Consider the following 111,454-nt stretch of genomic DNA (forward strand, 5'->3'; position numbering starts at 1 on the left):
GATTCGTGCTTGTGAGCTGATATCCTTTTTCCATCATCTGCAGGACCAGATTCTTCCCCATTTTTCCGAGGCCGATCATGGCCAGTTTTTTTGGCCCAGCTGCGACGGCCGGAACACCATCGATACCGAATTTCTCTAAAATTTTATTGTTCTTGCCGTAAAAATTGAGCGGTGTAAGTTTTTTCTGCCAAGCATTGACGATCGGGTCAATGAACTTCCAGGCGGAAAGAGCCTCGCGGCTGGAAACAAACAAAGTTTGGTCTCCCACTATCGCGTCCGAGATCAGGCGCGCATATTCCGCCAAATAGCGCTGGGACGGATCGGCTTCGTACGCAAAGTCCAAAGTTTTTTTCTCTAATTGCATGCCGGTCCCCGGTTTTTTTGACCAAAACTCGATCACGATCCCGGCGACAGGCTGGATCTTAAAACAGATCCTGTTTTTTAGACCCTGTCCTTTGAAAGTCACAATGATCTGCTTGTCATTTTCCGGAAAATTCTTGCCTGATTCAATATAGATCGGCACGCCTTTGAAACGATTCCCTTCCAATTCAGTTTTGAGCTTAAAATATGTCTCGGTGTTGGAGCTGCGTGCCACCCCCGCTTCTTTCCTGTATCCGCGGTACTGGGCGCGGAGAGTATTGGTTCTTATTTCATCCGCGCTGAGGATATGCAGATTTTCCATGACTTCCGCACGCTTCAAACGGATCCCCGAGCCTGACATCGCACCAGGATCATCCATTGTGACCAAAGCCAGCATCTGCAATAAATGATTTTGGCCCACATCCAGAAGCGCTCCGACGCCGTCGTAAAATTCGCCGCGGCCCTGCACATCGATCTGTTCAAGCAATTTGATCTCAATTTTTTCAATGAACTTATTGTTCCAGATATCCTCCAGGAGGTGGTTGGAAAACCGGAAGGCCATGACATTCTGCAAAACCTCTTTCGCCAGGTAATGATCAATGCGATAAACTTGATCTTCAGAAAAAAGCTTGGCCAGAAGTTTATCCAATTTTTGCGCATGCGTCAGGTCTTTGCCGAACGGCTTTTCCACCAAGACGCGGGTCCAGCCCAGCTTGCCTTTATCGGTCAGGCCTGACGCGGACAGCTGGTGGAACAAGTTGTCATTAAAATGCGGCGGGATAGCCAGGTAAAATAATTTATTGCTGTGGATCTTCAGTTTCCGGTCGAGTCTGCCTAAGCGCACGCTCAGCCTTTGATACGCCTCCGGATCTTCCAGCTGGCCCTGATGGTAGGTGAACAACTGCAAAAACTTATTAAGCTTTCTGTCCAAGCCGGAAGGGTAATGCTTTTTAAGCGAACTTCGCAGATGTGCCCGGAAATCCTCATCCGACCAATCGCGCCTGGAAAAACCCACCACAGAAAATCCCGGCGGCAGATTTTTTTGCTTGAACAAATAATAGATGGCGGGGGTCAGTTTTCTCTCCATCAGATCCCCGGTTGCGCCGAATACAACAAGTACTGTCGCCTGCTTATTTTTCTTTAAATTTGGCATATGAGGACATATTAGCATATTTTGGCAGGAAAAATGAAACAATTTAACGCCTGCATTCGTTATATATTTACAAACCCAGAAAGCTGCTGTATACTCAAAAAAGCATGAATATCCTAAAAGAACCAACACAAAATCCGACTGACGAACATTTGGTGGAAAATTACCTGAACGGCGACTCGCATGCCCTGGATCTCCTGATCCAGAAATATCTGAGCCAGACGTATAATTTTGTTTTCAAATATGTCCATACGACGCAGGACGCCGAAGACGTGACCCAGGAGGCCTTTGTTAAGGCCTGGAAAAAAATAGATACTTTCAAACGCCAGTATAAATTTAAAACCTGGCTGTTTACGATCGCCAAAAACACGGCGCTCGACCATCTGAAAAAACGGGGCCTTGTTCCGTTCTCCGCTCTCAATGGTGAAAATGAAGGAGAGGCTTTTGAGCAAAGTTTGGTGTCTTACGAAACACTGCCGGACGAAGCTTTGGCCAAGATCCAGGATGCGAAAATAATAGGCCACGCAGTCGATAAATTGCCGGATATTTACCGCCAGGTCATCACACTTTATTACGACGATCAGCTGAACTTTCGGGAGATCGCCGGCCTGCTGAAACAATCCATCAATACAATAAAAACCCGCCATCGCCGGGCTCTGGCCTATTTGAGGCGCGATTTGCCCAAAAATTGAACCATTTGATAGGGGTTGCTCGTAGAAATGGTACGAAACCATGCAACAGCTTACTCCTTCGCCCCAGCTTTACGGGCGCATTAAAAATCAAATCGAGCTAGAGCAAACCCTTCTGGTGCTAAAAAGAAGGCTGCTTTTATATGGCTTGGGGTTTGCAATCTCTCTGGCGATTTTTGTAATGGCCTTTAAGAATTTCTTTGTCCAGGCCGATCAGACAGGTTTTTTGCAGCTCTTAAAACTGACCTCTACAGATTTTACCCTGCTGTCTTCTCATATGTCCGACTATCTGCTTTCTTTGGCCGAAGCCTTGCCCGCGCTCAGCATGGTTTTGGTCGGAGCTGTATTTTTATTCATATTGCTGACCGGCATAAAATTGTTTACTTCGCTGTTTAAAATTAAACACTTGAACGCGAGATAAGATATGACTTTTGAAGAATTCCTGAAATCTAAAAATTTTAAAACGGGCTTTGCCGCGGTTGTTGCCCTGATCATTTTAATTATAGTTTTCGCATCCGGTATGTTTGTCGGGCTGGAGAAAGCACGCTTTTCATATAACTGGGGCACCAATTATTACCCTAATTTTGCAGGCCGGCCGGGTCCCGGCGGGCCCTTTCACTTGGACCGCGATTTCATGAATGCCCACGGTCCGGACGGCCAGATCATAAAAATTGACGGCAATACGATCACGATCAAAGGCAGGAACGGTGTTGAACAGAATATTATTGTTGACGCGCAAACCGCGATAAAGAACAATCAGGCGAATCTGAAGATCACGGATCTGAAAGTTAATGACAACATAGTCGTGATAGGCTCTCCCGATGATGAAGGCCAGGTTTTGGCCAAGCTGATCCGGGTCATGCCCCAGGCTCCTATGTAAACCAATGACATTTATTCAAAAATTCCTAACTTATATAAAAGCTCATAAAGTCATCACGGTCATTGTCCTGGTCGTGGCGGCTTTTGGCGGATACCAGTGGTATAAAAAAGCGCATGCTTCCGCAGGTTCGGTCCAGTACATTACCAAAGCCGCGGCGAAAACGACGATCTCCGTATCCGTCTCCGGCACAGGCCAGGTTTCGGCTCAAAACAGGATCGACCTTAAACCCGGCGGGTCCGGCCAGGTCGCAGCCGAGCTCGTCACGGTCAATGTCAAGCAAGGCGACCAGGTCAAGGCCGGCCAGGTTATCGCCACTGTGGATCAAAAAAATAATTCAGTCGCTCTGATCCAGGCCAAAGCATCATTGCAAAGCGCGCAGGCGAATTACGATAAATTGATATCAGGGCTGACTTCTACGGATATGCAAACTGCCCAGCTCGCGGTAACTACGGCACAGCAGGCCTTAGACAAGGCGAACAGAGATTATGCGAATACCGTCACCACCCAGCAGCAAAACGTGGATAAAGCCTATAGCGCCCTGCTGAATTCCGATCTGCAGCCGGATCCGTCTGATGCCAACACCACTGCGGCAGTGACGATCACCGGGAATTATACGGCGAAAGACCCGAGCCAAATAACCGTGAGCTTATCTGAAGTTCCCGCCGGGATGCGTTATCAAAGCACCGGACTTTCTGGCGACGGTGATCTGATAACGCGGGGCGTTGCCCAGCCGATAGGAGACGGGCTGTTCATTACGTTTGATGCAAGCGGCACCCTGAATGCTTCCACGGTTTGGACAATTGATATTCCGAACACAAAATCGTCCGGTTACCTGAACAATAATTTTGCTTATAACTCCGCGCTTCAAAATCAAACTCAAGCCCTGGCATCCGCCCAGGATACGATCAATTCGGCGCAAAATTCCCTGACCCAGGCCCAGCTGTCCCTGCAATCAAAAACAGCTCCCCCGACCTCGGCTGATGTAGCGTCGGCCAAAGCCCAGATCGCGCAAGCTCAAGCACAGCTGCAGAACGCGGATGTAAATTACAGCAACAACATCATTAAATCCCCGTTCGACGGCCAAGTCGCACAATTAAATAACCAGCCGGGCGACCAGGTCACCTCAAGTACGATCATTGCCACGGTCATCACCAACCAAAAACTGGCTGTCATGCCACTGAACGAAGTCGATGCCGCTAAAGTCTCGGTGGGACAGAAAGTTAACCTGACCTTTGACGCGCTCGACAGTCTGAATGTTGTCGGCACCGTCGCGCAGGTGGATACTCTCGGCACGGTAAGCCAGGGGGTTGTTACTTATAACGTAAAAATCGGCTTTGATTCTCAGGATGCCCGGATCAAACCCGGCATGAGCGTCACCGCCGCTATTATTACGGATGTCAAAACTGACATCGTGGCAGTGCCCAGTTCCGCCGTAAAATCAGATTCCAACGGCGATTACGTCCAAGTCCTGAACTCCAAAGGCGAACCGGAAAATAAAACCGTACAAGTCGGGATCTCCAATGATACTGACACGGAGATCACAAGCGGTTTGAACGAAGGCGACATGGTCGTCACACAAACCATCAACTCCGCGGCCAAAACCACAACCGCGACAACCAGGGCCGGCGGCGGGATCATCCCGGGTCTGGGAGGCGGGGGCGGCGCGGTCAGAGGCGCCTTTACAGGCGGGGGCGGCGGCGGAGGCGGCCGATGATCGAATGCCATCATATCAATAAATCCTATTTCAACGGCGATGTCGAGACTAAAGTTTTAAAAGACGTAACCTTCACGATCAAAGACGGCGAATTCGTGGCGATCATGGGCCCGTCGGGATCCGGCAAATCCACTCTGATGCACATCATTGGAGCGCTGGATACGCCCACGCACGGAAAATATATCCTGGACGGCAAGGACGTCTCGACTCTGTCTGACGACGAACTGGCCGCCATCCGCCGGCAAAAAATAGGTTTTGTATTCCAGTCGTTCAACCTGCTTCCCCGCGCCACCGTGCTCCGCAATGTGGCTCTGCCTTTGGTTTACGCCGAGATCGATAAAACGAACCGCGATGAACTGGCCAAAAAAGCCTCTTTACAGGCGGGTCTGGATGAATCGCGGTTTTATCATTTATCAAACCAGCTCTCCGGCGGACAGATGCAAAGGGTGGCCATTGCAAGGGCTCTTGTAAATAACCCTTCGCTTCTTCTGGCCGATGAACCGACGGGCAATTTGGATACCAAGACCGGCGACATCGTGCTTCACACATTTCAAAAGTTGAACGAGCAAGGCCATACGATCGTACTGATTACTCACGAACCTTACGTGGCCGAACACGCATCACGCATCATTCATATCCGTGACGGCGAGATTTTGAAAGACGAAACTAATCTGAACCGCAGAATAGTAGATACCAACAAGATCCATGAAGACTAGAGATCTATTTGATGAAAGCTACAGCGCCTTGACGGTCAACAAGGTCAGGTCCAGCCTGACCATGCTTGGAATTATTATCGGCATCGGCTCCGTGATAGCGTTGATCTCAATCGGCCAAGGTGCCGCGGGGTCGATCCAGGCCAACATCCAGTCCATCGGCTCAAATCTGATCATAGTCACGCCGGGCGCTCCCAGAGGAGCAGGAGCCGCCGTATCCACTGGCCGCGGCAGCGCCGAGACCCTGACCATGGATGACGAACTCTATCTGCAGAGCAACCTGACTGATGCTAAAGCCGTGGAACCGGAACTGTCGAAACGCTACCAGGTAACGGCCAAAGGCACCAATACCAATACCCAGGTCGTCGGCACCAGCAGCAATTATACTACTGTGCGAAATGTGAATATTGATGGCGGGTCATTTATTACTGACCAACAAGTTACAAATTTGGCCAAAGTCGCGGTCTTGGGTCCCACGACCCGGGACGATCTGTTCGGCGTTGGAGCTGATGCCGTGGGCCAGACCATCCGGATAAATTCCGTTGTTTTCAATGTCATCGGAGTTACCGCAAGCAAGGGCGGCAGCGGATTTTTTAACCAGGATGATATTATTTTCATTCCGATATCAGTTGCCCAGCATTACCTGGTCGGGCCCAATGCGGACGGAAAAGATTATGTCACTACCATTGGTATCTCGGCTCAGAGCCCTGACGTCATGACCACGGTACAGCAGGAAACAACTGACGATTTGCTTTCCCTCCACCAGATCGGCAATCCGGCCCAGGCTGATTTCCAGGTCCAGAACCAGGCTGACATTGTCTCGGCCGCATCCTCGGTCACCGGCACGTTTACGATCCTTTTAGCTTCCATTGCCGGCATTTCCCTGGTTGTCGGCGGCATCGGCATCATGAACATGATGCTGACGACCGTGACTGAGCGGACGCGGGAGATCGGCCTGCGCAAAGCAATCGGCGCAACCCGTCAGGATATCAATCTGCAATTCCTGATGGAAGCGATCATGCTGACTTTTTTGGGCGGTTTGATCGGCGTGGTCGCCGGCTGGCTGGCCTCGATCGCTGCGACCCACTTTGCCGGCATCCCCTCCAAGATCACCTCGTCATCGGTTCTGCTGGCTTTCGGCGTCTCGGCTGCAATTGGCGTGGTCTTCGGCTACTACCCGGCGCAAAAAGCTTCAAAGCTGAACCCAATTGAAGCTTTAAGATTTGAATAATTAACTAGTCAATAATTAAATAAATTTTATGGACAAAAAACATACTATTACTGTGGTCGCGGTCGCAATCGTGTTCGCAGCAGGAGGATTTTTTGGAGGAATGAAGTATGCTCAAGGTAAAACGGCGCAAATGCGCCAACAGCGCGTTGCCGGAGCCGGGTTTGGGGCAGGCGGTGGAGCCCGGGGTGCGCGGGGCGGAGCCGGCGGAACGGCAGGCGGAGGATTTACGGGCGGTCAGATAGTTTCCAAAGATGACAAAAGCATCACTATAAAGACCATGGACGGCGGGTCAAAGATCGTTTTCCTGGGAGCTTCAACCCAGATCGCCAAATCAGCTTCCGGCACGCCGGATGATCTGACCCAGGGCGAAAACGTGGTTGTCACAGGCACAGCCAACTCCGACGGAAGCCTCACCGCTCAGATGATCCAGATCCGGCCGGCAATGACAACTCAACCGGCACCGGCTCAGTAAATTATTATAAGAAAAAACGCCAATGAAAATTGGCGTTTTTTCAATATCTGACCAAATCCCTAAATTTATTCACCTCCTAATTTCTCAATCATCTCAAACTCTTCCTTCGTCACCGGCTGGACCGAGAGGCGCGGGATTTTCAGCAGTATCATATCCTTAAGTCTTTTATTTGCCTTGATCTGCCCCAAAGTGACCAAGCGTTTGAACTTGCCGACAAATGCAACTTTCGGCGCTATCCATGGATTTTTTTCTTTGCTTGCTTTCGGATCATAGTAATCGTCATTTTTATCCAAAGCCGTGATGTCCGGTAAATTCGGCTCTAAAATCTTGCCGGTTCCAACAACGCCTTTCTGATCGCCCGAATGATAAAACAAAAACAAATCGCCGGACTTCATCTCGTCCCGCATGATGTTCCGGGCACGGTAATTCCGAATGCTGTTCCAGGTCGTTGTTTTGTCCCGCAACAGATCCTCGATCGAATAGCTCTCAGGCTCAGATTTCATTAACCAATAGTTCATATTTAGATGATAACAGTTTTAAGCTTGCTTTTTCAAGGCAATTTGATTAAGATTTATTAGCTTATGTCCATACTCCCGAAATCAATTCAAAATCTTATCAACGAATTTTCCAAACTTCCCGGCATCGGGCCGAAGACCGCTTCGCGCCTGACTTTTTATTTGCTGAAAAATCCGAACATGGATCTGCAAAGTTTTGCCCAGGCCGTAGCCAATCTGCAAAAAGATATAATCTTCTGCTCGATATGTTTTAACATGACCGAGTCTGACCCGTGCAAGATCTGCATCGACAACAAGCGCGATCAAAACCTTATCTGCGTCGTGGAAGACGCGCTTGATGTCGTGGCCATGGATCAGATTTCCGACTTCAACGGGGTGTATCATGTGCTGGGCGGAGTTATTTCTCCGCTTGACGGAGTAGGGCCTGATGATCTTAAGATCGGGGAACTGCTCAAGCGGTTATCAGAACCCGGCGAAAAAGAAATTATCCTGGCCACCAATCCATCAATGGAAGGCGAAGCGACTGCCATGTACCTGGCCAAACAGCTGAAACAGCCCCAATTTGCGCAAATAAAAGTAACCAGACTGGCCCGGGGTCTTCCGTCCGGCGCAGACCTGGAATATGCGGACGAGTACACATTAAGCAAAGCCTTAGAAGGCAGAAGGGAGTACTAATGCCGGAAAATGAAAATCGTTTTGAAGAAGAGCCGGAAATAACCGAACTTCAAAAAATTGAATCGGAGGCTGCAAGGATAGAACAAGAGCTGAAACAGCATATATCTGCTGAGCAAGCCGCAGAAATTACACGGAAGTTCTTTGAGGCTGCCTTTGGAATCAATGAGATAAATCGCCAAATTTTGGCTGATCCGTTAGTTATTAAAAACTACATACGAGACGGGAATAAATTAAGAAAACGAAGTAATCCGGAAGCTTTCTCAACTCTGCCGGACGCAAGCTTTCTGTTGAAAGCATATGTTACCGCCGATTACCCGGACAACACGGCAGCATTCTTAAAATGGTTGGACTTTCAAAAAGAGCTGGCTGAAGATAGGCTGATAAAACTGCGATCTGAGGGAGACATCGCTATAGTCAGCAGGGACATGGTCAAAGAAACTGTAGAGTTCCGCGAAGAGCTGAAAAAAAATGAAATAGAAAAATATTTTGACCAACTCATGAAAGAGGAAAAAGACGAAAATGATGATGATAAGTCAAGATCCTAAAGGCACCTGAATTAAATTATTTTCACTCCCCGCCCAAGCTTCAGGCTGTAGCGGGGATTTTATTTAAAAGAAAAAGCTCCAAATTACAGGAGCTTTGTAAGCCAGATTTTTAGCCAGAGTGTCAGTCTGTACAAGTACGCGTACTTGAGAATATCTAACAGTAAGTACGTCAAAATGATTATTCTCAAGGTCCGCTTACTTGCAAACAGAGACAATTTGTGAGTAGTCAACCAGGTGCGGACCCCGGTTTCAAAACTAAGGAAGGAATTCCTGAACCGCAGTATCACGAATTTCCTCCTCGCAACATAGGACGAGAGTTACTTCACACCGTGGATATCACGCGCATAATGCGCCCGGCAATCGACTTCGGCGAGCCGCCCTGCCGCGTGTTTGGCCGCCTCGGTCAAAATGGCACGGGCTTCAGCGTCAGTGCGGGAGTATAGGACCTGCGGGTCGTGTCCGTGTTCGACCAGAAACGCCTCAATCAAGGAACGCTCAAGCACAGCGCTCGGGTGTTCAAGCGGCCGGACATCGGGATCAATTTTCACAAAACCTCCTTAAGAATCCTGAACAGAGAGCCTACAAACAAAAAGAAACCGCAAAAACTATTGCGCGGTTTTTTCTTGTTTCTAAGCTATAGATTCTATCTCAACCACTGTTTCCGCCTGCCGGTGTCCTTGTTTCCTGCGGTAGCGGGATTTGGCGCGGTATTTGAAAACCACTAATTTTTCGCCGCGGCCCTGTGACAAAACCTTGCCTGTGACTTTGGCGCCTGAAAGGTATGGCTTGCCCAAATTTACATTTGAATCATCCGCGACCAGCAAAACTTTATCAAAACTCACAGTGTCGCCCTGCTGAACATCGAGTTTTTCAATTGTTACGCGGTCTTTCGGCGCAACCAGGTACTGCTTGCCGCCTGTTTCTATTACTGCTTGCATAAAATTCATTAATCACTACATGTTAATTTAGCAAAAATTGTTAAATCGGTCAAGCATTCCCTTCTACGGCCCGACTTCCCTGATGATCGGGGTCTTGCCTGTGGAGGAATTGACAATGATGTTCGGGGCTGAGCCTGAGAAGCTTTTGGCTGAAGAATCAGTGTAATGGATGGTAAAGGTATTGGTCACCACTTCCTGGATATCGGCGGATGCGGTGCTGACATTGGCATCATAGGTAATGATCCAGTTATTGGTCACATCCTTGTTGCCTGAGATGTTAAACAGGTAATTACCGGAGCAGGTAGGGCTGTTGGCTGTCAGTCCCCCATTAACAGAGCCCGGGCCTGTAACCGTCAGGTTCCTAAGATTGGTCAGGTTGGAAGAGACAGTGTCGCAGATGTAGTTGACCGTGGCTGCAGAAGGGCCGGAATTGACCAGGGTGATCTGGTAGGTCAGGGTATCCCCGTTATTGACTGAAGTGCTGGGACTATAGGGGTTGCCGTTGACCTTACTGACAAACTTCGTTGTATTGGCAAAGTTGGCAGAACAGACAACGTTCATGATGCTCTTCTCGTTTGACTGGCTGTTGCCCCCGGCATTGAAGGCCTGGACCACATAGAAATAGGTCACTCCGGTGGAAGGAGGGGTATCCAGGTAAGTGCCAAAGGTGCCTGTGCCGCTCTGGGCAGGCAGGTTGCCTGAGATATTGGCATACCCTGAGCCTGATGTGGTTGATCGCAGGACTATGAAGCCGGTTTCATTGCCGGAGTTATCAGTCCAGGTTACTTTCAGCTTAGAACAGGGCACCGAAGCATCGGTATTGATATTATCCACTTTGGTCAGGGTCGGGGCTGTGGGAGCTACTACATATGCTGCCTGGGAGTAGTAGGTTGCCTGACTATAATAGGTTGCTTGAGAGTAGTATGCTGATTGGGCGTAGTAGGCTGACTGACTATAGTATGCCGATTGACTGTAGTAGGATGATTGGGAATAGTATGCTGCCTGGGAATAGCACGCAGGAAGACCGCTACAGTTCGAATTGACTGTACAGTTTGTGGTATTGCCGATGGTGCATTCGCTGCCAGCCGGAATACAACCGCATGACCCGCTCCAGCGATAGTATTGCGGTTCGGAGTATGGAGTCGCATAGTATGACGATTGGGAATAGTAGGAGGATTGGGAGTAATAAGAAGCTTGACTATAACAACTAAAAAAACAGGAACTGCTTGCGCTTATGCTCCCATTCCATTGAACTGTGTTAAGTGCGGGAGAAAAAAATTGAATCGTATCAAAATTAGCATTTCCCGGTACGCCCATGCTATTGGCATAGAATCCGCGATTATTCCACTGATCCACCTGACACCATGTTTGATAGTCCCCTGTAGTCTCACCAACGTATTCTGCCCAGGCGCAAACCGTAAAATAACCTTGACCTTGAGCCCCGCCGCTGACAGAATAACTCACTGAGCCGCTGCCCGGATTAATATGATTGGGAAAGCCCGGTTGATAGTAATCAGGGCCACACGTGACAAAACTGCTTCCGGTATTGGAACAAGAGAATGCCTGGGCTTTATGAAAGTATGCAAAACAGCTTCCTGCCAAAAGAAGCAGAAACAATAATAATATAGATTTATTGTTCGGGTAGGAATCCCGAAGGAAATTCCAAAGACGCATAGTTGATGTCCGTGGCAACTGCCTTATTTGTGTTAAACAGATCTTCTTTGGTTTGGATCTTCATTATTCTGGTTCCGGCTTTCAGGTCCGACATCGAACCTGCTACAACTTTTGTCTCAGGATAAAACCCGACACCGGATTTTACATCAGCAGGAGCGATCAGTGCGATCTTCTCAATTGTGGTCTGTGGGCTTATGGAGAATTGAATGACCCTGCTATCCGTCCGATCATCTCCGGGCTTGGTTGACCGGATCGATCCTTTAACAGTGATCAAACTGCCTTCTACTTTCTGGATATCACCTGACATCAGATAATCATCAGTTGCGGTGATTGGTGTTTGCTGAACCGCGATTTGTTTTAAACGATCCTTTAAAAATAAAACGAATAACAATAGTACGATAAGTAAAACTACTAATATTCTCAAAGCTTTTTTATTCATATTCCTTATGCTCTTGTATGGTAGACTATAACATGAAAACCTGTTTTAAGACAAAGAAAAAGGCTGGCTCAAGTTGAGTCAGCCAAAAGCGCATTACTGCGGCCTCTGCCAGCCGATCTGTTCGTCATTCACGATCGCCGGGTCCGCCGTCGGTCTCGGTGTGCCTGGACCAAGAAACGGATCGTTTCCGGGCTTGAGCCATACTGAATAGCGAAAGTACGGCAAATTCGGCGTCGCTGCATTGACCGTACCGTTTGCCCCGCCCATACCCAAGGTGTAGGCACATTGGTTCGTGCCTCCCTCTGTGCCAGTGCCTATTGCGCCGGCAATCGGGGGCGTGTCGGGACCGTTAGTGAAGGCGGTCAGAATGAGAAATCGGTAGCCGTCCGGGGCGCTGCATCGAAGCTCAATGTCATAGGGTTGGCCCATGACAAGCTGAGCGTACCTGCCCGGATTGATGGCGGAGATCCACCAGTAGAACGTCTGTGTGGTTCCCGGGATCGGAACCGAGTGAGCATCAGCAGGGGGCGGGGTTTGTGTGGACGGACTCGTCGGCGACGAGTGGTTGCAGGCGCCGGTCATCGGAAGACCAGCGCATACAAGTGCCGCTGCGAAAAGACGCAGGGTGTTGCGCATGTTGTCCTCCCCTTTTTGTTATCAATTACCGGCCTTTTAAGGGCCTATTGGTTCACGTTCCGTTACCACTATGGTAACTCAAGATTTTACTATTTAACAATGCGTTTGTCAAGAGTTTTTTTAAAAAGGGCTGATTATAACCAAATCAAATGCCTATATTTCAACTCTATCGGATGACAGTAACTTCGTCCCCGACCTTAATATTATTCTTAGCCGTCCAGCCGGCATTGACCTCGATCGTGGAATCGATCGATTCCTCCGGCGCGTAAGTCCGCAGAGATGCGTCGGGCACATTTGGTTCAGTCGGAACGTTTGGAGTAATTTCCACGATCTTGCCCTCTCTGATCCAAATGAAATCTAGAGGGATCAAAGTATCTTTCATCCAAAATCCCATGCGTCCAACCTCTGGAAAAACAAATAGCATGGCGTCATTTTCAGCCAAAGAATTTCTTCCTCCCAGCCCCTTTTCCTGAGCTTGTGGAGTCTCAGCGATCTGAACATTCAATTTGTGCCCGTTGATCGTCACAGATCCAGTTCCAAAAGAAATTTTAGTCTCAGGCGCTTTTTGAGTGCAGCCCGCCGCCAAAAATATCAGCGGGACAAAAATCAAAAAAATTTTGATCTTCATGGTTCTCGGCTCCTTTTTTGTCTGTATACATTGTATATCGAAGTGATGATCGCCAGCATTACCAGGATCAAAATGATCAAGGCGATTAGTTTGCCGCGCGATTGCAAAAACAGGGCCGATACGCCGAAAATTGCCGTCAAAGCATATAAAAGTATCACGGCCTGGGGTTCGGAAAGTCCGATCTCAGACAGTTTGAAATGCAAATGCTTGCGATCGCCGATGAACGGCGATTGTCCGGATACCAGCCGCTGCAAAATTACCCACGCCATATCCAAAAGCGGGATGCCCATGACCAGCAAAGCTGTGGCGATTTTGCCTCCGGACACGATCGCCAGCACAGCCAGCATAAAGCCTGCGAATGTGGAACCGCCCTCGCCCAGAAAGATCTTTGCCGGGTAAAAATTCAATATCAAAAATCCGAAAAGACTGCCGGCAAACGTCACGGCCAGCAGTGCGGTCTGGGGCTGCATGACCTGCGGCGTCAGCGATAACCCGAATAAGATCAGGGCGGCGATGGCGGAAATTCCCGTGACCAGGCCGTCCAGGCCGTCCAAAAGCTTGGTCGTGTACGTCATGGTCATGGTCCAAAAAAATACGACAACGCCGGACACTAAAGGCAGGCCAAACAGCTTGAGATTATCAAGCAGTATTGTGGAGCCAGTAAAGGGATTATGAACGCTGACCGCGCTGATCCCGGATAGCACGATCACCAAACTCGCCAGGATGGGAAAAACAACCGAATATTTCGCGGTCATGCGATATCTATCATCCAGATACCCGCCGATCATCAGAATAGCTCCTCCTGACCAGAGCGCGAAAATCTGCCTGATGGGAATATTGCCGTTCAACAGATGTCTGCCGAATATCCCAACTCCCAAAGTCACCAAAAAGAAACTGCCGAATACCGCAATTCCTCCCAGGGTCGGCGTAGCCTGCTTGTGGAACCGGCGCTCAGAATCAGGAATGTCCAAAATGCGTTTGCGGACAGCGATGCGCAAAATCAAAAAAGTCCCCAAAAAGGAGATAACAAAAGCCAAGGCGAATGAAGCAAAATAAAGCAGTCTCATGCAAATTAAATTTAATTCCGTATCGGGCTCGGATCGGTTAAATGCACTTCATGTTTGCGGATCTTCGGCGTGACATAAAATTCCATGTATTTGCCGAACATCATCCTGGTTTGGGCGTCAATTGCCGGCATGGACCCGAACACTGACGAGACGATCGGACTGAAGATCCATTGCCAGATCATGGAAAGCGACTTCCACCAGCTGACCCCTTTTGGCCTCGGCGGCAGCAGAACCAAGCTGACGTACATGGAAAAGATCAGGAAAAAAGTTGCAATGCTCATGATAGCGCGGGTCAGTACCGGCAGATTTAAGGCCAGTACCGTGGTCCCGAACCTGTCTCCGCCAAATACCAGGGGCAGCCATCCTAAGACCGCGATCATTATCGAAGCCGTGGCCCAAAAGTAATGGCCTTCTATCAAACGTTCGCCCCAAACCAGTTTTTTCCAAAGCGGAATTTTTTTATTTTTTATAAGTTCCGGAAAAACCATGGGGATCTCGGTGCAGCCCCAGGCCCACCGGCGCTTCTGCTTATACTGCGCGACCAATGTTCCAAGATAACTATCACTCAGCACCGCGTCCATGGAGACCACGGAAAATAGAGGCCTGCTCCTGTAATCGCCGTTAAAGTGCAGGAAGCACTGCCAGAAAATATGGGAATCGTCCGGGATGATATCCGTACGCCAAAACCCGACATCGACCAGAGTTTTAAAACTCATGGCATGCGAAGAAAAAGTGATCAGCCTGTCGGGCCGCGATGCTTCCACCAGCTGCCAGAACGAGGAAGAAGTCGCAATGACCCTGGCAATAGCGGGAGTGTCCCAGATATTGTTGTGGTACATGGGCATCGGCTGATAGCTTGACCGCAATGGCTTGGCGCAGGTCAAAAAATCATAAGTTAAATGCGCAAAATAACTCGGCGAGATGGTGGTATCCGAGTCAAAAGCGGAAATGATGACGTCTTCATACCGGACAGCAAGTTCATCGAGCATTTTTTGCGCAAGCCTGGCCGCATACGTGATATTTGCGCCTTTGACCTTCGCCTCACCTTCAATGCCGTCCGGATGTTTGGAGATCAGGAACTTAAAAAAACTTTGATGGTATTTTTCGTAAAGTTTTTGGGCTTTGAGTTCCGCTTCGGCTCCGGCCCGCTCTTCGGTGGCCAGAACAAAAATAATCTTGGAATGATCATAATCAGCCTTTGCATAAGAAGAGATCGAACTGTCGAGAACTTCAAAACTCTCGTTATAAGTTGCCAAAATCACCAAATGAATGATCCTTGTCCAGTCCAAATTGCGGCTTTGCGGAAGGGTTTCCAGACAATCGATCTGCTGACGGTATAGGTTGCGCAAACGGCGTTTCGGCTCATTGTCCGCCAATCGGGCCAGATAGGATCGGAAAGTTGCCGTTTCTTTCAAGCGTTTGATCCAGTCAAACCAATCGATCTGTTTGTGTATTTTTAGTTCATAATACGAATGCATCAGATGCAAAGCCACATTTGCGCCTTTGAGGAACCAGTAAAGATCGAACAGAATGATATAGACCGAGATCCAGACCGGATGGTAGAAAGCCAGGATGGGCGCGCCCAACAAAGTTGCCCAGGTCAGAACCCCGGGGAAAATTTCCAGAAAACGGTTTAAAGCGGTTTTTCGGGTCATTATTTACTGGGCATTTGCGATGATCAAGACAGCGCTGGCGACCAAAAAGATCAATTGGACGGCAATGGAAGAAATGTTCAAAAAATAAGCGGCTAATTTTTCCTTTTTATAAAAAATGCTGGCCACTGAAGCGTTGATCAAAAGTAAAATTAAAGCCAGCAACGGGATCCAATAGATGTATTGGCTTTTGGAAATCAGATCCGGTCCTAAAACTACATTGTAATGAAGCAATATCTGAGTTTTTGAAGGCTTAATCTTGCTGAACAATATCAGCCAATGTATAATATTTAAAAGGCCGGCAATCCCCAAACTGACGTAATTCAGAGGGTCGGCTAAAAAAGACTTTTTTGAGGATAAAACCTCATTTAACTTTGCAACAAACATCCTTTAGATTATAATGAAAAACTTCATAAAAAACAACTGGATTTTGCTGTGCATTTTAGCTCTGGCATTGTTCTTCCGTTTTTGGCAGATCAACCATCTTCCCGGAGGCTTATTCCCTGACGAAGCGGCGAACGGCCTGGACATCAATTCTATGTTCCATGGGCATATTCAGCCTTTTTACGAACGGGGCAACGGCCGTGAAGCGCTGTTTTTTTATTTTGAGGCATTGTCAGTTCTGCTGTTCGGCCGCGGCGTCTGGCAGTTCCACATCGTCTCAGCCGCATTCGGATTTGCGGCGGTCATCGCCTGCTATCTTTTGGCAAAAAGGCTGTTCGGAAAGCGCGTAGCGCTGCTTTCCGCTTTTTTTATGGCAGTCTCAAGTTATGCGGTTACAGTCACGCGCACGGCGTTTCGGGCAACCACGGTGCCGCTGTTGGCCACACTAACACTGCTGTTTCTGGTTAGATTCTTTCAGGCAAAAGACAGCAAAACGAAATACTGGTCAGCTGCGTGGGCGGGTATTTTTTTTGGCTTGGGATTTTACACTTACACTTCATTCCGCATGATGCTGCCTCTGGTCGTAGGATTCCTGTTTTTGCTGTTTTTGGGATACCGCAGCCGGTGGCGCGAGATCTATAAGAACTATAAAAAATACAAACTGACGTTTGGCGCGGCCTTCCTCATCACCATCTCCTGGATCGCGGTTTATTTTATCCAGCACCCAAAAAGTTTTGTAGGCCGCGCCGGCGAAGTTTCGGTTTTTAACAAAACTTTGAATCAGGGCGACCTGATCGGGACTGTGATCGACGTTTTCAAAAAAACCATCCTCAGCTTTTTTACTAACGGAGATCTGAACTGGCGGCAAAATGTCTCGGGTTTTCCTTTCTTAACGCCTCTGATCAGCCCGTTCTTTGCCCTGGCGGTGATTATTTTCACTATCGCGATCTTCCGCCTCCTGTGGCAGGCTTGGCGCCAAAAGATCGAGGTCAACACCGCTTACCAGGCTCTGCTGGCATTTTGGTTCTGGTTCATGCTCGTGCCTGAGATCACCACGGCTGAAGGGATCCCCCATGGCCTGAGGCTGACCGGCGTGATGCCTGTGATCTTCATACTTTCCGCCTGGGGCGTCAACTGGTTGTGGGAAAAAATGCCCAGCGGACCGGATGGAAAATACCTTGAAGCCGAAAAATTTCTGGTTGCAGGAATTTTTATCTTTACGATACTTATTTATAATTTTGCTTTGTATTTCGGCGTTGCCGCCACCTCCCCGGATTATTATTATGCCTTCCGCTCGGACCTGACCGTGGTCAGCAATTACCTCAACCACCGAAACCTCAAGGATCAGACTTATCTTTCTTTGGATCCTTATTCAGTGCAGACCACGGACTACCTGACGACCGACCAAAACCAGCCTTACATTCTGGTTGACCCGGCCAGTACTTATAAAGTCAGCCTGAAACGGGGTGACCAGGTCGTGTTTACCCAAAGCACTCTGCCTGACGCCACCAAATTCGTTCAGTTCCATCCTAACGCCAGGTTGGCCAGGATAGACAGCAACCAATTCGGACAAACCATCATGCTGGTCTATCAACAGCCATGAAAAAACCCCTCGTCAACAATATCAAATATTCCAATCCTACGGTTTGGCTGACCCCGATCCTGATCCTCGGTGCCTTGTTGCGTTTCTATAACAATACGGCGGTGGCTCTCTGGCATGACGAAGCTTTTTCCGCGCTGTATATCCGTTATCCGTTCAAGGAAATGATGTACCGCATCACGCTGGATGTTCATCCGCCTCTGTATTATTGGGTCTTAAGACTATGGGGCTATATTTTCGGCTCAGGGCTACTGTCCTTGCGCTCGCTGTCAATTTTATTCGGTGTTCTGACTGTCTACGCCGGATATCTGTTTGTAAAAGAAGCGTTCAAGAACGAAAAACTAGCAATTCTCGCGGCCTTGTTCCTGGCCATCAATCCTTTTCAGATCCAGTACTCGCTGGAAGCGCGCATGTACACCCTGGGAACGTTTTTGATACTCCTGTCGTCCTATCTTTTGGTCCGAGCGCTTAATTCCAATAAAACTTCGGTTTGGATCGCGTATGCAGTATGCGTTTCGGCTTGTTTTTATACCCACTATTATTTATTCTTCTCAGTTGCCGCCCAGGGATTATATTTCCTCTATTATCTGTGGCAGCAAAAAAGATTTACATTCAATTTTAACCGAGACAGCCTGACCGCCAAAGGCTTGGGCAGTTATTTATTAAGTCTTCTGATCTTTGCTCCCTGGATACCCACTTTGCTGGTGCAGATCAAAAGAGTGGAAAAAGCTTTCTGGATCCCGGCCCCGGACCGCTGGAGCATCCCCGGTACGATCTGGAAAATGGCTTTTGGCGGGCAAGGCAATGACCATATCACTTTGATAATTACGACCCTGGTTGCTGTGGCGGTTATTATCTATTTCTTCCGCGAAACCAAGCCGCCGGTCAGATGGCTGATCGTGCTTTCGGTTGCCGTACCGTTTATTGCGTCTCTTTTGCTGTCATTCAAGCAGGCTATCTATCAGGACCGCTACTTTGTATTCGCTTCACTGTTTTTTACGATCCTGATCGCTGCGACCCTGTTTTTGGTTCCCAAATATACCACGAGGCGGACATTGACTCTGTTGTTTGCCGTATTCAGCCTGATAATTTTCTTTAAAAACTGGCGCGATTTAGGGCCGATCAAGGACAAGCCGGGCATGGCTGCAGCCTCAGCCGTGGTCAATGAGAACGCAAAACCTACGGATAAAATCTATGTCGGCTCCAGCTTTATTTATTTTACATTCAAATATTATAATCATACCCCTATCCATCCTCTGCTTTACTCCACACTGCACCTCAAGGATCTGCCGCATTTTTCCGGCACTGCCCTGCTCAATGAAGATGATCTGATTCTGGACTTTGGCCAAGCCAAAAAAGGCGATTTGGTATGGCTTTTATGGACTACCGGCTTTGGCGGGTCCAAACCCAATGTTCCGGGAACCTGGCAGAAAATTGACGAAAAGATCTTCGGCGACACCCCGGGCTTCAAAGGCGATATCTATGTCACCGAGTATACGGTGAATTAAACTAATACCATAATAAGACTTTATAAAACAAATTCTGCAGTTATCTTACTAATTCATCAAATGTGGCCTTAACTTATCTGCATAAGGCTTCTTTTCTCCCATAGTTGGCCAATAGGTCTCTTTGTGGTTGAGATATAGATTATCCCCGGTATATCTCGGAAAAATGTGCAAATGATAATGCCATACGTCTTGATTGCCGGCCGGCTCATTGTGTTGTCTTGTCGAAACTCCGTCACAATCATATTCTTTCTTGAGAGCCATTGCGACTTTTTTTGAAAAGTCAAAAATATAATGCCCGGTTTCTTCCGGCATATCAAAAATATTCTCTATATGCCGATTAGGAATGATTATTACATGACCGGGGTTTGATCGCCACCATTTACCTGCAATAAAAACTGTGATGCGATCATCTCTAAAAATCACGCTTTCTTCCTGATTACCATGTTCCGTATTCGTGCCGGTTGCAATTTGGCAGAGGGGGCAAATATAATTTTCAGGTTCGTGATTATACATATTTAACCGATCACCGTCCCTTTAAATTGTTTTGCAGCCAAAAAGTTTCTCAAATTATCAAGTTTTTTGCCGTTCATGACGATCACTTTCAGTTTCAGTTTTTCCGCCAGCTTGGATGCGACCGGATCAAACGGCAAATTTAATCCCGGGTCCCACTTGCTGCCGACAATTTTGCGAAAATCTTTCCAGGAAATATTCTTTATCGGTTTGGCATTTTTGTGCGTTTTGGGATTTTTATCATACACATAATCAATACTGCTTAAATTCAAAACTGTATCCGCTTTATATACGCGCGCCAAAAGCACAGCTACATAATCCGTTGACCAGCCCGGCCTGTAACCTGCTGCAATGATCATAGGCTCAGAAGCGGCCTCCGGCTTGTTTGGATTCGTAATGATCCTCCGGTGCGCATATTTGCGGAAGATCGTGCGCAGCAAATGGGCATTCAGACGCGTGGAATGGATTCCAAGCCAATCCAGATCATCGGGATTTAATTCTCCTAAATTCTTTGCCGCCTCAATATACCGGCGGGCGATTCTGCCGCCCCCCGTGATCACCAGAAACTTATTGCCTTTTTTTATAAACGCCTCAATAACCGCTTTAAACCCCCTCAAAAACCCGACATCTACCTCGTCAGGCACGATCAAGGAGCCGCCCAGGGAAATGATATATCTTTTGCTATTGGCTGGCATTGGTTGTCGCGGTTCCTGCCGCGTCCGGCTGCTCCTGCTGGCTGCAGGGAGTGGCTTGAAAGCAATAATACGCCCATTTGGCCAGCCTTAGGTCGATATAGGCCAGGCGCGGGCGGTCTTTTGCCGCAATTTGTTTATTTAATAATATCGACAATGCATCCAATTGAGTAACCACAGAACGAGTGGTATCAAACATCACCGACCATCCTTCCGAGGAAACAAACTGCACATCAGTGCTTTGCTTGCCGGTGAACTTAACCTGGGCAATTCCCGTCGCTATCTTGCCGTTCCACTGGCGGCTCATAGACAGTACAAATGCCGCGAGTTTTGAATTTGGCAGGACTTCGCCTGAGGCAAAATCCTCGGTCAACTGGTCAACCACGACCAGCATGTTTTTCGGGTCATCGATCTGCGAAACCACGGTGCCCTCATCATCCACCAAAAAATATTTACCGTTTGACTGGATGACGAACCCGGGCACTCGTTCCGTGATCTCAATATTAAGCCGGTTGGGCCAAATTCTCTGGCTCGTGGCTTGTTTAATGGTCGGGATCGCAGTGGTCAGCAGCTGATCGATCCGTCCCGGCGTCATCAGAAAAAAACTATTTTTTTTAATCAAGAATAACCGGGACTGTCCGGCCTGTGCTATCACATCCTGGATCAACTGAGCCGAAACCTGCACGTTCCCCGAAACTGAGACGTTGGCCACGACAAACTTGGAAGAGATAAAAAGATAATAAACAATAACAATTAAAATAATTACGGCGATACCGCGCCAAAATTTGGAACCTAAACCGACTTTGGATAAAATTTTATTCAGCCAAGTCCGGGGATTGGGATCAAAAGTCCTCTTGAAATTGGCAGCCGACTTGATCTTATCGCGAAAATCCCTGCCGCCGAAGCGTCGTTTGGGTTCTAATTTTCGTCTGTGAGTGGAAAAAATCTGCATAGAAGTTATTCTTTGTCTAAAGCCAGATAGATCAGCTTGTCCAAAAGCTGGGCATAGGACATGCCTGCGGCCCGGGCCGATTTAGGAGTCAGAGAGTTAGCTGTGAGCCCGGGAATAGTGTTGATCTCCAGGAAATAAATCTGTTCTTTACCGGTAACAATAAGATCAGTGCGGGTGATTCCTTTGCAACCCAGCAGTTTATGCGCTTCCAATGCGATCGCCTGCAGTCGATTCGCCAGATTCTTGGGAATTGGGGCCGGCACGATCTCGTCCGAACCGCCTGTTTCATACTTTGCCCGGTAATCAAAAAATTCTGAAACCTTCGGGACTATTTCAATCACAGGCAGTGCCATAACCTTTCTGTTGCCCAAAACCGGCACGGTAAATTCGCGGCCTTGCAGGAAAGGCTCGATCAGCACTTCCTGATCATGTTTGAAGGCCTGTTCTATTCCTTTTTTGATCTCCAGTTTATCGGAACTTATCGTCACACCGATCGAGGAGCCGATGCGATTGGGCTTGATCACGATTTTGCCTTTCAGTCTGCTTAAATATTTTTTCGGATCTTTCAGATACGCATTTTTCTCCAAAATTATATGCGGCGCCACGAGTATGCCCTCTGATGCCACCAAGCGCTTGGTTTTCGCCTTATCCATAGCCAAAGCTGAGGCTAAAACCCCGGATCCGGTATATTTTATGCCCAATGATTCCAAAACTCCCTGGATGGTGCCGTCCTCTCCGCCCGGTCCGTGAAGGGCCAGGAAAGCCACGTCGATCTTGCTCTGCGAATTTTTATCGATCGGAACGATCTGCCGATTAGACGAAATTTTCTTTGTATGCACTGAAGCCTCAATTTGTTTGATCACGGGACTGCTGATCAGCCACTGGCCGCGCTCGGATATTTCCACGGGTATAATATCGTATTTCTTTAAGTTAAGGTTTTGTGCGACATTTTTTCCGGACCGCAAAGACACTTCCCGCTCCTGGGAAGTCCCGCCGAAGATCAGAGCAATTCGCAGTTTCTTTTTCTTTTGCGTCATTTTAAAATCCTCGGGATCAAGGGATTGATTCTGGCCACAACTTCATAATCGTTCGTGCCGATCTTTTTGGCCAGTTCATCGACCGGAATTTCATCGCAAACAAGCATGACCTTATCGCCCGCTTTCACATTTTTTACATCCGTGGCATCTGCCATGAGCAAATTCATGCACACTCGGCCTAAAACTTTGCACTTTTTGCCGTTGATCAAGACTTCTCCCGTGTTCGAAAGCTTGCGGTCGTAACCGTCGTAATATCCGACAGGAAGTACTGCAAGTTTGGTTGCACGCTTGGTTTGGTAAGTCAGGTCATAGCCTATAAAAGTTCCTTTAGAAAGCTGTTTAACTTGAATAATATGTGTCTGCCAGGAAAGCACCGGCTTTAATTCAAATTTCGCTTTTTTTTGAGCCAAAGGGGATGGCCACAGACCATATAACCCGATGCCCAGACGAACCATATCATGATGACTGGTAGGGCTGACAATTCCGGCTGCAGTGCAGGCAATATGCTTGATGGGGTTCAGGCCCCGCCATTCCAGCTCCTCAATAACTGCATTAAACAAATGATTTTGCTTTTCGGTAAACTCCATATTCTCTTCAGACGCCGCGAAGTGGCTGAACGCTCCTTCGATCTTAATGTTCGGCCAGCGCAAAAGCTTATCTGCGAACCCGGCTACTTCATTTGGAAATATCCCCAATCTTGAGGTGCCTGTATCAGCCTTCAAATGGACATTGGCGATCTTTTTCAATTTTTTGGCAGCTGCGGAGATCAGTTTGGCCTGTTTCAGATCGTAGACTGCCAAAGAAACTTTTGTTTTTATGAGTTCAGATATCTCATCTTCCGAATAAAAGCTTAAAACCAAGATCGGTTTTTTTATTCCGGCTTTTCTCAATTCCAAAGCCTCGTTTCCTGACGCCACGCCAAACCAGTCGGTTTCTTTTTCGATCACGGATGCAACCTGTGCTATTCCGTGGCCGTAAGCATTGCTTTTCACGATTGACATGACTTTTGTATCACCAATAGCGCGCCGGTAGGCGCGCAGGTTGTGAAGCAAAGCTGATCTACTGATCAGGACTTGTGAGGACATTATTTCTTGATCTCAGAAAACCCCGTATATTTTTGCAAAACTTTCGGCACTTTTATCGATCCGTCCGCTTCCTGATTGTTTTCCAGGATTGCGATCAATGTTCTGGGCATAGCCACAGCAGTGGCATCATTCGTGTGCACCAGCTCATTGTCTTTGCCGGTTTTGACCTTTATGTTCAATCTTCTTGCCTGGAAATCGGTCATCAGATCCGCAGTATGGGTCTCGCGGTAGGTTTTCTGGCTCGGGACCCAGACTTCCAGATCGACTCCGCGGGCATTCGGCATGCCGATATCAGCCGTGCACTTCAAAAGTTTTCTGTAAGGCAGTTCCAAAGCCTGCAGGATATATTCTTCGATCGCGATCAAAAACAGATGCTCTTTAAACGAATTTTCGGCCGATGTGAACGATTCCATTTCCAGCTTATCGAATTGATGCACGCGCAAGATCCCTTTCACGTCCTTGCCGTAAGAGCCTGATTCCCGCCTGAATGACGTGGAATAGCCGATATACCGCAAAGGCAATTGCTCTTCTTTCAAAACTTCATCCATGTGTTTGGACACCAGGCTGTGCTCGGCACTGCCGATCAGATACAGATCATCCTGCTGCAGATAATAGCGCTCTTCTTTATCTTCTTCGCTGAGCCTGGAAGTTTTTACGTAGACGTCGGGTTTGATCATCACCGGCGGCACTATCGGAATGAACGGTTTGTGAGAATAGCCTTTTTCAACCGAGCCGGCAATTTTTTTCAGGATCTTTTCATTCGTCAAAGTCTCAAACACAAAATTCATCAATGCGAACTGCAGCTGCGCCGCAGCACCCAAAATATAGCCGAACCTGCTGCCCGCAACTTTCGCAGCGGACTCGATATCAATCATGTTCAATTCTTTCCCCAATTGAACATGGTCTTTCGGCTCAAAATCAAATTTTCGCGGCGCGCCCCAGGTGAATACAATTTCATTTTCTCTTTCGTCCTTGCCTACCGGCACATCAGGCCAGGGAATATTAGGCACTTTCAGCATCTCAGAGGTCCATTGCTTGTCGATCTCCTCAAACTCCAGTTCAAATTTTCCCAGTTCATCTTTCAGAGATTTGCTTTGTTTTATCAGTTCATCATCCTTGCCGGCTTTGAGCTTTTGGGTGATCTCATTTCTTTTGGCGCGCAGATCCTCAATTTTAACCGTCAGCTTCCTTCTTTGATCGTCCAATGAAAGCAAATGATCAATATTGGCAGTGGCTTTTTTATTCTTTACAGCCTGTTTGACCTTATCCGCATTCTCTCTGATGAATTTTATGTCCAGCATATTATTCTAATCGCTAATTACATCTTTTATTTTTTCCAGCGCGTACGCACGATGATTGACTATATCGTTCTCATCCAACAGATCGCCCCAATATTTCTGATAATTCGGCAGATACATTACCGAATTGTACGGATAATCCGGCCATCTTTTTTCACTCGGTTTTTCAGGTACAATCCCGATTACTTCGCTCTCGGATGTAAAAATTCCAAATGGCGTAGCCAAAGCCACTACGATCCGGTGCCTGGCATTTCTGTTGGTTTGGCCTTGCATGCGCTTAAATACTTCTGAAATAACCTCCTCGTCGGTCATCTCCCGGCCGATCCAGCGGCGGCTTTTTATCCCGGGCTCATTATTCAGAACTTCGATCTCAAAACCGCCATCATCTACTATAACGGGGATTCCCGATCTTTTAAAATAAAATTCGGCTTTCTTGATCGCTTCCTCTTCAAAACTTTTCGCTTTCTCTTCGGGAGCTTCGATATTCAGATCTTTTGCCGAAACAATTTCCAAATCCAGATTTTTTAAAAGCTTTTTATAGGTCCCGACCTTCGCCGGATTTCCCGTGCCAATAAGTATCTTTTTAGACATAAAATAATTAATTAAATTTATAAACCTATTTCGCTTGAGTGTTCTTTCATAGCATTCAATGAGATCTCAACCAATTCCGGCAAATCCATATTAATGTAGTCCTTGCAAAGCATAATGATCTCGCGGTTCACGCCAGCGGCAAAGCTTTTCTGCTTGAATTTTTTTAGAACCGATTCAGCGGTCACGGATGCCAATTTCTTGTCCGGCTGGACCAGGGCCGCTGCAGTGATCAACCCGGATAGTTCCTCAACGCAATACAAGGTTTTTTCCAAAAGCGTTTCCGGTTTTATCTCATGCACCCAATTATGAACATAAATTGCATTAATGATCTCGGGTTTCAGGTCAGTTTTTTCCAGAATTTCTTTGGACACTTTCGTATGATTCTTAAAATTATCTTTCGTCTTTTCCCAATCCAGGTCGTGCAGCATTCCGGTCAGTTCCCAGTCATCCTGATTTTCCCCGAATTTTTCCGCCAGCGCTTTCATAATGAATCCCACAGCGACATTGTGGCGGATGAGATTCGGATTGGTAATATGCTCAGACAGCAAATTCAGCGCTTCTTGCCTGGTCATTGTGGATATATATCTCGCAGATCATCATTTGTGCCTTGTTCGCTAAAAATCGTACCTGAGTCTTTATCCGGAGGAAGCTTATGTTTTAGGATCTTCCCTTGCTTGTCAACCAACAAAGCTTCCCTGTAGGTTGAATTTTCTATAACCCGGGTGTAAAAAATATTTCCGGTCTTTTCTTCCGTAAATCCCCGTTCAAAAGTTACACCGTCAACAGTTATGCTTTCAGGGATTTTTCCGTTCTCAAATCCTTCCGCAGTTTGTCCCTCAAACTCATAAGGATTTTTTAATAGTGACTCACCTGATCTCATTTTTCTTCTTCTTTCATCGGCGGGAAGATCACGGTTTCGCGCATGGCTTTGTTCATCAGGACCGCAAACAGCCGCTCGCTGACGCCAAATCCCACAGCCGGCGGCATGCCGTATTCCAGCGCTTCCACATAATCCTCATCCAGCATCTGGGCTTCCTTATCGCCTGCGGCCCGCAATTTCATCTGCTCTTGGAATCGCATCATCTGGTATTGCGGGTCATTGACCTCAGACCAGCCGTTGCCCAGTTCTGTTTTCGCGGCCAAAACCTGGAAGCGCAGGACTTTTTTGGGATTTTTCGGGTCCACTTTTGCCAAAGGCGAGATCTCCACCGGGTGTCCTATCAGGAAAGCGGGCTGGACCAATTTTGGCCGGACAAGTTTTTTATAAATCGCGTCGATCAGCCGGCCGCGGCCAAGTTTGGGCTCATCTATGCCAAGCTCCTGCGCCTTTTTGTGCAGCTCTTCATCAGTGGTTTTATTCAGATCCAAACCTGTTTCTTTTTTGAAAATGTCAAAATAATCTATCTTAGGCCACTTCCCGCTCCAGTCGATCTTATGGCCTTCGTACTCGGTTTCCATAACACCTGCCACATTTTTTACCGCCAGTTTGAATAATTTTTCCACGAGCTTCATGCCGTCTTTATAATCAGCATAAGCCCAATAAAATTCCATATCGTCATATTCCTGCAAATGCTCGCGGTCAATTCCCTCGTTGCGAAACAGGCGCCCGATCTCAAATACTTTATCAAAACCCCCGACCAGTAGCCGCTTTAACGGCAACTCCAAAGAGATCCGCAGATAAAAATCCCGGTTCAGCGCATTGTGGTGTGTAATGAAGGGTTCGGCATCAGCCCCTCCCGGCACTGCTTCCAAAACAGGCGTCCAGACCTCCAAAAATCCCTGCTTGACCATAAAATTCCGCACCGTCTGCCAAAACAAGGCTTTCTTCCGGAAAAGCTCGCGGGTATCTTTGTTGGCGATCAGGTCCAGGTAACGCTTACGCAGTTTGACTTCCAGATCCTTCAGGCCAAAATAATTTTGGGGCACCGGGCGCAAAGATTTGGCCAGAAGCTTGTAATCCGAGACTTCCAGGGTTTTCTCGCCTGATTTTGAAAGCGCCAGAGTGCCTGAGGCCTGCAAAAAATCGCCCATGTCAAAAAGTGCATTGAATTGCTCAAATTTATCGCCCAACAGATCTTCACGAAGCAAAAACTGAATGGCGCCGCTGTCATCTTCAATGTTCCCGAAAGTCAATTTTCCATGGCCGCGGATTGACCGGATCCTGCCCGCCAATATCACCTGTTTTTTTTCTTGTGAAAGTTTCTCAAAATCGGCGATTGCTTCTCCAATGCTTTCGGTAAGCTCAACACTCACCGGATATGGTTCAATTCCGGCTGTTTTGAGTTGCTCCAGTTTTTCTAAGCGAACCTTGCGTAATTCTTCTGTTTTTTCTGTCATTTGTAGAGATTAACTGTAACATATTATACCATAATCTCGGCAAAAATAAAAAAGGCGAACTTAGTAAGCTCACCCGCTGCTTTCCGGGCTTATGATCTTGATTGCGCACGAACCCCAATCAATAACCGCCGCCTCGGCATGCCTGATGTTGAAAAATCCCGGTTTTGGTTTTCCCCTGTTGACCATCACCTCTTCTGCCACCTTGTAAGGGTGGTCGTTTTGCAAAACCGCGATCACTACTTCGGCCGAAGCGGACAATTTCTTGATCAGCTCGAAGGCTCGTGTAGGTGTCTGCAGTTCTTTGTGTGCTGACGGCTCTGTGCCCAGCACTTTAGCCAGGATCTGGCCGGTCTCCACGCACCGCCTAAACGGCGAGGTCAGGATCCGCACACACTTGCCTGATGGAGCAAAAGGCTGCAGCTTTTTCCCCAGATCAGACGTGATCTCAATCCACTCGGGGAAAAGTCCCAGATCCAAGCCATGCTCATGCTTATAAAATCCGTGACGCACCAAAATCAACTTTTCCATGATCATCCTCGTATTTGGTTGTAGACAAAAACTGTTATCTGGCCAGGTATCCTCTTCTCCGTCTTTCGGGAAACCGCTCAATGGCATACCGAAGCGTTGTCCGCGGCATCTGTTGCCGATATTTATCCAAAAATTGAACCAAAGTTTTTTCATCGCTTTTGCCGACTTCCCTTAGCATCCAGCCGACTGCCTTGTGGATCAGGTCATGCCTGTCGGAAAGAAGCTTCTTGGCAATTTCCAAAGTTTTGGCAAACTGATGATTTTTTATAAATTGATATGTGGCAACCATGGCGATCCGCCGCTCCCACAAGTTTTCAGACCGCGCCAGTTTGTTCAGAATTGCTTTGGGTCTATTTAAAAGGTATTCCCCAACTATCTTGTCTGCAGACAAATCCACCAGGTCCCAGTTGTTCACGAATTTGGCTGAATTCAAATAAAATTTGTAGATCTTTGTCTTCTCAGCCTTGCTGCCATGTTCGAAATTATGGACGAGGATCAAAAGCGCTATCAGCCGTTCTTCGTGGATTTTTGAAGCCAATAACTTTTTAACATCAACAAGACTTAGATGTTTATATTTCAGCGCCAGCTGGCGGCTCTGCGGCACCTTAATGCCGGCGAATATGTCGCCTTCGCCATAATGCCCTTTGCCCGTTTTAAAAAACCCGGCCAGGATCTTTGCCTTTTTCGGATTGCCCTGTTTTTTTATTTCATTCTTAAGCGCGGTCAAATTATTCATATCCATACTATACGCTCCCATGCTATGAAGTTCAATTATTTGATTTACGGCTTTATTTAGTCTACCATTTAATCTGAAGGAGGAGACCATGGAGATGCCACGGGGTAAGATCTTGACCTTCAGCAAGTGCTCTTGCTGCAACGATTGCTATTTTTTCTTCATCGACAACAGCAGAGCAATCGCGGTTGTCCCGGTCTACTCCAAAGCCGGTGCTTCTTATCTGCTTGAGACCTGCAAGCTCGAAAAAGCCATCAGCAGCAGCGACTACCAGTTCTTTTGCCGCGAAATTAGCGACTCAAGGCTTCCGGAAAGAATCGAGGCCATTGCCGAACATCAAAAAGAACGCCATCTGCGGAAGCCTGACGTTCTAAACAGCTATTATCAGATAACCATGCTGCTTTTCACGGAGCTTCACGGCGAGCAACCCTCACAACGTTCCACTAATTAACGCGCAAGATTGATCTTCGCGTTTTTCTTTTTAGCGATATCTTCGAGATTGACAAGAACAGCCGGAATATAGAATAATTATATGATTTCAAAAGAGGACAACACGGCCATGATGGCCGGGAGGTTGTATGCTGGAGCAGCTCGGCAATTCCGGATTGTACGTAATGGAGGAGCCTGTCTGCGGATTCCCGCCGCGCGAGGTCCTGCCGTCCCGCCTGGATGTACGTCAGCTTTTCGAGAGAACGGATGAAGCCAGAGATGAGCTCGTGCGCCGCCTGCTCGAATTCTGCTACAAGAAAGATCAGTGGGTCGGGGTCAGCTGGACGGCGCTGATGAACGGACTGGATAATGAACTGGAGTCCTATCAGCGAATTGTCCACAGAACCCGGCCAGGGGAACTCGCCTACCAAGAAGCGACGAAGAAGCACATCCGCAGCAATTTCTGGACGCTAGGACTCTACGGGTATTTCCGGCCTGCGCCCCTGCCGCCGGTGAATCTGGAGCGGGCAGCGCTGGAAAAAAAGATCCTCTGGTCATCCCACGATCAGCGAGAACAACTGGGATTGGCGGCGATGAGGCTTGTGGCGGAAGAATACCTGAAAGTTGATGTCGACTTGCTTGGCCATGATCGCCTGAAAAGGGTTTTCTTCCTCACGGCTAATCTCGTCTGGCTTTACGTGCGTAAAGAAAAAGCGTGAACATTCATCAAGTTTGCGCTTTATTTTTTTCAAAAAAACCTAATTGTTGATACCGCACAATTGTTTGACCGCAGAGATATCTTCTGCCGTCAATTTTTCATTTTTGCCCTGGTTCAGATAATACATGATGGCCTCAGGGTTGGTATTGATGTGAGAAAGCCCTAAAGCATGACCGAGCTCGTGAGCCAAAACCCGGATCAGCTGGTTTTGATTGTCAAATTCATAAATGTCAATTTCATTGCCCGATGAATCGGACTTATACAAGCCTTCTTCAAATTCCTGCCCGCGGCTTTGGCCTACCGTGTTATATTGCGACACATTCAAATTAAGCGCGGACCCGATCCGGTTCAGCGTGCTGGCCAAAGCATTGATCTGGTCAACAATTGCATTAAACTGGTCTTTTTCCTGGTTGATCTGAGCGGCCTGCGCATTGAGCTGGTCGCGCTGGGCATTCAATTGCGCTGCGGTTTGGCGGTCAGCCCCGCCGTTGGAATTCCAATAATTCACCTGCTGCTCATAAGCGGCGCGCTGTTTTTCGTATGAGGCTGTATCGGCATCGAGTTTTTGCTTCCGGACCTTATCGTCCGCGCTCAAAGAATCATAACGCGCCTTCAGCGTATTGTAAGACGACTGCGAATCGTCGATGGTCAGGCCCAGCGCCCGCAATTTGTCCGTCGCCTCCTGGCGATAGTCATAAACCAGATTGATCTTCAGCTTGCCGGCCGCAGAATACTGGAACAGGTCTTTACTGATCGGCATATCCCAGATCTGGACTGCCTGGTTCACGTCATCCAAAAATTTCTGCTGCGTTACGCCGAACTTGGGATCAAATGTTCCGATGGAGTAAGTGATCGGAGCCGTGCAGGGTTTGGCAAACAGATGCAGATTTTTTGACTGATAATAAAAAACACCGCCTGCCGCGGCCAGAACAATAAAAATAAAAAATATAATTAAATTCTTGTATTTTGACATTTATCTGCTAATCGGATAATATACTGTTAAATACCGAACACATGGGAGGATGAACATGAAGCGCGGGGCTAAAACCACTCTCTCGCATGCCATCTCGACTGAAAGGCATACACTGGAACGATCCGAAGAGCTGGATTCCTGGGACAAGGCATTTAAGGAAGTCCGCCGGCTTTGGAACAAAGGGCGCCGCCAGCTCTACCTGGTCGCACGCCGGGATATCAAGGAACGGCACTTCGTGGCGTTCCCGCTGCCGGATCCGGAACATGTCGATCTGCTTGAGTATCAATGCCGGGACATGATCGTTGCGTCCAAGTTCGTGGTCCTGGACACTGAGACAAAAGAACAGACCAGTTCGGCGGATCAGACGGCCATCCGGGCCATTGCGTTGGTCTACATGAGCACCGACGAATCGTTCAATGACCACGATCTGCCGCATGTCGAATTCTGAGAACATCCCGCATGACACCCTTGCTCAGCCAGATCCCCGACGGGCAGATATTCGTACTCCTCGAACCGGCAGGAAATGTCCGCGCCCACATCGCGATCATCCGCAAGGACAAAAGTTTCTTCCTGCTGAAACACGACAATAGCCCCTATGGGGAACCGCTGAAAATCCCGGGCGACCCGATAAGCGTGCCCGTCAACTACATTACGGATTGGAAAGCTTAGGGTTGACTATTCTGATAATCACAGGTCTCAAGCATCGCTTGAGGCTTTTCTTTTTATCCGGATTTATTCCGGTTTCAGAAGCGGCGCGAATTTTTGCCGCAGTTTGGCGATCTTCGGATTTATGACAAACTGGCAATAGGCTTTGTTCTTATTCTGCTCATAATAGCGCTGGTGATAGCTTTCCGCCGGCCAAAATTTTTCCAAAGCCGAAACTTCGGTCACGATCGGATCGTCGAAAGTCTCGTCATCTTCAAGTTTTTTGATGAATTGTTCGGCTTCGGTTTTTTGCTCGGCAGTCATATAAAAAACCGCGGAGCGGTACTGCTCGCCCACATCATCGCCCTGGCGGTTCAGTGTGGTCGGATCATGCGTGCCGAAGAACACATTCAAAAGATCCGCAAACTTTACGACCTTCGGATCAAACTCGATCTTGATGGCTTCCGCATGCCCGGTGTTGCCCGCGCTGACCTGCTCATAAGTCGGATTATCAGTGTGTCCGCCGGCATAGCCGGATTCCACGGATTCCACGCCTTTCAGGCGCGTGAAAATAGCTTCCGTGCACCAAAAGCACCCGCCGCCGAATACCGCAGTTTCCAATTTTTTGTCTGGCATTAACTTATTTATTTAATTCCCAGATGTTGTAATTCAAATAAGTAGTAAAGCAAACCCACGCAAAATACGGCAGGAGCAGAAGCGAGGCCGGCATCGAAACCGGATATGCAAGCAAAATCAGCGCCAGCACGGACAGACCCAGGGCGGTGGATTCCACTGTTGCCAGCCCGGTCAGATGCAGGGTGAAAAATAAAAAATTCCAGAAAACATTCATGACCCCGTTCAGTACAAAAAGTCCGATAGTATAAATGAATATCGGATCGCTGTGCGCGATGTCGCTGGAATTCCAGATGATCATCACAGAAATAGCGGTCAGAACATATATCCCGGTCCAGACCCGGCCTATCGTGATGCCATCAGGCGCTATATCCGGCAGCTGAAGCCTCTTATACCAGCTTTTCAAGCCTATCTCAACAAACTCACTGCCGGAAAGCGCCACCAGCGCGGTTATTAAAGGGATTATAATGTAATTTAATTTCATTTTTGCCGGTTAATTTGGTTTAATTATACCCCACGGCAGACAGGGAGTCAAAAATAGTATTGGCTAATGCTTTTCATTTTTGTTTGAATCAGTGCTATCCAATGGACAGACTAGACATTCCTTTAACAAAGAAAAACATTAATAAAGCAATAAGAAATAAAACAGCACTCGTTGCTTTAGCCCAATCGTTCTTGTGTTTAACACTAACCCAAAACATAAAAATTGAACCTATAATCGGTATAAATAAAATGGTAAAGAAGAATCCATTGTAGTCTGTAACATAAAATCCTTTAAAATAATTTTCCAGTACTGGAGAGCCCCAAAATACGATATTTGGTAAAAGAACTAAAAGCAAAAAAATCCAAGTAATCTTATTGTTTAACATTTAGAAACCGAAGTTAGAAAATATATAACCAAAAAATAACACTAATATACTAATTAAAAAAACTATACTAGACAAAGCACTTATTAATCTATGTCGGTTCCTAATACTTACAAAAAAACTAATAATAGAGCCAACTAAAGATACAATGGCTAAGATAAACGTTATTGTATTTAGATAATCTAAATTCCATGATTGATTTTTTAAAACAAAACTATTGATGCAAATTAACACTAAGGGCAGGACCGCAATAAACCAAAAGAACACGGATAACTTTTTATTACTCATAACTTTAGTCAACTATTAATTATTTAATTAAATTAGTTATTGCCAAAAGCATATCATTTTTATTCGCAGGCACGGTTTGTTTTAGATCATATCCATAAGATCTAAATTCTTCCATGGTTTTAAATCCATAACGTTTCTCATTGTTTACAAGCCAAACGGTCTGACCATCAAAGATCAAGCTTCCATTGGGATGAATCTCGTCAGGATCTGTGATCAACCCGCCCAGTTCATATGCGTTTAAATCCGCTGTCAGGACCTGGTTAAATCCGAATCCCAACCCTTTGAACGCTTTTTCCGAGGCAAATCCATACTTTTTGCCTTTGCTCCCAATCATATAGATCGTTCGATTATCCATTAAATCCAATGCCAAAGTGCCGTCTCTAAGCTTGCTAACTGGTTTCTCTAATATCTTAGCATTATCTTGCGGTTTTTTGCTATCGCTTGTCGCAGGAGCCGCGGCTATAATACTTCCACCACCGCTTCCCCCGCCACTGCTCCCAGAAATTGGAATATAGGGCGCGGTATTAATTGCCTGTGTTAAGACTTGAACGGGATCAACCGAATTGATCGTTGAAAAAATATTTGAATTGTCAACCATAATATTATTATCATCAGAATTTTGAGAAACATTAAAACTTATACTACTGCCGAGAACGATGCGGACGTTGTCAAACAAAGTATTGTTTGTAACCTGATCATTGTTGATATCAGAAACAATCAAGTCAAAACTGCCATTGGCTGTCCCGGTTCCTTGAATTGTATAAGTCTGGCCTTCGTCTGTGGGCAGAAAAATATAAGCCTCGTCATCAATCACTTCGTATTGAACACCAGGAATATTATTTTCAATCGTACCGTCACTAAGCGGTCCGCTATGATTGTTTAAAGAATCATAAATCTGCACAGATACCGGACTGCGCCAATTAAGTTCCTTTCCATTCAAGGGACAGAAGTTCGGATTGGTACTAGTATTGGAACTAAGGGTTTCGTGGCCATCTAGAATTCCCGCGATGAGTTGTTTTACTCCATCCATACTTGGCAATTTTACATGCTCCGCATCTTTAACATAATATTCGGTACCTGAAGAATAGTCTGCACTGACAAATGGCACGGTACCATCGCCATTAGAATATTGTATATTTACTATTTTTCTTTTTGAGTCATCAATCGTGAAAAGATCCCTAGTAGATGCCCGTTTGCAACCAACGATATTGAATACCTTGATATCACCATAGTCCAAGTCTTCTAATTTTTTTGCAAAAAAACTTTGCGCCTGGTTAATTAGGGAAATATTCTTACCTAATTCGAACAAGTAAATATTTGTATCGGTATAATCCAATACTTTATTTAACGAAGTGACTTTTATATAACCCTGGTAGCGATTAAAATATTTCTTATTAGGGAGCAATTCATACATTGATGGTGAATTCAAGGCGATAGATTTGACCTCGAGTGGATTAATAAAATATGACATTGGTGTACCCAAATCACCAGAGAGTAAGGCGTTTGCTGCTTTAGGCGCTCCTAAGTGAGGAGTGCCTACAAAAATTAACTTATCAATAGTAGAAGTCCCGAATTGATTAATGTAATCTTCAGTGATTAATCCACCCATACTATGAGCAATTATATCTATTTTATCAGCTCCGGTTTGTTTTTTAATATCCAATATTTTTTGGTTCAACTCATCACGATCAATATCTAAATCAAGCCGCCAATCGTAAGGAAAGACAAATAGATTTTGGTCTAAAGTATAGCCATTATTTTCTAGATTTTGAATTAATCCTTCAAAAATTATAGTATGAGTAAAAGCAAAATCATAGCGTTCAATTATATTACCGCTATTTATACTATTAATAGAATTTCCTTCGTCGTCTAAACTTAAATGATTAGTTAAGAAATTGTGAGGTGAAAAAAAATCGGCTATCAATTCGGTTGGGTTCATCCAAATTAAACTATCCCCATCATAAAGTTCGCTACCCATGATTCCGGGTATTATCAAAACTGGTCTAAGACCCGTTGGTTCAGGAGCTGTTCCTGTTGGGTTTTGGACATCATCCACATCCACTACATATGAATAGCTTGAAACTGTTGCGACCGGAAAATTGTCCAGTACCTCAGCCCAGATGTATTTGACTGATCCACTCGCAAGGACTGGTGTGGCCGGCTCATCATTGAACACATAATTAGCCAGGTCAGTATCATATGAAAAAACATTTTGGCCGGGGATGACCTCGGGCTGGAAGGCAAATCCCGCGATTAGTGTACAAGTTGCGTCCATAAAATTGATTTTGATATTTGTGGATGCCGTGCTTGGAAATAGCAAATTTATGCTCAAAGTTATCACTGTCCCATTTTTTGAGGCAAAATGGTTGTTATCCGATCCGTAACTAAAAGCTCTTGTCCCATCTTCTTGGGACATATCCGCAACCAAATGAGCCGAAGCCTGCGCCGAATCACAGTCTGTAGTCGGCAAAGACAGGTCAGCCCGGGTTTTTCCGGGTACAAAAAAGACGCTCAAAACAAGCGCCGCGACTAGTATTATTCTGAATATCCGTTCTTTACATAAGCCGGAAAGCATATTTAGAACTAATTGGTCTTTTTTACTCTATCAATTGCTTACGCTTAAGTCAAGAGGGTTCCTCCAACTATTCTCTAATTCGCGCGAATTAGAGTTCGTTAATCAGGGATTTGACGAATGTTCGCTGGTTTGGATTTAGCCGGTAAAATACTGTGAGACTTCTTTGTTCTTTATCAACCAGATCCGCATGCGCCAATAGATTCAAATGTTTGGATGTTGCCTTAAGTGAAAGTTTGATCTGGTCCGCAATCTGGCCGACTGAGGCTTCGCGCTGATGCTTTAAACACTTGAGAATTGCCAACCGCCGCCGGTTAGCTAAGGCCTTCACAATTCTTTCTATTTCTTTCATATATGGATTATATTACTATTCTCCTATTCGCGCGAATTAGAGACGGTATGGCCGGTTGCAATCTGGACGATTATAAGTATTATTATATCAAATGACGAGGAGGAATTAGATGGCCTTGCCGCACATCATTCCGATAGATCCGATACTGATGCGCCATGCGTTTGACGACCCTGACTGGATCTTCGAGCCGAAGTTCGACGGATACCGGGGAGTCCTGTACATTGACGGCAATGAAAGTTATTTCCGTTCAAAGCGCAACAAGCCGCTTAGAGCATTCAACGACCTGGCTCACAAGATCCGCAAGGAGCTTAAGGTCAAAGCAGCCATCATGGACGGCGAGATCACTGTACTGGACGCCAAAACCGGGTATTCGGACTTCAAAGCTTTGCATTCTCGCAAAGGCACACCGGTCTATATGGCGTTCGACCTGCTTTGGTTGGGCCAGCGGGACCTGACTGCTTTGCCGCTGATCGAACGCAAAAAAAAGCTGCGGTCGCTGACCCGCGCCGAGGGCTGGATCAGGTTCGTGCAGCACATAACCGGCCAAGGACAGATGTTCATGGACCAGATCGTGGCCGCGGGACTGGAAGGCATGGTGGCCAAAGAAAAAAAAGGCGTCTATGCGCGCCCCACCAATTGGATGAAGGTCCTGAATCCGAACATCAAGGAGCAAAGACACGACAGAGCCAAGATGTTCAACCGTTACAGAGGTAAAGAAAATGCCTGAGCGCTCTTCCGCTCAGGCTTATTTTTTTATAATATATTTTGCACTCGGCCGACCTGCCCGTCTTCCAGCCGGACTTTTATGCCGCGATGGTGAAAATCAGAACTGGTCAGAATTTCAGCCACACGGCCGCGGGTCAGAGTGCCGGTGCCCTGATGCTCTTTCAGAATCACCTCTACTTCCATGCCGGGTTTTATATCATCGCGATTGTTTCCGTTCATAGTTGGCTTTCCTGATGATTTCCAATTTTTCGCTTTGGGATAATTGTTTGATGCGATATTCTTTGGCCTGCGCAGAAGATCTGTTGCGGAATTTTTGGGAAAAAATAAGTTTTACCGGCCTTCTGCCCCGCGTGTATTTGGCGCCCAAAACCGAGGAATTATGCTCGCGCACTCTTCTGGCCAGATCGACGCAGATGCCGGTATAGAGCGTCTTATCCGCGCATCTGAGAATGTAAACATAATACATAAGATGATCAGAAAAACACCAAAGCTCTATTTTTTATACTGATTTATTTTATTTTCCAGGACTTTTTTCGCCTCAGGATTGGTCATCGTCGGCAAAAGACTTTCCGCTTCACGGATATACAGATCCCTGTTATTCCCAACTATTCCTGGAGCAGTCTCCACTTCGCCCGGGTTATCGATCAGCTTTGACAGCCTCATCGCCATTTCCACATCGCTTGCCCTCTCTTCCGGATTCCCTTGTTCTTTCTCATTTTCCATATTGATAATTTCTTAATGATAATTTATTTTCTTACAACCATTCCAGCATATGGTTGATAGTTAATAACTGCATGCATTATAACCAAAAATGGGAACAAAAAAAAGAGCCCAAGGAACTTTCGTTCACTTAAGCTCTGTTAGATAATGCTCGGCAATTCTGCTGAGAATGCGCTTTCTGATGTGGCATCAAATGCCGTCACTGCAAAGTAATACGTCACGTTTGCCGTAAACCCGATCAGAGGAAGCTGCGTGCCTGTAACTGTCGCGCCTTTGGCTAATGTATCGGGGGTTGTGCCCCAGTACACATTGTATCCGAGCACTATGGCATCCGAGCCATCGGTCTTCTTTGTCACCGGATCCCACGCCAGTGTCGGTGGAGTGACCTGGACCGTGACATCCGCCGGCGTCGTCCCGGCTAGATTCGTGCAGGTCACGCTGAACGTGGTCGTGACCCTCGGCGCAATGCTCGCGGTCGTAATGGCGCTGACAAGCGCCGGCCCGCTCCAGTTGGCATTGGCCGGACTGGCCGATAGCGTGCATGTGGTGGAGTTATTCCCCGGGTTTTCCATCACTGTCGTTGATTCACCCAAACGTATCGCCGTCGGATTGGCTGTGATGGTCGGAGTCGGTGGGATCGGGGGCACCACTGTGATCTGAAATGATGTGGTCTGTACCACCCACTGCACTGTCGCAGCAACCACAATGGTATACGTGCCTGCGGGTGTTGTGATCCCGGTTGTCAGGGTTAAGACCGAAGCGCATGTCGGGCTGCAGACGGGGTTGGCAAACGCTGATGTCATGCCGACCGGCAACCCTGACTGGACGGAAAACGTCACGGGCTGTGTCGTCCCAAACTGCAAATTCGCCGAGATCGTACTGGTCGCGGCCGGACTGCCGTTTGTGCTGATGCCGTTGTTGGTGAGCGTGAATGACGGGGGCAGAGCTGGCGGCACAGAAAGAGTGGAGCCAAGCATGGGGCCTTGCTGCGTGCCGTCAGGCAGCTGGATCTTAGCGGATGCGTGATTGAGGTTCGTGCCTGCTTCCGCCACCGTGTCCATGTACACGAGTTCAAAGTACACGGTCTGGCCGGCGGTGAAATTTATCTGCTGCGGAGTGATCCCGTTGCAGATCGTGACCGGGTTGCTTGACTGCTCGCAGTACCGCAGCCACTGGTTCACGCTCGGCGCCACCGCATTTGTCATCTGCGCGATCGGGCTTTTACCCGCGAAATTCTGGTCAGCTGTCGAATAGTAGAGCTTGCCTTTCCCGTTCGACGCCATCCAGAATTTATATTGACCAGTCTCTGGCGCTGTGTACTGGCAGCGCATGCGCGCCACCAACGGCACGTAAATGCCGCTGACATTCAGCAGGGCCGCGAAGTTGACAGTATTCTGGACAAGGTTGGGATTGGGATTCCCCAAAAGCCACGGATTGTCCGCGAGTTGCTGAGGATCGGTTATGGCACCTGAGGCCACATTGTTCCAGGCTTCCCAGATGCACCCTACAGACCCCGGAACCGGCGGCGTTTGTGCGCTCGCCACACGTGCGACCAATACAAAAACGCACCAGAGCAGCATTCTCTTCATTTATGCGGTCCTCCGTTTTTTCCTGTTGCTATATGTAACGCTGTCAAAGTTGCGGCGTTACACTTAAAGTACGTACAAAAAAATCATTAACCCAATAAAGAAATATGCTCAATTTAAGCAGGTTTTTATACGATACTCAAGGAAAAAACCGCATATTAAAAATAATCTCGCCGATCGCGGTGATCATCATTTCGGCAGTGCTTGTGCCTCCGATGAGCGCGCATGCCGATACTTTCACATCGCGCTGCACGGCCGCAGGAGTGGTACTCTGCAGCGGATTTGATTCCGCAGATGACATAGACAGCTTTGTTTCAGGAAATGAGGTCGGGACAACTCTCGGCGTGTTTGACCCCACGAACCAGGCATCCGGAACAGGCTCCATGAAATTTACGATCCCGAGCCGCACCGGCGCCAATTCATCCGGCGATTATGAACGCCTGATCAATGAATCAAGCGCCGGCTACAAAACCGGCTCCGTGTTCTTCGTCCAGTTCCGCCAGCGCTTCTCGCCGGAAATGCTTTCATCTGCCATGGGCGGCAACGGCTGGAAGCAGGTGGAGATCACCACACCCTTCAGCACTTACGGCGACGCGCCCGGCATCGGGCTTTTTAACCAATCATTCGGCAACATGCCAGTGCTTTACGTCAACGGCGCAACCTTCACGCAAACTCCCTCTGACGGCACTGCCGTTTCTTATGTCGCCAACCAGTGGATGACCTTTGCTTTTGAGATCCATGTCGGCGATTGGGGCGCGTTCAACACGACTGTGAAGGTTTGGGCAGCTCCGGAAAACCAGCCCTTAAAACAGATCTACAATGTGACCAATGCCGCTCCAGGGCAAAACCCCAGCGACCCTGATTCCGGGTACAACAAAATAATGTTCGGCCCGAACAACACAGGCAAACTTGCAACAACTGTCCACACGCCGGCCACGACCTGGTATGACGAACTGGTAGTTTCAAACAACCAAATTGCGGATCCGTTCACACCGGCTGACACCACAGCTCCGGTGCTTGCGGAAGTAACTCCGGTCCCAACTCCGACTAGCGACAATACTCCTGACTACACTTTCTCTTCCACAGAAGCCGGGACCATTACTTATGGCGGTGATTGTACGTCTGCGACCACGGCTGCGGTGGTAGGCAACAATACTGTAACATTCAACACACTTGCAGACGGAGTTCATATGAATTGCACCATCATGGTCACTGATGCTGCTTCAAACCAAAGCCTGCCTTTGAGCGTAAATACTTTTACAGTGGACACAACTGTTCCGGATACAACTCCTCCCGTCATCTCGGCCGTCACTTCCACAGCGATAACCCAAACCGGCGTGACGATCAGCTGGATGACGGATGAAAATTCAACTTCACAAGTGGATTATGGCCCAACCACGAGCTACGGCTCATCCACGGCATTGGACACATCTTTGGTCACAAGCCACAGCCAGAACATCACAGGATTGACTGCCGGGACCATTTACCACTTCCATGTAAAATCAGCCGATGCGGCAAACAATCTTGCCACTTCTGATGATTTTAATTTCACAACTCTTGCCGCAACTGACACCACAGCTCCGGTGCTTGCGGAAGTAACAGCAGTACCAAGCCCAACCAATGACAATACTCCTGACTACACCTTCTCATCCACAGAAGCGGGTACTATCACCTACGGTGGTGATTGTTCTTCCGCTACGACATCTGCGGTTGCGGGTAACAACACCGTAACCTTCAACACACTTCCTGACGGAGTTCACTCAAACTGCACTATCGTGGTCACTGACGCATCAGGAAATGCAAGTACTGCGCTCAATGTCAGCGCCTTTACTGTGAACACGGCCACTCCCGCACCTTCTCCGCTGACAGTGACCATCAATCAGTCCGCAAAGCAGGCTGACCCAACCAAAAAATCTCCGGTCAGCTTCACAATTATTTTCTCGGAAAAAGTAAAAGGATTCAAAGCCTCGGATGTTAATTTCTCCGGCACTGCCACAGTGGGCAAGCCTTATCTGTCAGGCTACAGTGCAACTTTCAAGATCTACGTGCCTGTCAAAACCAGCGGAACTGTCATCGCTACGATTCCCGCGGGAATTGCCACTGACAAGGCCGGCAACAGCAATGCCGCTTCCACTAGCACGGACAATACGATAACTTTTGACAACACTCCTCCGGTTATCTCAGCTGTGGCTTCATCTGCCATAACTCTGGACAGCGCCACCATCACCTGGACCACTGATGAGAATTCGGATTCTCAGGTTGACTATGGCACGACCAACTATTATGGCTTCTCTACAAAATTGGATAAAACCTTGGTGATGAGCCACAGCCAGAACCTGACCGGACTTTTGGCACTCTTAGATAAAAATGACCGATATCACATGAGACCACAGCCAATTGCCGGAAAAACCATACACTTCCGGGTCAGGAGTAAAGATGCGCTAGGAAACCTGGCCAAATCAGCTGACTTCACATTCACCACGGTGCAGCCGGCCAATGGAGCCGCTCCGACTGTGACCATCAACCAGGCTGCGGGACAGGCTGACCCGACAAATCAATCGCCCATCAGTTTCACTATCGTATTCTCAGAACCTGTGATCGGATTCTCAGCCAAAGATGTGAAGATCTCCGGTGTTGAAGAATACGGGTATGCGTCCCTGTCCGGCACAGGCCCCACTTATACATTAAGTGTTCCTGTCAAAGACAACGGCACTGTCACTGCCTCGATCCCAGCCAATGTGGCCATTGACTCGGACGGCAACGGCAACGTGGCCTCCACCAGTACGGACAATTCCGTAACATTCAAACGCAACAAAATATACGCGGACGGCACTGTCATCTGCGGCTCAGGCCCCACTCTTTACATGGTTTCAAATCATGGACATGACAAACTTAGCATCCCGTCCATGGCTGTATTCAACAGGCTGAAACTTTCGCTGAAGAATGTGGTCAGAGTGGATGACAGAGACCTGTCTGATTACCACGACGGCGGGCAAGCACATTGAATTTGCGAGGAGTCCCGATTATTCGGGACGACGAAGCAATCGGCTCTCGGCAGGATAAAGGGAGCTCCGCGGTTTAGACTGCCACGCTCCGACTAAAACGTCGGAGCTCGCAGATGCGCTAAATCGTAGATCCAAAACAACCCCCTAAATTCGGGGGTTGTTTTTTTTGGCTAAAAATATTGGGGTATGTTTCCATCAATTTTTTGAGTGAGTCGGTATCTCCAGAGATGCGCAAAACCTCGGCAAATAAACGCTGGTCTCTCAGATTGCTTTCGGAGCGCATGATCCCGTACAGTACTATCCTCGGATCAGGGCTGTCTTTGGAACTGCGCAGTTCAATTCCTGATTTTGCGGCCATTGCTTCTACCTGCAGCACCACGGGCTTATCCGGCGTGGTCGGCTGTTTGAATTTTTCCAGGACGTTTTGATAAGCTTTTTCATCTATCTGCCCGCCTGATTCCTTATAGCGCTCAAAGCTCTTCTCGGGGCTGTCCTCGGTTTCTTTTTCGTTTCCTTGTGATTCCCTAGCCATATTTTTAACGGTTAATGCCTATCTGTATTATACACCCAAAACAAGTTTTCTTTCATTCGCTCATTCGCGCGAATGATTCCAAAAGGGCCGGTAGAGCAGCCGCTATTTTTTTCCAGCGAGGCTTAGAAAAAGTGGCGAAAGAATAAATTCAACGCCTCAGGATCACCTGAGGCGTTGAAGGTTTTAAGCAATCCTCAAAAGTTCTTTCTAAATTTACTGTGCGACAATGTTGGCGCAGGCAACATTCGCGGTCACACCCGCAGCCGATTTATCCACGCTTACCGACATCGGATTGGCCGTAAGGTCGGCCATGTTTGCGTTGACCGTAGTATCGGATTTTCCGTTTACCGTGGAATTGAGCGTATATTTTACCGCGCCGGGGTTGGCGCAGGTACCTGAGTTAATATGCGCAGGCAAAGAGAGATTCAGCGGCCCGCCGACCGTATTCAGTACGACATCGGTTCCATTCGGCGTTTGCGTAAACGTTACGTTGCCGGCTACTCCGGAACTATTCTGCGTCTGAAGCGGTATTGTTAAGTTTTGCGGCGCATTTGCTCCGGCCGATCCGTTGGCGCCGTTGGATCCGTTTGCCCCAGTGGCTCCGGTCGCCCCATTAGACCCGTTGGTTCCCGTACTCTGAGATTGGTTATTCTGCTCCGTGGTGGTTGTCTTCGGTCTTAGGAAAAAATACCAACAGGCGAGCAATAAGAGGATAACTAAGATGGCGATAACCCACCATTTGCTTGTATTGTTCATAGAATATATTTAATGATGTGAAGATCTCGACCTTTATTTAAGTGCTTGGTCATTATACCAAAATACGCCAAGGATTAAAACTTACAATTTTTGACAAAAATATCAGAAGCGCTGCCTGCTCCAGGATCAGCAAACTTATGCCGAGCGGAAAATAGAATTTCCTGGTCTTGTGATGAAAAAATATCATGCCCAAAAGTACGCCCAACGAAGCGAAGAATATGGCGATAAAAAAATAATAAACTTCCGGTATGCGTTCCGTATTGTCTACGCTGCTTTTTTTGTCTATCCCGACCAAAATAAACGCGAGCAGGTTTACCGCAGCTAATCCTCCGTAAAAAATTAATAGCCCGTTGGTCATAAAAATTTGAATAAATCCCCGCAATCCTGAACTCGTTTCAGGATCTCTTTGTCCTGGGTATTGCCAACTATTCTCCTATTCGCGCGAATGAGTCCTACTCACCCTGAGCTTCTAGATATCAAACTCCTCAGGATCAAAACCCAATTCTTTAGCCGCTTCTAAAAAATCTTTTTTCTGAGGTTTTTTGATCCCTTTTTGCTTCGCATAAGTCTGGTTCAGATGAACGAGAATCCTGTCTATCTCTTCCTGGCTAAAGCCTCCTTCCATAAGCGAATTTATCCATCCGTGCATGTCTTCATCAGGAACAGAAGCGCCCACAATTTCACCTCGGTTTTCAAATCGATTTTTCATGAATCCTCATTTATTAATAAATAAATGTGCATATTTCTCTCCAAAGTGTCGATACGCACACCATTTACAGTCTGGGTTTTCTGGAGGAACCGGACCTTCCAGCAATTTATTTACATCTTTCATGAATTTCAGAAAGTTTTCTCTTTCCAAATCTACTTCAACCCATTTGGGTGGAAAGGTTATTATTGCCTGATTTTTTTCAAATCTAACCTGATCTGGATACATGATAACTAACCCTAATTTAGTTATTTGTTTAGATTTTCCTTTTTCTGGAAATTCAAATGCGTAATGATAAGCCTGAAGTTGCTTCTGGTATTTAGCGCCCTTTTCTTCATCAGGAGTCGTAATTTTAAAATCGATAACTAGGTAAGTTCCATCCTTCTGCCTTACAAGAAGATCATATTTCCCTTTAATATACGCGTTGGTTTTCGGGATCAATTTTGATTCTACATATCCTTCCTGACTTTCCACTATACCTTCAGGCAAAAGCGGTGAGAGTTCCCGAAGGTTATTTCCGACCAACTTTCCCTGAAGAAGTGCGTTCAAAGTTGAAAAAACACCGGGAAATGGCATCGAGGGTCGCTGCATCCCGTGTTTTATTTTAAGATAATAACAACACTTACATTCTTCGTATAAGTATGCAAAATCTGAAGGGCTTAGTTTGTACTTCTTATTTTCCATAAACCTATAAATTATCTTTTAATTACGTAATTAAATATGTTATTTATAAATCCAGTTCGTCAATATCAATACCCGGATCTTCCAAACGGGTTAAAGCTACCTCTGGATCGACGAGTTCATTCGCCGTTCTTTCCCTAAGTCCGTCTTACGCAATAGAAACATATTTTAATAATTCTTTTTTATTATTTTTTTTATCTTTTGGTTTGTATCCTACAAAATTACAAATATCAATAATCTTTACGATAAATTTATCAAATTCTTTTTTACTCATTGTTATATTATTGCCAACCAGATTGCTAGTCTGCCATTCAGCAGACACGTTAAGTGGGGCTTGGGGTCTATGACCTTGAATATTAAAAATATCGTGATCTTTTTGTGTTATCCAGCCAGCACCAACTTCTGATACAGCGCCCCAAGATCTAGCCATATGATCACTAGTAACATAAATAACAAACATTTTTTTATCAGAATAACTATCGACAAAAAAACTACGAAGATATTCAAAAATACCTATACGGTTAGGGATACGGGAGTCCGCATTGTCCGAATTTGAATAAATAATATCCTCATCCGGAAGTCCATTAAAAGATAACATCTTATATATAACATCAGACAAGGGTTTGTCTTCTAGAGTCTGACTAATCAAAATTCTTTTTTTCTGCGAATCAACTCTTCTCTTGATACCAACAATTGGAAGAAATTTATTCATCTCATCCCGGATTATTCTCTGTATGGCTGGAATACTGCCACCAAATCTGCTAGCGATCTTGCTGGTTGCCCCACCTGACGCTGCCGTTTTGTACTCATCTACTTTTTTTCTTAATTCTTCTTCGTCTTTCTTCTCTCTTTCTTGCTTTTGCTGTTCTTTCTTCTTTTTATTAAATTGTACCCAAACATTACGCATGTTAATTATACGAGGCAGTAATTCATCTCTCACATATTTTATTACTTCTATATATCGAAGATCATCTGTCTTATATCCTTGCCGGTTACTTAATGACATGTCTGGTAGCTCCGTGGCTTCGAAAAGGTCAATATGTAATTGTCCAACTATAAACACTTCTTGAAGTTTATTAGCACCAACAACAGGTAGAATATTATATTCACCTAGTTTACCATTGGAGAGTATTGAAATAAAATTATCAGGAAAATCGTTCGAGTCTTTCTTTCTGTCTTTTGTAGTTCTGTAAGCCCCTACCCAACCTTTTATAATTACTTCATATTTTTTATCTTCGCCTTTTCTGTTGACTAAGTTCAACGGGATAGCCACGGCACTGTCTTTTTTAAGAAGACCACCTTCTATCTCATTATTTTTGCTAAATCCGGAATCAAAGTACTTAGCAAGTCCCTGATACTCTTTGCCAAAAGTAATCAAAGCACCAAGGCCTCTAATTATCTCTTTATCAAAATTATCAATAATAATTGTATCTTTATCAGTGATAATATGAATTCTAAAATCTTTACTAACTAATGGAAAAATTTTAAGTAAATTGTTGCGTATTGCGGTTACGGTGGCATTTAGTCCATATTGCGGATTTGTCATAACTATTGACGTGCCATTTTTCCGAATATATTTAAATTTAATATCTTTATTAGCGATTGCTTCCAATCTATGATCTTCGCCTACGTTTCGAGAAAGAATAAAACCAGATTTTTCATTATCTTTTACAGTCATCACTGAAACTTTTTCTGAAACTGAAAGAGCAGCTAACTTGCCAACACCTTTGCGACCCATTCTTTTACGAGTCCCGTCTTCAGTATAGACGTCTTTTTTTGTTGTGCGAGTCTCAATAGCTACATCAAGGTATTTTTTTTATATCACCATCTTCATAAGACATCCCAATACCATCATCTTCAACAATTATACGATCCTCTTTTTTTATAATGTATACATTTGAAGCCATCGCATCATATGCGTTTGCAATTAATTCAGCTAAGACATAATAAATATTAGTATAAAGACTCGGTCCCAACAATTCCAAAACTCTAGGACTTATATTGAGTTTATATTCACGGTTATTATTATTCATACAAGCATTCTAATATGCTCTTTAATACTCTTTCCGATAACCGATCCAAGTCTAACTGGCACAGCATTTCCTATAAACTTAGCAATATTCTTACTTACGATGGATGTTTTCTTATCCACAAACATATAATCCATAGGAAAAGTTTGAAAGAGGGCGGCCTCTCGCAGACTTATTGCTCTATCTTGGTCCGGATGGCCAAACCGGCCATTTCCAAGACCAATACATTGCGTTGTCATTGTGGGAGCAGGTTGGTCCCATTTCATCCTACCATATACGGTACTACGATAAGTTTTTCCAGATTCACTCTTATGACACTTAAGTTGCAAATCCTCACTCCAACTTTTTGAATTACCTCCGTTGACAGGGGTTGCTTTAATTCTTCGTAAATTAATATCATTTAATTTCCTTGCTCTATGCAATGGATCTTTATTGCTAATATCCCCATCTTTTAAAGGCTCCAGGTCCGCAATCACATCACGGACAGTGACACGGTTATTTATATGGGTTCTTTTTATTAAAGAAATATTCCCAAATTTAGAAGCTAAAAGCACAAGTCTTTTTCTCCTCTGCGGGACTCCAAATTCAGAAACATCCACAACCTCGTACTTGTAATTATAATTATTTTGCTTAAGTGTTTTTACAAACTTAGCAAAAACTGGATACTTTTTCATGTTAGCAAGGCTGCTAACATTTTCCATTGAGACTATATCAGGCTGAGTTTCAGCAATAAGCCTAGCAAATTTATCTAAAGGCTCAAGCTGTTTTTTAGTTATTTTGTTCAAGTTTAATTTTGAGAATGGCTGACATGGAGCGCATCCTGCAAGTACTCGTATGGTTTGATTTTTTGGCCCGAACAATTTATCAATCTGCTGAGGAGTTACATTAATAATGTCTTGATCAATAAACTTTGTTTTATTGTTGTATTCATAGCCGAACTTACAGCTACTATCATTGTCTATGCCTGCAACAACATCAATGCCTTCTTTAATTAGTCCGTGCGTTAAACCACCAATACCACAGAATAAATCAATAACTTTTATTCTTTTTCTTTTATTTCTTTTCATAGTTTTATTATTTGCTTTCAACTATGGCTATTTCGCCTTCACTCAATCCATACAACTTATATACTTCCTGATCAATTTTACTACAACAATCAAGCTGCAGTTTTATTTCCCAGATTTAGTTCTATTGTCATCTTTGCACAACATCCGACAATTTTCTGAAATTGTTCTTCCTCCTTCGTGCCAAGGTTTTATATGATCAGCTTCCATCTCGGAAATATCGAAATGTTTTTTGCAAACAGGGCAAATACCTTTTTGTTTCTCATAAGCTTCGCGCTTCATCTTTTCTGTAAACGCCCGAATTGAAAGGTATTTTTCTTGCCTCGTCAAAACATACGGATAAATACCAGACTTCTTGGTAACATCTTCGTCTTGCATTAACTCTTTAATTTCCGTTTCCAATTTAACAGAACTTAGTTTTTTATCTTTGAATTCATTATGCAGCTCGCCCCATTCCACATGAGCCATTTCGCGCCGATAATTTGGAAATGTCTTTTGCGCCCAGGAAATTACGTCCTGAAAATATTCCCACAACTTGTCAGCGCTTTTGTCTTTCTGATGTTTGCCCATGTAATCTTCAATTTTATCATCACTGATCCAGCGGAGTGCCGTTTCCAGATACTCTTGGCGGTTCAATGCTCCACTCACATAGTCATGAGCCAGTAAATACGCCGGCGCGTTGCTCTTACTGAAATAACGCTTGGCATCGGTTACCCAAGGCCCTGAATAAATAGCGTTCAACAATTCTTGAGGTGTAAGTTTCTCGCCAGCGGTATTGATGACCTTAAACCACGCCAGCTTTTCATCATCCGTACCTTCGCAAAAATATACCATGAGCGGATAGTCGCGGATATTCTTTTTCTCTTCTTCCGTCAAGTTATCGAAATACATCTGGTACCCGCGGTTCATAACGTTAAAATCCCCGGCCAAAAAGTTACAGATGCTTACAGTGCGCTGCTGGCCATCAAGGATTTCGAAACTACCACCACTGTTTTTCACCCAGTACATCGCGTTTAGAGGAAACCCGCCCATCACCGAATTAATAACCGCGATCTGCTGTTCGGGTCTATAAATAAACTCGCGCTGGTATTTCGGGCGGATATTCAGACTGCCGCCATACCCAACGACACCCTCCTCTTCAATGTTTTTATACCCGTCAACTATTTTATGTATCGGAATTTGATGTAGTTCAATTTTCATATTGGTTAAGTTATTTTATGTTTCATAAACCTATTAAATATTAAAATACCTACAGATAAACCGTTTTAATCTAAAAAAATTAAGACCTGTTAAAAGCCAAATAAATGGTACAACTTTAGAATTTTTTTCTTTTTCTAATTCTTTCCTGAGACTAAGATATGCTGTACGAGCTTGCCCATCATGCTCTCCGCCTATTAATTTATGGACTACAACAAGTAAATCTTCAGCTCTCTTTTTTATCTCTGGTTTTATATTGTCCCAAACCTCAGCGTTAGAAAGAAAATTATGGTGTAATGCTACTCCTTGATTGAAATTACTTAGTGCCTGCTTAGCAGAAACTAGGGTTTTAATAAGCTCTGGATTAGTAAATAAACTACCGGCAGTAGCGATTGAATTGTCTATGGCCAAGCTTTCTATTTTAAAAACAATTTTTCTCAAAAGTTCTTTATCCTCCCTTATCTCTTGAGATCTGCTTTCCGGCCAATTCGTGCTAAGCCAATATTGAACTCCCTCGTCTAGTTCGGCTTGGATAGCATTTAATACACTACTTCTAGTATGCCAAATTCCTAGCCGATAAATAATCCAAGCAACTATAGCTGTGATAACAACTGATGACCCACTTGGATGCTCGCTAATTGTTGTAAATATTGAATTTATGTCCATTGTTTTTCCTTCAACATTGGATTAAATTTATTTCCAAAAAAATTATTTTTTCAAACGGATTAAAATACGAGGAAATGTATTTTTCAGTCCTGCTGAAGTTTTTAAGACCGGACCAGCATTTAAGTCACTATAATTTTTTGCATCGATAATTGTATAAACCTTGCTCTTTAAAGCAGGGTCACCAGCTCCTCTTTTAGCCATACCAATAATTTCGAACTGTTCAGGATTGTACTTATCAAGGAACGTAATCGGAACACCCATGACACTATTGTAATCTTGTGGAATATCTAATTTTTTCGAAACTTCAATAGCATCGTAGTTCTCGTATTTAGGATATTCTTCGGGATTGTATGTTTTGTAAAAAGTCATTTTCTCATGACGCTTTGTGGTATCAAGGTTTGTAAACCATAAAATACGACCAAAGCTAAAATACTTTATACCATTCACAACTTTCTTTCTGGATTCTGTATCTATGTCGTATTCTTTGGGGACTTGAAACCATTTTGTCCCGCCATTGTCATAGCCAAGCCACAATTTATTTTCTTTGATGAGTTTAAAAATTTCTTTATAGGTTATGGCATTCTGGTCCCCTAGAATCAAAAACTTTTTTTTGTGTTCAACAAGCTGTGCCACGTAGTCACGAAAAAGAGAAAACGGCGGATTGGTGACCACTATATCTGCTTGGTTGAGAAGTTCTATACATTCCTCACTGCGAAAGTCTCCGCCGTCTTTGAGGGAGGTTGAAACATTTGCATCGTGCCGGAGCAACCATTCGACATCAGAGAGGCCAATAGCGCCATCAGAATTGGAATCTGGAACTTCATTAATTTCAATTTTAAACGGCTCTTTGCCTTTCGGTTTTAGGCCTTTGACTTCAAGGAGTGGTAACTGTCCTCCCGCAATTGGCGACTTTGTATAACTGGTGGTGATTAACTTTTTGAGACCGAGAGCATTAAAATTAGCAGCGAAATATTTAAAAAAATTACTCTCGAACGGATCATCGCAATTGCAATAAATAATCTTATCCCGAAACTGTTCTTTGTAATGTTTTAGTTCTTTTTCAATATCAACAAGCTGAGTATAAAACTCGTCTTTCTTAGCTGCGCTTGCTTTGTGTAAGTTGCTATTTAATGATTTATTTGACATTCTATTTCTTCCAATCCCTGACTATCAAATGTTTCCCTTTTTGTATCACTTTAACTTTCTGTCTTTCCCGCCAGCCGAGCTTTTCCACCAATTCGATCGGCAAGGTTAAGCCCAAAGACTTCCTGCCCATTCGGGTCAATTTTCTGATATTTTGGTCGCCGTGCTTTCTAACACCCATGTGATTAGCTCTTCGTCTGGATCCCGGATCAAGTCCGGGATGACAGCCAGTATGTAATTAATTACGTAATTAAATCTTACCTCTATTCTGCCACTTTTTGCCCGAAAAAGCAAAAAGCGGCCTTTCGGCCGCTTTTTGTACTAGTCTTTTAAGCAGGATTGTAATTTAGCACTCGCCAAGTATTATGTTCTTTGATAGCTTGAATGACTTTTTGATTTTTTCCTTTTACTTTTCCGGCAGAATATCCACTCCAAGTATTAAATGCATCATCGCCCTTTATGGTAAATATGACCAAAGACCCGTTTGGAATTTTGTTCCAAACTCTCGGATTCTTAGATGCATATTTATCAAACTCAAAAGAAAGCTTGATATTTTTCTGTACAAAAAGTGTATTCATAGTAGTTTTAAATTAATATTTTTTATTTCTATTTCGATATTAGATAATTTTCTTTGATTTTTAGAAAATCTCTTTCAATTAATAATTTAGCCTGTATAAAGGCCTTATTATTATCATCTATGCCTAATGGTACCCAATATTCTCTGTCATGTAAATGATACTTATGCACATGGCCTAAACCATGACAATTATCAATCCTCATTATAGTTTTCCATTTTGAATCAATTCTGGCGTAGTATTGAACCACAAATTTAACAATCTTGCCTCTATTCCGGCTAAATTTAATCCTTAATTTATCATCTTCAGTCAAAAATCTAGTATTATCCACTTCCCTGATCATTTTAGTATTTTAGATTGTTTAACAAAAATAGCGGCCTTAAGCCGCGCAAGCTATCAACATAATGCTTATTAATTATATTCCTTTTTCCCAAAAAGTCAAATTTTATGGTGACTTAATGGTTCGTGTTTATCTCTTATTAGTTCATTGGTTTTCAAATCTCTAACAACTTCATGATATTCATCTTTTTCTCTGTCAATAATTCTTACTTTATCAACTCCAAATTCTTTATCCTTGGTTATAATATTTTGAAACCAACCCTGAATAATCTCTTTTAATGGTCTTTTAAATCCGTTTCTCTTGTGTTTAAGTTCGAGGCTCATTCTTATGTTTGTAGTTTCTTTGATATGAACCTTAATCATAGCGGCGACTGAGCCGCAATTTGAACAAGGTTTTTCCTCAAAATTTAACTTTCGTCTACAATTTTGACAAAATTTTTCTTGAGTAACTTCAGTCATATATTTATATTATTATTTCACAAATCGCTAGATAAATCAAACAAAAAACCAGCCTTTCGGCTGGTCTTTTCTTTTTACATTTCCGGCAGAGCAGAGAACTTCTTTTTGAAGTCATCCATCCACTTGGTTGTTTCCTCAGGTGTCATTTTCTTGACCTGTTCCGCAAGTTCCGGATGGGCCTGGTTTATATGAACCATGCCGTTGCTGACCATTTCTTCGGGGGTGTTGCCGCTGATCATCACGGTGCAATCGGCAGGGCCACCCATTTGGGAGCACAAGATCTGCTTCATATTATAGGCTTCCTTTTTTCTTAGTTCTAATTTTGAATTCCGCCGTCATCATAACTGCCAAGCTCGCTGTCGGAAAGCTTGACGATCTTGCCCAGGGACAAACCTAACCGGTTAAACACGGCCATGGAAGGAATGCCCATTTTAGCGTCGCCTGCAACCAAGTAAACCGTAGCTGCGCTTCCTTTGATCAAAGTCCCGTCCGGGTAGCCCATGATCCGTCCGACGCTGACAGCCGCGAACTGGTCAGACGAAATAGTCTGGACATCCGAGAACTTTAACCCGCGGGCAGTGAAGATAGTCGCAGTGCTGAACGGTCTTAGCATCCCGTTGACTACCAGATAAACAGTACCGCTGCCGGCCACTTTCACCACTGAACCGTTTGCGTAGTTGAACATCACACTTGGCGGCGTAGGAGCCGGGGTCGGTGTCGGAGTCTGATAAACAGGGGTCGGATACATGATATTCGGGGTCGGGTACGGGGTTGGGTATTGTACAGGCGCACCGGGACTTGGCGAAACAACTGTGTTTGAATCCAGCGTCACTGCGGTCTGGGCAAGTGCCCGGCCATTGAGAGTTGCGCCGGTGTTGAGCACAATTGCTGATTGATCCAATATATTTCCGTTGAAAACAGATGTCGTGCCAAGCGTGGTTTGGCCGCCGACAGCCCAAAAAATATTACCGGCCTGGGCCCCGCCGCTTAAAATAACATGTGTTCCGGAACTCGTGGTGAGAGTTTGCGCTATCTGGAAGATCCAGACATCCGAAGCAGATCCTGCGAGTGTGACATCCGACGGTATGGTCACGCCTGTGCCCCATTTATACAATCCCGGAGCAAGCGTCATGCCGCCAATGTTTCCGGCGCCCAATTCCGTGGCAGTGGGCAGTGTCCGGCCCACGGCATCAACATATGCGGTTTGCATGTCCATTATCGCAGTGGTCATGTTCGCCGGTGTGGGGTCTGCGTAGCCTGGCGCGTATGCTTTTCCGCTTACCAATGCTGAGGTGGAAAATGCGCCTCCGGCAGGAAGAGTTAAGGCAAAGCCTGTCAGGGAGCTCGCCGCAGCCGGGCTTACTCCAATGTCCCCGACAATACTCGTGGTTCCAGTGGTAGAGATCCCTGTTTTTGCCAGGATGGCAAAATTACCCGCAGTTCCGAGGTTGACCATTGCCGGCCCTGCGGCCAAAGCAGTTGCCGAGAAAGCCAACGCCAGACCCGCGATAAGACCCACAAACATATTTCTTCTCAAGATATTCCTAAAATTTATTTTCATTTGTTTCTGATTAATTTTTTCTATTATAGATTTAATTATAAAACAGGTTGAACGTTTAGTCAAGGAAAGTTTTTATGCTACCTTTTGTGCAGACGAAAAGGTAGCACCAAAAGCTGCCGGCGGCTCTCGGCAGCACAGAGGTAGTGAATTTAGAGAAAAATTTGCCAGAATTCTTAGCTCGCTTCGGCGTGTTCGCAAGGCCTAATCGGCGTTGCGAACGCTAACCCAGCCTCGCTCGCGTCAAATTCTGACCAGATTTTTCAAATTGCCGGAAAAACCGAAACCTAACTCGGCTTAATAAAAAGAATAATTTTTTAGTTCTTTCCTTATGGCTCTGTAATCCGGAACTGTCTGCCGCACCAGGGCCCAGAAATTTTCCGAATGGTTCATTTCCTTCAAATGGCACAGTTCGTGCACGATTATGTAATCAGCCTGATTGAGCGGCAGTTGCGTGATCCTGTGATTGAAATTCAGGTTTTTCCGCACAGAACAGCTTCCCCAGAGACTTTTATGATCTTTTATGCTCACACGGCCATAATTAAACCGGTAATGTTGGTTATATAGTTCTATCCGGCTTTTCACAAAGGCCAGAGCATCGGAGCGGCTCATGGCGGGTGCCAGCGGGATAGATTTGCGATTTTTCTGAAAATTTATTTTCTTGGCTATCCAAGCGGATTTGGAGCGGATAAATTCCTCAGCTGAGGCGACGGAAACCCTCAGAGGTTTGGTCACGACCACCCGCCCGCCGGGATATATTGTGATGCGGATGTGCCTGGCTCTGGCGCTGGACCTGATCTGATATTCGATCTCTGTTTGCATTCTGTAATTTTAAGATAAAAAAAGAAAAATATCGAATCTGCGAGCTCCGACGTTTCAGTCGGAGCGTGGCAGTCTAAACCGCGGAGTTCCCTTTATCTTGCCGAGAGCCGATTGCTTCGTCGTCCCGAATAATCGGGACTCCTCGCAAATTCAGTTCTCACGATTGCTTGCCAAAGTTATGAAAATCTTATAATTTACAAGTATCATTAAAATCAAATCTTATGAACTCTGACATCACACTTGAAGCCGAAGGGTTGAAATTTCCGGCTTACTTAAGTTCCCCTGAAGGCACGAACTTGCCTGCTATTCTGCTTATCCACGAAGTTTGGGGATTAAGTCCGCAGATAAAAAGCGTTGCCGACAGGCTGTCAGCGCAAGGATTCGTTGTCCTGGCGCCTGACCTTATCACTCACACCGGCATCACAGAAAAGATAAACCCTGAGCTGCTCAAGCAAGCCATGGATCCGGCCACGCGCGATGAAGCGCAGAAGAAGATCCGCGCCGCCTGGGCGCCGCTTAATATGCCGGAATTTGGCAAAGAAACAGTGGGCAGAACCCGGCATTGCTTTGATCATCTGGCGAATCTTCCGAATGTGGACCCGGGCCGGATATCCGTGATCGGCTTTTGTTTTGGCGGCACTTATACTTTCAGCCTGGCGGTGAATGAACCCAAACTGCACTCAGCCGTGGCCTTCTACGGTCATGCGCCTGAAAGCGAAGAAGAATTGGCCAAGATCAAATGCTCCGTCCTGGCATTCTACGGGGAAAAAGATGAGAACCTTATCAAGGACCTGCCCAAACTTGTGGAGCGAATGGATAAGCTGGAAAAAGATTTTGAATCTGTGGTCTATCCCAATTGCGGGCATGCGTTCTTCAACGACTCAAACCCGAACACATACAACAAACAAGCAGCCGAAGATGCTTGGATAAAACTTTTGGATTTTTTGGGAAAATAAAAACCTATGTCATCCTGAACTTGATTCAGGATCCAGTTATAATGTTTTGTCTCTGGATTCCAGCTTTCGCTGGAATGACAAGTGCAGGAGGACAATATGTCGGCCGACACGCATTTTCCGCCGGTCTGCCCAAAGTGCGGAGCTGGCGCTCTCTGTTTCCACGAGGACATTGGCAGAGAGGACTTCACGGACGAATACACTCTTATCTGCATCCAATGCGATCATAGGGAAAGCCAAAGCTTCTCCGGCGAATCCCAATTCGGCGACAGCCGCGAAAACCTCTGTCCGTACTGCGGACGCGGCCGGCGCGGGCACGAATCACCTGACCATCTTCTGCCGCCCAGCCTGCCGCCGCCAGGCTCGGGCACAATACAATAGCCGCGACTAAATGCCGCGGCTTTTTTTATTGGGGAAAAATAAAACCCGGGTCTGCGGAACTTTCGTTCACGCAGAACCGGGAAGGTGAAACTTTCCGCCTTAAGAATCCAAAAAATAATAACTCCGTTTCAAGAATTCATATAACGGCAGGCTATATGGATTATGGCTTTTCTCGGCGATCTCATCTATTTTGTATCCGACCCGCATCCGGAGTTTGTGTACCAGAGCGATCATCACAGCTTCGTCGCCGAGCTCAGGCAGACCCGAGAGCGAATATATGAAAGGGTCGAAGCCGCGTATAGCTCCGCCCCACTGTTGTTTATCCGGATCACGGCTTTCCCAGCTGCTAAGATGCTCGGGATGTTCGGCCAGTCGTCCGGCCTTTTCTACGCAATTCGTCAGATATTTCTCCGCTTTATCCGGCGGCACCGTGCCGACTGCCAGAATGATGAGCGCAAGACCGGTCTCGGCATCTGCCAGGCAAAAGTATGCCCCTGTTCGTGCTGCCCAAGCAGGATCATTTTCGAAGAATATCAAACTTTTGTCGAATATCACCCCGACCTCTTTGGCGATTTTATCAAGCGAAGGCATCTCTAACGGGCTGAAGCTCACAACCACCTCCTTAGTAATGCGAAATAACAAAATAGCACCCAAGGTGCCATTTGTCAACGCCTTCTGAATTATTTCGTGAACACGATGTCCCAGTAGCCGGTCGTATTTTCCGATTGGCCGGTGAAGTCATACGAGTTGGCATGCTTCAGCATCCGGGGTTTCAGGTTCCATAATTTGGCCAAAGCGATGGCGGTTTTGATCGAAGCCGGCGAATCCATATGGCGCAGGGTCAGTCCCCCGCCATCCATATTTTTTATCATATTGCCGGAATCCGCATCTAGCTGGTTGGCCACGTCGGTTGCTTGGTAATGCGAAAAGTCTACGCTGATCACGACTGTGATCTCATCTTTATATTTAGCCAGAACTTGCGCAACTTTTTCCACTTCGGAATCGGGAGCAGCCGAGGAATAAATGATGGGCACAATGGTGCTGTCAGGATACAGCAGTTTGATGAACATGCTGTGCACGCCGATGGAGTGCTCGCCGTCAAAGCATCCGTCTATTTCCGAAACTCCGCCGTTCTTTATCAGATCATCAATGATGGCTGTGTTGCTGTCCAGAATTCCGTAAGGAGTATAGTATGGGCGCTTGGTCGTGGACGCGGCCTTTTTACAGTGTTCATAATGATCGGGACCGACCACCACAAAGGTCTGGTGCGGGCTCTGCGATTGCTTGAGAGTATTATACAGCTGTGCGATCAGAGAAACTGCGGTCGGCAAATGATGGGAAGTGATAGAGATCTGAGCGTTCGGAAGATTCGCCAAAGCTTTATACTGGGCCATGGCCTGCTTGATCAGATCGCCGTATTCAAATCCCACTGCAGCCACGGGAGAAGAGCCTATGGGCGCAGTGGTAATACCTGCGATTTTCCCGCTTTGCCTGGTTGCGGCAAAAAAGCCGAGGCTCAGAAGCAGGACGCCCAGAATAAAGACTATGCCTGTCCGGGTGCTATTTGACATTGATCTTGACCGTGTCGGAGAAGTTCACATCATCAGGATTGAGAGCTGACTGGATCTGTGCCGGGCTGGCCGTAAAGTCGCCTTTGTTCACTGCTCTCGCATAGTACTGGACTGCCGGCTCGCATTGCGAAAAAGTACTGAAGTTCTTCGGGACGGTAAAGTAGAGTTTATTATCCACCACTTTATCCGGGTACCACAGGCAGTTGTAGCCCTGGTCAATTCCCAGAGTGTACGGGTCAGTCACGGGCTTTAGGCCGCTCGGCAGATAATCCACGATCTGATAATCGCCGTTTAGGGCTTTGGCCCCGACCTTGGGGAAAAGTTTGACTTTCACAATGTCGGAATCGTTAAAGCTGGTGGTGGCCTTGCCGTTGACCACGTATTGGCGGGTCAGGGATAGGTTGGCATCGCGGGCCACGGTAGCCGAATTCAGGCTTTGTTCAAAGAAACTTGAGACTTGCATATCGCCGGAAATATTGCTGAAGTTCAGACTCTTAAGTTCATCTTCAGAAAGCGTAACGCTGTAGGTATCGCCGTTCTGCAGACTCACATCCTCTGACCTGGCATTGGTCTGGTAATGCAGTTTGGCGGCGCTCTGGCTCGTTTGCGCGATCGCAGACTTGATGAACATTACTCTTTGTAAAATATCCAGATCCTTGGCCGGCGGATGACCCTGCATATAATTCCACAGTAAGTCTGCATCATCGGTCAGGTTCAGGTCTGAGGCCAGAACCGCGGCCGTGTCACTCAGCTTGATCTGCGCATCATTCTCGCCAAGTTCGGCAAACCAGGCCTGTGAGCCGTCAACGTGCAGGTGCGGGTGAATATCTTTCTGATACAGATTTCTTGCTTCTTCCAGATCTCCAAGCTTGACTAAGCCTAACGCTACATAGACCTTATCCTGCCAGGTCAAGTCTGCAACTGTCTGGATGTCCTGCAATCTCGATAAGACCGGTTTGCCAAGGCTGGCCAGGCCATACAGCGCTAGGGCCTGCCTGTGCAGGTCAGTTTTCGTGTCATGCAAAGCTGCGGTAAAATAATCACCCACGCTGTTCTGCGACACATAGCCTCCGGCCAGGTCCGAAACATACGCGCTCAGTTCCAGGTCCGGATCGCTGTAAGGAAGAAGCCTGATGCCTCCCGCATCCGAAGAAACATATGCGCTTAAGTCCAGTTTATCTTGCGGCTGCGCTTTGAAATAATTACTCAGGATATCCGCGGCAAAATAGCTTCCCACAACCTGGTCCACGCGCAGGCCTCCGGAATAACTGCTATAGAGCAGGTCCTGATAGAATTTTCCTTTACCCGCATCCATGAACTCAAGCTTCGTGAACCCGCCCGGGTTTCCGGCCAGGCTTTGGTTGCCGGATACGACTTTTACTGTGCTGACCGAAGGCTTGGTATAGTAGCTGTTGGAAACGGTGATGTGTTTTTTCAAAGCATCTGACAGGGCTCCTTGTTTTCCTGAAATGACCAGATCAAATTCGCCTTGAGGCAGATTGCCGAGGGTGATGGTGGCCTGATGGTTTTTCAGGGTCACGGTCTGGTTGAATTTCAAGCCGTCGCTGGCGATGCTGACCTGCGCATCCTGGTCCGTATGGTATCCGGTGCCGTACAATCCGATCTTGACCTGCGGGTTGTCGCCGGTAAGATAAGAGTCGGACAGGACCGCGTTGACGAACAGGGGCAGGGTTGAAGGGACGAGTTTTGTGTTCTCGCCGGCTTTGAGAGTGTTGGTGTCAAACGACCTGGCCGTCACTCTCCAGGAAGTGATATTGTCCGCGGTGGTAAAATCCATTTTGGCATTGCCGGAAGCATCCGTCTGCAAGGTCTGGAATGCTGCGGTGTCAATAAAATTAGACCTTACCGAAGTGCCGCCTTTTTCCGCATTGTGCACGTAGATCCCGTCCGCAAAATAAGTATGGTATTTGCCGACAATGATATTATAAACAGTGGTGTGCGGCGCGTTCCGATGCGCAATGGACCTGATGATCTGGGTTCGTCCGTCAGTTAAGACCAGCGTATCGCCGACCTTGGCATTGCCCGCAAGATCCCAGTCGCCATTGAGGAATATCTTATGCTCTTCGGTCACCTGCAAATTGTTGTTGATGATCAGGAAATCATCAACCTCGTGGCTGGATATGCCCTGCACGATCGCGGGCACCAGTGTGCGGCTGGACGGATCTTTAAAGGTCAGCAGCTCGTCGCCAATCTTGATATTTTCAATTCCTATGGTATGCCCGCTGGCGAGCAGGATCTGCGTGCCCGCAGTAAAGCAGCCGCCTTTTTCCGCGCCGCCTCCGGCCGCATATTTCGGCAGCAAATAATCCGTGGAGCCGGTAAGAGGATAGGTGTAGATGGTTTGGTACAGGCTGTCCAGGATCTGCTGCTGCGAAGTATAGGGCAGGACATGGAACACGGCTTCATCCACTATCGCCACATTGGTCTGGGCGGCCAGGGGCTTTCCGTCCTTGTCCGTGATGTGGAATGAAAGCGCAACCTTGTCCCCCGGCCGGTAGCTGACCTTGTCCGAAGAAATGTTGATCTTGATGTTATTGTCGCTGGCCTTGAACAGCGCAAACACTGAATTGCTTTCTTCAAACCCGTACGGGCCCAAGACCACGGCCATGTACTGGACCGAAGGCGCAAAGTCATTGCCGAAGTTCTCGGTAAAGGTCGGGCTCTTGGCCACCACGGCTTTGGAAATGCTGTTCTGGAACCGGTAGTAGAGGATGGGCTGATCGGCGATATTCGTAGTCCCTGATCCCTGCACGGTCAGGTTCACCGGGTCATTGAAAGAAAATTCTTTCTGGTAGGTTTCGTTGTTGATGTTCAAGGAAAGGCCGGACGGGTTCCAGACATCATAGTTAGCATAAAAAGCGTAAGTCTGGGCCGTAGCAATGCGTCCCTGCGCATCGGTGACGCTGAAGGTGATGGTGTAATAAGTATTGTCGGCTTTGGGCAGATTTTTGGCAAAGCTCCATTCGCCGTTGCTGTCCGTGGTGCCGCTGACCGGGTCCAGATCCAGATCGCTGCGGACATAGTCGTAAGTCTTATTTACGGTTTTATTGATCGGATCATAATAATTTCCGGTCTCCACCTGGTTATAAGTAGTTTTGGTGATCTTGGCGCTGATGGGATAATTGGCCACAGGTCCGGCAATATATTCGGTCCGAAATCCTCCGTTGTCGTCCGGCACCTGGTTATTGATGTCAATGTTGTTGACCTTGGCTTTGAAAGTATAATTGTCGCCGGACTGCTTGGCCTGGTCAGCCTGCAGATACATGTGCGGGCCGAAGACCAGCACATCCCCGGTGCCGGAGATCTGCCCTTCTTCCGCGGTAGCCGGGGTAAAATTCAAACTCAAATCGCGCGGATAATAAGAATCCACGTCAGCGACATAATCGGGAGTTTGTGTTACGGTGGCCTGCCCATTATTATCCAGCGTCACCTGGCCGGTAATGTCGCCGTTCCAATATGCATTGTAATTAAGCGTGATGTTGTTCAGCGGAGTGCCGTCAAAGAATGCGCCCTTGACCGTGAACGTCACCGGATCTCCGGCAAAGATCGCAGGCTTATCCGTGGTCACTGTCAACTGGTAAGAGGGTTTGGTGTAGGTCAGAACTTCAATGCTGCTCTGGCTTACGGTTTCATTGCCGAATAAGACCACCAGATTGTAAGTTTTCGGGTCCAGGCCCTGAAATGACAGGCTGCCTTCGATCGTATTGAAAGGCGTGACCATAACATCGGTGGAGACGACCGGCTGCTGCTGGCTGAAATCAGCATTGTAATCATAGAATCTGGAATTGTCGTAGAGCGCAACTGTGACCTTCTTCTGCCGGACATCTTCTTTGCGGGATTTCACCACGCCCCAGAACCTGACCGTGTCGGTCATCTGGTATGTGTAGCGGTCCGTGGACATGAATTTCCAATAATTGTCCCCGGAATTTACGCCGCTGCCGGTGTACCCCCACCTATCCTGGATCTTTACGAACGTAACATTTTTATCCGCGTCGGTAACTTTGAAGAACGAAGGATTGGGATTGAGGCTGGTGTTTTCCGCTTTCAGCGGGTCCGGCGTGTTGAACTGCAATAGGCCGTCCGCATTACTTACGCCCAAATTCTGGCTGCTGCTGCCGGACTGCACGAAATCCACGCTCGCGTTTTTCAAAGCGGTCTTGGAGCTAAAATCATCCAGCCAGAGCAGGCCTGTGTCATGCGTCACGGAAAAATAATGGGCAGCGCCGGTGACCTGCAGCCAGACTTGCTTGTGCTGGCCGGCCAGAGTCACGTCCACCACATACAGACCTTTGTTTAAGACTTGCGGAATTTCTATATAACTTTGGTAGTCCTGGACCACCACGTCCGGTTTGAATGTCAGCACCGGCTGTTTTCCTTTGGTGTCATAGCTTACCGGATTGTTCTGGCGGTAGTAATTCGTCCAGCCCCAGCTCCAGGTCCGGCTGTTCTGGTAACTGGTTAGGAATTCATCAGGGCTGCTGATGCTGTAAACACTGACAGACAGATCATTGCTATTAACATTGTTGCTGTATGCGCTCAAATCGGTTTTAATGCCTGCCGGAGCTTCCACAAAGTCATTGGAAAAACTAAAATAGCTGCTGGGTTGGGTATAATTGCTCAGCGTTTCAAAAGCGAACTGATAATCATCAGACAAACTATCGGTACTTCCTTGCGTCTTCAGGCCTTTTTTGATAGTGACCGTATAGACCGTATTCTCGGCCAGAGGATTTTTCGGCAAAAACACTGCCGTGTCATCATAAACCTCGAACCGTCCGTCAACTTTGGGTGCAATGGTAAAATATTGGTCCATGTTCTGGATGTTCGTGCGGTTAAAGGTCATTTCTATCCCGGTGTTGGTCGGCACATAAGTCGTCTTATTTCCGGGAAGGGTTTTGAGCACCTGGAAACCGGCTTTGACCTGAAAAGCCCAGCCGTATTGCCGGTCAGCGTAGATCTTATCGTTGATCAGGCTCTGGTAGACGATGCCCGCTTTCAGATCTTCCGTGGGCTGCAGCTGGTAGCTATATGAACCCGCGCTATCGGCAGCCAAGGCGCTTTTTATAATAGGATTGCCAAGGCCCACCTGTTTGACCGAGAAATTTACAGGAGGGTTGAATTTTAGAATTTTTTGGACCTGGCTGCCTGATAAGGCCTGCGAGCTTTGCAGTGTGAAAGCTGTGTGCGGATTGACCCCGGCCGCGTCCTGCATGGTCGCTTTCAGTACAAATTGCGCAGGAAGAGGATGGCCGGAAAACAATTTCCATCCGATGAATATTAAAAGCAAGACCAGAACTATGGCTGCTGCCGCATAGACCGGTTTGCGGAAAAATTTTTTAGTTTTGCCGGTTGAACTTAAACCTTCGGCTTCAACATGATTTGGCTGCATAGAACTAAAAGCCTGGTCTATATCCGCTGGCTGCCAACCCTCGTTCATGAGATTTTGCCTGATCGCATCATCGCTTAAGCCGGCGCTTCTGGATTGTTTGATATATTCTGATGCATGCGCATGCTCAATTGCCATATATTAATAGTTGTTTAATTGCTTCAATTATACACTAAATCCGGTTATTGCTCACGTTTTTGCTTGGGTCAAAATAAAAGCCTCAGGCTGACCCTGAGGCGTTGATTCATTCAATATCGATTATCTCGTATTCGGTTTTTCCGGCCGGGGTTTCCACCGGGATCTTATCCCCTTTCTTGGCCCCGAGCAGGGCGCGGCCGACCAGGCTTTCGTTGCTGATCTTTCCGGTCGCAGGATTGGCTTCGTTTGCCCCCACGATCGTATATTTTATTTCATTTCCGTTGATGCGAAGCGAGACTGTGGATCCGATCGAGACCATATTGTTATTGTTGTTTTTCGCGATGATCTGGGCATTCTTGATCATTTCCTCGATTTCCATAATGCGGCCTTCAATGAAAGCCTGTTCTTCCTTGGCCTGCGCGTAATCGGCATTTTCCGACAGATCACCGTGCGAAACCGCTTCCTGAATGCGCTCGATCACCTCCTTGCGCCGTTCTTCCTTCAGAACCTTTAATTCAGCGCGGAGTTTCTTCAACCCGTCTTCCGTCAACAATACAGCTTTTGACATAATTTACTTGATTTAAGGGCCTAAAATTTGGTCCTTGATTAATGAGCCTGCAATACTATAATCCATATAATGATGCCTGTCAATTGGATGTTACAGGCTACACGTTACACGATAAGAAACCAGATGGTCAAGACGCTGACGATGGTCATAAAAGCTGTGATGATCCACCCCATGGTCGTGATCAGCGGATGGTTCGTCCACTCCTTCATGACCTTGCGGTTGGAGGAAAGCAAGACTATCACAGCCAGAATAAATGGCGAGACCAGGCCGTTCAGCACTGCCGAATAGATGAGCATTTTGATCACGTCCAGATGCAAAAAATTTATAAGCAATCCGACGATCATGGAAACGACAATTACTCCGTAAAACGCATATGCCTGCTTAAACTTCCAGGACAATCCTTCGCGCCAGCCGAAGCTTTCAGTGATAGCGTACGAAGACGATCCGGCCAGCACCGGTATGCCAAGCAAGCCCGTACCGATGATGCCGATGGTGAACAGCAAAAAAGCAAAGTTTCCGGCCAAAGGCTTTAAGGCCAATGCTGCCTGGGACGCATCACTGATCTGCGTGATGCCATGGGAGAACAAAGTTGCGGCGCAGACCACGATGATAAAGAACATCACCAGGTTGGATAAGAACATGCCGGACCAGACATCTACGCGCATCTTACGAATCTCGGCAGGTGTGGTCTGGGCCTGCCTTTGCTTTAAGGAAGTTTTGCCTTCCATGATCTGCTCTTCCACTTCCTGCGAAGTTTGCCAAAAAAATAGGTAAGGCGAAATAGTGGTTCCCAGAATTGCAGTTAAAATTATCAGGCTATCCTTATTGAACGCGATCTTCGGCAGCAGGATGTATTTTGCGGCAGAGGCCCAGTCAACATGCACAATAAAGCCCGTAAAAACATAAGCCAGCAAAACCAGGGCAACCCACTTCAGGATCCGCGCGTAGGATTGGTAGGTTGTAAAGATCTGCAGATATAAAGTTAAAGCGGTGAAGGCAATCAGCAATACCGCAAAATTTATCGGCACCAGCAGTTCCACTGCTTTGGCCATGATCCCGAGGTCCGCACCCAGATTGAACGTATTGGCCACAAACAGCAGGACCGCCCAAAGATACAGGATCCATCTCGGATAATTGCGCGCCACAGCCCCTGCCAATCCTCGGCCTGTGACAATGCCGATCCTGGCGCACATCTCCTGGATGATGGCCATGAACGGAAAGGTAAAAGCCGCTGTCCATAAAAATTTAAAACCGAATCCGGCCCCTGCCTGCGAGTAAGTGGCAATGCCGGACGGGTCATCATCCGCAGCACCAGTGGTCAACCCCGGCCCGAGCATATGCCAGTAATCGGAAACTTTATTTTTGGTTGCCATCTAATTTATCAAGGATGTTTAGCATGACCTCATTCTGCCGTTCCAAGTGCGCCAGGATCGCTTCGATCTCCGCCTCAGCTTTGATGTTCACCTGAAAATCCGCCTCAGCCCTATACTCGGCATGCCGGCTCTGCAAATTCTGTCCGATCATAAGAAGCGGCATGAGGAAAATTTGGATCATGTTGGAAATGAACAGCCAGAAGACGAATGCCGGAGCCGGGTCGAACCGCTGGTCAATGGGGCCAAACGTATTCCATAAAAGCCAAACAATCGTCCAGGCAAAAATGATCAGAAAAAAACCCATGGTCCCGACATGATCCGTGATCCACACAGCCAACCGTTCCAAGCGGCTCAGGCTTTCTTTGTGCCTTTTGTTGGCATTGATGATCGGCCCGCCGATCTTTTTTACAGCCTCAAGCGAGGGCGGTTTTTTTGATTTCAAGGTTTGTAGTTAAATATGCTTTAAGTATACTCTGTATTGACAAAACGGGCAAAAACCACTATGATCTAGCTCACTTCAAACTAGCGGAGCCGCAAACGTAAACCATCGAGGAGATTGGGTCAACCCTCAGAAAGAGGCAGTGGCATGGACCGTTTGGAGTTAGAATGTATCGTCAGAAAGACGATCGCCAACCGCACTGAGATCAGCCTCAGCGACGCTGACAGCGAAATTCTTGTCACGGACATTGCCATCTCTGTCGGGCAGAAACTGGCTGACGAAACAGCCGCAGCCAGAAAGCACGTCATTGCCGCGGCGAAAAATTTAAGCGACCTCGGTGAGATAATTCGTGAGCTTTGCGAAATTATCGAGTAGGACAAAGCTTTCGTTCATATTTCCTCGGCGCGCAAAAAAAACGGAGGCAAGAAGAATGACGAACATGACCTCGGAAGCCCGCGAGGCGATCCTCCAGCTCATGAAGAGTGAGAGGGATGCCTGGGTCACCCCGACTCATGAACAGAATGATCCTGATAACTGGGGCTACGAAATGATGGTTGCCGACATCGAGACTGCCATGATCCGGTTTGAGGCAGGCGGAGTGAAGGACGCGCTCTTAATTCTCGAGAACATCCGGGACCGCACAACCACGACCACTGATCCTCCGGGAAAGACGTACAAAGAGCCGCCTCCTGAATTCCGCAGGCTCTTCGAAGCGACCGAACAAATAATCCGGATGAGGGAAGAGAACCTCAACCGGCTGATCGAGCTTCTCAGAGTTCAGATCAACTGATGCCAGCAGAAGTTTGAAAGCCGCACAACCGCCTTGGTCACAGACCAATGCGGTTTTTTATTGACTCCATTTCTTTCTCTCTCCTCCCAAGCGACGGCAAAAAGCGAGGCCTTTGCAAAAAACTAGCCTTCGCAGGCCGACCTTAGTCGGCCGAGAAAGCAGGCAGCAAATTTAATTAAATTTGACTGCCGGTAGTTTTTGTAAAGGCCGAGCGCCTCTGTCGGAGCTACTTCTTATACCTGTTCGCCGCCCACCAGGCATATCCTGCTTTGGCCACAGGGCCAGCCACTGAATACCCTTCACCGCCGCCTTCGATCAGGACCGTGATCGCGATCTGCGGATTATCTGACGGAGCATAGGAAGTGAACCAGGCATGGTATTTGCTTAAATTTTTCGCATCGTATTGGGCAGTGCCGGTTTTGGCGGACACAGGGATCGGCAGACTGTTCAATGCCCGGCCTGAACCGTCTGTCACAGTCTGGCGCATTCCGTCCTGCACGATCTTTATAACATTCGGGTCAAAGATATTCTCAGCCAGAGCCTTAGGCGCGCCTTTGGCCAAAACCTCTCCGTCCTTGCCGTCGACCTCATCCAAAATATATGGCTGCATGACCTTGCCGCCGTTGGCGATTGTGGAAGTCCAGCTGTTGATCTGCAGCGGCGTGGCCAGAACATCCCCTTGCCCGATCGATTCATGATATGTATCCCCGAGATACCAAGGGGATTTTTGGACGGCCTGTTTCCAGGCAGGATCAGGCACCAGCCCCGGCTTTTCCCCGGGCAGGTCTATGCCCAGAGTTTTACCCAAATTAAATTTATGAAACCAGGCCGCGATCTTATCAGGCCCAAGACCCTGGAATCCGGTTTTCAGATTACCGCCGCCCACGGTGTAAAAATAAATGTCGGAAGATTTGGCTATCGCGGAATAAATATCCATCAGTCCCAAGCCCCCGTGCTCATAACCGTAAAAAGTAAAACTGCCCACGCGGATGACGCCGTCATCCAAAATTTTGGTCTTGGTGGTGATGACTCCCTCGGTCAGGCCGGCCGTGGCCATGACCGGTTTAATAGTGGAGCCCGGCGGATATTGGCCGGAGATGGCGCGATTGAGAAGCGGGTTATCGGAATTATTGGTGAGCTTTAAATAATCATCCTGGCTGATACCCTGAGCAAACAAATTGTTGTCAAAGGATGGCATCGAGATCAGCGCCAGTACCTGCCCGGTCTGAGGATCGGTAGCCACGACCGCGCCTTTTTTTACGTGCACCGAATTCATCTGCGATACCAAACTGTCATAAAGCACCTTCTGCAGGTCATAATCAATGTTCAGTTTGACATTATTCCCCGGTACGGCCGGCACTTCGGCCAGAGTGCGCTTAAAATTTCCCTGGGCATCGATCTCCGACTGCCTTTTTCCCGCCTCTCCCCGCAAGTATTGCTCGTACTGATACTCTAGGCCGGTTTTGCCGATGTAGTCGTTCAGCGCATAATCCGAATCCTGGTGCGCGGCAAGCTCGTCAGTCGTGATCTTTCCCGTATAGCCGACCAGGTGGGAGAACACCAGCGGGTCCTTATAATCGCGGATGGCATTGTTCTGGACAACAAAACCTTTCAAGTCATCCTGTTTGGAGATCAGCACCAGGGCCTGATCTTTCGTAATATCCTGAACCAGGGTCTGGGCCTGGAAAGAATCCTGCTTCATCCTGCTGATATTGTCCGAAAGCTCTGAGGGGTCTTTGCCGATTATCTGGGCAACCTCGGCCAGGCTGGACTGGTATACAGCCGTGTCTTTTGGAAGATCTGAGGTTACGGCTACGAGCTCAAAGTTCGGCACATTGCCGGCGATCAGCTTGCCATACTGGTCGAGCAGCAGGCCGCGAGGAGCCAATACGTATTGCACGCGAAGTTTGTTTCCTTCAGCCAGCGCTTTATATTCGGCTCCTTTTACGGCCTCCAGATAAAAGATCCGGCCGAACAGGGCGATCAGGCAAAAGATCGCCACTGTGCCCAATACTCGATAATTCAATTCCTCGCGCTCATCGTCCAGCCCGTCTGCATCTTCGTTCTGCAGATCCATAAATGCCTCTTCAAAAGCGAGGTTTTTGCCGGATTTGATCTTGCGGGTATTTAAGTTGTTGGTTTGAAACGGGTTGTCCATTTTTGCATCCAAAGATAATATTGAAAGATCGGATACGTAAAGATCAAATTGAACAGCAGCATCAGCGGCAGCCCCACGCTCAGCATATAAGGAAGATCCAAAGCCGTGTCCAGACCGAACAGGCCGAAGATGCGGTTGAATATTAAGAATAGTGCAAAATAAGCCACGGTGCTCACAGCCACCGAGGTGAACAAAATGATCTGGGTGACTTCGCGCGCCAGCACGGAATTGACGATAAAGTACAGCAGCAAAAATACGCCGAGCAGGCTCATGGTCACAAGCCCGTCGGGCGAGCCTGACACAAAATCCAAAAGCAATCCTCCGGTCAGGGTCAGGCCCAGTCCCAAATTAAAATCCGCCAGCAGCACAGCTACGACTATCATGACCAGGACCAAATTGACCGGCGCCAAATGCAAAGGCACCAGCACTCCGGCCTGGATGATCAGCAGCAAGAATAATGACAGGAACCAAATGATGGGACGCATATCTTTTTAACCCTTAGCGAGGATGCGGCATAAAAAAGAATTTCGAGGCCGAAGCCGCAATTTCGCGGCGAGGCCGAGGACTTAGGCATAAATTTGCGACCAGCAAATTTATGCCGTCTTTTTTTGCTGCATCCGAGCGCCTTATTGAACAACAAATAAAAATTGAAGGCTGCGCAAATCTGCGGCCGGAGATACGAATGCTTTTTGAAACAGGTCCGTGGATGAAGACCTGATGCCCGCCACATCCCCGATCAGCAAACCGCGGGGAAAATCATTTGATAAGCCGGAAGTAATGACCTCATCATCGGTTTTGATCAGTTCGTTCTGAGTCACCAGATCCAGGCTCAAACCCAGCCCGTGCTCGCCGTGCACCAGGCCGCGCGCTCCCGAATCCACAACTTCGGCATTGATGACCGTGGACGGGTCAGTGATCAGGGTCACTTGGCTGGAGTTCGGATAAAGTTTAGTGACTTTGCCCACCAAAAGTCCGGGTGCCACCACTACCGGCTGATCAAGGTTCACTCCCTCGCTGCTGCCTTTATCTATCACAAGCACCTGGGTAAATCCGGTGGGATCAGAATTTAGAACCTCAACAGGCAAAAGGTTGAGCTGGGAAGCCTGTTTAAAATTCAGAGCCTTGCGCAAGCCTACATTTTCTTCCTGGTCGGATTTCAATCTGGCGTTTTCAAATGCCAGCTGATCTATCTGCGAAGAGAGCTTGGCGTTGTCTGAGGCCAGATTTTTGATCGTAAATATTGTGCTGAAAATACTCTTCACGCCGTTTGTGACCCCGGCAACCTTGGCCACACTGACGCCGTAAACCCGAAAAAAACCGTCTTTCAAAAGCCCGAGATAGCCTTTGGCGTCCAGAATGACCAAAAATGCCAGAAGGATAAAGATCGTAAAGATCTTGGTAAAAGTTTTGGAGTAGATAAAGCGCATAGGACGTGTAGTGTGTAGAGCGTAACGTGCAGCGCTATACGTTACAAGTTACACGTTACACTTCTTACCTTGGTATTTGTTCAAACTCAGTCAGCACCAGGACTTCTTTCAGGCTAGGAAGGTCTTCCAGCACAATGCCGCAGCCGCGCACCACTGCCGTCAGCGGATCATCCGCGACCATGACCGGCATTTGTGTTTCTTCCGCGATCATCTGATCCAGGCCCCGCAGCAGTGCTCCGCCTCCGGCCAGAGTGATGCCGCGCTCCATTATATCCGCCACCAGTTCAGGAGGAGTTTCCTCGATCACGGATTTGATGTTATTCACGATCATCCGCACGCTGCGGCCGAGCGCGTGCCTGATCTGCTCATCATTCACAGTCACCTCTTTCGGAAGGCCAGTGACCAAGTCCCGCCCTCGGATGTGGGTTTTCATATGGTCTTTCAAAAGCAACGCTGAGCCGATCTTGATCTTCACTTCCTCAGCAGTGCGCTCGCCGACAAGCAAATTGAATTCATCGCGGGCGAACTGGATGATATTCTCGTTCATCTCGTCCCCCGCAACTCTTATGCTCCTGGATACCACGATGCCGCCCAGGGAGATCACGGCAATTTCCGCCGTCCCGCCGCCAATATCCACGATGAACGAACCTTGCGGGTCCTGGACCGGCATACGCGCCCCAATGGCAGCGGCCATCGGCTCCTCTATCAAAAATGCCATTCTGGCGCCGGCATTGAGAGTGGCGTCCTGCACCGCGCGCTTTTCCACTTCCGTCACTCCCGACGGAATGCCGATGACCACGCGCGGCCGGGATAAAAATCCCAATGCCGCCTGATTTACTTTATCAATAAAATACCTCAGCATCTGCTCAGTGACCTCAAAGTCTGATATCACGCCATCCACGAGCGGCCGGTGCGCCACGATGTGCGAAGGGGTTCGGCCCACCATGCGCTTGGCCTCATCGCCGATGGCCAGGATCTGTTTGGTTTTCTGATTGATGGCCACCACGGAAGGCTCATTAATAACAATACCCTTGCCTTTGACATATACAAGGGTATTGGCTGTGCCAAGATCAATTCCAATGTCTCTTGAAAATTTGTCGAACACGAAATCTAAGATAGCCATACGGGAAGTTTACTGATTGGAACGATTTTATTTAGTTTTTTGTTGTTGTGTTTTCTAAATTGTAATGATTTTTTTACGAATTGTAAATAATTTTTGGCTAAATTAATAACTCTGGGCAAACAGCCAATGCCGGTGTGCCTTTTTCCCGCAGGCAAAGCATTTCAAATCTTCTTTTTCGTTCATCCGGTCAAGCTCCAGAACTCTTGGCGTTGCTTTGGTATCGGCTTTTATCCTTTTTTCGCAATCCGTATCCTCGCACCAAGGAACCCGGATAAAAGCTTTCTTCTCTTCCAGCATTCTTTTGAACTCATGGATCTCATTGGCCTCAAAAGTCAGGGCTTTTTTGTTTGCATCCGACTTGGCAAACATATCATTCTGGATCTTCTCAAGCAATTCCGCCACTGATCTTTCAATTCCGTCCAATTTAACCTGGCCTTTTTCAAAGTTATCCCTTCTAACGAACTGGACCGCGTTTTGTTCCAATTCCTTAGCCCCGATCTCCAATCTTAACGGAATCCCCTTTAATTCGGATTCATTTATTCTAAAGCCCAATGATGCTTTGGCATCATCATCAATTTTGACCTTGATCCCTTTTTTCACAAGCTGTTCTTTTATTTTTGCGGCTGTCTCGGCAATTTTTTCCTGCATTCCTGCGTCTTTATTGTTGATAGGCAAAATCACAACCTGAATTGGCGTCACTTTTGGCGGCAAGACCAGACCTGAATCATCGCCGTGCGACAGGATCAAACCTCCTATCGCGCGGGTGGAAAAACCCCAAGAGGTTTGGTGCACGAACTGCTTTTCGCCTTTATCGTCCAAATATTGCACGTTGAATGCTTTACCGAAATTTTCACCCAAATAATGTGACGTAGCGGCTTGCAAAGCCTTGCCATCCGGCATAACAAGCTCTATGGCATAAGTTTCAACAGCGCCGGCAAAAGTCTCGCCGCGGCTTTTAAGCCCGACGTAAACCGAGATGCCGTAATATTCTTCATAAAACTTCCTGTACCATTCCAAAGCCTTCAAGGTCATGACCATGGCGTCTTCCCGGTCAGTGTGCGCGGTGTGGCCTTCCTGCCACAAAAACTCCGAAGTCCGCATGAACGGATAGGTGCGTTTTTCCCACCGTACGACATTGCACCATTGATTGAGCTTCATGGGCAGATCGCGGTGGCTCTGGATCCACTCCGCAAATTTCTGGGTGATCACGGTTTCCGAAGTCGGGCGCACGGCCAAAGGCTCTGCCAGTTTTTCACCGCCGGCTATCGTCACCACAGCCAGCTCCGGCGAGAAACCCTCCACATGCTGTTTTTCTTTCTCAAACAGGCTCATCGGAATAAAGATCGGGAAGTAAACGTTTTGCACGCCGTCAGCTTTGAACCAGGCATCCAGAACTGCCACTGAATTTTCCCAGACCGCATAGCCGTGCGGCCTGATGATCATGCAGCCTTTCACATCCGAGTATTCGGCCAGTTCCGCGCGCAGAATCACATCATGGTACCATTCCGAAATATTTTCTGATTTTTTCGTCAGCCCTTTTTTCTCAAAAGCTTTTATCATAGGCCAATTATAGCATTTTTATCATTCTCTTGACAAAACAGGCCAAAAGGCGTATAATTGCTTGTTGTGTCACATTCTGACACGAGCACTTTTTTCTTCAAACAACAAAAACGTACGATTTTCAAGAGGAGGATCGATGACACGAAAAGGCGTCGTCGCGCAGGCCTTTGGAGTGCCTGACAGCATTCGTTCCAACGAGCGGATTGCTTGGATGGCAGGAAGGAAAGCACTGCAACTAGAGGCGCCGGTGTACACTCAACGTGATGTGCGAATCGACGACGGTATCGAAGTCGAATACACTCCGGAAGAACCCGGCAACCCCCCGCCTACTCTCCGGATCGTCAGAGGCGCTGTTGCCTGGGCGATCCGCCTCGGCATCGGCGAACTCTGGCTGGCTTGCGCCAAGCCACACCTCTGGCGCTGCAAGCGGGACCTGGAGTATGCCATCCGGGAGGCCGGCGTACGGATTACCGTCCGAGTGTGTGAGTATGTCGAGCGCTATCCCGAACACGAATGGTACTGTGCTGATTCAACTCAGCCGCGGGTTCGCTCCGAGAAAGAATGGAGAAGGAGAGAACGCATCATAGAGTGGATGCCGATGTTCATTTACAAGCGCGTTGCAAGCTGACAACCGCGAGGAATTGAAGAGGTTACAAATGAGCACACTCGGAGAAGTTCTTGATCTCGGCGGAATAATCAAACAGTCGCTCGACCTGTTCGACGGCAATCAAGCATTCAGAGAAGAGTTCGAGAAACGCTACACTCAGATCGGCGCCGCGATCGCTCAGGAGCAAAAGATCCCCCCTATGCTCGCGATCAACCTCGATGAAGAGATAGTGCTCGGAGCCGATTCCCAGCGTCTGTTCGACGATCTCAAAGCTTGGCTCAAGTCTAATGGCCTGAGCAGGGACCCACAGTAAGGCTCGGCCATCGAAATATTCTCGACAACGCGAGGAGTGGAAGACTCAAAATCTTCCCTCCGCGCGTTTTTTTTATTGACAAACTATCATAAATCCCTTATTCTTGGACGAAGTATTTGCAGGAGGACGATACCGATGAACAAACAGATATACTTATTCACCAGCGGCCCGACATGGAAGACCATCTGCGACGCTCTGAAGACCGGTCGGGCAATAACTTTTCGCTACAAGGAAGTGCAAGGATCTGCAAAGACCGGTAAGTTTCTCGTTTTTTCCGTGTCGACCATGAACGGCTGGCACCTTGAAAAGAAACGGAAAATGTTCCTGATCGTGGCTGTTGAATTGCTGGGAGCCCAACTAAAGCATTGCCTTGAATGGAACCCGAAAACCCGGCGAGGTACCAGCAGGTATCCGGAACCGGATTGGTAAAGGAGGAAGTCATGACCCGAAAAGAGCTCAAAGCGATCATCGCAGGAATAGTGGAAGCTCATAAGCTTGATCCTGTAGACCGGCCGGAAGTGCTGATTCAAGCGCTTACGGACGCTATCGCAAAAAAGCTGGGCGAAGAAGCCAAGGCCAGGCGCGCTGAAGCAAGCAAGGCTGTTGAGGCTTTGGCTGCGGACATTCTGGAAAAATCACAGAAGAGTGATTAACATACACGCGAGAGGCGGAAGACTCAACATCTTCGTCCCCGCGTTTTTTTTTAAAAAAGTAACTCCCCCGCTAACTCTTAGGCTAACTCACCTCCTCTTATTTTAAGAGGGGTGGCACGAAGTGCCGGGGGCGTTATTAAAATATCCTATGGAACAAATTTTTGAATTGCGTGCTGTAATGTCCCACGTCATGCACTGTCACAACGACCATAAGCAATAGCAGGAGCATAAATCCGATGGTGTTCGCCCAGATCTCAGCCCGGATCGGCATTTTCTTGCCGCGGATCTTTTCTATGATCAAAAACAATACCCGCCCGCCGTCGAGCGCCGGGAACGGCACGGCATTAATGATCGCCAGATTTACCGAGAGCACGGCCGTAAATTGCAAAAGATAAATAAACCCAAGTGCAGTGACATCCTTGGTCAGCACGGCGATCCCCACCGGACCCGAAAGCTGCGCACCCACGTTATGGCCTTGAAAGAATTGCCCGATCAGAGATGCGAAAGTAGTAACTGTCAGGATGATCAGATTAATTACCGCTATGCCTCCTCTATAGGGAGCCTGATACCACGGATACGAAACATAAGCAACGCTGCCCAGAGCCACTCCCAAAGATCCTTCTCCTGAGGGGGGATTTACTCTGGGAGTTATAGTTTTATCAAAAATTTCCGAGCCGCGTTTTATGGTAAAAATCGTCGGTTTGCCGGCATCGGCAAGCGTTGCGGTTTGCGTGTCCTGAATTGAACCCACCGGCTGACCGTTGATCTTAGTGATAGAATCACCCGGCTTAAGACCTGCATCTGCTGCCGGCGTCTTCGCCTCAACTTCCAGGATCCCGATCGTCTGATTTTTTATATGCGCTGACGCCGGCAGTTGGTCGCCTTCGTCCAAGACCGTAGGCAGGCCGAGACCCATGCCGATAGAGATCAGAACCCAGGCCAATATCACGTTCATCGTAACCCCGGCCAGCAATACAAAAAATCTCTGCCAAAATGATTTATTGCCGAAGCTTTCGGGGTCCGGCGAATCCGAGCCGTCTTCGCCGACGATCTTTACAAATCCCCCCAAAGGGATCCAGTTTATAGAGTAGAGTGTTTCGCCTTTTTGGATACCAAATATCCGCGGCGGGAACCCGAAGCCGAATTCCTCCACCCGCATGCCGGCGCGCTTGGCCATGATAAAATGCCCCAGTTCGTGTACGAATACGAGTATTCCGAGGATTATTATAAAAACAACAATTGCAAGCAAGATCATCATATCGTCAAAACTTCCTTCTCTTTCACATCCGCCAATTTTTTTATCTCTTCGTTATATTTATCCACGACCTCCTGCAGCTCTTCTTTGGCGGCAATTTTATCGTCTTCCGAGATCTTGCCGTCTTTTTCCATTTTCTGGATCTCCTTCCAGGCGTCTTCGCGGATGTTGCGCACCGAGACCCGCGCCTTCTCGCTCATTTGTCCCACGACCTTGACCAGATCTTTTCTGCGCTCTTCTGTCATCTGGGGGATAGTGAGCCGAATATATGTGCCGTCATTGACGGGATTGATCCCAAGATTGGAAACCTGGACCGCCTTCTCCACATCCTTGAGCGCGTTTTTGTCATACGGCTGGATGGCAATGCTCCTAGGCTCAGGCACCGTGATCTGAGCCATGTGCATCAGCGGTGTGGGCGTGCCGTAGAATTCCACGATTAAATTTTCCACCAATGCCGCGGAAGCTCTGCCTGTGCGAAGTGAAGCTAGCTCATGCTTCATATGCTCGACGATATTTGCAAATTCACCGGTTTTTTTATCTAGAATATCCAGATTCATAATATTCCGTCACTGGCCCGGGCCAAGGCCCAGATAAATTACATTGTTCGTTTGGGGATTGATCAAAATAGACCTGACTCCTGCGGCGGTGGGCAAGATCTTAGTTTCCCAGGTCACCCCGCCGTTGCTGCTTTTGAAGATCGTTGAAGATACTGCGGCAAACAGGCTGTTGGAATTATTCGGGTCCACTGCCACGGCTGATGCGCGAAGCGAAGCGTTTTTGACGGGGAAGCTTAAGAAAGCCCAGGAATTCCCGTCATCTACGCTCCGGAACAGCCCCTGCTCTGTCCCTAAATATAACACCCCGGTCTGCCTGCGATCCAGAGCCAGATCGTAGAAAACCGTGACTGAAGTGGGCGCTTGGTTGGCGCTGCTGAAAGAGCTGCCGGAAAGTGAACCTGAGATCAGGTCCCAGCCAACTCCCAAATCAGAGCTTCTGAAAATTCCCTTATGCACCGTCAAAGCATATGCGGACCCGGAAGGCCCGAATTTTATGCGGATGATCCGATCGGCAAGATCTTTGCTTGATTGCCAGGTGTGTCCTCCGTCAAACGAGCGGATGATCTCGCCTGTGGCAAGGCCGGCCAGTACAATAGACGAATTGCCCGGCGATACTGCGACAGCCGACACTGTGTTATTTTTTGACGGTTCGGTATAAACATCCACCCAGGAAGTGCCGCCATCCAGGCTTTTGATGATCTTGCCGTTTTGGCCCACGATGCCGGCAGCATAAATGACATTCGGCTGATACAGGTCGATCCCGATGTCCGCAACTGATATGTTGGACAAAATATAACGCCAGGTTTTCGCCCCGTCAGTGGATTTATATATTCCTCCGGAAGCCGCCATATATAGCGTATCAGGAGTGCTCGGGTCAAAAGCCAATGAGTTGGCGGTAACGGTGCTGATGTCCCCTTTGTTCGCCAGCTTTTCCGCAGGCTTGAAAGTTTCGCCGTTGTCTTCAGATTTCAAAACGCCGCGCACTCCTCCGCCGCCCAGATCAATAAGACCGCCGAGATCGCAGCTGGCCGCAGTCAAAGATAAGCCTAAAAGCAAAATAATTATTTTCTTCATGAACTGAGCATTAAATTGGTCAGCAAAAGTTTGGCATTCGCATTCTGATCCAAAAACCGCCGCGCATCAGCCACCTGTGAGATTTTATTCGCCAATTGCTTTTCGGCATTGGTTTGCAGAAGAGCCTGCAACTTTACTATCCAAACCTCCAGCAAGGCTTTGATCTGGACCGTTTCCAAGTCTGCTATTTCGTATGCCGCGATGAGCTTGTCGGGCAGATCAGAAGCCATAAAAGTTTGATAGTAACTTTCGCTGGTTTCCAAGGTTTCCAAAAAATCCTTGTCATTCGCGATTCTTAGCGCCAGCCCCGGCTTGCCTCCGAACTTTGCAAATTCAATACCGGCGACCAGGCCAAAATTAATTTTCTGCGTGCGGGAAATTATAGTTTTGGGCAAACGATTTGGATTGGCGGTAACCAGAATAATTATCGTGTTATGCTTTGCTTCCTCCAAGGTTTTAAGCAAAGCATTCGCCGCTTCCGTGTTCAGATTTTCCGCCTGGTCTATGACCGCGATTTTGTATTTGGCCTGATAAGGCTTGAGAGAAAGTTTATAAACCAGTTCGCGGATCTGTTCAATTTTGATACCCGCCTCGCCGTTGATCTCCAAAAGGTCCGGGTGAAATTCTCTCTCACCTTCCAGCAAAGCATACGCCAACTTCAGCGCAATAGTTTTTTTGCCGACAGAATCCGGCCCGGCAAAAGTGTAGGCATGCGCCAGCCTGCCTTTTTTCACAGCATTCTCAAGAAACTCAATTTGTCTTTTGTGTCCGGCAATTTGCCAATCTATGTCCATAAAGCCAGTAAATTATAACATTTTTGATAATTTAAGCCAAATAAAAAATCAGTAGACCTTTTTAATCGATCCTGCGAACGATATCGCGAAGTTTCGATTACAGTCCACTGATTTTTATTTTGTACAAATTGTTTCTCGCGCAGAGATAGGCTTAACCTCAAGTATCTTAAGTTAACCTAATTATTGAGTCAAAAAATTAAAAAAACTATATAATTGCTTGTGTTTTCGATCACTGCGTGGACAACATGTGGGTAGCTTTGGGAGAAACTGTTATTGTTCGTTAGACTCCTCGCTGCGCTCGAAGAATACAGATATTTAAAAACCACCTTACGGTGATTTTTAATGAACCGGTGTGCTGCTGCTTCCGCTAACTTTGCCCTTACGGACTCCACTAGCCTGGGAACTGGTCCAAGAGGTTGCCCTTGCTTGTTCTTAACCGGCGCCGTTTCTTGCGCCAGCGTACCAATTCGGATTCAACAGTGCCTGATCCTTCGAACAGCTTTTTTAGTGCCGTCCTGATTCGAAAAGATTACTCCTTCCGAATTCCATGGTGAAACTATTATAGAAACCTGAGTTTATGCCGTCAAGAAAAAATAAAATATTCAAAAAATCTAAGGAATACTCAAAATTTTTTCCGAGTTGTGCATAAACTGTGTTTAACCTTTGGATATTTTGTGGTTAAAAAAACCGCAAATCAGGCGATTTGCGGGGCAGCGGCAAAGGACCGACTGCTGGGAAATGATTCCTCCGGATAATTCCAGCAACAGCAGAGAATTGAGTGACCGCTTCCCTTAAAGCGATTGAATCTCAATCCTTCTGCTTTGCCGGGCCGCTCCAAGGCAGACATTCGCTGGGGGTATGGAACGGCAAGAACGAGGAGTTGGCATAGTGCGCGCGCTTAGGATACCCAAGGCCGCAGGCCAAATGCGCGATCTTCTTTCACAGCCGGCGCATGGCGACGCCTGGCTGGCGATCAACACAACCTCTGCCTTCTCCTCGCGAGGCCGAAACTGCCGGCCTCTCACTCAAACTCAAACTTAAAACAACTGGTAGCTACAAATGTAGTTCCAGTTGAGTATTTTGTCAACAGGTGGCACAGTCTCTACCAGCCGCCTCCTCCGCCTCCGCCTCCGCCGCCTCCAACACCGCCCCCGCTAAACCCGCTGCCTCCGGAGGCGGCAGTACTAAAGCTTGCCGCCGAAACGCTGCCAAAATTCCCCAGATCATGGGTAAATGCAATGGCGGAAAATTGCGGCCCCCAAACTCCGCCATACCAGGTTGGCGGCTGTTTATAGATATTCTCAAATTGCGCAGCCCATTCTTTTTCAACTTTTAACACTATCGCATACGGCAGCAGTTTTTCAAAAACTGCAGGCGTTTTTTCCGGGGCATTATGGAATCTGATCCGGTCCGCCTCGGCAACCGACAGATATTCTTGCAAGCCTTTAATTTGATCCCGGACCAAAACTCCTTTTTCCGTCCGCCGCGGCATTATGTATCCGAAAGCAATTATTAACAACCCTGTCAGGATCAGACTGAAAACCGAGGCAAAATTCGGCGGCAAGCCCACGTTGCCCAGGTAAGGCGCGCTAACAATCGAAAAGACGATCACTGCCAGGCCCACCGAGATAAAAAGGCTTTTGATGACAGTCGGGTTGCTGCTAAAATAGCCTTTGTTCACGGTGTTTTTATAAACATCCATCATTATTTGACTGGCTTTGGAAGAAAAGCTGCCTTTCAGATCGGATGTCTTGACGCTCTGTTTGCCGTCAAATAATCCGGTCAAAAGTTGTTGGTCAAAACTATTTTCCAGATCATCGAAAGGTTTGAGCAGATCCAATTGGTAATCATAAGAGGCAAAAAGAGATGCTGCAAAGGAGTGTTCCTCGATGCGGGTGATCTTTAAATAACCTTGGACCGCCAGCTGGATAATTTCCGCCGTTAAATCACGGTTATCAACTTTTCCGTCAATGATTGCCCCGACCTCGATTGGACTGAGGTTGTCAGGCGGTCCGTATTCGGCAATTATAACCTCCCGGTCTTTGGGGTCCCTGCCTTTTTTGTTCCAATAGTAAAGCAAAAAGATGAATGCCAAAAGCGGAATTACAAAACCCCAATTGTCAGTCAAAAAATCTTTTATTTTCGAAAGTGTCCCGGGAGGAGTGACTATTCCTTTGGGCCAGCCGACCACGATCGTCATGCCTTGGCCCGGCTGCAAAGGTTGCGTGTATGTAAAATTGATAATTTCTCCGGCTTTTTCAGAATTGCAAAGAGTACTGCTGCCCATAGCGCCGATAAAACAAGTGGCCTGTATATCCTGCTCTTTGATCCCGGACGGCAATTCCACAGTTGCCGATGTTTGGCCGATCGGCACTTTCCAGTCTGTGCCCAGCGTATTCCAGTACAGTTCGTCGTGATCGGAAAAGAAATTTATGGCCCGTTTTACGTCATAAGTAATAATATAAGTATGCGCTCCGGCTATTGTGACATTAGGATCCCCGATCTTAATTTCCATATTGTCGCCGATGCCGGAAACTGAAAACGGCTGGGGAACGCCTTGGTCATCAGATACTTTTATATTGGACAATCTTAAATTAAACGCGGACAAGCCGGTATTATACTTTACCGGAATATCCCGATATATGCCGTGGTGCGCCACATTGCCAAAATCATAGCGGATGGTTTCCTTTACGTTGATGGTGCTGTCAGTATTGACTTTGATATGAACATCAATGTTCGTAGCTGATTCAGCGCTGCCCGAAAGCTGCGCCTGAACCAGAAGCGGCATAAATAGCAAAATAAAGATTGCGGCAAACTTCTTCATGTTATTTACTGGCCAAAATGCTCTTTTTATAGCTTTCCAAATTGTCCAGCGCAATACCTGTGCCTTTGACCACGCACAATATGGCGTCTTCAGCCACATACGCCGGCACGCCGGTCGCCTGGCCGATAAGCTTGTCTATATTTTTCAGCAAAGCCGTGCCGCCGGTTAGGATCATGCCTTTGTCAATAATATCCGCAGCCAGTTCCGGCGGCGTTTCCTGCAGCACTGACCGGATGGCTTTGATGATCTCGCGCAGTTCTTCCTGGATCGCTTCTACCACTTCATTGGTTGAAACTTGGATGGTTTTGGGCAGGCCCTGGACCATATCGCGCCCGCGGATCTCAATGACGGTCTCTTTTTCTACCGGCAAAGCTGAGCCGATCTTGATCTTGATTTCTTCAGCTGTCCTGTCTCCCACTGCCAAACCGTGTTTTTTCTTTATGTAATCCGCAATGGCCTGGTCCATCTTATTGCCCGCCACCCGCACCGAAGTTTGCGTCACGATCCCACCCAAGGACAGGATCGCCACGTCAGTGGTGCCGCCGCCCATATCAATGACCATGTTGCCCGCAGCCGCGGCAATATCAATTCCCGCCCCGATGGCCGCGGCGACAGTTTCTTTGATCACGTACGCGGCTTTGGCTCCCGCTGCTTGCGCCGCATCTATCACCGCCCGCCTCTCCGTGGAAGTGATCCCGCCAGGCACCGAGATCATGACCTCAGGCCGGAAAAACCGGATATTGCCAGTGGTTTTATTGATAAAATACCGAAGCATGGCCTCGGTCACGCGGTAATCAGCGATCACTCCGTCCTTCATCGGCCGGTGAGCCACGATCGTATCCGGGGTCCGGCCCAGCATTTCTTTCGCTTCCGCACCCACAGCCAGGATCCGGTTGTCGATTATTGATATCGCGACCACTGTCGGCTCGTTGAAAACTATGCCTTTCTTCGGCACGAAAACCAAAGTGTTGGCCGTGCCCAGGTCAATCCCTATCTTTTGTAAAAACATGATTAGTCTGTCCTTTTAATGTCTGCGCCGATCGCGCCTAGTCTTTCTTCTAATTTCTCATATCCGCGGTCAATATGCTCAACGCCGTCTATTTCTGATTCTCCATTTGCAACAAGTGCTGCGATGACCAGAGTGATGCCCATGCGCAGGTCGTAGCTAGTTATCTTAGCATTATGTAAAGGGGTCGGGCCAGTAATTTTTACGCGATGCGGATCCAGGATCTCGGCCTGGGCCCCCATTTTCTTCAACTGGTCAATGTACCCGAGCCGATTTTCATAAAGCCATTCGTAAACCAAAGATTCGCCTGTTGCCTGCGTCGCCAGCACGGCCAGAGCCGGCACATCATCTGAGGCTAGTTTCGGGTAAAGCCCGCATTGGATCTTTGATGCGGCATAATCCTGCTTGGGCGGCGAAACGTGCACGAAATCGGATCCAGCATCAAAATTAACTTTCATTTTTGCAAGCTGCATCAAAAAATCATCTAGATACTCCGGGTTTAACCCTGTTACTTTCAAATCAGCCTTGGTGGCAGCCCCTAAGGCAATAAAACTTGCCGCTTCATTGGAATCGGGGATCAATTCAATTTCTGCACCGTGCAAATTTTTTACACCATCAATAATAATTGTCGTAGTGCCGATGCCGGAAATTTTGGCTCCCATTTTATTTAAAAATTCGCACAGCTGCTGTACGTGCGGCTCCATAGCCGCAAGCTTGATGGTCGTTTGGCCTTGTGCCAAAACACTTGCCAGAATAGCATTTTCAGTGGCAGTGACGGAAGACTCAGGCAATACAATTTTCGCGCCTTTAAGCTTTGCGGCTGAAATTTCAATTTCTCCATTAGAGGAAACATTCGCGCCCAAAGCTTCAAATGACGCCACGTGGGCATCGATCGGCCGTTTGCCGATCAGGTCGCCTCCGGGAAAGCTCATTTTAGCTTTTTTTGTGCGGCCCAGAAGCGCGCCCAACAGAACAATTGAACCGCGCAGTTTGCCGGTCAATTCGGGATTTAATTCAGATTTGTTTAAATTTGCAGCATTGACCGATAAAGCATGATCAGAAACCTGCACCTCAACTCCCAAGTCTGTGATGAGATCAACCATAACCTGCTTATCCTTGATTTCAGGCACATTGGTAAACCTGCAGGGCTCAATTGTCAGCAAGCTTGCGGCAAACAACGGAAACAAAGCGTTTTTAGATCCTGAAACGCGCATTTCCCCCTTCAACTTTTTTCCGCCGTTGATAATAAACTTGGACATATTTTAAAATCCGATGAACTCCGGTTCAGGTGCTAATTCTATTCCGGTTTTCGCCAAAACTTCTGCTTTGACCAGTTCAAACAATTTCATCACATCCGCGGCTTTAGCTTGGCCCAGGTTAACTATAACCAATGGCTGGCGTTCCCACAACCTGGCATCGCCTGCGCTGCGGCCTTTCAGTCCGCAAATGTCTATCAGAAACGCTGCCGGGACTTTGATCCCATCTGCCTGGGGAAATTTGTTCACTGCCGTGATCAATTTATCTGCTGTTTCGCTGCCGAAATTCTCCTTGATGCGTTCCAGCGTGGTATCAAATTGCTCTTTGTTTAAAATAATGTTTTTAAAAAATGAACCGGCCGTGCCGACTGCCGCAAGGTCCGGAAACTTACTTTTACGGATCTCAATGATGGCCTGTCGGATCTGCGGTTGCCCGGGATCGGGAGTATTTTCAAAATATTTTTTGACGTCAGCGTAATCAAGATTTGGTTTTGGCTGTTTGGAAAGCTTGAATGTCACGGACAAGATCGCGTATTTATTTTTCCAAACAGTGTTAAATCGGCTTTGGCGGTAAGCGAAAGCGCAATCCTGGTTGCTGAAATTTTTCAATTCCAGACTGGCAAGGTCAAGCGCTTCGACATTCTCCACCACTTGCGAGGCTTCCTGGCCGTATGCACCAACATTCTGAACCGGAATGGCCCCGACAAAACCCGGGATATTGGAAAGGTTTTCAATGCCCCATAAATTCCTTGATATGGCCAGCATGACCACTTCGTCCCAGATTTCCGAACTGCCCGCGCGCAACTCCGCGGTTTCTCCCGCTTCTTTCACTTCAATGCCTTTTATGTTCATCGCGATCACCAGCCCTTGGAATCCTTTATCTGAAATGAGCAGGTTGCTGCCGCCGCCCAAAATAAAAATGCCAAGCTTGTTCCGTTTGGCCATCCTCAGCGCCTCTTTCAGTTCCTCTAAATTGCGGACCGAAATAAAATATCGGGCCAGCCCGCCAATGCGGAATGTCGTTAACGGCGCCAGCGAATAGTTTTCTTTTATATCCATAAATAGCCTAGATATTCTAGCAATTTTGGAGCAAAAATAAAACCCCTGACCGCGGAGGACAAAAGCCGGCAAAATTGCTAAAATACCTTAGTTATGACCCTGCGAAACCGATTTACTTTGGTTATCTTTGGAATAATACTTTTTCTGATAATCACCCCTGCCCTCGTGCTCTATGCGCGCGGTTTTAAAATTGACTGGCAGAATCACAAGATCACCAAGACCGGAGCCATGGTCATCAAAACCGATCCGTCAAATGCGGACGTTTTTCTTAACGACATCAAACAAGCGGGCCAAACTCCGAGCAATATCCGGTTTCTGCTCCCGGGCGATTATGACGTCAGGATAGAAAAAGACGGCTACCAGTCCTGGACCAAACGGTTAAGCGTCAAGGAACAATATGTGACCACCATCAATTTGGACCGCGATTTTATCAGTCTGTTTCTCAAAAAACCGCAACTGGCGCAGTCGTGGACTGCCGGCTCAACCAGCCTCTCAAACACCAGGGATGAAATTGTTTTTTTAAACGGAGAGCAAGTCAACGTCATTAATACGAACAACGGCGATTTGACGAACCCGGGAAGTATCAGCGGGATCAAACTGCCTGCTCTGCCTCAAGTCCCGTTAATTTGGCAAAACAGCAAAGCTGTTTTTCAAGCCATAGAAAAACGCGCGGACTGGGGCCTGACCGACGATCAGATCTCTCAAATTACCCGGATCGAAACCGATGGCGCGCACACTAGCGCTTTGATCGGTCCGGATTTGTACGTACTGGATAACACGGCCCCGCTGCTTTTGGAAAAAAACGTTCTCACATTTACTTTGGAAAATGACAATATCTGGTATTTGACAGGGAATTTCTTGAAAAGATTCAATTACTCGACAAACCAAACTGCAACGATCAGCACTACAGCCCCGATCGCAACAAGCGGACAGATCATCCCGGCCGGCAACCAGATTTACGCTATTCTAAACTCCAGCCTGTTCGTTTTAAATGACAGCTTCGAAAAGATCTATGACAATGCGGCGGAAGCTTTCTGGAACGCGGATGCAAAATTGCTGACTTTCTCCAATAATAACGAGATCCTGACCTACAACCCGGCCGATCAAAAAACCGACCTCATCCTTCGCAGCGCCGGTCAGATAAAAGATCCGGTCCTGAATTGGACCGACGGGTACGTTTTTTTTGAAAACGAGAAACAGGTCAAAGCCGTGGAACTTGACGGCCGCGATCATCGGAACATTTATACCATAGCCGGCCTGCCTGACGATCAGTCATCATTTACGGTTTCATCTGACAGCAGGACGCTTTACATATTCAACAGCACACAGATCAGCAAATACGGCATTCAATAGCTAGAAACCGGCTTTATCCAGAGCTTCATTGACCAGCTCGTCGGCCAATTGATTTTTTTCCCGCGGCACGTGCACGAACTGCACGTGTTTAAATTTACCTAGCAGGCGAAAAACCTGGGGCGCCAGGTCCTGCAGCCCGGGCTCGCGGACTTTATATTTTCCCTGCATTTGCTTGACCACAAGCTCTGAATCCAGATGGCAAACAACCTCAGTAGCGTTAAGTTTCTCCGCCGCTTCAAGGCCTGCGATCAAAGCTTTGTATTCCGCCTGATTATTTGTAGTCTCTCCTATCATTTGCCCCAGCCGTTTCAGTTCCTTCCCTGACTGATCAAAAATTGCAATTCCAATGGCAGCCGGCCCCGGATTGCCTCTGGCGCCCCCGTCGGTGTACAAAATAAGTTTACTCATTGATCTTTATATCCAAAATCTTTAATTGCATATCTTTTCGGCCGTTCCATTCATTGCTTGAAAGTTCAAACACGGAATCAATTTTTTTACCGGGCACGATAGTGCCGACCAAAAAACCCTGGCCAAATGCGATGGCTTCCAGCACATGCCCGCCGAATCTCAAGCGCATTTTTAGATGCTGATTAGCATTGCCTACAGTTTTATATTCCAATATTTCGAACCCGCGTCCCACTAACTTCGGCTTCAGGTTTCCTGTGCCGAATGGTCCGAACAATTCCAAATATTTCAGATTATCCCAAGTAATATCCTCGGGGTTTACTTCCGCGTCAATTTCCACCACCGGGTCGCTCAGAGCCAGATTCGACTCTTCGGCGTATTCCAAAAGTTTTTGGTGGAAGCCCGGAATATTCTCCGAAGCCAGCGTAAACCCCGCGGCTTGGGTGTGCCCGCCGTATTTCTGCAGCAGGTCCTTGGCAAAATTCAGCGCCGCTACGATGTCAAAATTTGGGACCGACCTGGCTGAACCGACGGCCACTCCTTCCAAGACGCTCAGCGCCAGCACCGGCCGGTTGTATTCTTCAGAAAGCCTGCCGGCCACCAGACCCACAACGCCTTTCGGCCAATCATCCCCTGCAGCCAGGAGAACTTTTTTATCCGCGATCAGCTCCAGCTGTGAACGCGCTTCGCTGGTGATTTGTTCCGTCAGCACCTGCCGATGCCGGTTCAGCTCATTTAATTCATTGGCCAATATTTCAGCTTCATTTAAATCTTTTGAAACCAAAAGCTTAAATGCAATGTCCGCGTGCTTGATCCGGCCGGCCGCATTAATGCGGGGCGCGAGAATGAACCCTAAAGTGAACGCATCGTATTTGTCTGACCGCAGTTGCGCTGAAACCAACAGGGCATGCATGCCCGGCCAGCGGGTTTTCTCCAAAACCTTCAGGCCGAAACTCACCAAAATGCGGTTCTCTCCCGTTAAACTTTGGCAGTCCGCGACTGTGCCCAAAGCCACCATGTCCAAAAGCCATTTCTCCCAGCCTGAGTTTATTCGGCTGAATAACGCCTGAACCAGTTTAAATGCAACGCCCACCCCGGTCAAATATGGAAAAGGGTATTCATCCGCCGGATTTTTCGGATTGATAATGGCCAAGGCAGCAGGCAAGTCGCCGGTTATTTCATGGTGGTCAGTGATGATCAGATCCACGCCCAAGTCGCGGCATAACTGAGCTTCCACCACGGCATTGATCCCGCAATCTACCGTAATGATCAATTGCCCGCCTTGCTCCGCGATCTGTCTGACAGCGTTCTCGTTCATCCCATACCCTTCCGTGAACCGGTCCGGAATATAGGCTGTGGCATTAGCTCCAAGTTTTTCCAGAGCCAAATACAGAGTGGCTGCCGCGGTAATGGCATCAGCATCATAATCGGCATAGATCGTGATCTTTTGTTTGGCTTCGATAGCGGACCAAATTCGCTCAAAAGCTTTCTGCATGTCCTTAAATTTGAACGGATCGTGAAGTTTTCCGAAATCCGGATCCAAAAAATCCCTGATCGCATCAGACGATGAAATATCGCGCAAAGCGAAAAGCTTGAGAATCAAATTCGGATACTCCGGCAACTCAGGTAAGGTTTTTGTTTCAAGAGATCTAACAACCCATTGTTTTTTCATATAGCTGTTATTTGAGCATCATATCAAAAAATCGCCTTGAAGGCGATTTGATTTTTTTTAGAGGACAGAAAAACCCTGCCGCTTATCCTCATCCGGATCAACCGGGGTCTGCGGCGGCTGATAAGTCAGCATCTCTTCGGCTTTTCTGACAATGTTTATGGGACGGTCAAATCCTTTGACCATAAACTCCACAAATGGCAGCTTGCCGGCCTTTGCGCGGTCTTCTGGCCTCCCCAAGTGCGAAAAAATTATCACCGGGGTGGTTTCCGTGGATTTATTGCTGCGCAGTTTTTCGATGAGTTCAAAGCCGGACATATGCGGCATCAGAATTCCCGTAAACACCAGGTCGGGCTTGTTTTGCTGGATTTTTTCCCAGGCGTCCTGGCCGTCATCGGCTGTGGTGACTTGATATCCGCCTTCTTTGAACAGATCTACGTATAAATCGCGCTGCGCAAGATCGTCATCGGCAACTAATATTTTCTGGTTCATATTACATCTCCGTTTGTTTAATCATCTGCGGTAAAAGGCTGATCCCGGTCATTTCCGGAGGACTCTGGATCCCCAATAATTCTAGCATAGTCGGAGCCACATCGGACAGCACTCCGACCGGAACCACCCCTGCCAGGGATGTAAGCCCTGCTTCTTTCGGATGCAGGCGCTTGAACTGGGATGCGACAAGTATAAACGGCACAGGATTGGTCGAATGTTCTTTATTGATCCCGCCGGACCTGATATCCAAAAGCTCTTCGATATTGCCGTGGTCAGCGCTGATCAGCAGGCAAATATCTTCCGCGAGGCACTCCTCGGAAATTCTTTTAATGCATTCGTCGATGACTTTGACGGCTTTGATGCAAGCGCTCATGTCGCCGGTGTGCCCGACCATGTCAGGATTGGCGAAATTAACCAGAAAAAAAGTATAGCTTTCCTTCAGTTTCCCCAAAAGCACTTCCGTGATCTTATAGGCCGACATTTCCGGCACGTCCACGTAATTTTGATAATTGGATACGGGAGAAGCGATGATCTCCCGGTCCTCGCCGGGAAAAGGATTGATGACGCCGCCGTTGAAAAATACCGAGATGTGCGCGTATTTCTCCGATTCTGCGATGTGAAATTGCCGCAATCCTTTTTTACTGATCACTTCCGTCATGCCCATTGTGACCTCCTGGGGAGGAAAAGCGATCTTCACCGGCAGGTCATTGGCAAACTGGGTCATTGTCACAACAAATAAATTCTTGAACTGTTTGGGAGGCTGGACGAATTTATTGAAATTCGGTTCGACCATGGCGCGCACAAGCTGAAGCGCGCGGTCGGGCCGGAAATTGAAGTGGATGACCGCATCATTGTCATTGATGGTCACAACCTTGCCGTCATCCTGCAATATTACCGTCGGCGGCACCATTTCATCAAAAATATGCTGTTCATAGCTGTCTTCAATGGCGGCTTGGGCGCTCCCCGCCTGTTTGCCCTCTCCAAAGACCATGGCCCGGTAAGTTTGTTCGGTTAAAACCCAGTGTTCAGCGCGGTCCATGGCATAAAATCTGCCCGTGACCGTGGCGATCTTCCCCACATTGAAATTTTTAATTTTTTTCGAAAGCTTATCCAGGCTTTCTAATGCGATCTGCGGCGGAGTATCGCGTCCGTCCAGAAACATGTGAATAAATACTTTTTCCAAGCCGTGTTCGGCGACCAGGCCCAGGAGCGCATAGAGATGCTCGTCATAACTGTGCACTCCGCCGGGACTGATCAGTCCGACCAGGTGAAGCGCGGAATTATTCCTTTTTACATGTTCAATACTTTCCAAAAAAACAGGGTTTTTAAAAAAACTCCGGTCTTTGATCGACAAAGTTATGCGCGACAGGTCCTGGCCGACAATTCTGCCGGCTCCCAGATTCAAGTGCCCGACTTCCGAATTGCCCATCTCTCCCCACGGAAGCCCCACCGAAGGGCCCGAGGCCTGCAAAGTTGTTGCGGGATAATTTTCTATCAGCTGATCGATAGTCGCGGGTTCCGCCAGCGTGATCGGATTGCCGTGCGATGCTGAGGCGATGCCGAATCCGTCAAGAACGACCAGAAGTAATTTTTTATAAGTTTTGATTGCCATTTATTTCAGTTCCTCTTCTATCTGCATCAGTCTGTTATATTTCACAACCCTTTCGCCCCGGGCGACAGAACCGGCCTTAATGTAATCAGCCCCGATCCCTACTGAAAAATCCGCAATAAAATCATCTGTAGTTTCACCGCTTCGGTGCGACGCAATAACCTTGTATTTGTTCTTTTGAGCCAAGGCCACAACGGCGAGCGTTTCCGTAATTGTGCCTGATTGATTAGGTTTTATGACGATCGCATTTCCCACATTCTGTTCGATCCCTTTATGCAAACGCTCAATGTCCCCGGCGAACAGATCATCACCCGCAAGCAGACTTCCTTCTCCCAGGCGCTTTTGCATCATCTGCCAGCCTTCCCAATCATCTTCCGCCAGCCCGTCTTCTATCGAAACGATCGAATACTTATCCGCCCATTCCTTCAGAAGCGACACAAACCGCTCCGCGCTTAACGATGCATGATCGGCGTTCAAAACATATTGCTTGTCAAATTCTTTATACAACGAGGAGCCGGCCACGTCCAGTGCCAGCGACAAATCGCGGCCAAGCGCAAATCCCGCTTCTTTGGCGGCGGTCATGATAAAATCCAAAGCCTGCCTGTTCGATTCAACCATAGGTGAAAAACCCCCTTCATCGCCTAAATTTGCGTTCAAGCGGCGGCCTTTTAAAACTTTTTTTAAAGAATGGAAGATCTCAGCGGCAACACGGACATTTTCAGACATTGAATCGAATCGCGGCATAAGCATGAATTCCTGAATATCTATATTGGTATCGCCGTGCTTGCCGCCATTGATGACATTGAACATCGGTTTGGGTATTTTCAATTGTTTTTTTTTATGCAAAAGGGCGACATATTTATAAACAGGAATTTTTTTAGCCAGTGATGCGGTTTTCGCCGCAGCCCCCGATACTCCCAGAATCGCATTGGCGCCGAGTTTCTTTTTGCCGGACGTCCCATCAAGGCTGATCAAAGCCGCGTCCAGTAGAGACTGGTCAAATACATTCATCCCGCGGATATTTTTGGCAATGATCGTATTCACATTCGCCACAGCTTTAGAAACCCCAAGACCGCCAAATTCCTTCCCGCCATCCCGCAATTCCTGTGCTTCAGCCGTTCCGGTCGAAAGCCCCGACGGGACGCCAAACGTCCCTCTTGCAGTCCCTGCCTCAACTGTCACCTCAACTGTGGGATTGCCGTTAGAATCAAGGATCTGCCGGGCAAGGATATTTTTTATCGGCGTATTAGGCATGATTTAGAGCCTTGATCGCCGGCAGTTGCTTGCCTGATAAAAATTCCAGCATAGCCCCGCCGCCAGTGGAGACATGGTCCACGAATTGCGAAACTTTTGCCTGATCCACAACTTGGGCCGTCTCGCCGCCTCCGATCACTCCAAATGCGCGGCCTTTCGATCTTGAGGCAAAAATCAGGGCCAGGGCTTTGCTGCCATTGGCGTATCTTGGCTGTTCGATCAGGCCAAATGGCCCGTTCCAAACCAAAGTTTTCGCCCCTTTGATAATACCGGCGAACTTGCGTATGCTTTTTGGCCCAATATCAAAAATGGATTCCTCAGGCCTGACCTTATCAATAGGTGTCACTCTGGCCCTTGCTTCCAAACTCGTGGCTACAACGATATCAACAGGCAAAACAATTTTATCTTTATAGTGCCTCAGCAGCTCGCGAGCAACTGCGATATCTGATGTTTTGGACTTACCCACTTCGTAGCCGTGAGCTTTCAGGAAAGTATTCGCCACTCCTCCGCCGACAATGATGTTGGATGCTTCTTTGGCCAGACTGTGGATCGTCCCGACCTTGTCTTCGATCTTGATCCCGCCGATCAGCATGACCAGCGGTTTCTGCGGATCCTTCATAACTTTTGAAAAAGACCGGATCTCTTTCATAAAAGAGAGCCCGGCGTAAGCCGGCAATTTTCTCGCCAAGCCGAAAGTCGAAGCTTCCCTCCGGTGAGCCATGGAAAAAGCTTCGTTGACAAAAACATCTCCAAAACCGGCCAGCAGGTCAATAAATCCTTCGCTATTGTCTTCTTCGCCTTTATAAAACCTCAGGTTTTCCAGAAATAAAATACTGCCTCCCGGCAGATCCCGGCTCATTTGGACGTAATCCGACTTCGTGATGTCTGCAGGCAGAAAATTGATATGCTGCACGGAATAATCAGGCAAGTGGTCTTTGATTTTTACTACTTTTAAACCGAGTAATTCGCCAAGTTTTTCCGCGGCCGGCCAAAGACTTTTAGTATTTTTATGATGCCCGTCCGGCCGGTCGAGATGAGAGAGCAAAATAATTCTGGCTTTTTGCTTTATCAAATATTTCAAGGTCGGCAAAGCATCTTTGATCCGAGTATCATCCGCCACTTCCCATTGTTCGGTGTGGATATTTTTTTTTCAATGGCACATCAAATCCGGCGCGCAATATCACGCGCCGGTCTGTGACTTTGACGGATGAAATAGATTTTATCATTGAGTTTGCGATCCCGTCACGATCACCCACCCGTTCGGCACGTCGCAGGGTGTGGGGAATTGTTTGACCTCTCCGGTCGCAGGATTCTTCGCAGTTGTAATTACTTGGATGCAGGCAATCGGCTCATTGCTGATCGGCGATGTAAATCCAAAAGTGGAAAGGATCTGGCTTATTAGATCTTTTGTTCCTCCGGGTGCGCCAATCTCTAAATACTTATTTTGAACGGATATAGTGGCGGTTGGTATTCCCAAAACACTATCGTAGATCTTCGCACCGAGGCCATTGATCGCAGATTCAGCAACGTTGCTTTTCGACGCTACCAATAATTGTTCTTCTGTGGTGAAAGCGGCTTGATTTGGAAAAATTTTCACATACAAAACATTGTTAGCAGTGGTTTGCGGAGGAGACTGCTGCTGTTTTATTGAGTTAAAGTTGATCCAGACAATCCCGGCTTTGTCGGTAGTTACGTCTCCTTCGCTCCAATCAACTGGGTATTTAAAGGCAATGCCGTATTTTGTATTCGTATAAGTTTTCCAGGTGGAAGTATCTGCTGCCGCGCTTGGTTCAGTAAACTTGACATTAGAAACGATTTGGTCAAAATCTATATCAAACTTCGTAGGAGGTTTGGGGTAATTGATGTGAAATAGATCCGTTTTATTCAGCTGAACAATGACATGGAATTCGGATTGACCGGTTGAAGAATAATCCAATCGGATCGCCGGTTTTCCGCCGACAGTTATGTCTGTTTTTGGCAGTTGTTCAGGCGTAAGCTTAAAGGCAGCAAGCTGCTCTGTGTACCATTCATCCAACGGAAGGTTTTTTGGATTTCCGTTCGGCTCAACCTCAAACGTCACCAGCGAATTTGCCGCGGTTTGCGACGGTTCCAGGATGGAAATACTGTAAAACGTTCCTGTGCCCTCCAGCCCTACAAGCAATGTCGGCGGATATTTAAAACTAAACCCGTACTGAGAATTCGTATACGTTTTCCAGTCCGCTGTTGGGTCTTTGTGAACGACTGGTTGAGCCGGCGACGGGACGGAGATTGTTGATTGCCAATACCAGATGCCGGCTACAGCACATGCGCCTAAGACCAAAAGCGAAGCTATCACAGCAATGAACTTTGGCGTGAAAGTTTTTTTAGGCGGCGAAATGTCCTGCTGTTGTTGTATTGGGGTTATTTCCATATGGATGTGATGAATTTGATCACTGCAGAAGTTTAAAATCCTTTATCCCTAAACCAAAAATATCTAAATAAACCGAGCATAAATAAGGCTCTTGGCTTTTAAAATTCGGGTCAATACAATCTGATCCGGGACTGGGAGGTTGTTGGATTTGTTTTTCAAATACATATTTACTATTCCTTCCCAACTCCTGGCCTTGATCGCAACCCGGTGTAGTTGCGCTTTGGCAAGCATCTTTCTTCCAACTGTTCAGAGGAGTAATAGCTATCCACCAAACAGCAAAATGGTCTGCTGTATCCTTTAACTTATGGTCGAGAGGTAATCCGAACATCAATATAGTTGTGTTAGGAAAAACTTGATCATCAGGACGAGGAGTTATTTCGTCGACCGTATATTTGGTCCAGCTATCAGGCATCGTCAGTTGAAATCCATATTTTGCGTTGGTATAAACTTTTGAGGTCAGAATAGTGCCAATGCTCGGAGTCGTAAACTTGAAAGTGGAAAGGATTTGGGTAAGAACCGGACTTAAATCCGTATCGCTTGGGTAAAGCTCTATTGTGTAGAATTTATTTTTGTACGGTGTATCCAAAAAAAGAGATTTGTGTTCAGCTCCTAGTCCTGTCGCGTCACGATGCGTATTCCAATCGATTCCACCAATAGACATAGTGGGTCCGGCACCTTGAAAATTCTTAATCCCCGAATCTTCAGTCAAGCTTGAGGAAAATTCCGCATATGAAAAATCATTGTCGGATACTGTCTTAGTTACTTGTACTGTACTAAATTTTGTCAGTGGATTAGGATCGGCATTGCTTTCATCTGAAAGATTCCAGTCATTTGGATACTTAAACTCAAACCCATACTGAGCATTCGTATAAGTTTGCCAGGTTGCCGTTGGATCGACCTTCACTTTATGCACCGGCAGATCGACTATGGCCGGGATCTGCCTGACTGTCTGCCAATAATAAAGGCCCGCGACAATGGCAGCTAAAATCGCAAACAGAAAAACAAAACCCAAAATCATATGCCGGCTGAACCAATTTTTCTTTACATCCGGATGGAAATTGAAATTAGGTTCATTTGATTGATTTTGCGGTTCCATATATTTATTCCTTCCCGATCAGAATCGCCTGCTCCACGAACCGATTTGAATATCCGAACTCATTGTCGTACCACGCGATGACCTTGACCATATCGCCATCCAGGACTTGAGTAAGGCTCAAATCCACGATGGCTGAATGGGTATTGCCTATGATATCGGATGAAACGATCTGGTCCTCCGTGACCTGCAAAACATTTTGCCACAGGGGATTTTTTGAATACTCCACGAATGCCTGGTTGACCTCTTCTTTCGTGGTCTTTTTATTTAAGATCAATGTAAAATCCGACAGCGATCCGACCCGCGTCGGCACGCGGAATGCCATGCCTGCAAGCAATCCTTTCAGTTCCGGAATAGCTTCAGTGGTAGCGATGGTGGCCCCCGTGCTGGTGGGAATGATATTCTCGGCCGCAGCTCTTGCCCTGCGCATGTCATTGGATTTTCCTCCCGGAGGCGGCCCGTCAACCAAATTCTGCTCTGCCGTATAGGAATGGATCGTGGACATCATCAGTTTTTTGATCCCGAACTTGGTATTCAGCACCGCGATCACCGGTGTGATGCAATTGGTTGTGCAAGAAGCGTTGGAAATGATCTTTTCACCCTTATATTTTTCGTGGTTCACGCCGATAATGAAAGTCGGAGTGATACCCTCGTCTTTTGCCGGCGCTGAAATAATTACTTTTTTTGCTCCGGCCTTCAGGTGAGCTGAGGCGGCTTCGGTAGTGATGAACCTACCGGTTGATTCCAAAACCACATCCACATTCAAATCACGCCACGGCAGCATGGCGGGGTCTTTTTCCGCAAAAACCGGATATTTGTTGCCATCTACAATGACATTGCCGCCCGAAGAAATTAGCGGATTGGCTTTGGCTTTTATCAGATCCGAAGAAACCTGCTTGCCGTAAGGCCCGTAGTTAGTGTCGTAGCGCAAAAGCTGCGCCCAAAACGGCAGGATCGGTCAGGTCATTCACCGCCACCACTTCAAGCTCAGGTTTGGTCAGCGCTATTTTAAAGGCCTGGCGCCCGATGCGCCCAAAACCATTTATGGCGATCTTTATCTTATCCATGATTTATTTCAATAATTGCAGCAGAAAAGCGACGATGAACAGCGCCCAAACGAGAAAAATGATAAATTCAATATTATCTTCAAACAGAAAATAGCGATGAAGATGCTGGTCCAATGTTTTTCTTGTTTTTTTTGCCATACGTTTTGATTAATTTTTTTAATTATTTTATTTAAGATTTATTCCTCAAAGCAGTGATATTACTGTATTCCGTTAAAAAGTTTCAACCTCCCTTCTACCACTTTTTCTATTGCATCTACGGCAGGTTGTAAAATTTTATATGGAGCGATTTCGTCAGGATGTTCGGCTAAAGATTTTTTAAGCGCCTCGTCGTAGGCCACACGTATTTCAGTATTAATGTGGATAATTGAAATGCCCGCCTTGATCGCATTTGTAAAATCCACATCACGCAATCCTGAACCACCGTGCAATACGAGAGGCACGCCCGTTGCTTTTTTTATTTCTCCCACACGCTCTTCATTTATATGAGGTTTGCCGCTTTTTATGAGGCCATGGATGCTGCCGACAGATGGTGCGAGCATATCTGTGCCGGTCATTTCCACAAATTTCTTAGCATCTTCGGGTTTCGTCAGGATCCCGGCGCCTTCCGGTATGGTATCTTTTATATTTGACCCTGAACCGATAAACCCCAGCTCTGCTTCTACTAAAATATCTCTGCCGGTTTCCTGAATCACACTCTTGGCATATTCTACGGTTTGTTTTGTGATCTTTACATTTTCTTCGAAACTCAAATTTGCCAGATCTATGATCACGGCATCGAAGCCCGCGTCAATCGCACTCTTTGCACGCTCAAAAGAATAATGATGATCAGCATTCAGGAAAATAGGGTAATTATCTTTCGCTCTAATCTGATTGATCATCCCAACTGCTTCGTTCTTGCCGACAAAATCTTCCTCGCCTTCGGAGAGCCCGATAATGACGGGCACTGCCAGTTTTTTTGCAGCATTATAGATCCCGTGGAATCCTTCCAAATTTGAAATATTAAAATGTCCGATAGCAACGCCTTTTTCCTCGGCTTCTTTCACATATTCTCGCAATGTTTTCATAAAAGAGTTAAAACCTTATACCTGCTTTAAGAATATCCCACAATCCCGGCAATGTGGCTTTATTATTTGTGGCCTGGCACAAAGCATAGACCACCTGATATTGGCAATTCCAGCCTTTGGATTCTATCAGCAGGCTTGTGACTCCGCGCCAATACAGGAACAGGACCACCACGATCGCCAGCAAAATAAGTTTTACTCTCATTTTTTTCTTCAGGTACATATTAATGATTTATCGGATGCCGGTATCGATATTGAAATCCGAAGTTGTAGTCTGGCCGGATTTGATAGTGACTGTGCCGACTGTCATACTGAGCTGGTCAACTCGCATTCCGCTGGCCTTCAGGGTGTATGTGCCTGCGGGCAGGGAAAATTTGTAATTTCCGTTTCCATCAAGGTGCTGGCTTGCGACCAAGCCGTTATTGCCAAAAACACCGACTTGTCGCGCCATATTCATCTCTGGCGTAGCCTGGCACGGATGGCCCGCTTGCTCCACGGGACAGATCGGCCCGATCGTCACATGTCCCAAAAGCGTTCCCATTGACGAGGTTGATGAATTTGGATCACTAAATTTAAAAGTCTTTAGCATTTCATCCAATCGTTTCCAAACAGCATTCGCATCAACTTCCGCCACTGCCCCGGGGGTGTAGTTGCCGATGTTGGCAATTCCGATGGTCTGACTGACTTCCATACAATCTTGGCCATGAAAAACCCGGTAAATTCTGGTTTGATAGTTCGTCCCGGCCGCTCCTTGGTTTTCATCGGATTCATGGAATATCACACCGTTAACTTCATACGTCTTAGCCGCGGCAATGCAGTTTGATTCTGAACTTTGCGGCTGGACTGCAACCGTCAGATTGGCCGAACCAAAATTAGTTTTCGGATAAAGGCTTTGCGGGAGCACCGCGCTGATCAAGCTTTTGGCCGCATGTTTGAAGAAATTTGCCTGGTTGCCGGACGTATCAAGATCATAATTTTTATCATAATTAAACTGGAAACCATATTCGGTGTTCGTGTAAGTTCCGGTTTTCGGCGCCAGATGCATTGGCTGCATAAAATCTCCCGGGATCGGCTGGTAAGCCATTTGCCAATAATAGATCAGGCTGACTGCGGCTGCGAAAGCCAGTAAAACAAATAGAATTCCTAAAAATCTGAATTTCATTTGTTCATCTTCTTTTTGTGAAGCTTTGTGAATTTTATTTTTGGGGTTTGCCATGTTATTTAATATTTATTCTACAATAAAACAAGTTCTCTGGCTCTGAATTTTGGATGTGTTTTAAGATATGCTTCGATCTGCGGCTTGGACTGGAGGCCTTTGTGGGGGCCCACGAACTGCACCACGTGTCCGCCGTTGACAGTGCCCCACGCGATCGCTTCCTCTATCGGCTTGCCGTAAAAGATGGCGGATGTGAAGGCAGTGCCGTAAGCATCTCCTGCTCCGGTGGCTTCGATGTGCGGACCGATAAATTCATCCATGAACCAGACCTTGGGCGAGCCGTCTGAGGCGTATGATCCGGCCCGGCCATCGGTGATGACGGCTATCTTGGCGCCCAATTTATGCATTCCTTTCAGCAACGTTTTGACATTTCTGGTCTGATGCTTTAAGACCAATTGAGCCTCTTCGCGGTTGAGGAACAAAATTTCGGTCCGTTTATATATCCCTTTCAACTTTTCCGTACCCATGCGCATCTGAAAAGTGCCCGGATTGAAAGACAATTTGATCTTCGGATTTTTCACTAAAAATCTCTCCAATTCCTTGTTAAATTTCTCTGTGCCGGCGGCCATTGATGAAAAATAGATCCATTTGGTATCAAGTTTATGAGGCAATTTATAGAGAAATTTGTTGTGTTTGATCAGGATAGTGCGCTCGCCCTGGAACGAAAGCACAAAATGAAAATTGGTCTGTGCGCCCTTATTGATGTGGATAAACCGGGTGTCGATGCCTTCTTCCGTCAGCTCTCTGATGATCTTTTGCCCGCTTTCATCATCGCCGACCGAGGTGACAAAGGCGTCTTTCATGCCCAATCTGGTCGAGCCAACTGCATTGTTTGTGGAGTTGCCGGCCGGCAGCAGGGTCAAAGTGTCATAAGGGATCTTGTCCGCAAAAGACATGCAAAGCTGGCAATTCGTATGGTCCACCGCGCAATGCACAGAAGCTTCATGCAATTGGATGAAGGCATCAATGGTCGCATCCCCGATTGAAACTATGTCGTATTTGGCCATTTTTTGTTTCCTAATGTTATTTTTACTTCTTTATTATAATGAATTGTTAATTTTTTGTAAAATTAAAAGCCCCTCTTCAATATGAGGGCTTTTGGGACTAGGTTAATTTATTCCTGAAGGACTGGCGGTCTTAACTCCGGCCGTATATCCGGCGATGTCAGCGCTTAAACAAAATGTCAACTGATAGCTCTGTCCGGAATTAAGCTGTTGGTAAGTGTAAGTATTCTGGGCTTGGGTGCAGGTTCCACCGGCCGGAACCGGAGCCGTCGGCCATGTGGAAATATAAGTGCTCCATTTCGGATTTCCGTCATTGGGGTTGGCTGTGCCGTTTAAACTGGCCGGATAGCGATTGTTGTCATTGTAGAACAATTCCAAGCCGGTCATAAGCTGGTGTACATCTGCCATCCGCCTGGCATCATCCGCAACTCCCTGCGATTTTTTCAATATTTCAGCATAGTCGTAGGTGTGCACTCCTGCTGTCAGCAACGGGTTAGAAGAAAGATCGGTATGGTCTACCTCCAAGCAATATTTTAAGGTGAAGTTTGTCAGATCAGCGGATACCGTATAAACATAGTTATTGTCCGAGCCGGAGCAGGGGGAAGCTGACGAGGCAACAGGGGTTGGTACGGCGTCCATGTAATTGGGAACCAAAGATTGGAGAGTGACCGGGAATTTTTTTGAATTATTTTCAGAATATATTCCCAGTCCGCCAAATATCGTGCCTAGATCAATTAATCTTTGCGCATCCCGCAGCTCTGCCGGGGTCAATATTGTGATTGTAACCTGCTCACTCACAGTACCGCTGGCACTGGTCGCAGCCAAAGTATAAGTCGTGGTCGCAGTCGGAGTAACGTCTTTCGAACCGGTTAAATCTACCGGACTGTTGTCCAAAGTTACGGTTGTAGCATCCGAAGTCGACCATTCCAAGGTGGTGGTATCACCGGGTTTGATCTTGGCAGAATAAGCATCGAAGTAAGAGATCGAGGGTTGGCTGTTGTTTACAAACTCCACTGTGGCAGATTGACTAACAGACTGTCCGTTAAAAGTCGCAGTCAAAGTATATGTGGTCGTTTTATCTATTACATCCGCGGCTCCACCACCACTACCGACAGGATTCGGCACGTCTTTAATCTCCGGGGTAATATTTACAACACTGCTTTGAGGAATCACTTGCCAGAGAAGAGTCGGGCCATATTTTTCATTGGGATCTATGGCGGTTATACTCTGTGGCGTAACATCAAATTGTAAAATCTGCGGGGCAGTTAAAGGCGCCAGTGTAAATTTGATCGGCGATCTGGCCAGTTCAACGAAAGTGTTCCCTGTATCATCATTAATATCATTGGCATACATGTATGCGGTGTGTTCAAGTCCATCGCGGAGATTATCAGGAATAATGACTTCAAAACCGTGATTGCCCGTTACGCCCAAAGCCGAATTAACATCAGGCCGGCTGATATATGCGCTGCCGGCGGCATTTGAATCTCCTCGTTTCGCGTCAAAAAAAGCCCAAACTAATAGTGAGCTATCAAGAGAATCCTTATCCAATGCCCAGCCATGAATTACACCATTTTCGTCTATAGTGTCCGTAAAGCCGACCGGAAGCTGATTTATTGAAACAGTCGGGCCTATTGGCAGTGCCAGATCTTCCGAATTGGCTTTATTGATGTCGCTTGCTTTGTGGCCCCAGGATTTGAATATGGCCATGGACGGGAACGGATAACGCTGATCCGTGCCCAAAAAAAATACAGTATGCTTGCTGTCTACGACAACGGAACCCTTGGTATGCCGTGTTGCGGCGGAGGCAAAAGGAACATTAATGAGCAGTCCTACGGCTAATATTAGCCCTAAACACCCGATCGCTTTCAAAAAATTTGTCATTAAAATTTGGGGTTAAATATACGAACTAACCAGTATACCCCTCTCTGATGCTATTGTCAATGCTGGAGGTGATACAAGTCTTTTTATTTAATCACGGACCCAAATATTGCAGACAATAATAATACTTGTCTAAGTGCTGGACCGGAGTAACTGACGGACAATTGGAATCGGGTATAACGCTTTCCTGCATCCATATCAGGTAAGCACCTGGGGGATCAGGGGGGCCTAGAAAGATCGACCCAACACCGTTCCAATGAGCATTGTACAGGAGCCGGTTATACGCATTCGTGCCCTGGTCAGCGTTATTGTCCGGAAATATTGGCAAAAAAGGCGTCATGTCAGTGACCAATGCATCCGAACCTTCATAAAAACCGTCCCAGCAGGTCTCGTTGGCGGGGCCGAAACAGCTAAAACCGTTCGCAGCGCCGTTGCCGTGCGGCTCGTTCGGCGGCCAGGAGCTGTTATGTGTCTGATAATACAAATTCAGGGCGATGACGACTTGTTTTTTGTTTTGAAGCCTTTTGACATCGCGGGCTTTGAGCTGCGCTGAATCTAAGTAAACCAAAAATATCGCAGACAAAAGACCGATAATGGCAATGACGACAAGCAATTCTATTATTGTAAAACCAGAACCTCTTTTTGGTTTCATATTATTTACCGGTCAAACCCGTCTTTTCGCCCGGAATAGCATTCGCATCCGGTTTGGCAGTTGGCTGTTCGGCAATCAACTGGGCCGGCGATATAGGCGGAGGCGGGTTTATTTTTTGGTCGTTCAGCTGTTCAAATCGCTTCTCGTCCCGATTCAACCGCTTATATAGAACGAAAATCACTATTGAAGCAAAAATAATGATTATAAAAACAATAATTGCCACAGCGGTGGTTTTGCCATGACCTTTGATGCTTGCGGCCAGCTGATCAAACTTGGTGTCAATCGATTTTTTAGCAGCGATCATTTGTTGGCAATCAGCAACATACGGATCAATATACTTTACCAAAGAAAAATCCGGATTGATGTTATCTTTTGCCTGGTCAAATTCAGAAATCGCGCTCCTGCAATGGCTGGCCTGCATTAGTGCCAGCCCACGGACGATGTGATCAAAATAATCCGAATTCCCGTTCAATAAATTACTGGCCTGCAAAAAATCCTTGGGTATCTGGATCGGAATTGCAAAGGCAAAATTATCCCCTTGGCTATTGGTGCTGGTGTCGGATTCGTAAGTTACCACCCCGATCGCTTCCCCGGATGCGTTAAACAGCGGTCCGCCGCTCGATCCGGGCGAAATTTTGGCGTCGGTCTGGATAAGCTGGAAGTCCTTGTTAACGGAATCCTTAAATGCGCCTATTGAGCCTTGGGTGAATGTCGATTCGCTCAAATTCGTACCGTTAGCGTCAGCACTGGCCGGGAAGCCAAAAATATAAATCTTATTGCCTGCATTCAGACCGGCAGAATTGCCGAGTTTGATCACCGGAAGCTTGCCTTTGGGATCGATCTTTATTTCGCCCACGTCCTTTCCGTCAAATTCAAAATTAGAGTTGGCGCTCACAAGAGTGGCGACAGAACCGTCCTTCACCGAATCGGAAAGAGTATTTTTTATTGACGAAGGATTGAGCACGGTCAGTTCATTTTTCAGATTCGCAGTATTGTGAGCCAGAATATATTTTAGTAGATTCTGGTAAATTTCAAGACCCTTTGCCCCCGCATTATCCTGGGTATAACCGAAGCTTTCCAATTGTGCATCTGAAAATTGGGAAAATTTTTCGGCCAAAACCAAATAAGCCAGGCTTTGGGCCTTGGTCACCAGATCGGCATTATCCGAAACGACATGAGCATTGGAAAGGATATAACCGTCCGGACTGACCACAAAACCTGTCCCCAGCAGATCATCATCCACATTGACCTTCAGAGGCAGGCCGTGGTCATCAAAAATATCGCCGGTTTTGAGGTCAAAATCAAACGAATCAAAAGAAACATCTCCGGAAATATGGTGCACGATCCGGACAACTCCCGGCTTGACCAGATTCACCAGATCTTCCTGGCTTAAATTCGCGGGCGGAATATCGGAACTGTAAATTATTTTCTGTGAATTTAAATAAACATAAACACCGGCGGCAGCCAGCATCAAAATCGCCGCGAAAACGCCCAAGCCCAAGAGGATTTTTTTCATTTTTTTCTTTTTAGGACTTTTTTGACTGCATTAATGATCGCTTTGCTGTCCATTCCCCATTTAGCGATCAGTTCGTTCTGTTCCCCGCTTTCGCCGAAGTGGTCAGGCATGCCCACGAACTCCTGAGGCACGGGAAAATTGCGCCCCAAAACTTCGGCCACAGCTCCGCCCACTCCGCCTGTGATCTGGTGCTCTTCGGCAGAAACAGCGCAGCCGGTTTTTTTCACGGATGCTGTAATGGTTTGCTCGTCGATCGGTTTGACCGAAGCAACATTTATAACCTCGCACTCAATCCCTTCTTTTGCAAGCTCATTGGCCGCGGCAAGAGCGTAATAGACCTGCGGACCGGCCGCGGCGATCGTGCAGTCCTTGCCTTCGCGGAAAACCTGCGCTTTGCCAATTTCAAACGGCGTTTCTTCTACTGTAAATTGAGGGGTTTTTTCGCGGCCCAGCCGGATATAAACCGGGCCATTGATCTTAGCCGAGGCCAAAGTGGCTTTACGCGCTTCAATTGCATCGCATGGGACTAGAACTGTCATGCGCGGCAATACCCGCGTGATGGCAATATCTTCCATTGCTTGGTGCGTCGCGCCATCAGGCCCAACCGATATCCCGGCGTGCGAGCCCACGATTTTCACATTGTTGCCGCCATAGCAGATAGAGACTCTGATCTGATCCCAATTCCTGCCCGGAGAAAAAGTCGCGTATGAAGTGATGAACGGGATCTTTCCTTCATGCGCAAACCCGGCCCCTAAGCCGGCTAAATTTTGTTCGGCCACGCCGACTTCCACAAATCTTTCGGGGAAAGCATCGGCAAATGCCTGCGACCGGGTTGATTCGGTCAGATCGCAGCAAAGCACAACCACATCCGGATTTTCCTTGCCTAAGATCATCAAGCCCTCGCCATATCCATTGCGGATCGGGACTTGCTTCATATCGGACGCATATAAATTATCGACTAATTTGATCATGGGTTATATAATTTTCCGAGGTCTTTTATCACCTTGCCGATCCCGAATCTTTCGATCTCTTTTTTTACGCCGGCCTTATCAAAAGGGGTCAGATCCGGATTAAGTTCAACTAATTCCAAGATCAGTCCTGCGGCTCTGTCTTCCAATTCTCCGGTTGGCAGCCCGGCATTATCAACTTTGACTAGATCCGAAGTCACGCTGGCCAAATCGGAACTTAACTTCTGGAGTGGATTCAAATTTTCACTTCCCGGATCATTCATGTAAATAATCGGTAATCAATCCAATTTTTTAGTATTCAACCGGCGATTCTCATCTTCAACTTTTTTATCAATATCTTCTTGAACGACACTTTTCAATTCACTTAGGGACATAGGCTCAGTCGTAAGGTTTTTTGGATGCAGTTTATATGTCAGAGCTTCGGCTTTGTCCGCAAGCATTTTATCCTCTTCACTAATCGGCCAACCGGGGTTTGCAAAAATCATCTCAGTTTTAAGGGCTTTATATTCGGCCAAACGTTTTTCAGCCAAAGATTCATCTTGGCTTGCAGCCGCCTGCGCCAACGCATCTATCTTTTCGCTCAACATGCCTATCAGCTGACGATGTTTTTCTTGAAAAGTATCTGATTCTCTTGCTCCCAAATAATTGGGTTCTTTATTCATATTCATGTGATTTAATAACAGATCATGCGTCCGCCCAGAGGTCTGCAGCCCCCGATCGGAGGGTTATAATTACTTTTTTTAGGTTCATATTTCCAAAGAAGAACACCAGAAAAAATTAGAGAAGCTAACAATAATAAAGCTAAAACGATGATAATAATATTTTTATTCATGCTCGCTCGCAAAATAGGTTCATTAATTAAGTTTATTCTTGATCTCCTGCCCTGATTTTAGGTCAAAATCTTTCAAAAATTCAGGATCAGACTTTAGAATCTCTGCAGCAATTTCTTTGGCCAAACGTTCCATTTTTTCCGCATCAACTCCATTCCTGTCTTCTCGAAGAGATGCTTCCTTTTTTTTGATATCTACATACTGTTCTTTGAGGTCTGCTAATCTGCTGTATGGCTCATATTCATACAGATTCATTTCTCTGTCCATATTATTGCCTCAGCGAGATTGATTTACTCATGTTCGCTCGCAATCTTCCCTCCCAGAGTTCTTAATTCTTTCAATGCGATCGCGGCCTGCTGGTCCTTAGGAGGCGATCCGGACGGCTCAATCGTGCCCGGCGGATTGCCATGCCATTCAAAGCGGTATTCCATATAATCCACGCCTTTGCCCGGGATCGTATGGCAGATTATCACAGTCGGTTTTTCGGCAATTGCCTTGGCCTGATTGCAGGCATCGATTATTTCTTGCATATTGTGTCCGTCAATTTCCAGAACATGCCAGCCGAATGCTTTCCATTTATCAATGAAAGGTTCCAGCGGCATGATGTCTTCCGTGTAGCCGTCGATCTGAATGTTATTCCGGTCAATAATTCCGGTCAGATTCCGCAGTTTATTTTTTCCCGCGAACATCGCCGCTTCCCAGATCTGGCCTTCTTCCTGCTCACCGTCGCTCATGACGCAATACACGCGCCAAGGTTCTTTTTTCATTTTCAAACCCGCATAGGCCATGCCCGCGGCTTGCGAAAGCCCTTGGCCTAAGGGGCCGGAAGTATTTTCAGCTCCTGGCAAACCTTCGTGATGAGGGTGTCCCTGCAGTCTGGTTCCCAATTTGCGTAAGGTTGCCAGTTCAGCCATTGGGATAAATCCGGCTTCTGCCAAAGCTGCATACCACACGGGGCAAATGTGTCCGCATGATAAAACAAATCTGTCGCGGGTGGGAAGTTCAGGATTTTTCGGATCAACGTTCAAGATCCCGCCAAAATATAGCGCTGTAAATACATCGGCCATGCCCAAAGGCCCGGCCGAGTGGCCCGATTTGGCAGCGACTAGCATTTTAATAATATCTTGTCGGATATCGTTTGCTTTTTGTTCGAGTTCTTTGATAGTCATTAACTTTCAATATCTACTTTAAGCGCTTCAATTGCCAATTCTTCGTCTTCTGAGCGCAAGATCGCCGACCCGGCTACCAAGATGTCAGCGCCTGCCTTGGCACACTGCCGGGCAATGCCGACTTTCACGCCTCCATCCACGCAAATTGTGACACTTTTGCTTAAGCTTCGCAATTCAACGATCTTTGCGATTGTGGAAACCATAAACGGTCGGCCCTGAAAACCCGGCTGGATACCCATAAGCTGGATAATATCAACTTCCTTCAAAAATTTTCCGGCCAGATGAAGCGGTGTTGCGGGGTTTATCACTAGTCCTGGCTTTAGTCCCAGACTTTTTGCCCTCTCGATCACCGGCTGGATCTCTGAATCATGGTTAAACGCTTCCAGATGGAATAAAACCCATTTGAATCCCGCATTTTTTGCATCCTCAAAATATATTTCCGGGGTCAGCGTCATAAAATGCGCCATCAGAAGAAACGGCGAGGATTTTAAAAAACCCAGATCAGCGGGCATCACGGTCTTATTGTGAATGAACTTGTCGTCAATGAAATCAATATGCAACTTAGTAAAATATTGGCTCAACGCAAAAAGCCGCCCGTACCTTAAGCGGAAATCCGAGATATCATTGGTCAGAATTGCCGGAGAAATTTCGGTCACAGATTTATATCTATTTTTTTTACTTTATTCACCCGCCTGTTAAATCGTTCTTCGTCGGCAAATGGAGTCGTCAAAAAAGTATGCACGATCTTTTTCGCCTCATCCAGGGTCGTGTAATCGGCTGCCAGACAAAGGATATTGGCGTCATCATCATTGCGCGCGGCGTGTGCGGTTTTTTCATTCCAAGCCAGAGCCGCTCTCGCCCCTTTGGCTTTGTTCGCCACAATGCACTCGCCTTGCCCTGACCTGCAAACCAAGATCCCGAACGAATCCAGTTCCGAACCGACTCTGACCCCGACCGGCCAAGCAAAATCCGGATAATCATCTTCTGAATCAAATTTTTTTGCTCCCAGATCCTCAAAATCAATACCCCACTCTTTGAGCCAGTTTTTTATCTCTTCCTTCAATTTATACCCGCCGTGATCAGCGCCTAAGTATACTTTCATATTCGATGTATTGCTTCCCTGTTAAATTCTTTAATTACCTGCCAAAAATTCTCCGTATCCAGGCTGGCTGCGCCGACCAGTGCGCCGTCAATGATCGGATATTTGGCATACTCCTGAACGTTATTCTTGTTCACCGTCCCGCCGTATAAAACCCTCAGATTTCTGGCGGCCTTGCCGATCCGATGCTCCAAAAGCTGAAAAATATGTTCTATCAGCTCACTGGCATGCTCACCTGTTGCAGGTTCGGATCTTTTCATGGTCGAAATAGCCCAGATTGGTTCATAAACGTAAACGATCTTCTCCAATTGCTTCTTGTCCAGGTCCTTTGTAACTTCCGCAAACTGTCTGGTAACCAGATTTTTCATTTCCGTCTTGACCGCGCCCTCTTCCCCGCCCAAACAGACAATAGGCGTGATCTTATGTTTTAGAGCGGCGATGATCTTGGCATTCACAACTGAGTCAGTCTCGCCTAGAGATAATCTTCTTTCTGAATGGCCCAAAATAACGTATTTAACATTCCATTGCAAAAGCTGGACAGGCGAAATCTCGCCGGTCAGCGCCCCCCCCGTCCGCCCAGCTCATATTTTGCGCGCCCAACTGCACGCCGTCCGTATAATGCATGAGCGCCGGCAAATAAACGAACGGCGGACAGACCACGACCTCGGTATGAGCCGCGATCGATCGGCTGTGATGTTCAATGGCGGCTGCCAAGCGCTTTGCTTCGTCCACAGCCTGAGGATTCATTTTCCAGTTTGCGACAATAAGTTTTTTCATTAGGGCTGTCTGTAAAGGTCGGCCGCCGCTTCCGGCATCACGGTATTCACATAAACGTCAGAACCCAATTCAAACCCACCCCAGACATTCAGGCGCGGCATGATCTCCAGGTGCCAATGGTAGCTGCGCACGTCATACTGCGTCCGCGGCGAATGCGATACGGGCAGGGTGTGGATGTAATAATTGTAAGCCGGATCAAAAAGTTTATAATAGATCTTTTGCAAAACGATTTTGAGCACGCGCGTCAAGGAGCTGCGCTGACTGTCGGTCATTTCAAAAAAATTCGCCTGGTGGGTTTTCGGAAGGATCCGCAGGGCATATGGAACTCTGGCCGCAAAAGGAGAAAGCACCAAAAAATCCTCGTCATCCAAAACCAATCTTGTCGGCTCGGATAATTCTTTAAGGATCAACTCGCAAAAAATACAGGCGCCTGTTGCCATAAAAAAATGATGGCTGCTTAAGACCTCGTCATGCAGATGCTCCGGGACGAACGGCGTGGCAAAGATCTGAGAATGGGGATGAATGACTGACGCACCGCCCTCATGTCCGTGATTTTGCAGGATATGGACATACTGGACCTCAGGATGATCAGACAGCGTAAGCATCCGGCTCTGGTAGACTTCAAGGCATAAATTCAAAAGTTTGTCAGGCAAAAAACCCGTCAGGACATTGTGCGGCCTGGTGATGATGACCTCATGATCCCCGATCCCTTCGCGTACGCGATAAAAATCGTGCCGTTCGCGGCCGCCAAAATGGCCTAATGCTTCAAACTTATTGGGTATTACGCGGACTTGCCAATTTTTTCCGACCGGCCGTGATAAAATTTCCTGATTCAAATTTTCCTGCCCGGGACAAAACGGGCAAGTTTTGTCGTGCTCAGGTAAAGTTGCCGGAAAAGCCGGAGGATGCTTAAAATCCTCAGGGCGCGTGGACCTGTTCGGCGCAAAAAGCACCCAGTGTTTGGAGACTATGTCTTGTCGGAACTCACTCAAAATGGAATGTTAATTGTAACTGCCGGACAAAGGCATCCGTGCCGCGGATAACGTACAATTTATTTCCGTGCAAAGCCAAAATTACCGTTTCTGAATGACCCATGCCTAGATCATTGGCGATTTTCTGCGCCGGCATATCGTCAAGCTGAGTGCTGACCTCGCTCGAAATTTTCAGGGTTTTGCGGATGGCTTTTTCTGAATCAGGGCTGGTGACCTCGACAGTAACCCCCTCATCCGAATTAGTGCTCGGCACAAAAGTGATCGCGGAATTACTATCAGCTTCAATGGACCAATCCGCAGGGTAACGCACGTCAAAGCCCAGACGGGAATCTTTGTAGTTGTGCCACGGATAAAATGTATTTTCCGCAACCTGGGCTTCAAAACTTACATCCGTAACTTTGATATATCCGACCAGTGCGACCGTGACGATCACGGCGTAGGCGATCGTCCATATCAGCCATCGATTAGGATGGATTACAATTTTATGTATTTTGCTTAATTTCGTTTTGGCCATGCAATCTTATTTTGTCCTATGTTGATTGTTCGTATTAGTGCTGTGCGGTACCGTCAAAAAAGAATTTGAGACCCCATCTGTGTCCAGCTCTAGCTTTGCGATTGAAATCTGCGCCAATAGTCCCCGCACCTACAATAATCGCAAACACGACTGCCCAAACAAAATACCGCTGCGCGACCAATTGATCAACCCACGTTTTTCTTTTTGCCATCTTTTTCCCTTGCCCGCCGTAGCTTTATGCGTAGGCGGATTAATTTTTTTATTAATTTTAATTATTTTTTTGTGTCCAGGTATTGCTGCAGCATGATCTGTGCTGCGATATTGTCTTTTATGGCCCGTTGCTGGCGTACCCTCATCCCCTGATCCTTTAACAGCTTTCCCGCCTGAACTGAACTAAACCGTTCGTCAACCAGTTTGATCGGAACTTTCACGGACCGGAATAAATTATCCGCAAATATTTTGAGTTTTTCAGCTGATTTGCCCTCCTTCCCGGAAAGATCCGTTGGCAGGCCGAGTAAAATTAACCCGATTTCCTGCTCTTGGATTATTCTTTTTATTTCTAGAACGGCTTTTTTGCTTTCAAAAGGCTGTTTTAAGGGAAATGCGATTTTCGTGGCACTGTCGGCTATGGCAGCTCCTACCCGGACCGAGCCCCAATCCAGGGCCAGTATGCGCATTATTTGCTTTCACCCAAAGTTACGGTAACATCTTTGGTCTTGCCCCCGCTTAGCACGGACATTTTGACGATATCGCCCGGATTAAAGTCTTTCAGATACGAGGCCAGGCTATGATCCTGATCGATGGTGTGCCCGTTGATCTGTAAAATAATGTCATTCTCTTTAAGTCCGGCCTTATCAGCCGCAGACCCGGCCACAACTGCCGGAGCTGATGAAGCATCGCCGGAAACGATCAAGGCCCCATGATCAACGCTTAAATTATTTTCCTGCTGGATGCTCTGATTGACCAAAACGTAGCGCACACCGAGGAAAGGCTTGACGATTCGTCCGAATTTTTTGAAGCTGTCTATATCCTTCTTAATGTCATTGACCGGGATTGCAAATCCGATGAGCTGTCCTTGGGAATCAATGGCGGTATTGATGCCGATGACAGAGCCGCCGATATCCAGAAGCGGACCGCCGGAGTTGCCGGGATTGATGGCAGCATCTGTCTGGATGACTCCTTCAAGCTGCTCAGAATCAGAGCTGCCGGTCGTATCTCCGGCCGTGATCGTCCGGCCGATGCCGGACACTATCCCTTTGGTCACTGTGTTGCTGTACTGGCCCAGAGAATTTCCGATCGCCACGACTGTCTGGCCGATCTGCAGATTCGAAGAATCTCCCAATGCCAAGGTCGGTAAGTTGGAGGCGGTGATCTTTACCAAAGCCAGGTCATTGACCGGGTCCCGGGACAAAACGGTGGCGTCATATTTTTTGCCGTCATTTGTCAAAACGGTGTACGTTGCGGTTGTATCGTCGACCACGTGCTTATTGGTCATGATCAGCCCGTCGGAAGAGATAATGAACCCGGACCCGCCGCCGACCTGCTGAATATTCGGCGTAGCGCTGTTATTTTGCTGATTCTGACTGCGGTTCTGGAAAAAAGGGTCAAACGAAAACGGCCCGAAATCATAGGGCGAAGTCGAGTATCCCGGGATCTTATTCAGGTCTTTGGAAATAATGATGGAAACCACTGCCGGACTGGAGTTTTTCACGACATCCACAATTCCCGACTGCTCGTTAACTGAAACTGTCTTAATGTCAGCGCCGGTGCTGCTAACACCCAAAGATATGCCGTGCGTGAGTAAGAAAGGTCGTACCAAACACGGCACCCGCTATGCCAAACAGGAAACTCAGCAAAACAACCAGAGAA

General features: G+C 47.1%; 128 protein-coding genes (2 of these 128 only partly in view). 26 read left to right on the top strand and 102 right to left on the bottom strand.

The features are described 5' to 3' along the window. Nucleotides 1-1,513, bottom strand: partial view of a glucose-6-phosphate dehydrogenase gene (zwf, locus tag WDN47_01315; protein MEJ0021199.1) — the 5' portion only. The gene continues 815 nt to the left of window position 1, outside the view; only the first 1,513 of its 2,328 coding nucleotides appear in the window; its start codon is at nucleotides 1,511-1,513; its stop codon lies beyond the left edge, outside the window. 104 nt (nucleotides 1,514-1,617) lie between these two features. On the opposite strand from zwf, the gene WDN47_01320 reads away from it, so the two are divergent. From WDN47_01320 to WDN47_01350, 7 genes are read left to right on the top strand one after another with little or no spacing between them, the layout of a single operon-like run. Beyond that, entirely contained in the window at nucleotides 1,618-2,202 is a 585-nt protein-coding gene (locus tag WDN47_01320; protein MEJ0021200.1) for an RNA polymerase sigma factor, read from the top strand. A 40-nt stretch (nucleotides 2,203-2,242) separates the two neighbouring features. Then, nucleotides 2,243-2,620, top strand: a complete 378-nt coding sequence (locus tag WDN47_01325; GenBank protein ID MEJ0021201.1) for a hypothetical protein — start codon at nucleotides 2,243-2,245, stop codon at nucleotides 2,618-2,620. Between the two features lie 3 nt (nucleotides 2,621-2,623). After that, entirely contained in the window at nucleotides 2,624-3,079 is a 456-nt protein-coding gene (locus WDN47_01330; GenBank protein MEJ0021202.1) for a DUF5666 domain-containing protein, read from the top strand. A gap of 4 nt (nucleotides 3,080-3,083) precedes the next feature. Then, nucleotides 3,084-4,793 (top strand): efflux RND transporter periplasmic adaptor subunit, encoded by a 1,710-nt coding sequence (locus WDN47_01335; protein MEJ0021203.1) that lies wholly within the window; start codon nucleotides 3,084-3,086, stop codon nucleotides 4,791-4,793. Further along, on the top strand, nucleotides 4,790-5,509 hold the full coding sequence (locus tag WDN47_01340; protein MEJ0021204.1) for an ABC transporter ATP-binding protein: 720 nt from the start codon (nucleotides 4,790-4,792) through the stop codon (nucleotides 5,507-5,509). The genes WDN47_01335 and WDN47_01340 overlap by 4 nt, the downstream gene beginning before the upstream one ends. Then, nucleotides 5,499-6,737, top strand: a complete 1,239-nt coding sequence (locus WDN47_01345; protein ID MEJ0021205.1) for an ABC transporter permease — start codon at nucleotides 5,499-5,501, stop codon at nucleotides 6,735-6,737. The genes WDN47_01340 and WDN47_01345 overlap by 11 nt, the downstream gene beginning before the upstream one ends. Nucleotides 6,738-6,765: 28 nt before the next feature. Further along, a complete protein-coding gene (locus WDN47_01350) occupies nucleotides 6,766-7,209 on the top strand; it encodes a hypothetical protein (GenBank protein ID MEJ0021206.1) in 444 nt (147 codons plus the stop codon). A 65-nt stretch (nucleotides 7,210-7,274) separates the two neighbouring features. Here WDN47_01350 and WDN47_01355 read toward each other — a convergent pair whose 3' ends face one another. Beyond that, on the bottom strand, nucleotides 7,275-7,727 hold the full coding sequence (locus WDN47_01355) for an EVE domain-containing protein (protein MEJ0021207.1): 453 nt from the start codon (nucleotides 7,725-7,727) through the stop codon (nucleotides 7,275-7,277). Between the two features lie 63 nt (nucleotides 7,728-7,790). On the opposite strand from WDN47_01355, the gene recR reads away from it, so the two are divergent. Together recR and WDN47_01365 are read left to right on the top strand one after the other, a co-directional pair. After that, entirely contained in the window at nucleotides 7,791-8,399 is a 609-nt protein-coding gene (gene recR / locus WDN47_01360; protein MEJ0021208.1) for a recombination mediator RecR, read from the top strand. Beyond that, nucleotides 8,399-8,944, top strand: coding sequence for a hypothetical protein (locus WDN47_01365; protein MEJ0021209.1), 546 nt, complete (start codon nucleotides 8,399-8,401; stop codon nucleotides 8,942-8,944). Before recR ends, WDN47_01365 begins: the two co-directional genes overlap by 1 nt. A gap of 317 nt (nucleotides 8,945-9,261) precedes the next feature. Here WDN47_01365 and WDN47_01370 read toward each other — a convergent pair whose 3' ends face one another. From WDN47_01370 to WDN47_01410, 9 genes are all read right to left on the bottom strand, one after another. Continuing rightward, nucleotides 9,262-9,492, bottom strand: a complete 231-nt coding sequence (locus WDN47_01370) for a hypothetical protein (protein ID MEJ0021210.1) — start codon at nucleotides 9,490-9,492, stop codon at nucleotides 9,262-9,264. 81 nt (nucleotides 9,493-9,573) lie between these two features. Then, nucleotides 9,574-9,882: a 50S ribosomal protein L21 gene (gene rplU / locus WDN47_01375; GenBank protein ID MEJ0021211.1), complete on the bottom strand. Its 309-nt coding sequence runs from the start codon at nucleotides 9,880-9,882 to the stop codon at nucleotides 9,574-9,576. A gap of 63 nt (nucleotides 9,883-9,945) precedes the next feature. After that, the gene (locus tag WDN47_01380; GenBank protein ID MEJ0021212.1) at nucleotides 9,946-11,499 is read right to left on the bottom strand and encodes a hypothetical protein; all 1,554 of its coding nucleotides are present in this window, start codon (nucleotides 11,497-11,499) and stop codon (nucleotides 9,946-9,948) included. A 13-nt stretch (nucleotides 11,500-11,512) separates the two neighbouring features. Continuing rightward, nucleotides 11,513-11,995: a hypothetical protein gene (locus WDN47_01385; protein ID MEJ0021213.1), complete on the bottom strand. Its 483-nt coding sequence runs from the start codon at nucleotides 11,993-11,995 to the stop codon at nucleotides 11,513-11,515. Nucleotides 11,996-12,088: 93 nt separating this feature from the next. Beyond that, nucleotides 12,089-12,631 carry a hypothetical protein gene (locus WDN47_01390; protein ID MEJ0021214.1) on the bottom strand — a complete coding sequence of 181 codons (543 nt, stop codon included), beginning with the start codon at nucleotides 12,629-12,631 and terminating at the stop codon, nucleotides 12,089-12,091. A gap of 166 nt (nucleotides 12,632-12,797) precedes the next feature. Beyond that, nucleotides 12,798-13,259 carry a DUF192 domain-containing protein gene (locus tag WDN47_01395; protein MEJ0021215.1) on the bottom strand — a complete coding sequence of 154 codons (462 nt, stop codon included), beginning with the start codon at nucleotides 13,257-13,259 and terminating at the stop codon, nucleotides 12,798-12,800. Further along, complete coding sequence (locus WDN47_01400) at nucleotides 13,256-14,326, bottom strand: MraY family glycosyltransferase (protein ID MEJ0021216.1); 1,071 nt, start codon at nucleotides 14,324-14,326, stop codon at nucleotides 13,256-13,258. Before WDN47_01400 ends, WDN47_01395 begins: the two co-directional genes overlap by 4 nt. 11 nt (nucleotides 14,327-14,337) lie before the next feature. After that, nucleotides 14,338-15,981, bottom strand: coding sequence for a glycosyltransferase family 2 protein (locus WDN47_01405; GenBank protein MEJ0021217.1), 1,644 nt, complete (start codon nucleotides 15,979-15,981; stop codon nucleotides 14,338-14,340). A 3-nt stretch (nucleotides 15,982-15,984) separates the two neighbouring features. Continuing rightward, complete coding sequence (locus WDN47_01410; GenBank protein MEJ0021218.1) at nucleotides 15,985-16,365, bottom strand: hypothetical protein; 381 nt, start codon at nucleotides 16,363-16,365, stop codon at nucleotides 15,985-15,987. A 13-nt stretch (nucleotides 16,366-16,378) separates the two neighbouring features. Here WDN47_01410 and WDN47_01415 point away from each other — a divergent pair, with 13 nt between their 5' ends. Continuing rightward, a complete protein-coding gene (locus WDN47_01415; GenBank protein ID MEJ0021219.1) occupies nucleotides 16,379-17,965 on the top strand; it encodes a glycosyltransferase family 39 protein in 1,587 nt (528 codons plus the stop codon). Further along, entirely contained in the window at nucleotides 17,962-19,470 is a 1,509-nt protein-coding gene (locus WDN47_01420; protein MEJ0021220.1) for a glycosyltransferase family 39 protein, read from the top strand. Before WDN47_01415 ends, WDN47_01420 begins: the two co-directional genes overlap by 4 nt. 48 nt (nucleotides 19,471-19,518) lie before the next feature. On the opposite strand, the gene WDN47_01425 is transcribed toward WDN47_01420, so the two are convergent. The 12 genes from WDN47_01425 to WDN47_01480 all read right to left on the bottom strand — a co-directional run bounded on the left by WDN47_01425 (nucleotide 19,519) and on the right by WDN47_01480 (nucleotide 29,236). Next, nucleotides 19,519-19,983 (bottom strand): HIT family protein, encoded by a 465-nt coding sequence (locus tag WDN47_01425; protein MEJ0021221.1) that lies wholly within the window; start codon nucleotides 19,981-19,983, stop codon nucleotides 19,519-19,521. A 2-nt stretch (nucleotides 19,984-19,985) separates the two neighbouring features. Further along, a complete protein-coding gene (gene pyrH / locus WDN47_01430) occupies nucleotides 19,986-20,675 on the bottom strand; it encodes a UMP kinase (protein ID MEJ0021222.1) in 690 nt (229 codons plus the stop codon). Beyond that, on the bottom strand, nucleotides 20,662-21,624 hold the full coding sequence (locus WDN47_01435) for an FtsQ-type POTRA domain-containing protein (GenBank protein ID MEJ0021223.1): 963 nt from the start codon (nucleotides 21,622-21,624) through the stop codon (nucleotides 20,662-20,664). Before WDN47_01435 ends, pyrH begins: the two co-directional genes overlap by 14 nt. Nucleotides 21,625-21,629: 5 nt before the next feature. Beyond that, the gene (locus WDN47_01440; protein MEJ0021224.1) at nucleotides 21,630-22,661 is read right to left on the bottom strand and encodes a D-alanine--D-alanine ligase; all 1,032 of its coding nucleotides are present in this window, start codon (nucleotides 22,659-22,661) and stop codon (nucleotides 21,630-21,632) included. Further along, entirely contained in the window at nucleotides 22,658-23,746 is a 1,089-nt protein-coding gene (gene alr, locus WDN47_01445; GenBank protein ID MEJ0021225.1) for an alanine racemase, read from the bottom strand. Before alr ends, WDN47_01440 begins: the two co-directional genes overlap by 4 nt. After that, nucleotides 23,746-25,047 (bottom strand): serine--tRNA ligase, encoded by a 1,302-nt coding sequence (gene serS / locus WDN47_01450; GenBank protein ID MEJ0021226.1) that lies wholly within the window; start codon nucleotides 25,045-25,047, stop codon nucleotides 23,746-23,748. Before serS ends, alr begins: the two co-directional genes overlap by 1 nt. 6 nt (nucleotides 25,048-25,053) lie before the next feature. After that, nucleotides 25,054-25,635, bottom strand: a complete 582-nt coding sequence (locus tag WDN47_01455) for a non-canonical purine NTP pyrophosphatase (GenBank protein ID MEJ0021227.1) — start codon at nucleotides 25,633-25,635, stop codon at nucleotides 25,054-25,056. Between the two features lie 17 nt (nucleotides 25,636-25,652). Further along, entirely contained in the window at nucleotides 25,653-26,207 is a 555-nt protein-coding gene (locus WDN47_01460; protein ID MEJ0021228.1) for an HDIG domain-containing metalloprotein, read from the bottom strand. Then, entirely contained in the window at nucleotides 26,204-26,515 is a 312-nt protein-coding gene (locus WDN47_01465; GenBank protein ID MEJ0021229.1) for a hypothetical protein, read from the bottom strand. Before WDN47_01465 ends, WDN47_01460 begins: the two co-directional genes overlap by 4 nt. Next, nucleotides 26,512-27,972 (bottom strand): lysine--tRNA ligase, encoded by a 1,461-nt coding sequence (lysS, locus tag WDN47_01470; protein ID MEJ0021230.1) that lies wholly within the window; start codon nucleotides 27,970-27,972, stop codon nucleotides 26,512-26,514. Before lysS ends, WDN47_01465 begins: the two co-directional genes overlap by 4 nt. Before the next feature lie 69 nt (nucleotides 27,973-28,041). After that, the gene (locus WDN47_01475) at nucleotides 28,042-28,500 is read right to left on the bottom strand and encodes a histidine phosphatase family protein (GenBank protein MEJ0021231.1); all 459 of its coding nucleotides are present in this window, start codon (nucleotides 28,498-28,500) and stop codon (nucleotides 28,042-28,044) included. 34 nt (nucleotides 28,501-28,534) lie between these two features. After that, complete coding sequence (locus WDN47_01480) at nucleotides 28,535-29,236, bottom strand: DNA alkylation repair protein (protein MEJ0021232.1); 702 nt, start codon at nucleotides 29,234-29,236, stop codon at nucleotides 28,535-28,537. An 88-nt stretch (nucleotides 29,237-29,324) separates the two neighbouring features. Between WDN47_01480 and WDN47_01485 the strand changes: the two genes are divergently transcribed. Together WDN47_01485 and WDN47_01490 are read left to right on the top strand one after the other, a co-directional pair. Then, nucleotides 29,325-29,684 carry a hypothetical protein gene (locus WDN47_01485; protein MEJ0021233.1) on the top strand — a complete coding sequence of 120 codons (360 nt, stop codon included), beginning with the start codon at nucleotides 29,325-29,327 and terminating at the stop codon, nucleotides 29,682-29,684. A 127-nt stretch (nucleotides 29,685-29,811) separates the two neighbouring features. Next, a complete protein-coding gene (locus WDN47_01490) occupies nucleotides 29,812-30,381 on the top strand; it encodes a hypothetical protein (protein ID MEJ0021234.1) in 570 nt (189 codons plus the stop codon). 39 nt (nucleotides 30,382-30,420) lie between these two features. On the opposite strand, the gene WDN47_01495 is transcribed toward WDN47_01490, so the two are convergent. Then, on the bottom strand, nucleotides 30,421-31,353 hold the full coding sequence (locus WDN47_01495; protein MEJ0021235.1) for a matrixin family metalloprotease: 933 nt from the start codon (nucleotides 31,351-31,353) through the stop codon (nucleotides 30,421-30,423). 55 nt (nucleotides 31,354-31,408) lie between these two features. Between WDN47_01495 and WDN47_01500 the strand changes: the two genes are divergently transcribed. Together WDN47_01500 and WDN47_01505 are read left to right on the top strand one after the other, a co-directional pair. Then, nucleotides 31,409-31,801 (top strand): hypothetical protein, encoded by a 393-nt coding sequence (locus tag WDN47_01500; protein ID MEJ0021236.1) that lies wholly within the window; start codon nucleotides 31,409-31,411, stop codon nucleotides 31,799-31,801. An 11-nt stretch (nucleotides 31,802-31,812) separates the two neighbouring features. Then, a complete protein-coding gene (locus tag WDN47_01505) occupies nucleotides 31,813-32,022 on the top strand; it encodes a hypothetical protein (protein MEJ0021237.1) in 210 nt (69 codons plus the stop codon). A 63-nt stretch (nucleotides 32,023-32,085) separates the two neighbouring features. Here the strand turns inward: WDN47_01505 and msrA are convergent, their stop codons facing one another. From msrA to WDN47_01530, 5 genes are all read right to left on the bottom strand, one after another. Then, the gene (gene msrA / locus WDN47_01510) at nucleotides 32,086-32,634 is read right to left on the bottom strand and encodes a peptide-methionine (S)-S-oxide reductase MsrA (protein MEJ0021238.1); all 549 of its coding nucleotides are present in this window, start codon (nucleotides 32,632-32,634) and stop codon (nucleotides 32,086-32,088) included. A 4-nt stretch (nucleotides 32,635-32,638) separates the two neighbouring features. Then, a complete protein-coding gene (locus tag WDN47_01515; protein MEJ0021239.1) occupies nucleotides 32,639-33,115 on the bottom strand; it encodes a TspO/MBR family protein in 477 nt (158 codons plus the stop codon). Nucleotides 33,116-33,209: 94 nt separating this feature from the next. Continuing rightward, nucleotides 33,210-33,500: a hypothetical protein gene (locus tag WDN47_01520; GenBank protein ID MEJ0021240.1), complete on the bottom strand. Its 291-nt coding sequence runs from the start codon at nucleotides 33,498-33,500 to the stop codon at nucleotides 33,210-33,212. 304 nt (nucleotides 33,501-33,804) lie between these two features. After that, nucleotides 33,805-36,360, bottom strand: a complete 2,556-nt coding sequence (locus WDN47_01525; protein ID MEJ0021241.1) for a hypothetical protein — start codon at nucleotides 36,358-36,360, stop codon at nucleotides 33,805-33,807. 88 nt (nucleotides 36,361-36,448) lie between these two features. Further along, entirely contained in the window at nucleotides 36,449-36,709 is a 261-nt protein-coding gene (locus tag WDN47_01530) for a metalloregulator ArsR/SmtB family transcription factor (GenBank protein MEJ0021242.1), read from the bottom strand. A gap of 109 nt (nucleotides 36,710-36,818) precedes the next feature. Here WDN47_01530 and WDN47_01535 point away from each other — a divergent pair, with 109 nt between their 5' ends. Further along, entirely contained in the window at nucleotides 36,819-37,436 is a 618-nt protein-coding gene (locus tag WDN47_01535) for a hypothetical protein (protein ID MEJ0021243.1), read from the top strand. A gap of 26 nt (nucleotides 37,437-37,462) precedes the next feature. Here WDN47_01535 and WDN47_01540 read toward each other — a convergent pair whose 3' ends face one another. The 4 genes from WDN47_01540 to WDN47_01555 all read right to left on the bottom strand — a co-directional run bounded on the left by WDN47_01540 (nucleotide 37,463) and on the right by WDN47_01555 (nucleotide 39,744). Beyond that, nucleotides 37,463-37,654 (bottom strand): YwbE family protein, encoded by a 192-nt coding sequence (locus tag WDN47_01540; GenBank protein ID MEJ0021244.1) that lies wholly within the window; start codon nucleotides 37,652-37,654, stop codon nucleotides 37,463-37,465. After that, the gene (locus WDN47_01545) at nucleotides 37,632-37,901 is read right to left on the bottom strand and encodes a GIY-YIG nuclease family protein (protein ID MEJ0021245.1); all 270 of its coding nucleotides are present in this window, start codon (nucleotides 37,899-37,901) and stop codon (nucleotides 37,632-37,634) included. Before WDN47_01545 ends, WDN47_01540 begins: the two co-directional genes overlap by 23 nt. A gap of 26 nt (nucleotides 37,902-37,927) precedes the next feature. After that, nucleotides 37,928-38,158, bottom strand: a complete 231-nt coding sequence (locus WDN47_01550) for a hypothetical protein (GenBank protein ID MEJ0021246.1) — start codon at nucleotides 38,156-38,158, stop codon at nucleotides 37,928-37,930. A 137-nt stretch (nucleotides 38,159-38,295) separates the two neighbouring features. Next, nucleotides 38,296-39,744: a fibronectin type III domain-containing protein gene (locus WDN47_01555; GenBank protein ID MEJ0021247.1), complete on the bottom strand. Its 1,449-nt coding sequence runs from the start codon at nucleotides 39,742-39,744 to the stop codon at nucleotides 38,296-38,298. Nucleotides 39,745-39,848: 104 nt separating this feature from the next. On the opposite strand from WDN47_01555, the gene WDN47_01560 reads away from it, so the two are divergent. Further along, nucleotides 39,849-42,746 carry a fibronectin type III domain-containing protein gene (locus tag WDN47_01560; protein ID MEJ0021248.1) on the top strand — a complete coding sequence of 966 codons (2,898 nt, stop codon included), beginning with the start codon at nucleotides 39,849-39,851 and terminating at the stop codon, nucleotides 42,744-42,746. Nucleotides 42,747-42,864: 118 nt separating this feature from the next. On the opposite strand, the gene WDN47_01565 is transcribed toward WDN47_01560, so the two are convergent. The 18 genes from WDN47_01565 to WDN47_01650 all read right to left on the bottom strand — a co-directional run bounded on the left by WDN47_01565 (nucleotide 42,865) and on the right by WDN47_01650 (nucleotide 55,274). Continuing rightward, nucleotides 42,865-43,278 carry a hypothetical protein gene (locus WDN47_01565; protein MEJ0021249.1) on the bottom strand — a complete coding sequence of 138 codons (414 nt, stop codon included), beginning with the start codon at nucleotides 43,276-43,278 and terminating at the stop codon, nucleotides 42,865-42,867. A 213-nt stretch (nucleotides 43,279-43,491) separates the two neighbouring features. Then, nucleotides 43,492-44,034, bottom strand: a complete 543-nt coding sequence (locus tag WDN47_01570) for a hypothetical protein (GenBank protein ID MEJ0021250.1) — start codon at nucleotides 44,032-44,034, stop codon at nucleotides 43,492-43,494. A gap of 52 nt (nucleotides 44,035-44,086) precedes the next feature. Next, complete coding sequence (locus WDN47_01575; GenBank protein MEJ0021251.1) at nucleotides 44,087-44,392, bottom strand: DUF1294 domain-containing protein; 306 nt, start codon at nucleotides 44,390-44,392, stop codon at nucleotides 44,087-44,089. 111 nt (nucleotides 44,393-44,503) lie between these two features. Next, nucleotides 44,504-44,743, bottom strand: a complete 240-nt coding sequence (locus WDN47_01580) for a hypothetical protein (GenBank protein ID MEJ0021252.1) — start codon at nucleotides 44,741-44,743, stop codon at nucleotides 44,504-44,506. Between the two features lie 6 nt (nucleotides 44,744-44,749). Continuing rightward, nucleotides 44,750-45,424, bottom strand: coding sequence for a PD-(D/E)XK nuclease family protein (locus WDN47_01585; GenBank protein MEJ0021253.1), 675 nt, complete (start codon nucleotides 45,422-45,424; stop codon nucleotides 44,750-44,752). Nucleotides 45,425-45,569: 145 nt separating this feature from the next. Further along, complete coding sequence (locus WDN47_01590; GenBank protein ID MEJ0021254.1) at nucleotides 45,570-47,159, bottom strand: ATP-binding protein; 1,590 nt, start codon at nucleotides 47,157-47,159, stop codon at nucleotides 45,570-45,572. Between the two features lie 64 nt (nucleotides 47,160-47,223). Then, a complete protein-coding gene (locus WDN47_01595) occupies nucleotides 47,224-47,454 on the bottom strand; it encodes an ATP-binding protein (GenBank protein ID MEJ0021255.1) in 231 nt (76 codons plus the stop codon). Then, nucleotides 47,451-48,518, bottom strand: coding sequence for a DNA cytosine methyltransferase (locus WDN47_01600; GenBank protein MEJ0021256.1), 1,068 nt, complete (start codon nucleotides 48,516-48,518; stop codon nucleotides 47,451-47,453). Before WDN47_01600 ends, WDN47_01595 begins: the two co-directional genes overlap by 4 nt. A gap of 102 nt (nucleotides 48,519-48,620) precedes the next feature. Then, entirely contained in the window at nucleotides 48,621-49,715 is a 1,095-nt protein-coding gene (locus tag WDN47_01605) for a DUF262 domain-containing protein (GenBank protein ID MEJ0021257.1), read from the bottom strand. A 33-nt stretch (nucleotides 49,716-49,748) separates the two neighbouring features. After that, nucleotides 49,749-50,378, bottom strand: a complete 630-nt coding sequence (locus WDN47_01610; protein MEJ0021258.1) for a hypothetical protein — start codon at nucleotides 50,376-50,378, stop codon at nucleotides 49,749-49,751. Between the two features lie 42 nt (nucleotides 50,379-50,420). Continuing rightward, nucleotides 50,421-51,524, bottom strand: coding sequence for an adenine-specific methyltransferase EcoRI family protein (locus WDN47_01615; GenBank protein ID MEJ0021259.1), 1,104 nt, complete (start codon nucleotides 51,522-51,524; stop codon nucleotides 50,421-50,423). A 1-nt stretch (nucleotide 51,525) separates the two neighbouring features. Beyond that, on the bottom strand, nucleotides 51,526-51,702 hold the full coding sequence (locus tag WDN47_01620) for a hypothetical protein (GenBank protein ID MEJ0021260.1): 177 nt from the start codon (nucleotides 51,700-51,702) through the stop codon (nucleotides 51,526-51,528). 148 nt (nucleotides 51,703-51,850) lie between these two features. Then, on the bottom strand, nucleotides 51,851-52,099 hold the full coding sequence (locus tag WDN47_01625; GenBank protein MEJ0021261.1) for a DUF5647 family protein: 249 nt from the start codon (nucleotides 52,097-52,099) through the stop codon (nucleotides 51,851-51,853). A gap of 28 nt (nucleotides 52,100-52,127) precedes the next feature. Then, nucleotides 52,128-52,439 (bottom strand): hypothetical protein, encoded by a 312-nt coding sequence (locus WDN47_01630; protein MEJ0021262.1) that lies wholly within the window; start codon nucleotides 52,437-52,439, stop codon nucleotides 52,128-52,130. A 95-nt stretch (nucleotides 52,440-52,534) separates the two neighbouring features. Further along, on the bottom strand, nucleotides 52,535-52,894 hold the full coding sequence (locus WDN47_01635; GenBank protein ID MEJ0021263.1) for a hypothetical protein: 360 nt from the start codon (nucleotides 52,892-52,894) through the stop codon (nucleotides 52,535-52,537). A 74-nt stretch (nucleotides 52,895-52,968) separates the two neighbouring features. Next, a complete protein-coding gene (locus WDN47_01640) occupies nucleotides 52,969-53,184 on the bottom strand; it encodes a hypothetical protein (GenBank protein ID MEJ0021264.1) in 216 nt (71 codons plus the stop codon). 26 nt (nucleotides 53,185-53,210) lie between these two features. After that, nucleotides 53,211-54,455: an ice-binding family protein gene (locus WDN47_01645; protein ID MEJ0021265.1), complete on the bottom strand. Its 1,245-nt coding sequence runs from the start codon at nucleotides 54,453-54,455 to the stop codon at nucleotides 53,211-53,213. 294 nt (nucleotides 54,456-54,749) lie between these two features. Next, nucleotides 54,750-55,274, bottom strand: coding sequence for a YgjP-like metallopeptidase domain-containing protein (locus tag WDN47_01650; protein MEJ0021266.1), 525 nt, complete (start codon nucleotides 55,272-55,274; stop codon nucleotides 54,750-54,752). Nucleotides 55,275-55,495: 221 nt separating this feature from the next. Between WDN47_01650 and WDN47_01655 the strand changes: the two genes are divergently transcribed. Together WDN47_01655 and WDN47_01660 are read left to right on the top strand one after the other, a co-directional pair. Further along, a complete protein-coding gene (locus tag WDN47_01655; GenBank protein ID MEJ0021267.1) occupies nucleotides 55,496-56,230 on the top strand; it encodes a dienelactone hydrolase family protein in 735 nt (244 codons plus the stop codon). A gap of 96 nt (nucleotides 56,231-56,326) precedes the next feature. Next, nucleotides 56,327-56,608 carry a hypothetical protein gene (locus WDN47_01660; protein MEJ0021268.1) on the top strand — a complete coding sequence of 94 codons (282 nt, stop codon included), beginning with the start codon at nucleotides 56,327-56,329 and terminating at the stop codon, nucleotides 56,606-56,608. 99 nt (nucleotides 56,609-56,707) lie between these two features. On the opposite strand, the gene WDN47_01665 is transcribed toward WDN47_01660, so the two are convergent. From WDN47_01665 to WDN47_01690, 6 genes are all read right to left on the bottom strand, one after another. Next, nucleotides 56,708-57,220, bottom strand: coding sequence for a hypothetical protein (locus tag WDN47_01665; protein ID MEJ0021269.1), 513 nt, complete (start codon nucleotides 57,218-57,220; stop codon nucleotides 56,708-56,710). A 68-nt stretch (nucleotides 57,221-57,288) separates the two neighbouring features. Further along, nucleotides 57,289-58,179, bottom strand: coding sequence for an AmmeMemoRadiSam system protein B (amrB, locus tag WDN47_01670; GenBank protein MEJ0021270.1), 891 nt, complete (start codon nucleotides 58,177-58,179; stop codon nucleotides 57,289-57,291). Further along, nucleotides 58,169-63,721: a polymorphic toxin-type HINT domain-containing protein gene (locus tag WDN47_01675; GenBank protein ID MEJ0021271.1), complete on the bottom strand. Its 5,553-nt coding sequence runs from the start codon at nucleotides 63,719-63,721 to the stop codon at nucleotides 58,169-58,171. Before WDN47_01675 ends, amrB begins: the two co-directional genes overlap by 11 nt. Nucleotides 63,722-63,827: 106 nt before the next feature. After that, the gene (greA, locus tag WDN47_01680) at nucleotides 63,828-64,292 is read right to left on the bottom strand and encodes a transcription elongation factor GreA (protein MEJ0021272.1); all 465 of its coding nucleotides are present in this window, start codon (nucleotides 64,290-64,292) and stop codon (nucleotides 63,828-63,830) included. Nucleotides 64,293-64,393: 101 nt separating this feature from the next. Next, nucleotides 64,394-65,662 carry a divalent metal cation transporter gene (locus tag WDN47_01685; GenBank protein ID MEJ0021273.1) on the bottom strand — a complete coding sequence of 423 codons (1,269 nt, stop codon included), beginning with the start codon at nucleotides 65,660-65,662 and terminating at the stop codon, nucleotides 64,394-64,396. Further along, a complete protein-coding gene (locus WDN47_01690; protein MEJ0021274.1) occupies nucleotides 65,646-66,104 on the bottom strand; it encodes a DUF1003 domain-containing protein in 459 nt (152 codons plus the stop codon). Before WDN47_01690 ends, WDN47_01685 begins: the two co-directional genes overlap by 17 nt. A 144-nt stretch (nucleotides 66,105-66,248) precedes the next feature. On the opposite strand from WDN47_01690, the gene WDN47_01695 reads away from it, so the two are divergent. After that, nucleotides 66,249-66,476: a hypothetical protein gene (locus WDN47_01695; protein ID MEJ0021275.1), complete on the top strand. Its 228-nt coding sequence runs from the start codon at nucleotides 66,249-66,251 to the stop codon at nucleotides 66,474-66,476. A 100-nt stretch (nucleotides 66,477-66,576) separates the two neighbouring features. Beyond that, nucleotides 66,577-66,891, top strand: a complete 315-nt coding sequence (locus WDN47_01700) for a hypothetical protein (protein ID MEJ0021276.1) — start codon at nucleotides 66,577-66,579, stop codon at nucleotides 66,889-66,891. 226 nt (nucleotides 66,892-67,117) lie between these two features. Here the strand turns inward: WDN47_01700 and mrdA are convergent, their stop codons facing one another. The 5 genes from mrdA to proS all read right to left on the bottom strand — a co-directional run bounded on the left by mrdA (nucleotide 67,118) and on the right by proS (nucleotide 73,159). Continuing rightward, nucleotides 67,118-69,049 carry a penicillin-binding protein 2 gene (gene mrdA / locus WDN47_01705; GenBank protein ID MEJ0021277.1) on the bottom strand — a complete coding sequence of 644 codons (1,932 nt, stop codon included), beginning with the start codon at nucleotides 69,047-69,049 and terminating at the stop codon, nucleotides 67,118-67,120. Next, nucleotides 69,019-69,534, bottom strand: a complete 516-nt coding sequence (locus WDN47_01710) for a hypothetical protein (protein ID MEJ0021278.1) — start codon at nucleotides 69,532-69,534, stop codon at nucleotides 69,019-69,021. The genes mrdA and WDN47_01710 overlap by 31 nt, the downstream gene beginning before the upstream one ends. Before the next feature lie 141 nt (nucleotides 69,535-69,675). Then, on the bottom strand, nucleotides 69,676-70,476 hold the full coding sequence (mreC, locus tag WDN47_01715) for a rod shape-determining protein MreC (GenBank protein ID MEJ0021279.1): 801 nt from the start codon (nucleotides 70,474-70,476) through the stop codon (nucleotides 69,676-69,678). A 64-nt stretch (nucleotides 70,477-70,540) separates the two neighbouring features. After that, nucleotides 70,541-71,599 carry a rod shape-determining protein gene (locus WDN47_01720; GenBank protein MEJ0021280.1) on the bottom strand — a complete coding sequence of 353 codons (1,059 nt, stop codon included), beginning with the start codon at nucleotides 71,597-71,599 and terminating at the stop codon, nucleotides 70,541-70,543. A gap of 102 nt (nucleotides 71,600-71,701) precedes the next feature. After that, nucleotides 71,702-73,159, bottom strand: coding sequence for a proline--tRNA ligase (gene proS, locus WDN47_01725; protein ID MEJ0021281.1), 1,458 nt, complete (start codon nucleotides 73,157-73,159; stop codon nucleotides 71,702-71,704). 136 nt (nucleotides 73,160-73,295) lie between these two features. Between proS and WDN47_01730 the strand changes: the two genes are divergently transcribed. The 4 genes from WDN47_01730 to WDN47_01745 all read left to right on the top strand — a co-directional run bounded on the left by WDN47_01730 (nucleotide 73,296) and on the right by WDN47_01745 (nucleotide 74,732). Continuing rightward, nucleotides 73,296-73,787 (top strand): hypothetical protein, encoded by a 492-nt coding sequence (locus WDN47_01730; protein ID MEJ0021282.1) that lies wholly within the window; start codon nucleotides 73,296-73,298, stop codon nucleotides 73,785-73,787. A gap of 28 nt (nucleotides 73,788-73,815) precedes the next feature. Continuing rightward, the gene (locus WDN47_01735) at nucleotides 73,816-74,079 is read left to right on the top strand and encodes a hypothetical protein (GenBank protein ID MEJ0021283.1); all 264 of its coding nucleotides are present in this window, start codon (nucleotides 73,816-73,818) and stop codon (nucleotides 74,077-74,079) included. A gap of 135 nt (nucleotides 74,080-74,214) precedes the next feature. Next, the gene (locus tag WDN47_01740; protein ID MEJ0021284.1) at nucleotides 74,215-74,508 is read left to right on the top strand and encodes a hypothetical protein; all 294 of its coding nucleotides are present in this window, start codon (nucleotides 74,215-74,217) and stop codon (nucleotides 74,506-74,508) included. An 11-nt stretch (nucleotides 74,509-74,519) separates the two neighbouring features. Then, nucleotides 74,520-74,732: a hypothetical protein gene (locus tag WDN47_01745; protein ID MEJ0021285.1), complete on the top strand. Its 213-nt coding sequence runs from the start codon at nucleotides 74,520-74,522 to the stop codon at nucleotides 74,730-74,732. Between the two features lie 136 nt (nucleotides 74,733-74,868). Here WDN47_01745 and WDN47_01750 read toward each other — a convergent pair whose 3' ends face one another. The 8 genes from WDN47_01750 to murB form a co-directional block, all read right to left on the bottom strand. Beyond that, nucleotides 74,869-75,990: a M50 family metallopeptidase gene (locus tag WDN47_01750; GenBank protein MEJ0021286.1), complete on the bottom strand. Its 1,122-nt coding sequence runs from the start codon at nucleotides 75,988-75,990 to the stop codon at nucleotides 74,869-74,871. Beyond that, entirely contained in the window at nucleotides 75,987-76,544 is a 558-nt protein-coding gene (gene frr / locus WDN47_01755) for a ribosome recycling factor (GenBank protein MEJ0021287.1), read from the bottom strand. The genes WDN47_01750 and frr overlap by 4 nt, the downstream gene beginning before the upstream one ends. A gap of 9 nt (nucleotides 76,545-76,553) precedes the next feature. Next, nucleotides 76,554-77,618: a hypothetical protein gene (locus tag WDN47_01760; GenBank protein ID MEJ0021288.1), complete on the bottom strand. Its 1,065-nt coding sequence runs from the start codon at nucleotides 77,616-77,618 to the stop codon at nucleotides 76,554-76,556. After that, entirely contained in the window at nucleotides 77,615-78,412 is a 798-nt protein-coding gene (locus WDN47_01765; protein ID MEJ0021289.1) for an AAA family ATPase, read from the bottom strand. The genes WDN47_01760 and WDN47_01765 overlap by 4 nt, the downstream gene beginning before the upstream one ends. A 1,102-nt stretch (nucleotides 78,413-79,514) precedes the next feature. After that, entirely contained in the window at nucleotides 79,515-81,236 is a 1,722-nt protein-coding gene (locus tag WDN47_01770) for a DUF2207 domain-containing protein (GenBank protein ID MEJ0021290.1), read from the bottom strand. Between the two features lies 1 nt (nucleotide 81,237). Further along, complete coding sequence (locus tag WDN47_01775) at nucleotides 81,238-82,245, bottom strand: rod shape-determining protein (GenBank protein MEJ0021291.1); 1,008 nt, start codon at nucleotides 82,243-82,245, stop codon at nucleotides 81,238-81,240. Nucleotides 82,246-82,247: 2 nt separating this feature from the next. Beyond that, a complete protein-coding gene (gene murA / locus WDN47_01780; protein MEJ0021292.1) occupies nucleotides 82,248-83,501 on the bottom strand; it encodes a UDP-N-acetylglucosamine 1-carboxyvinyltransferase in 1,254 nt (417 codons plus the stop codon). Nucleotides 83,502-83,504: 3 nt separating this feature from the next. Beyond that, on the bottom strand, nucleotides 83,505-84,557 hold the full coding sequence (murB, locus tag WDN47_01785) for a UDP-N-acetylmuramate dehydrogenase (GenBank protein MEJ0021293.1): 1,053 nt from the start codon (nucleotides 84,555-84,557) through the stop codon (nucleotides 83,505-83,507). Between the two features lie 93 nt (nucleotides 84,558-84,650). On the opposite strand from murB, the gene WDN47_01790 reads away from it, so the two are divergent. Continuing rightward, complete coding sequence (locus tag WDN47_01790; GenBank protein ID MEJ0021294.1) at nucleotides 84,651-85,910, top strand: PEGA domain-containing protein; 1,260 nt, start codon at nucleotides 84,651-84,653, stop codon at nucleotides 85,908-85,910. On the opposite strand, the gene WDN47_01795 is transcribed toward WDN47_01790, so the two are convergent. The 32 genes from WDN47_01795 to WDN47_01950 form a co-directional block, all read right to left on the bottom strand. After that, nucleotides 85,911-86,318: a ribonuclease HI family protein gene (locus tag WDN47_01795; protein MEJ0021295.1), complete on the bottom strand. Its 408-nt coding sequence runs from the start codon at nucleotides 86,316-86,318 to the stop codon at nucleotides 85,911-85,913. Continuing rightward, complete coding sequence (gene recJ, locus WDN47_01800) at nucleotides 86,311-87,987, bottom strand: single-stranded-DNA-specific exonuclease RecJ (protein ID MEJ0021296.1); 1,677 nt, start codon at nucleotides 87,985-87,987, stop codon at nucleotides 86,311-86,313. The genes WDN47_01795 and recJ overlap by 8 nt, the downstream gene beginning before the upstream one ends. Nucleotides 87,988-88,044: 57 nt before the next feature. After that, nucleotides 88,045-88,476, bottom strand: a complete 432-nt coding sequence (locus WDN47_01805; protein ID MEJ0021297.1) for a response regulator — start codon at nucleotides 88,474-88,476, stop codon at nucleotides 88,045-88,047. 1 nt (nucleotide 88,477) lies between these two features. Continuing rightward, nucleotides 88,478-90,088 carry a 2,3-bisphosphoglycerate-independent phosphoglycerate mutase gene (gpmI, locus tag WDN47_01810; GenBank protein ID MEJ0021298.1) on the bottom strand — a complete coding sequence of 537 codons (1,611 nt, stop codon included), beginning with the start codon at nucleotides 90,086-90,088 and terminating at the stop codon, nucleotides 88,478-88,480. Further along, nucleotides 90,089-91,339 (bottom strand): phosphopyruvate hydratase, encoded by a 1,251-nt coding sequence (gene eno / locus WDN47_01815; protein ID MEJ0021299.1) that lies wholly within the window; start codon nucleotides 91,337-91,339, stop codon nucleotides 90,089-90,091. Then, a complete protein-coding gene (locus WDN47_01820) occupies nucleotides 91,332-92,459 on the bottom strand; it encodes a phosphoglycerate kinase (GenBank protein MEJ0021300.1) in 1,128 nt (375 codons plus the stop codon). The genes eno and WDN47_01820 overlap by 8 nt, the downstream gene beginning before the upstream one ends. Before the next feature lie 102 nt (nucleotides 92,460-92,561). After that, complete coding sequence (locus WDN47_01825) at nucleotides 92,562-93,749, bottom strand: PsbP-related protein (protein ID MEJ0021301.1); 1,188 nt, start codon at nucleotides 93,747-93,749, stop codon at nucleotides 92,562-92,564. A gap of 19 nt (nucleotides 93,750-93,768) precedes the next feature. Next, nucleotides 93,769-94,845 carry a hypothetical protein gene (locus WDN47_01830; protein ID MEJ0021302.1) on the bottom strand — a complete coding sequence of 359 codons (1,077 nt, stop codon included), beginning with the start codon at nucleotides 94,843-94,845 and terminating at the stop codon, nucleotides 93,769-93,771. Nucleotides 94,846-94,849: 4 nt separating this feature from the next. Further along, complete coding sequence (locus WDN47_01835; protein ID MEJ0021303.1) at nucleotides 94,850-95,773, bottom strand: type I glyceraldehyde-3-phosphate dehydrogenase; 924 nt, start codon at nucleotides 95,771-95,773, stop codon at nucleotides 94,850-94,852. Continuing rightward, a complete protein-coding gene (locus WDN47_01840) occupies nucleotides 95,757-95,909 on the bottom strand; it encodes a glyceraldehyde 3-phosphate dehydrogenase NAD-binding domain-containing protein (protein MEJ0021304.1) in 153 nt (50 codons plus the stop codon). Before WDN47_01840 ends, WDN47_01835 begins: the two co-directional genes overlap by 17 nt. 3 nt (nucleotides 95,910-95,912) lie before the next feature. Then, nucleotides 95,913-96,047, bottom strand: a complete 135-nt coding sequence (locus tag WDN47_01845; GenBank protein MEJ0021305.1) for a hypothetical protein — start codon at nucleotides 96,045-96,047, stop codon at nucleotides 95,913-95,915. A gap of 59 nt (nucleotides 96,048-96,106) precedes the next feature. Beyond that, complete coding sequence (locus tag WDN47_01850) at nucleotides 96,107-96,973, bottom strand: class II fructose-bisphosphate aldolase (protein MEJ0021306.1); 867 nt, start codon at nucleotides 96,971-96,973, stop codon at nucleotides 96,107-96,109. Nucleotides 96,974-96,980: 7 nt separating this feature from the next. After that, a complete protein-coding gene (locus WDN47_01855) occupies nucleotides 96,981-97,193 on the bottom strand; it encodes a hypothetical protein (protein MEJ0021307.1) in 213 nt (70 codons plus the stop codon). Nucleotides 97,194-97,202: 9 nt separating this feature from the next. After that, on the bottom strand, nucleotides 97,203-98,186 hold the full coding sequence (locus WDN47_01860) for a carboxypeptidase-like regulatory domain-containing protein (protein MEJ0021308.1): 984 nt from the start codon (nucleotides 98,184-98,186) through the stop codon (nucleotides 97,203-97,205). Nucleotides 98,187-98,203: 17 nt separating this feature from the next. After that, on the bottom strand, nucleotides 98,204-99,193 hold the full coding sequence (locus tag WDN47_01865) for a carbohydrate kinase family protein (protein ID MEJ0021309.1): 990 nt from the start codon (nucleotides 99,191-99,193) through the stop codon (nucleotides 98,204-98,206). Between the two features lie 102 nt (nucleotides 99,194-99,295). Further along, nucleotides 99,296-101,071, bottom strand: coding sequence for a hypothetical protein (locus WDN47_01870; GenBank protein MEJ0021310.1), 1,776 nt, complete (start codon nucleotides 101,069-101,071; stop codon nucleotides 99,296-99,298). Nucleotides 101,072-101,162: 91 nt separating this feature from the next. Beyond that, a complete protein-coding gene (locus tag WDN47_01875; protein MEJ0021311.1) occupies nucleotides 101,163-101,720 on the bottom strand; it encodes a type II secretion system protein in 558 nt (185 codons plus the stop codon). 1 nt (nucleotide 101,721) lies between these two features. Beyond that, nucleotides 101,722-103,236: a trypsin-like peptidase domain-containing protein gene (locus tag WDN47_01880; protein ID MEJ0021312.1), complete on the bottom strand. Its 1,515-nt coding sequence runs from the start codon at nucleotides 103,234-103,236 to the stop codon at nucleotides 101,722-101,724. Then, nucleotides 103,233-104,207 carry a transketolase C-terminal domain-containing protein gene (locus WDN47_01885; protein MEJ0021313.1) on the bottom strand — a complete coding sequence of 325 codons (975 nt, stop codon included), beginning with the start codon at nucleotides 104,205-104,207 and terminating at the stop codon, nucleotides 103,233-103,235. The genes WDN47_01880 and WDN47_01885 overlap by 4 nt, the downstream gene beginning before the upstream one ends. Then, nucleotides 104,204-104,443 carry a hypothetical protein gene (locus tag WDN47_01890; protein MEJ0021314.1) on the bottom strand — a complete coding sequence of 80 codons (240 nt, stop codon included), beginning with the start codon at nucleotides 104,441-104,443 and terminating at the stop codon, nucleotides 104,204-104,206. The genes WDN47_01885 and WDN47_01890 overlap by 4 nt, the downstream gene beginning before the upstream one ends. A gap of 39 nt (nucleotides 104,444-104,482) precedes the next feature. Continuing rightward, a complete protein-coding gene (locus WDN47_01895; protein MEJ0021315.1) occupies nucleotides 104,483-104,866 on the bottom strand; it encodes a hypothetical protein in 384 nt (127 codons plus the stop codon). 192 nt (nucleotides 104,867-105,058) lie between these two features. Further along, complete coding sequence (locus WDN47_01900; protein MEJ0021316.1) at nucleotides 105,059-105,301, bottom strand: hypothetical protein; 243 nt, start codon at nucleotides 105,299-105,301, stop codon at nucleotides 105,059-105,061. 23 nt (nucleotides 105,302-105,324) lie between these two features. Continuing rightward, on the bottom strand, nucleotides 105,325-106,203 hold the full coding sequence (locus tag WDN47_01905; GenBank protein ID MEJ0021317.1) for a transketolase: 879 nt from the start codon (nucleotides 106,201-106,203) through the stop codon (nucleotides 105,325-105,327). Continuing rightward, a complete protein-coding gene (locus WDN47_01910) occupies nucleotides 106,203-106,859 on the bottom strand; it encodes a ribulose-phosphate 3-epimerase (GenBank protein MEJ0021318.1) in 657 nt (218 codons plus the stop codon). Before WDN47_01910 ends, WDN47_01905 begins: the two co-directional genes overlap by 1 nt. Next, entirely contained in the window at nucleotides 106,856-107,305 is a 450-nt protein-coding gene (locus WDN47_01915) for an RpiB/LacA/LacB family sugar-phosphate isomerase (GenBank protein ID MEJ0021319.1), read from the bottom strand. Before WDN47_01915 ends, WDN47_01910 begins: the two co-directional genes overlap by 4 nt. Then, nucleotides 107,302-107,832 carry a triose-phosphate isomerase gene (locus WDN47_01920; GenBank protein MEJ0021320.1) on the bottom strand — a complete coding sequence of 177 codons (531 nt, stop codon included), beginning with the start codon at nucleotides 107,830-107,832 and terminating at the stop codon, nucleotides 107,302-107,304. The genes WDN47_01915 and WDN47_01920 overlap by 4 nt, the downstream gene beginning before the upstream one ends. Continuing rightward, on the bottom strand, nucleotides 107,816-108,079 hold the full coding sequence (locus WDN47_01925) for a triose-phosphate isomerase (protein MEJ0021321.1): 264 nt from the start codon (nucleotides 108,077-108,079) through the stop codon (nucleotides 107,816-107,818). The genes WDN47_01920 and WDN47_01925 overlap by 17 nt, the downstream gene beginning before the upstream one ends. Next, nucleotides 108,079-109,071: a galactose-1-phosphate uridylyltransferase gene (gene galT / locus WDN47_01930; protein ID MEJ0021322.1), complete on the bottom strand. Its 993-nt coding sequence runs from the start codon at nucleotides 109,069-109,071 to the stop codon at nucleotides 108,079-108,081. The genes WDN47_01925 and galT overlap by 1 nt, the downstream gene beginning before the upstream one ends. Then, nucleotides 109,064-109,585, bottom strand: a complete 522-nt coding sequence (locus tag WDN47_01935) for a PsbP-related protein (GenBank protein ID MEJ0021323.1) — start codon at nucleotides 109,583-109,585, stop codon at nucleotides 109,064-109,066. Before WDN47_01935 ends, galT begins: the two co-directional genes overlap by 8 nt. A 272-nt stretch (nucleotides 109,586-109,857) precedes the next feature. Continuing rightward, nucleotides 109,858-110,262: a Holliday junction resolvase RuvX gene (ruvX, locus tag WDN47_01940; GenBank protein MEJ0021324.1), complete on the bottom strand. Its 405-nt coding sequence runs from the start codon at nucleotides 110,260-110,262 to the stop codon at nucleotides 109,858-109,860. Continuing rightward, the gene (locus WDN47_01945; GenBank protein MEJ0021325.1) at nucleotides 110,262-111,368 is read right to left on the bottom strand and encodes a trypsin-like peptidase domain-containing protein; all 1,107 of its coding nucleotides are present in this window, start codon (nucleotides 111,366-111,368) and stop codon (nucleotides 110,262-110,264) included. The genes ruvX and WDN47_01945 overlap by 1 nt, the downstream gene beginning before the upstream one ends. Next, nucleotides 111,358-111,454 carry the 3' portion of a hypothetical protein gene (locus WDN47_01950; protein ID MEJ0021326.1) on the bottom strand. It continues 77 nt past the right edge of the window, so 97 of the gene's 174 nt are visible here — the last part of the coding sequence; the start codon falls outside the window, past its right edge; the stop codon is at nucleotides 111,358-111,360. Before WDN47_01950 ends, WDN47_01945 begins: the two co-directional genes overlap by 11 nt.

This window comes from Candidatus Doudnabacteria bacterium (assembly GCA_037200925.1).
GTDB lineage: Bacteria > Patescibacteriota > Doudnabacteria > UBA920 > O2-02-FULL-48-8 > JBDTSL01.

What these genes read in the sequence shown, in the direction of transcription:
- WDN47_01320 (MEJ0021200.1), top strand. Translation starts at nt 1,618, where the DNA reads ATGAATATCCTAAAAGAACCAACACAAAATCCGACTGACGAACATTTG.
- WDN47_01325 (MEJ0021201.1), top strand. Translation starts at nt 2,243, where the DNA reads ATGCAACAGCTTACTCCTTCGCCCCAGCTTTACGGGCGCATTAAAAAT.
- WDN47_01330 (MEJ0021202.1), top strand. Translation starts at nt 2,624, where the DNA reads ATGACTTTTGAAGAATTCCTGAAATCTAAAAATTTTAAAACGGGCTTT.
- WDN47_01335 (MEJ0021203.1), top strand. Translation starts at nt 3,084, where the DNA reads ATGACATTTATTCAAAAATTCCTAACTTATATAAAAGCTCATAAAGTC.
- WDN47_01340 (MEJ0021204.1), top strand. Translation starts at nt 4,790, where the DNA reads ATGATCGAATGCCATCATATCAATAAATCCTATTTCAACGGCGATGTC.
- WDN47_01345 (MEJ0021205.1), top strand. Translation starts at nt 5,499, where the DNA reads ATGAAGACTAGAGATCTATTTGATGAAAGCTACAGCGCCTTGACGGTC.
- WDN47_01350 (MEJ0021206.1), top strand. Translation starts at nt 6,766, where the DNA reads ATGGACAAAAAACATACTATTACTGTGGTCGCGGTCGCAATCGTGTTC.
- WDN47_01355 (MEJ0021207.1), bottom strand. Translation starts at nt 7,727, where the DNA reads ATGAACTATTGGTTAATGAAATCTGAGCCTGAGAGCTATTCGATCGAG.
- recR (MEJ0021208.1), top strand. Translation starts at nt 7,791, where the DNA reads ATGTCCATACTCCCGAAATCAATTCAAAATCTTATCAACGAATTTTCC.
- WDN47_01365 (MEJ0021209.1), top strand. Translation starts at nt 8,399, where the DNA reads ATGCCGGAAAATGAAAATCGTTTTGAAGAAGAGCCGGAAATAACCGAA.
- rplU (MEJ0021211.1), bottom strand. Translation starts at nt 9,882, where the DNA reads ATGCAAGCAGTAATAGAAACAGGCGGCAAGCAGTACCTGGTTGCGCCG.
- WDN47_01385 (MEJ0021213.1), bottom strand. Translation starts at nt 11,995, where the DNA reads ATGAATAAAAAAGCTTTGAGAATATTAGTAGTTTTACTTATCGTACTA.
- WDN47_01390 (MEJ0021214.1), bottom strand. Translation starts at nt 12,631, where the DNA reads ATGCGCAACACCCTGCGTCTTTTCGCAGCGGCACTTGTATGCGCTGGT.
- WDN47_01395 (MEJ0021215.1), bottom strand. Translation starts at nt 13,259, where the DNA reads ATGAAGATCAAAATTTTTTTGATTTTTGTCCCGCTGATATTTTTGGCG.
- WDN47_01400 (MEJ0021216.1), bottom strand. Translation starts at nt 14,326, where the DNA reads ATGAGACTGCTTTATTTTGCTTCATTCGCCTTGGCTTTTGTTATCTCC.
- WDN47_01405 (MEJ0021217.1), bottom strand. Translation starts at nt 15,981, where the DNA reads ATGACCCGAAAAACCGCTTTAAACCGTTTTCTGGAAATTTTCCCCGGG.
- WDN47_01410 (MEJ0021218.1), bottom strand. Translation starts at nt 16,365, where the DNA reads ATGTTTGTTGCAAAGTTAAATGAGGTTTTATCCTCAAAAAAGTCTTTT.
- WDN47_01415 (MEJ0021219.1), top strand. Translation starts at nt 16,379, where the DNA reads ATGAAAAACTTCATAAAAAACAACTGGATTTTGCTGTGCATTTTAGCT.
- WDN47_01420 (MEJ0021220.1), top strand. Translation starts at nt 17,962, where the DNA reads ATGAAAAAACCCCTCGTCAACAATATCAAATATTCCAATCCTACGGTT.
- WDN47_01425 (MEJ0021221.1), bottom strand. Translation starts at nt 19,983, where the DNA reads ATGTATAATCACGAACCTGAAAATTATATTTGCCCCCTCTGCCAAATT.
- pyrH (MEJ0021222.1), bottom strand. Translation starts at nt 20,675, where the DNA reads ATGCCAGCCAATAGCAAAAGATATATCATTTCCCTGGGCGGCTCCTTG.
- WDN47_01435 (MEJ0021223.1), bottom strand. Translation starts at nt 21,624, where the DNA reads ATGCAGATTTTTTCCACTCACAGACGAAAATTAGAACCCAAACGACGC.
- WDN47_01440 (MEJ0021224.1), bottom strand. Translation starts at nt 22,661, where the DNA reads ATGACGCAAAAGAAAAAGAAACTGCGAATTGCTCTGATCTTCGGCGGG.
- alr (MEJ0021225.1), bottom strand. Translation starts at nt 23,746, where the DNA reads ATGTCCTCACAAGTCCTGATCAGTAGATCAGCTTTGCTTCACAACCTG.
- serS (MEJ0021226.1), bottom strand. Translation starts at nt 25,047, where the DNA reads ATGCTGGACATAAAATTCATCAGAGAGAATGCGGATAAGGTCAAACAG.
- WDN47_01455 (MEJ0021227.1), bottom strand. Translation starts at nt 25,635, where the DNA reads ATGTCTAAAAAGATACTTATTGGCACGGGAAATCCGGCGAAGGTCGGG.
- WDN47_01460 (MEJ0021228.1), bottom strand. Translation starts at nt 26,207, where the DNA reads ATGACCAGGCAAGAAGCGCTGAATTTGCTGTCTGAGCATATTACCAAT.
- WDN47_01465 (MEJ0021229.1), bottom strand. Translation starts at nt 26,515, where the DNA reads ATGAGATCAGGTGAGTCACTATTAAAAAATCCTTATGAGTTTGAGGGA.
- lysS (MEJ0021230.1), bottom strand. Translation starts at nt 27,972, where the DNA reads ATGACAGAAAAAACAGAAGAATTACGCAAGGTTCGCTTAGAAAAACTG.
- WDN47_01475 (MEJ0021231.1), bottom strand. Translation starts at nt 28,500, where the DNA reads ATGGAAAAGTTGATTTTGGTGCGTCACGGATTTTATAAGCATGAGCAT.
- WDN47_01480 (MEJ0021232.1), bottom strand. Translation starts at nt 29,236, where the DNA reads ATGAATAATTTGACCGCGCTTAAGAATGAAATAAAAAAACAGGGCAAT.
- WDN47_01485 (MEJ0021233.1), top strand. Translation starts at nt 29,325, where the DNA reads ATGGAGATGCCACGGGGTAAGATCTTGACCTTCAGCAAGTGCTCTTGC.
- WDN47_01490 (MEJ0021234.1), top strand. Translation starts at nt 29,812, where the DNA reads ATGCTGGAGCAGCTCGGCAATTCCGGATTGTACGTAATGGAGGAGCCT.
- WDN47_01495 (MEJ0021235.1), bottom strand. Translation starts at nt 31,353, where the DNA reads ATGTCAAAATACAAGAATTTAATTATATTTTTTATTTTTATTGTTCTG.
- WDN47_01500 (MEJ0021236.1), top strand. Translation starts at nt 31,409, where the DNA reads ATGAAGCGCGGGGCTAAAACCACTCTCTCGCATGCCATCTCGACTGAA.
- WDN47_01505 (MEJ0021237.1), top strand. Translation starts at nt 31,813, where the DNA reads ATGACACCCTTGCTCAGCCAGATCCCCGACGGGCAGATATTCGTACTC.
- msrA (MEJ0021238.1), bottom strand. Translation starts at nt 32,634, where the DNA reads ATGCCAGACAAAAAATTGGAAACTGCGGTATTCGGCGGCGGGTGCTTT.
- WDN47_01515 (MEJ0021239.1), bottom strand. Translation starts at nt 33,115, where the DNA reads ATGAAATTAAATTACATTATAATCCCTTTAATAACCGCGCTGGTGGCG.
- WDN47_01520 (MEJ0021240.1), bottom strand. Translation starts at nt 33,500, where the DNA reads ATGTTAAACAATAAGATTACTTGGATTTTTTTGCTTTTAGTTCTTTTA.
- WDN47_01525 (MEJ0021241.1), bottom strand. Translation starts at nt 36,360, where the DNA reads ATGCTTTCCGGCTTATGTAAAGAACGGATATTCAGAATAATACTAGTC.
- WDN47_01530 (MEJ0021242.1), bottom strand. Translation starts at nt 36,709, where the DNA reads ATGAAAGAAATAGAAAGAATTGTGAAGGCCTTAGCTAACCGGCGGCGG.
- WDN47_01535 (MEJ0021243.1), top strand. Translation starts at nt 36,819, where the DNA reads ATGGCCTTGCCGCACATCATTCCGATAGATCCGATACTGATGCGCCAT.
- WDN47_01540 (MEJ0021244.1), bottom strand. Translation starts at nt 37,654, where the DNA reads ATGAACGGAAACAATCGCGATGATATAAAACCCGGCATGGAAGTAGAG.
- WDN47_01545 (MEJ0021245.1), bottom strand. Translation starts at nt 37,901, where the DNA reads ATGTATTATGTTTACATTCTCAGATGCGCGGATAAGACGCTCTATACC.
- WDN47_01550 (MEJ0021246.1), bottom strand. Translation starts at nt 38,158, where the DNA reads ATGGAAAATGAGAAAGAACAAGGGAATCCGGAAGAGAGGGCAAGCGAT.
- WDN47_01555 (MEJ0021247.1), bottom strand. Translation starts at nt 39,744, where the DNA reads ATGAAGAGAATGCTGCTCTGGTGCGTTTTTGTATTGGTCGCACGTGTG.
- WDN47_01560 (MEJ0021248.1), top strand. Translation starts at nt 39,849, where the DNA reads ATGCTCAATTTAAGCAGGTTTTTATACGATACTCAAGGAAAAAACCGC.
- WDN47_01565 (MEJ0021249.1), bottom strand. Translation starts at nt 43,278, where the DNA reads ATGGCTAGGGAATCACAAGGAAACGAAAAAGAAACCGAGGACAGCCCC.
- WDN47_01570 (MEJ0021250.1), bottom strand. Translation starts at nt 44,034, where the DNA reads ATGAACAATACAAGCAAATGGTGGGTTATCGCCATCTTAGTTATCCTC.
- WDN47_01575 (MEJ0021251.1), bottom strand. Translation starts at nt 44,392, where the DNA reads ATGACCAACGGGCTATTAATTTTTTACGGAGGATTAGCTGCGGTAAAC.
- WDN47_01580 (MEJ0021252.1), bottom strand. Translation starts at nt 44,743, where the DNA reads ATGAAAAATCGATTTGAAAACCGAGGTGAAATTGTGGGCGCTTCTGTT.
- WDN47_01585 (MEJ0021253.1), bottom strand. Translation starts at nt 45,424, where the DNA reads ATGGAAAATAAGAAGTACAAACTAAGCCCTTCAGATTTTGCATACTTA.
- WDN47_01590 (MEJ0021254.1), bottom strand. Translation starts at nt 47,159, where the DNA reads ATGGGTCGCAAAGGTGTTGGCAAGTTAGCTGCTCTTTCAGTTTCAGAA.
- WDN47_01595 (MEJ0021255.1), bottom strand. Translation starts at nt 47,454, where the DNA reads ATGAATAATAATAACCGTGAATATAAACTCAATATAAGTCCTAGAGTT.
- WDN47_01600 (MEJ0021256.1), bottom strand. Translation starts at nt 48,518, where the DNA reads ATGAAAAGAAATAAAAGAAAAAGAATAAAAGTTATTGATTTATTCTGT.
- WDN47_01605 (MEJ0021257.1), bottom strand. Translation starts at nt 49,715, where the DNA reads ATGAAAATTGAACTACATCAAATTCCGATACATAAAATAGTTGACGGG.
- WDN47_01610 (MEJ0021258.1), bottom strand. Translation starts at nt 50,378, where the DNA reads ATGGACATAAATTCAATATTTACAACAATTAGCGAGCATCCAAGTGGG.
- WDN47_01615 (MEJ0021259.1), bottom strand. Translation starts at nt 51,524, where the DNA reads ATGTCAAATAAATCATTAAATAGCAACTTACACAAAGCAAGCGCAGCT.
- WDN47_01620 (MEJ0021260.1), bottom strand. Translation starts at nt 51,702, where the DNA reads ATGGGTGTTAGAAAGCACGGCGACCAAAATATCAGAAAATTGACCCGA.
- WDN47_01625 (MEJ0021261.1), bottom strand. Translation starts at nt 52,099, where the DNA reads ATGAATACACTTTTTGTACAGAAAAATATCAAGCTTTCTTTTGAGTTT.
- WDN47_01630 (MEJ0021262.1), bottom strand. Translation starts at nt 52,439, where the DNA reads ATGATCAGGGAAGTGGATAATACTAGATTTTTGACTGAAGATGATAAA.
- WDN47_01635 (MEJ0021263.1), bottom strand. Translation starts at nt 52,894, where the DNA reads ATGACTGAAGTTACTCAAGAAAAATTTTGTCAAAATTGTAGACGAAAG.
- WDN47_01640 (MEJ0021264.1), bottom strand. Translation starts at nt 53,184, where the DNA reads ATGAAGCAGATCTTGTGCTCCCAAATGGGTGGCCCTGCCGATTGCACC.
- WDN47_01645 (MEJ0021265.1), bottom strand. Translation starts at nt 54,455, where the DNA reads ATGAAAATAAATTTTAGGAATATCTTGAGAAGAAATATGTTTGTGGGT.
- WDN47_01650 (MEJ0021266.1), bottom strand. Translation starts at nt 55,274, where the DNA reads ATGCAAACAGAGATCGAATATCAGATCAGGTCCAGCGCCAGAGCCAGG.
- WDN47_01655 (MEJ0021267.1), top strand. Translation starts at nt 55,496, where the DNA reads ATGAACTCTGACATCACACTTGAAGCCGAAGGGTTGAAATTTCCGGCT.
- WDN47_01660 (MEJ0021268.1), top strand. Translation starts at nt 56,327, where the DNA reads ATGTCGGCCGACACGCATTTTCCGCCGGTCTGCCCAAAGTGCGGAGCT.
- amrB (MEJ0021270.1), bottom strand. Translation starts at nt 58,179, where the DNA reads ATGTCAAATAGCACCCGGACAGGCATAGTCTTTATTCTGGGCGTCCTG.
- WDN47_01675 (MEJ0021271.1), bottom strand. Translation starts at nt 63,721, where the DNA reads ATGGCAATTGAGCATGCGCATGCATCAGAATATATCAAACAATCCAGA.
- WDN47_01685 (MEJ0021273.1), bottom strand. Translation starts at nt 65,662, where the DNA reads ATGGCAACCAAAAATAAAGTTTCCGATTACTGGCATATGCTCGGGCCG.
- WDN47_01695 (MEJ0021275.1), top strand. Translation starts at nt 66,249, where the DNA reads ATGGACCGTTTGGAGTTAGAATGTATCGTCAGAAAGACGATCGCCAAC.
- WDN47_01700 (MEJ0021276.1), top strand. Translation starts at nt 66,577, where the DNA reads ATGAAGAGTGAGAGGGATGCCTGGGTCACCCCGACTCATGAACAGAAT.
- mrdA (MEJ0021277.1), bottom strand. Translation starts at nt 69,049, where the DNA reads ATGGACAACCCGTTTCAAACCAACAACTTAAATACCCGCAAGATCAAA.
- WDN47_01710 (MEJ0021278.1), bottom strand. Translation starts at nt 69,534, where the DNA reads ATGCGTCCCATCATTTGGTTCCTGTCATTATTCTTGCTGCTGATCATC.
- mreC (MEJ0021279.1), bottom strand. Translation starts at nt 70,476, where the DNA reads ATGCGCTTTATCTACTCCAAAACTTTTACCAAGATCTTTACGATCTTT.
- WDN47_01720 (MEJ0021280.1), bottom strand. Translation starts at nt 71,599, where the DNA reads ATGGCTATCTTAGATTTCGTGTTCGACAAATTTTCAAGAGACATTGGA.
- proS (MEJ0021281.1), bottom strand. Translation starts at nt 73,159, where the DNA reads ATGATAAAAGCTTTTGAGAAAAAAGGGCTGACGAAAAAATCAGAAAAT.
- WDN47_01730 (MEJ0021282.1), top strand. Translation starts at nt 73,296, where the DNA reads ATGACACGAAAAGGCGTCGTCGCGCAGGCCTTTGGAGTGCCTGACAGC.
- WDN47_01735 (MEJ0021283.1), top strand. Translation starts at nt 73,816, where the DNA reads ATGAGCACACTCGGAGAAGTTCTTGATCTCGGCGGAATAATCAAACAG.
- WDN47_01740 (MEJ0021284.1), top strand. Translation starts at nt 74,215, where the DNA reads ATGAACAAACAGATATACTTATTCACCAGCGGCCCGACATGGAAGACC.
- WDN47_01745 (MEJ0021285.1), top strand. Translation starts at nt 74,520, where the DNA reads ATGACCCGAAAAGAGCTCAAAGCGATCATCGCAGGAATAGTGGAAGCT.
- WDN47_01750 (MEJ0021286.1), bottom strand. Translation starts at nt 75,990, where the DNA reads ATGATGATCTTGCTTGCAATTGTTGTTTTTATAATAATCCTCGGAATA.
- frr (MEJ0021287.1), bottom strand. Translation starts at nt 76,544, where the DNA reads ATGAATCTGGATATTCTAGATAAAAAAACCGGTGAATTTGCAAATATC.
- WDN47_01760 (MEJ0021288.1), bottom strand. Translation starts at nt 77,618, where the DNA reads ATGAAGAAAATAATTATTTTGCTTTTAGGCTTATCTTTGACTGCGGCC.
- WDN47_01765 (MEJ0021289.1), bottom strand. Translation starts at nt 78,412, where the DNA reads ATGGACATAGATTGGCAAATTGCCGGACACAAAAGACAAATTGAGTTT.
- WDN47_01770 (MEJ0021290.1), bottom strand. Translation starts at nt 81,236, where the DNA reads ATGAAGAAGTTTGCCGCAATCTTTATTTTGCTATTTATGCCGCTTCTG.
- WDN47_01775 (MEJ0021291.1), bottom strand. Translation starts at nt 82,245, where the DNA reads ATGTTTTTACAAAAGATAGGGATTGACCTGGGCACGGCCAACACTTTG.
- murA (MEJ0021292.1), bottom strand. Translation starts at nt 83,501, where the DNA reads ATGTCCAAGTTTATTATCAACGGCGGAAAAAAGTTGAAGGGGGAAATG.
- murB (MEJ0021293.1), bottom strand. Translation starts at nt 84,557, where the DNA reads ATGGATATAAAAGAAAACTATTCGCTGGCGCCGTTAACGACATTCCGC.
- WDN47_01790 (MEJ0021294.1), top strand. Translation starts at nt 84,651, where the DNA reads ATGACCCTGCGAAACCGATTTACTTTGGTTATCTTTGGAATAATACTT.
- WDN47_01795 (MEJ0021295.1), bottom strand. Translation starts at nt 86,318, where the DNA reads ATGAGTAAACTTATTTTGTACACCGACGGGGGCGCCAGAGGCAATCCG.
- recJ (MEJ0021296.1), bottom strand. Translation starts at nt 87,987, where the DNA reads ATGAAAAAACAATGGGTTGTTAGATCTCTTGAAACAAAAACCTTACCT.
- WDN47_01805 (MEJ0021297.1), bottom strand. Translation starts at nt 88,476, where the DNA reads ATGAACCAGAAAATATTAGTTGCCGATGACGATCTTGCGCAGCGCGAT.
- gpmI (MEJ0021298.1), bottom strand. Translation starts at nt 90,088, where the DNA reads ATGGCAATCAAAACTTATAAAAAATTACTTCTGGTCGTTCTTGACGGA.
- eno (MEJ0021299.1), bottom strand. Translation starts at nt 91,339, where the DNA reads ATGCCTAATACGCCGATAAAAAATATCCTTGCCCGGCAGATCCTTGAT.
- WDN47_01825 (MEJ0021301.1), bottom strand. Translation starts at nt 93,749, where the DNA reads ATGGAAATAACCCCAATACAACAACAGCAGGACATTTCGCCGCCTAAA.
- WDN47_01830 (MEJ0021302.1), bottom strand. Translation starts at nt 94,845, where the DNA reads ATGGAACCGCAAAATCAATCAAATGAACCTAATTTCAATTTCCATCCG.
- WDN47_01840 (MEJ0021304.1), bottom strand. Translation starts at nt 95,909, where the DNA reads ATGGATAAGATAAAGATCGCCATAAATGGTTTTGGGCGCATCGGGCGC.
- WDN47_01845 (MEJ0021305.1), bottom strand. Translation starts at nt 96,047, where the DNA reads ATGGCAAAAAAAACAAGAAAAACATTGGACCAGCATCTTCATCGCTAT.
- WDN47_01850 (MEJ0021306.1), bottom strand. Translation starts at nt 96,973, where the DNA reads ATGAAAACATTGCGAGAATATGTGAAAGAAGCCGAGGAAAAAGGCGTT.
- WDN47_01855 (MEJ0021307.1), bottom strand. Translation starts at nt 97,193, where the DNA reads ATGTACCTGAAGAAAAAAATGAGAGTAAAACTTATTTTGCTGGCGATC.
- WDN47_01860 (MEJ0021308.1), bottom strand. Translation starts at nt 98,186, where the DNA reads ATGGCAAACCCCAAAAATAAAATTCACAAAGCTTCACAAAAAGAAGAT.
- WDN47_01865 (MEJ0021309.1), bottom strand. Translation starts at nt 99,193, where the DNA reads ATGGCCAAATACGACATAGTTTCAATCGGGGATGCGACCATTGATGCC.
- WDN47_01870 (MEJ0021310.1), bottom strand. Translation starts at nt 101,071, where the DNA reads ATGACAAATTTTTTGAAAGCGATCGGGTGTTTAGGGCTAATATTAGCC.
- WDN47_01875 (MEJ0021311.1), bottom strand. Translation starts at nt 101,720, where the DNA reads ATGAAACCAAAAAGAGGTTCTGGTTTTACAATAATAGAATTGCTTGTC.
- WDN47_01880 (MEJ0021312.1), bottom strand. Translation starts at nt 103,236, where the DNA reads ATGAAAAAAATCCTCTTGGGCTTGGGCGTTTTCGCGGCGATTTTGATG.
- WDN47_01885 (MEJ0021313.1), bottom strand. Translation starts at nt 104,207, where the DNA reads ATGATCAAATTAGTCGATAATTTATATGCGTCCGATATGAAGCAAGTC.
- WDN47_01895 (MEJ0021315.1), bottom strand. Translation starts at nt 104,866, where the DNA reads ATGAATAAAGAACCCAATTATTTGGGAGCAAGAGAATCAGATACTTTT.
- WDN47_01900 (MEJ0021316.1), bottom strand. Translation starts at nt 105,301, where the DNA reads ATGGACAGAGAAATGAATCTGTATGAATATGAGCCATACAGCAGATTA.
- WDN47_01905 (MEJ0021317.1), bottom strand. Translation starts at nt 106,203, where the DNA reads ATGACTATCAAAGAACTCGAACAAAAAGCAAACGATATCCGACAAGAT.
- WDN47_01915 (MEJ0021319.1), bottom strand. Translation starts at nt 107,305, where the DNA reads ATGAAAGTATACTTAGGCGCTGATCACGGCGGGTATAAATTGAAGGAA.
- WDN47_01925 (MEJ0021321.1), bottom strand. Translation starts at nt 108,079, where the DNA reads ATGAAAAAACTTATTGTCGCAAACTGGAAAATGAATCCTCAGGCTGTG.
- WDN47_01935 (MEJ0021323.1), bottom strand. Translation starts at nt 109,585, where the DNA reads ATGGCCAAAACGAAATTAAGCAAAATACATAAAATTGTAATCCATCCT.
- ruvX (MEJ0021324.1), bottom strand. Translation starts at nt 110,262, where the DNA reads ATGCGCATACTGGCCCTGGATTGGGGCTCGGTCCGGGTAGGAGCTGCC.